Genomic DNA, 115,343 nt, shown 5'->3' with positions numbered 1-115,343 from the left:
GCTGTCGTGCCTCTTTCGCGAATCCCGTCGTTTGTTGCGTAGGGGCAACGGTCGGACCGTTTGGAAGCTGGTATCTGCGTCGGCTACAAATCGATTGGCCGTCGGACCTCACGGCATTCTCGCTTGAAATCAAACCAGGCACGCTGTCTGGGCTGCGCAAATTGCTGGGCTCTTCGGTGGGCGTTGCTGTACCGCTGCAGGCGGCCGGGAAAATATGGGCTCTCTCTTGCGGCCAACGTCCTGTCGGGCGGCGAATGCTAGCATTCTGAAGACATCAGGTTGACATACATCTGTGTCCTGCTTAGCATGAATTTCCCCCCCCAACCCCCCTGCGAAAATGTTCCACCTCTCCTCCCTCCTCCTCGGGGTTTCGTATGCGCACCGTTCCACACGCCCGTTACGGGTTGTCGATGTTTGTTGCCATTCTGGCATTTTGCTGTCCTGGATGTTCTGAAGGTGGCCCTGTATTAGGCGCCGTCACCGGAACGGTCACTCTGGATGGCCAGCCCCTCTCGGGCGCGCTGGTGACTCTGACTCCCGAATCGGGCCGTTCGTCGTCGGGGCGGACCGATGAAGCGGGAAGTTATGAGCTGAAGTTTACGTTTGATCGCGCCGGTGCCCATGTGGGAAGTCATGTGGTTCGGATCACGACAGGTGGGAATCCTGAATCGGCAGGCCATCAGCTTCCGGCACGCTACAACAGCGAGACAGAGCTTCAGACGCAGATCGATTCGGGCTCCAATCAGGTCGATTTCGATTTGACCTCTGACGGCGCCCCGCCGTCTCCTTCAAGAAAACGGTCCTCCGCCCGTACCGCCGCCTTGGTGTCGGGCAGCTAAAACGTTCACCGTGTATTAAGCGTAGGGTTCCGCCTGCGCATTGCGCACCTGTGAAGATGTGTTGGGTGTGATTGTCTTTTGATTTTTCAAGTAGAAGGAAATGATGGAATGAAACGATTCGTGCCAAGCCGCAAGGGCTTTACGCTTGTCGAACTGTTGGTTGTGATTGCGATCATTGGAATTCTCGTCGGGTTGTTGTTGCCCGCCGTTCAAGCCGCTCGGGAAGCTGCGCGTCGGATGCAGTGCTCTAACAACTTGAAACAGATGGGGCTCGCGTTGCAGAACTACCACGATACGATGCTCCGATTTCCGCCAGGCTTCATGGCCCACAGTCGGCTTGGTTGGGGCGCGCTGCTTCTCCCATACATGGAGCAAACTCCGCTTCACGATCAGATGGACAGCCATGGTGCGTTCGATGCGAATTCAACCAACGGCTACTGGCACGGCATCACATCGGGTTCGCCGGCCGAGGCAAACGTGGCGCTGATCGATGCGAAGGTCTCGATCGCGGGCTACCTGTGCCCCTCGGACATCATGGGAGAGTTCAACACCGAGATGGGCAACTATGCCACCTCGAATTATGTCGGCACTCGCTCGGCTTGTCATTTTGCTTCTCCCACCGACACGACCTGCACCGATCAGCCTGGAGCACTCCCTTCGACAGGCGATTACGCGACACTCCAGCGACGGTTTCGCGATTTCACCGATGGTACCAGTAGCACGATCATGATTGGCGAAAAGACGACCAAGGGAACCCCCAATGGTTCGATGTGGATCGGTGCCTACGACGCCGAGGCGGCTCGGGTTCTGGCCCGAGTCTATCGAACCGTCTGGGCAGCTCCCGACTATTTGTTGAACCAGGATTACGCATGGACCATCAGCAGCTTGCATCCTGGTGGAGCACAGTTGGTGTTCGCTGATGGAAGCACGCACTTCCTTTCCGAAACGATCGATGTGCACACGTGGGCCGCCCTGGGTACGGTGAACGGCGGAGAGATTGTTGGCGAATATTGATTACTGGTTTGCCTGGCAGTTTGCGAGCTAGGCATCGCATTTTTTATGCCATCGGCTGGCTCGATGGCATCGTCGGATCTCGCGTCTCTTTCGCCGGTTGGCGCCGGCGAGAGTTGGCTGTTTGGTGGTCGAGTTCGATGTTCTTCACGATGGGTGAATCGAGACGCCGTGAAAGTGGAGTGTTTGCGTAGGGCTTGTTTTTGATGTGACTTTCGTGTTGCCAATTCCGTGACGGGGTGCGGTTGTGCGGGGCGTTTTTGTCTGTTGCGTAACGTGAGGTCGTGCCGGGGCGTTTTGCTTCGCAAATCAAGCGTTTGGCTAGGCGTTGACTTTAGGTTGGAGGGCAGTAAACTCGATTGTTCCTACCTAGCGGTCGGTGGAACGAATGCTCAATTCGGGCCGGCCGTCATCCTTCCTTCTACCAGCGAAGCGTGTTGTTTGTCGGCTCGATGAGCCGGATGTCGCATGTGGTGTTGGTATCCCGTGTTCTGGAGCAATCAATATGAGAGTACTTCGTCCGAAGCGAGGTTTCACTCTGGTGGAACTTCTTGTTGTTATCGCGATTATCGGGATTTTGGTCGGTCTGTTGCTGCCGGCGGTTCAGGCTGCACGCGAGTCGGCGCGGCGGATGCAATGCTCGAACAACATGAAGCAGTTAGGGCTGGCGCTGCACAACTATCACGACACCTACAGGACCTTCCCGGCGTATCGGCAGAAGGCGGGCAACCCGTCGGCTCTCGATTTTCAAGGCTACGGTCCGATGATCCCGCTGCTCCCTTACATCGAGCAGACGGCTGTCTACGACCTGATTAAAACAACTTCACGCGATTTCTATCTGCCGATCACTTCGGCTGTCGATGGCTTGGTCGCTGGCATGCCGATGGATGCGTTCACCTGTCCTTCCAATCTGCCGTTCCCAAGTTCGACGGTGCGTGGTGGATCGAGCTATGCGGTTTGCGCAGGGTCGAATATCGGATGGACGGTTGCCGAATCGCGACGCAATGGCGTGTTTGGAATGGATGTCCCGACAAAGATGGCGAGGATCATCGATGGAACTTCCAATACGATCATGCTGGGTGAGCATCTCTCGGGAGACGGGGATGACTCCTTGTATCGCAAGAAGGCCGACCTGGTTCGCGCTCAACCATGGACGGCCGCCAACGAGTCGACGGCACAGGGGCCGATTACCGACGGGGAAATGGCCGCATATGGTCAAGCCTGCGAGGCGGGAAGCAACAATCACACCAGCTACTACGGCTATCGTTGGGGCCGCCCCGTCTACATCTACACTGTCTTCAATACCTTGGCCCCGCCAAACTGGAAATACCCAAGCTGTATGACGTGTGCAACTTGCGGGGCGGGAGACAGCAGTGGCGTCTACCCTTCGCGAAGCCGCCATCCGGGCGGAGCGATGCACACGCTGGCCGACGCCTCGGTGCGGTTTATGACCGAAACGGTTGAGCTTCAGCTGTATCACGGTCTGGGGTCGCGCGACGGTGGAGAAGTCGTGGCGCTTCCATAGCCCGAAGCTGTGTTTCGCATCATTTCTTTTAGTTCTATCTTGGTTTTCAGGAGCGGAGTCGATGTTGGCTCGATTGATTGTTTGTAGCTTGTTGGTTGGCGCGTTGGTTGGCTGCGATGGACGCGAAGCCGGAGTTCCGGTGGAACCACCCGGACCGGTGGAGTTGGCCAAGGCAGTGCTTCAAGATATCGCTTCCACCGGCACGCTTAACAGTTCGATCGAAGGGCTGCAGGATCGCTTGGATGCGGTCCGTGCGACCGATCCCGCCAAGGCCGATGAGCTGTTGGCCGATTACGAAACGTTGATGGCGATTCCCCGCGGAAACGTTGCGAAGATCAAAGCGACCGCGAAGCAGATGGTCGACAAGTTCTGATCGCTTCCGTTTTCCGCGTGTTCGCTCGCTCATTAAACTTTGCTGAATCGCTCGCTGTGAGGCTGAGCGATTCATTTTTTTGTTTTGCTTCCGGCAAGACGCTTCAAGCTTCCATCCCCCCATTACACCTGCCCTACCCTAAGAGAAATTGCACCATGAAATTCTTGCAGTCAGCCATCGCGATGGCGCTTCTCGTCAGCGCCGCTATCACAGGCTCGGCGCTCGCCGCCGAACCCGATCCGTGGAACGTCTATCAAGACGGTTTGCCCAGCAGTGCTAGTGCGTTGCGATTTAATATCGACGCCTGTGTGGAGATCAGTCGGCAGCATGTCGATCCCGCGGGAAAGCAGGCTTGGGAAAACGCAAAAGAGCCGCTTGCGAATGAGTTGCGAGATGCGATCGGTTTGTTGCCGTGGCCCGAGAAGACGCCGCTGAACGTTCAGGTGACGGGGCGAGCCGATCGGGATGGCTACACGATCGAGAACCTCGCCTTTCAAAGCTTTCCCGGCTTTTATGTGACGGCGAATCTATATGTTCCCAAGGGTATCGAAGAGCCGATGCCGGCAATCGTTGTGACCGCGGGGCATGCGATGGAAGAGGGGAAGAATTACGATCTCTACCGCACCGCCCAGCTGGGATTGGTCCGGCAGGGATACGTGGTGTTGGCTTATGACCCGGTTGGGCAAGGAGAGCGAAGGTTGCGGGGCAACGGGCACGCGGTCAGCTACCCTGCGATGCTGGTTGGGCACACCAACCTGCGTTACATGTTGTGGGACAGCATCCGGTCGGTCGACTATTTGGAGACGCGTGCGGATGTCGATCCGAAGCGGATTGGAATCGCGGGGAATTCCGGCGGCGGACTGAACACGATGTATGCGATGCCGGTCGAGAGTCGGTTTGCTGCGGGAGCGTCGTTCTGTTGTCTGTGTTCTTATGAAGCTTGGATCAAAGATGGAGGCAATCACTGCATCTGCAACCACCTGCCGGGGATCGCGCAGCACATGGAGCAGTTCCAGTTTGTTGGCCTCGCCGCGCCGCGTCCCTTTATGGCGGGCAATGGCCAGAAGGATCCCATTTTCCCGATCGGTGGTACTCGCGATACGATTCGTCGTGCTCAACAGATTTATGGTCTCTACGATTCGGCCGACCAAGTAGCGTTGAGCGAAGCACCGGCTGGTCACGGCTGGTCGAAGCCGCTGCGCGAGGCAGGGTATGGCTGGTTCAATCGTTTTCTGCAGGGCCGTGGCGATGGATCTCCCGTTGCCGAACCGGAGATTCCGTTGGAAGACCGAAGTTCGAAGGATCTGTATGTTTTTAAGGACGGCAAATTGCCGGCCGATGCGAAGACCTACGTCGATCTGGTGCGTGAAGAAGCGGACCGATTGGTGCAAGGTTATGCAGACGTGCCGAGCGACGCCGACGAATATGCTGCTTGGGCGAAAGACCTACGCGGCAAGCTCTGGGAGACCTTGGGTGGCAAGCCGGTCGAATTCGAATCGGCTCCGGCCGATCACGGAGCGTTTGATTGGGAAGGGCGCAGCGTCAAGCGACTCTCGATTCGAACCGAACGCGATCTGGAAGTTCCGGCTCTGTTGATCCAGCCCGAAGATGCCCAAGGGCCGCTGCCGTTGGTGATCGTTCTCGACGCCGGTGGCAAGCAGGCCGCGATGAAGTCGGAGACGGTGGGACGTTTGCTCGACCAACCGATCGCCGTTTTGGCGCTCGACGTGCGGTCGCTGGGAGAAGGGAAGGTCAATCCGAATCAGTGTGCCAGCGACGCGATCGTGCTCGGACGTCCGCTGTTGGCTCAACAGGCGTGGGATGTGATCTCCACTGCCCGTACGCTTTCGGGGCAGGAAGAATTTGACAAGGTCGCCGTTTACGGTCGTGGAAGTACCGGTCTGATCGCGATGCTCGCCGCCGCCCTTTCCGATGAGATCGATGCCGTGGCGACACAGTGGACGATCGGTAGTTTCGTCGATGCGATTGCCGATCCGCTGCCGCAACCGATGTGGGTTTATGCCCCGAACCTTCTCAAGGTGGCCGATGTTTCTCAGCTGGCTGCACTCTGTGCGCCACGACCTCTGCTGTTGGCCAATCCGGTCGATGGCAAAAAGAGTTCGCTGTCGGACGCCGAGGGCAAGGTGCTGTTCGATCCGGTGTTGGCCGCGTACCGCGCGACAGCTGCGGAGTTCGGCGCGCAGCTCGCGACAGGCAAAGAGTCCGATCAAGCGGCGGGCGACTTCTTGATCAAGACGTTGCTGCCGTAGCGCGCCGATCCGTGTGACGTCGCTTGTCTGCTGTCGCAGCGTGGTTTTGAGGCATGGTCCGCTGGGCCATGCTGGCGGTGGGCGAAGCGACGTGTCGTGGCGCTCCGCCGCAAACCCTAACGTAATCTTTGCCGTTTGGTGTCAAGCTCCTCTGTTTGCAAGTTCCACATTCGGGTGTGGCTTTAGCCGCAGAGCGCTTCTGGCTCACGGAGGTTTGAGGGGGGACGCTGGATCTCGTGCACTTGGCCGCGGTGGCAGCAGCAGCTTTCGGTGCGATGGAGTGTTTGTGGTTGGAGGTGTTATTCTGCCATCGAATCGCGGCGAAGCCAGCGGCTGATCAGTGATCCGGTGTGGAGCAGGGTGCCGAAGAACGAGATCAGGCAGATCAGCGTGATCGATTGTGAGTTGTCGTCGATGAAAAAGGGGAGCGCCATGAAGCCGATCAGAAAGCAGCCGCTGATCGCTTCGGCCACGCGGCTGTTCTTCAGGATGTAGCTGCCGACGACGATCCATGCGATCGCCCAGGGCAGGAACGCGGGGGATGAAAGTGTCAGCGATTCGGTGCGGTTGGCGTCCCACAGGCCGCCGGTGATGAAGAAGACCCATGTCAGTGGCGCGATGATAAAGTAAGTCCCCAGCATCTGGGTTGCGTGTGACGGGTACCATCGCATCAGACGATCGATCGCTGTCGGCGGGGTTGCGTGGATCGGTTCGTAGTTCAGGAAGCGTTTCAGGTCGTCACGCAATTCGCTCGCCGATCGATAGCGGTTCTCTGGTTTTTTCTCCAGGCATTTCATGATGATCGTTTCGAGATCGATTGGTACCGACGAATTGAGTTGTCGTGGCGAGGGATGTTGGTCGTGAATGACTTGGTGCAGCAGCATTTGGATCGTGCCACGGAACGGTCGCTCGCCGGTTACCATTTCGAACAAGATCACCCCCAGGGCGTATAGATCGCTGCGTAGATCGGCTGTGCTTCCTTCGCCTCGGGCCTGTTCGGGCGACATGTAGGCAGCGGTGCCCAGCACGTCGCCATCGCAGGTCATCGTGACTTTGTTCTGGTGGTTTTTGGCCAGGCCGAAATCAGTGATATGGGGGTTGCCTGTTGTGTCGACCAAGATGTTTGCTGGCTTGAGATCGCGATGGACGATTCCTTGGTTGTGGGCATGCAGCAGCGCGTCGGCTATCGCCACGCCAGCTTGTGCCGACTTCCGAATCCCCTGCATCTTTTCTTGGGCGATCAGCTCCGCCAGGTTTTGTCCATCGATATATTCTGAAACGATGACGGGGAGATTGTTCTCCATCACGCAGACGTCGTAGACCGAAACGATTCCTTCGTGGTGAAGCTTCGCAACTGCCTGGGACTCTCGGAGGAATCGCTCGCGAATCGCATCGTTGACGGTGGACTGGTGGGGAAACTTGATCGCCACCAAACGCTTCAATTGTAGATCGAGTGCTTTCCAGACGACGCCAAAGCTTCCGTTGCCAAGCTTCTTGCGAAATTGAAACCGATTCGACTGGAAGGGTGCCGTTAAATCGATCTGTTGTGTGATGAAGCGTAGACGCGTATTGCAGCCGACGCATCGCAAGTCGGCCGAATCCCCAAGAGCTGAGGGTGCGTTTTCGAGTCCGCAATTGGGGCATGGGGGCGTGTTGGCGGTCGGGCGAAACGTTCCCGCGCGAGTGCCGGGCAGCGTGTCGGCTGGCGAGTGGTTGGCGTGCAGTGCCGACAATCGGTTGGTGACTGCAGGGCGTTCGGGATACCGGTTCAGTAGGTTGGCGAGGCTCTCGGCGTCACCTGTCTCCGATCTTGCGTGATATTCCGCTTCAATCCACTTTAGCGGTGCTTGGGGGTTCTGTTGGTCGAGGAAGCGTTTGGCGTAATCGTCGGCTGTAGGGCGTCTGCCGAGCTTACCCCAGTCATCGGCGGGGACCGCTTTTTCGGCCGCCGCTTGCCAGCGGTGTTGCAGGTCGATGCAGACCAATTCGAGAATCGTCATCGCTCGTAGCGAGGAATCGCCGGCTGGCACTTCGCGTACGAATGCATCGATTTCTGGAACCGTTTCTCCGGCCTGCCAATGTTGGGTAAACCGCTGGCACAGCTGTTCGACGGTGCTAACCGCGCTAGCGATGTTTTTCGATGGCTGGTGATTATTTGCGTCCAAGGTGGGGCCGCGTGCGAAGCCAAACTTGCCTTCAATGTGGAGGTGGCATGCGCACCATCTTAGCCGGTGCTGCGGCTCCGTAGTAGTCGTTGCTTGCTGGTCCGACGTGGCGAGTTGGGGAGGGGGTGGTTGCAGCGTGCTGTTGCCGCCTTGGGGGGGGCAATAAAAAACCGCCACCTGAATTCAGGTGGCGGTATGCAGTTTCAAGTTTTTCAGCTTTCAAGCATGAAGGCTGGTTGGGGAGTTTAGTCCCGGCGTGGGCCGCGACCACGGCCGCCGCCACCACCGCCGCCGCTGCGACGTCCACGCGAGCGAGGGCGATCGTCGTCGCCACCTTCGCGGCTGCCGCCACGGTCTTCTCCACCTTCTTCGACGGCCGAAGCCATCTCGTCTTCGATGCCCAGTTCGTCGATCGCTTGACGACGGCTCAGTTTGACGCGGTCGTGTTCGTCGATGTCGATGACCAAGACCTTCATCGGGTCGCCAACCTTAACGACGCTGTCGATCGCGCTGATGAATCCGCTGGACAATTCGCTGATGTGAACCAGTCCGTCGCGTCCGGGCAGGATTTCAACAAACGCACCGAAGTCCTTGATGCTGCTGACCGTACCGTCGTAGATCTTGCCGATCTGAACGGTCGCGGTGCAAGCTTCGATCAACTTCATCGCTTCTTGTGCCGATTCCAGGTTGTCGCTGGCGACCAAGACGTTGCCTTCGTCGTCCACTTCCACGACGGTTCCGGTCGATTCTTGGATGCCGCGGATGTTCTTGCCGCCAGGGCCGATCAGCATGCCGATCTTCGAAGGTTCGATCTTCGTACGCAGCAGGCGTGGTGCGGTGGCTGCGATCTCGCGGCGAGGGCGAGAGATCGTCGTCAGCATCTTGCGAAGGATCTCGATGCGAGCTTCGCGCGATTGCTTCAGGGTGGCGCGAATGATGTCTTCGCTGATGCCCCAGATCTTCAGATCCAATTGGATGCCGGTGATACCGTTTTGTGTTCCCGAGATCTTGAAGTCCATGTCGCCGAAGTGATCTTCGTCGCCCAGGATGTCGGTGATCAGGACCCACTTGTCGTTCTCTTTAACCAGACCGACCGAGATGCCAGCGACGGGGTTGGTGATTGGGACACCAGCCGCCATCAGGCCTAGGGTGGCACCGCAGACCGAAGCCATCGAGCTCGATCCGTTGCTTTCCAGGATGTCGCTGATTACGCGGATCGTGTAGGGGAACGTGTCCGCATCGGGCAGTACCGGTGCGATGCTGCGTTCAGCCAGAGCACCGTGGCCGATTTCGCGACGTCCAGGGCCACGGATCGGGCGGCATTCGCCGACCGAGAACGATGGGAAGTTGTAATCCAGCATGAATTTCTTGCTGAATTCGTCGTGCAGTCCGTCGACGCGTTGTTCGTCGCGCTTCGTTCCAAGGGTGATGGTGATCAACGCTTGAGTTTCACCGCGTTGGAACAGCGAAGAACCGTGGGTGCGTGGCAGCAGGTCGGTTTCGCAGTAGATCGGACGCAGGCTGGTGTGGTCGCGTCCGTCGGGACGGGTGCCGGCGAGGATCAATTCGCGGACGATCAGCGAATCGAGTTCGTGCCATTCGTGCGAGAAGCGGTTCGGGCAAACAGCGCCTTCGGCATTGGGATCAGGGATGATCTCAGCCTTGGCCCGTTCCTTGAGTGCCTTGCACGCTTCGGCGCGGTCTTGCTTGCCAGCGGTTTGCTTGAGCGACTTGAATTCTTGGTAATAAGCGCTCTTCAGGCGATCGAACAGGCCGTCGTCTTCTGGCGGCGTGTATTCGATCTTCTCTGGCTTGACCAGATCGTAGAGTTCTTTTTGAAGTGCGATGATCTCGCGGATTACGCCGTGTGCGAAGAGGATCGCGTCGACCATCTCGTCTTCGGGCATCTCTTGAGCGAAGCCTTCGATCATCGTGACGGCGTCTTGGGTGCCGCTGACGATCAGGTCCAGTTCGCTTTCGTCGAGGTCGTCAACGGTTGGGAAGGCGACCAGTTCGCCGTCGATCTTGCCAACACGAACCGAAGCGACGGGGCCTTGGAATGGCAGTGGGCTGATCAACAGCGCACAACCTGCACCGTTCATCGCCAGCACGTCGCCATCATTTTGGCCATCGCTGCTAAGGACAAACGATTGAACTTGAACCTCTTCCTTGTAGCCCTTTGGCCACAGCGGGCGGATCGGGCGATCGGTCAATCGCGCGGTCAGGGTTTCTTTCATGGTCGGGCGTCCCTCTCGTTTGAGGAAGCCGCCTGGGAACTTACCGGCCGCAGCCATCCGCTCGCGATAATCGCATGTCAGCGGGAAGAAGTCCAAACCGGGGCGCGGTGCGCTAGTTGCTGCAGCGGTCAAGACGACGGTCTCGCCGTATTGGATGGTAACGCAGCCCGCAGCTTGTTTTGCCAATTGCCCTGTTTCAAGGATCAGGGTGTTTTTGCCAATCTTCTTTTCAACTCGAAATTTATTCACTTTCTTCTCTTCCTTCTCGTTAAGCCTACAAATTACTTCTGTTTTGTCTGTTCACTTTATGCTCGGTCTTCTAAATGTTGCCGCGTTCCCGTGCGAACAGAATGGTTGGAAAGACGTGCTGAGCCCCTTGGGACGCAGTACGAGGAACGGGAGAGCGACGACCGGTCGATGTCGATACACCCTGTGACAAGAATGACAGAGTGGACAAAGAGAATCGATGAGAAGACAGCGCCAGCCCAGTTGCTGGCGCATGTTCACCGACAGGACGGCCCCTTCCCTTGGGGCCGTCGAAGCGACCGCAAAAAGAAGGCGAGTCGCTTGTTATTTTCGGATGCCGAGGCGTGCGATGATCTCGATGTATCGCTGTGGATCGGTGTTCCGTAGATAATCCAGCAGCCGACGGCGTCGGCTGACCAAGCCCAGCAGGCCACGGCGGCTGGCATAATCTTTTTTATGCGTCCGCATGTGGTCGGTTAGGCCGTTAATCCGTTCGGTGAGAATCGCAATTTGCACTTCCGACGACCCGTTGTCGCCTGCGGAGTGCTTGTGCTCTTCAATCAGTTCTGCTTTTCGTTCTATCGTAATTGTCATTGGGGCCTACATGAATTTAACGGCGGAATTTGCTTGATGGGCACCGGTCGAATCAGGTCGCTACAGCCATCGAAGGCTCCGGCCGCGTCAATCAATTGCTAGCGCATTGACTCCGTCGCTAGCGATTCCATTATTATCAAATTGTTCTGTCACGTTTTGATTCTGGCCCCTAAGTGTACCGATCTTGCGCCGTTTTGCAACGGCGATTCGGAACCGATTTGCCGTAACTTGCAGCCTGCAAGTCGAACTGCCGGTGGAATCGTTGATCGGTCGCGCGCCGCAGCGACTCAGGGGACTAATTCAGTATTGGCATTTGACGCTCAATACTTGCGAGCAAATACCGGTTGCAGTGCTGGCTGCGTGCTGACCAAGCGGGTCAGTCGCGCTGGCCACTGGGATTGCGAGAATTCGTACGTTCCAAACAGGACGGCCGAATAGAGCAGATTTCCAATCAGGGTGTTTGTCAGGAAGGGGATCGCCATCGTGTAGCAGGCGATCAGCCCCGCTGCGGTCGGCGGATATTGACCGGCGAACCATACGCCAAGGTTGCTGGCCAGGAAGAAGACGATCGAGCTGGCGACTGCCGCGCCGCCGATCCGGGCTGCTGTGCGGTTTTTTGCTAGTCCTCGGCCGATCAACGCCGACGCGGCGATTCCCGCGTAGACCATGCAGAAGACGGCTGGGTTGTAGAAGCCCATGCCGGGCAGGCGGAAGACGTGTCCGATCACATCGCTTGCCAACATCGCTCCGATCGGAAGCAGCCATGCCGATCGGCCACGTAAATAACACCCTGCAAATAAGCCGATCGCGCCAACGCAAACGAGGTTTGGCGGGTGCGGCATCAGACGTGTCGCAGTGGCGATCAGAAAGAGGATGTAAAACATGGCTCAAAATCCGAGGGCTGCAGTATTATGTTTCGTTACGTAACCTCCCAGGCTATCTTCTGGCGAGCGTTTGAGCAACGCTGGAAACGACCGATTCGGTAGGATTCAGCACCGAATCGGTCGCGTTTGAGCCTGCAGGTACTTTGGACGCCGGCCTACGGGAACAAGAAGATCGCTCCGGTTGTCCACGCGGCTTGGTTTAGCACCGCGTCGCGTTGGTAGGGAGGGCGTTGCAGCAGGTTCGGTGCCCGGGTTCCAGGGCGGTAGTAACCCAAAGTGTGGTTGTATTCGCACGGGCGTTGAACCGTCATCAGGTAAGGCAAGGCGGGCAGGGTCGTGAAAAAGCGTGCCGCCGAGAGTGCCGGTTGCAGGCCATATTTCAGCTCATGTCCGTTGCGTTCAAGCATCGCGTCCTGGAAGTACAGCGGATGCGAAAAGGTGTTGGCAGCTTGCCAGTCGTACTTCGAATACGTCCAGTTGCCTCCACGGTCATACCCATCGGGCAGCGGGATGGTGGTGGTCATCACCAGATCCGCTTTGTTTTTGGGGGTCTGCCCGTTGCCGATGTCGGTCTGCTGGGTGGTGGGAGCGACCAGTGACGGCAGCTTCAATTGATTCCCTTCGACCGTGGGAAAGCGGTGTTCGCCGAAGATCGAATCTCCGGCCAGTTCCTTCACGTTTTTGATCCGATCCGCCTTCGTGCGAAGGTCTTTGGGCAGCGGATCTGCTGGGTCTTTTGCGTCGGCGCTCAGCGGAGCTTTCGTTTCGGGAGCCTCCTGGACCAGCATTCGGAAAGGCCCGGCGGCACCGGCGGTCGACGTAACAACCGCTGCCAGCAGGCAGCAGTTTCTGGCGGCTTTTGTGAACGGGTGAACAACCATTTCTCAGAATCCTTTCCGAACGAAGCATGCGAGCACTCCCGCTCGCTATCAATGGGTGCGCTTGCACCTGTGATCCCGAATGTTCTCATCGGGTCGCTCGCCCGAGCTGGATCAGTTGCAACGCATGGGCCTGCACATGCGGCAAACTTTGCCTGTCTGGACTCCCGCTTTTCGTAGCGTTCGCCTCGGTGGCGGCTATCGATCCGGTTGCGGTTCAGCAGCCGTTTCCTCCAGGCTGCTCCGCTCGTGAAATTTCAACGCCGCGCCATTCATGCAGAACCGCAGTCCCGTTGGTTGCGGGCCGTCGTTAAAGACGTGTCCGAGGTGTGCCTTGCAGCGTTTGCAGTGAACCTCGGTTCGCGGATACAGCATCTTCCAGTCGGTCTTGGTGCCGACGTTCCCCTCGCGGATCGGTTGCCAGTAGCTGGGCCAGCCGGTTCCCGATTTGAACTTGGTGGAAGAGTCGAACAGTGGCAGCCCGCAGACGACGCAGGTGTAGATGCCATCCTGCTTGCTGTCCCAATAGGGGCCTGTGAAGGCCCGTTCGGTGTCGGCCTGCTGTGTGACGCTGTATTGCATCCGCGTCAGTGTTTTGCGGAGTTCCCGCTTGGTTTTAGGAGTATAGGGTGGTGCGTGGGGGCCCCATTTGCTGTCGCTCGATTCAGCGGCGGATGCCGGCGACTTGGACTGACCGTCGTCGGCGCGACTTGTCAAATTGACCATGCTGAGGGTCCAGAGGGTGATGGCCACTGTGGTTGTGCCTGTCACCCACCGCCAGCGATTTTTCGATACGATCATGTCGCGGTCTCCCGTTTAAACAAATGCTCCACGCAGAATAGGGCTTTCTCTTATTCTATTGTCAGCATCAAGTGGTTCCAAACGAAACAAGGGCATTCTTCTATGGCGGGTCTCGCAATTCGCAAGCTTTGCAAGTCGTTTGCCGGCCGGATCGTCCTGGATCATTTGGACCTCTCGGTCGATGCGGGGCAGCTGTTGGTGCTTCTGGGGGCCAGCGGCAGTGGCAAGACGACGTTGTTGCGGCTGATCGCGGGGCTCGAAACGCCCGACGCGGGGGAGATCGCGATCGGCGGCCGCGCAGTCGGTCGGTTGTCACCTCGGCAACGCAACGTTTCGATGGTCTTTCAGGATTTTGCCCTCTATCCCCACATGAGCGTCGGCGAGAACATCGCCTTTCCGCTGCGGGGCCGCAAGTTTTCGAGCGCGCAGATCGCCACCAAAGTCGCCGACGTCGCGGAAAAACTGGGGCTTGAGGCGTTGCTCGATCGCCGACCCGATCAGATCTCCGGCGGCCAGCAGCAGCGGTTGGCCGTCGCTCGTGCCCTCGTCCGCGATTCCCAGTTGTTGTTGATGGACGAACCGTTGTCGAATGTCGATGTCCGGCGACGCGATGCGATGCGGAACGAGCTTCGCAGTCTGCAGCAAGAGTTTGCGTTGACGGTCCTTTACGTTACGCACGACCAGACCGAAGCGATGCTGTTGGGGGACCAGATCGCGGTGATCGATCGCGGTGTGATCCAGCAGGTGGCTCCGCCGGACGTGATCTACGATCAACCAGCGAATCGCTTTGTCGCCCAATTTGTCGGTTCCCCGCCGATGAATTTTATTCCCGACGGGCGAGTAGGACTGTTGGGCATCCGCCCCGAGGATCTCTCCTTTCGATCGGCTGGCGACGACGACTTGGAGATCGCTGGAGTCGTCGATGCCGTTCAGTGCCTCGGTTCGCACAACGTGGTCCATCTGCGGTCAGCGGGGGGGCGTATCGCGGTCATCGTCGACCGACAGCAGCAGCTGGAGGTTGGGCAGCAGTTGACGGCTTGTGTTGCCCGTTGCAGGTTGCATCGCTTTGCGACAAGCGACGGCGCGCGGCTCACGTCGCCGATGGGTTAACTGCGTTGGCCGCATAACGCTGGCCGCCCTGCAGGTAGATCGCCTCGCCGTCCCAGAGTTCTTTTAAGGTTTCCACATCCCACGACGAACGGCCGACCGCCGGATCGCCGACATCGAGTTGCCCCTCTGCATTCGGGCCGAAGACGACGATCACGTGCCCTTCGCCGCTGCGTCGACCGATCGTCCCCAGCAATTTCGATTTCCAATCGCGGCGTTGTTCGGGGTAGCGGACCATCACGATCGCGGGAAATTGGCCACTCTGAACAAATTCATCATACGAACCGCAAATCGCCCGCGGTTGATAGCCCGTCGTGTTGGCCACGTTGTAGACACCGCGATAGACACCCAGCGACGAGGTGCCGTCGCGACCTGTAAGGCACAGCGGGTTCATTGTCGCTTCGGTCGCCCACAGATGGTGGAACCGCAGCAGAGTCGCTGCCGCCGCCGGACCGCACGTCGAATCCTGCGTCTGCAGGCAGACGCCGTCGGACCACAGTGGCTCGGTCTGCGCGGTCTCGACCGGCCGAGCGTAGGGGCGGACGACCGGAGCCACCATGGCGGCAACCGCTAAGATGGCCGTCAATCCAGCGGCAACCCGATGGCCGGTTTGCGGAAGGTCGCAGATTCGCATCGCGACGCCAAACGCGGCAGCTAGCAGTAACGGTGTCGCGTTGGACCAGACGATCGTTGCTGAGGAATCGGGCAGCAGTTGCGCCCAAAATAGCCGATCGGCCAACAGTCGCTCGAACAGTAGAGCGGATAGGAGCAGTCCGCCGAAGAGCCAGTGGGCGGCTGGCGTGTTGCGAGTCGCGCGGTAGCTGGCCAGGGAGATAGCAAGGGAAACCAGCGTCATCGTTGCCAATGCTGTGGTTAAGTCCTGCATTTCAAAACCCCTATTGCGTCTACCCCGTTACCGTCGGAGTCGTTGTGTGTGTTAAGTTTCAGTTAACATCGCAAACGGCAAGCCGTAAAGGGTGAATCGCAACGAATTTCATGAAATGTTAACGGGCGGCGAAGGCGACGGCGTGCGATCGCTTCGTTTAGCCGCGTGCCCATCGGGCCGCGCTTTGCGTGTGAGTCTCGAGAATGCGCGACGCGCGGGGCGTTGCCGCCGCGGTGAAACGAAGTGGTGCAGATCGTTTAACCGCGTGCCCATCGGGCCGCGCTTTGCGTGTGAGTCTCGAGAGTGTGCGACGCGCGGGGCGTTGTCGCCGCGGTTAAACGAAGTCGTGCGGATCGTTTAACCGCGTGCCCATCGGGCCGCGCTTTGCGTGTGAGTCTCGAGAGTGTGCGACGCGCGGGGCGCTGCCGCCGCGGTGAAACGAGGTCGTGCAGATCGTTTAGCCGCGTGCCCATCGGGCCGCGCTTTGCGTGTGAGTCTCGAGAGTGTGCGACGCGCGGGGCGTTGCCGCCGCGGTTAAACGAGGTCGTGCAGATCGTTTAACCGCGTGCCCAACGGGCCGCGTTTTGCGTGAGAGTCTCGAGAATGCGCGACGCGCGGGGCGTTGCCGCCGCGGTTAAACGAAGTCGTGCGGATTGTTTAACCGCGTGCCCATCGGGCCGCGCTTTGCGTGAGAGTCTCGGGAATGCGCGACGCGCGGGGCGTTGCCGCCGCGGTTAAACGAAGTCGTGCAGATCGTTTAACCGCGTGCCCATCGGGCCGCGCGTTGCATGCGAGTCTCGAGAATGTGCGGCGCGCGGGGCGCTGCCGCCGCGGTTAAACGAGGTCGTGCGGATTGTTTAACCGCGTGCCCAACGGGCCACGCTTTGGGGGCGAGTCTCGAGAGTGTGTGACGCGCGGGGCGTTGGTGCCGCGGTTAAACGAAGCGGCCCGCCTGCCCTGCTACAGCTTTACCCGCTTGGGCGATTTCGCGTCGGGCTTCGTCTCGGTCGAGGTTTCGGGTGCCGGTGGAACCGCCGGTTTGTCGGTCGCGGGCAACGCGTCGTGCCACAGCTGTTCCGCTTGGATCTGTCGGCAATAGTGATCCGAGAAGGAATGATCGGTGCCACGATACTCACGCGATCCGCCTCGCATCCCAACGATCTTGGCGATCGGATCGTCGCCGACATCCAGGATCGTCGTTTGCAGCGGTAGCGGCGACAGCTCTTTGTCGTTCAGCGGGATCCCCGCGGCGATCCACGCGATCTGTTGTTCCGCCTGCTCGCGTCGCCCCAGCATCGCCATCGTGAACATCGCGTTGCGGGCGATGATGCAGCCCTGCGAATGCGTGATCAAGCTGATCGGTTCGCGCGCTGTCAGCAAAACGTAGGCCAATTGACGTGTCGTTGGATTTCCTTGTAATGTCTGGCCGTCGTCGAGCATCGCCTGCAATTGCTCGGCGTCCATCCGGTTCAGCTTGTTGAACACCGTTGCCGGCCATAATCGGTCGTGCAGGCATTCGCTGAGGTCGTCGGTTCCGTAGCCTTCGACATCTAAGCCCGAATGGTTTGGCGGTTCCATGAATGTGGGGTTATGCAGCAAATGGACGCGGCGGCCCAGTTGTTCGGCGATTTCGTCGGCCATCATGATCGCTTCGGCCTTCTTCGTCGTGATCCCGTTAACGAACCAGATCGGCGGACCGGGAAGGTCCTCGCGACGGATGATCGTCTCGGGAGGCTGCGTCAACAATTGAGCTAGCGTTCGATTCTGTTTGCCATACCACCACTGCTCGGGCAGCAGGTCGGTTCGCGATTGGGCGTTCACGCTTGGGGCGTCGCCGCCGCGCGACAGCGATCGTAGGATCACGTTGTCGGAATTGTCCAGCCAACGTTCGATGTCGTCCCCGGTGAGGTCGTCGACTCCCGAAGCCATCGCGTCCATCCACGCTTGTCGGCGTTGGTCGATCGCTTTTTGAGAGTCGTCGGGAAGGGTGCGGTAGATTTCCCGAGCCCCTTCGGTGACGATCGAAAACAGGCTCTCCAGCTTCTTCCGCGTCTGCTCTTTTTTCTCTTCGGTTTGGTTATCCGCAGCCGATTGAATCCGCTGGCGGATCGCGTCGAGAAAGCTTCCCTCCTGAGCGACGACCGGACGGTTGTTGCAGAGAATCGCAAGCAAAATGCACGTTGTCAGGCAGCGTGTGGACATCGGTCGGGCCTTCGGAATCGGTCAGCGGTTTCAAGAATACTGACCGGATTGTAACACGAAAACCATTTGGGTGGCGTTAGTTGTCGCCTCGGGAGATCGATCGCCGGAAGGCTTCGAAGGCGTCGCGATAGAGCGCCGGCGGAGCGACTCGCTGTCCCGATTCCCGCACGTCTCGCAGTGAGTCTTCGCGTTGGATCGTCTGCCGCGACTTGGAACTCGCCGGCGGGCGGATGCCCAGGCTTTCGATCTGTTCCAAGTATTCTTGTTTCGCTTTCTCGTCGCCGACCCGCCCCATTTCCTGAGCTTGCTGCCAGCGGTTGAGGAAGTTTTGCAAGTCCTGTTCGGTCCAGTTCAATTTGTCCAACAGTTCGGCGTCCGGTTCGGACTGCTTTTTCTTCAAGTAGTCCAGCACCAGATCGGTCGCTTTCTTGGCGTATTCCTGATTGATCTTTTCAGGCGGCAAGGCGGCGTCGGCACCTGCGCCATCGCCCATCTGGTCGCCTTGAGCTGCAGCTTCCGACGGCGGTGAGTCGGCCGATTTTCCTGGCTCTCCCTGTTTCCCGTCGGGACGTTTGCCCGGCTTGCCTTGGGGGTTGGACTTCGAATCGGACGAACCCGCCTTCGATTCGGTGGTCATCGAATCGTCGCCGCTCTCCCCTGCTTCGTCTCCCGATGGAGTATCGGTCTGGTCGGCCGGGTCGCTTGCTTCGCCCTTTCCCTTCCCTTTTTGATCGCCCTTCCCTTGGGAAGGTTTGGAGTCGGAGTTCGGGTCGGCGCCGGCATCGTCTTGTGGACCTGCATCGGTTCCGTCGGCCGGGTCGGAACCGGCCGGATCGGCAGCTTTTCCTTTCGCTTGGTCGTCGCCAGCCGGTTTGCCATCGGAGCCAGTCTGGTTTTCAGCCTCTTGGCCCGCCGTGTCGTTAGCGTCGTTCTTGCCATCGGTCGCGGGATCGGTTGCCGATGGCTTGTCGTCGGGCGCTTTGCCCTCGCCGGAGCCTTGATCACCCTTATCCGATTTGCCGTTGTTTCCAGTCTCCGGGTTGTTGTTGCCGCCGCTGGGTTTTGGCTTCGTTCCGTCTTGGGGCATCTGGCCGGAGTCGTTGCCTTGGTTTGGTTTGGCTCCTTCCCCTTGGTCGCCGCGCTCGCCCGGTTCACCTTTGGATGCGGCATCGCCGGCAGGCTTCGCGTCGGCCGGTTGAGGCTGTTTGTCCTTTTTGCCGCCAGCCCCTTCCGCTCCGTCGGCACCTTGTTCAGGTTTGCCGTCGCCGGAATCATCGCTCTCTTGATCGCTTGGTTTCTGAGAGCCCTGCTCTTGTTCAGCTTGCTGTTTCTGCATGTGTTCGCGGATCCGTTCCATGATCTCGCCATCGTGCAGCGGCCCGTCGTCCTGCGGTTCTTCGGCCCCCTCGCCCGCATCGCGCTGCGAACCGGAGCCGCCAGATTTGGAATCACCCGCGTTCCCCGCAGGCGGTTCGGAACCGTCGGCTTCGGCATCGGTTGCCTCGCCCTGTCCGGGCTCCTCGCCCGATTCCGATCGACTAGCCGACGCGTCGGGACTGCCCGCTTGGTCCCCAGGTTTGCCACCCGATTCGGGACCGCTCTCCTGCGTCATATCCGACGCCGAGGGATCGGACTTCGATTGCGACGGATCGTCTCCCGCTGGCGAATCGCCCGGTTTGTTGGAGCCCTTGTTTTCCGAATCCCCCGCAGCGTCGCCGCCGCCTTGATTTGGTTCAGTCCCCTCTTCGGAAGGCTTGTCCGAGGGCTTGCCCCCAGCGCCGTCGGACCCCGATTCGGAATCTTCCGATGGTTCTTGGTTCTCCCCTCCGGCTTCGCCTCCACCCGATTCACCTTTGCCTTTCCCTTCGGCTTGTTCTCCGGTCGAATCTCCTTGGCCGCCGCTGCCGCCACCTTCTCCATCCTGCTTGCCCGATCCGCTCGGATCGTCGGACTCGCGGTCGCTCTTCTTCTGCAAGCCGTCGCCATCGGCTTCGTCTTCGGCATCCTCAGGAGGAGCGACGATGTGCAATTCGATCGGTTCGGAAACCGTGCTATTGGGATCGGTCGTTTGGTTGCCCGGCATGTCGCGGTTATCGAACGCGCGGCATCGGACGGTCACCTTGTCGCCGGCGATCAGGTTCCAGTCCTCGCTGCGGAAGGCGGAGATCGATACCTGTTGGCCGATCAACGCTTCGGTCGATTCAAAGATCTTGCGAGTTCCCAGCAGGCGATCTCCCTTGCGAATTTCGAACTCCATTCGCGACAGGCCAAAATCGGGGTCCAAGGCATGGACCTCGATCAGCTGTTCCATTCCGATCGGCAGGTCTTTAGGAGATTGATGCGGGACGATGATCGAGACCTCGGGGCTCAGATCGGCCGCAACCTTAACTGGGTAGATCACCGGGGCCGCGTTGGTCAGCCCTTGAGCATCTTCGACGACGATCCGGTAGCTCTCGATCGCCACGACGCCCCGCTCTTCCTCCGCTCGACGCAAGACCCACGATGTGCTCATCGACATCTGGTCGTCGGCGATCTCCATCGCTTTGACGCCGCCGGTCGCTTGCCAGATCGATCCGATCCGTTTTGGATTGAATTCGATCTTCGCTTTGGCGATCGGCAGGTTCGACTGAGCCACGACGGTGACCGCGGTCCCTTCTAAACCATCGATCGCGCCGCGGTTGTTGCTGCGCGACGGCAGACGCGTGTAGGCAGCCGGTTGATATTGAACCGATCCGATCGAGACGATGGGAACCGCTTCGACTTTGATTTCGAAAGGGCCACGCCGCGCGTCGCCGGCGACGATCCAGTACTGGGTGTCGTGCCGGATTCCGTCGCCACTAGCCCCTACGGTGGCTGTGAATTCTGTCTCTGTCGCCTGCATGACTTCGCGATGAGCGATCGAGCCTTGAGTCGTTTCGACCCAGGCCTGTTGGTCCGGCTTGAGTCCATCGATTTCGGCGGTGATCGTTAGCGAAGTTCCTTCGGCAACTTGGGTGTCTCCCGGCGTGACGGCTCCGATCCGAACGCTTGTCGGCGCTTCGATGCTCGCCAGCGGCATCATCAACCGCTGGACCGATTGGACTGTGTTTTTGGGAGATGCGATCGCGTAGATCAGCAGCATCGCGATCAATGCCAGTAGCGAACCGCTGAGCAGAGTGATTTGTTTTTCCGAAGCCAGTGGATCGGATTGCGGATCGGCCAAGCGGCGAGCCGCGTGCGACGCGACACTGCGGACGACGACGCCTCGCAGACCGGGGATCTCGCGATCGGTTCGCAATGTCAGATAGCTGAGCAGGCTGTGGTGCAGTTGCGGGACGCGGCGTTCCAGCGACTGAGCTGCGTATTCGGGGTGGATCGAATGCCGAAGCAGGGGCACGATTCGGATCGTAAACCAAGCGATCGACGCGGCGGCGAGAACCAGCCAGACCAGCGTTCGCAGGACCGCTCCGGCTTGGAAGATCCATTGGTCGGCGATCGCCCACGCGATCAAAGCGGCCAACATTCCGACCGCCCAGATCAGCACCGCCGTCAGCAATTCGCGACGCCACAGCACTCGCCGCGCGTTCTCGATATGCTCGGTAATGATCGCGTCGCCGCGATCGGTCGTTGCTGCGGCAGTGGCCATAGGGGCGATGGTCTCGGGAATGCGTTGGGGAAAAGGGACGCCGGGCGACGCTACCTTATTATAGATTCCCCTGGCCCGAGGGCGAGCCAGTTCCGGCGACGGGGCAAGAATCGGGCCTGGGGGCTCCGAATTCTGATCGCGAAGGTTTATTCTAACGGCCTGGACAGTCCTCATTCTTCACCATCGATTCTCGGTCGATCGCCGTTGTCCCAGCAAATTGCTTGTGCAACGCGATCCCGGAGCTGCACACTGCATGAACAAAGTATCTTTCGTACAACTCAGCCCCAGCGACAATGTCGTCGTTGCGATTTCGGAACTTGCCCCTGGCCACATCCTCGAAGTGGGGGGCGAATCGGTTGCAACGGTTAACCGGATTCCGGCGGGGCACAAAGTTGCCGTCCGCGCGATCAAGCAGGGCGAAGCTGTCTATAAGTTTGGTTCGCAGATTGGGAGTGCGACAGCGGATATCGCCGCGGGCGAGCACGTTCATTCGCACAACTTGCAGCACAAGCACGATGTGATCACCGAGGTGCCATCGACCGATCCCCCCGCCGCACCGGCGAAGTTGGAGCGGACGTTCGAGGGTTACGTCCGTCCTTCGGGACGCGTCGGCACGCGGAACTACATCGCGGTGATCTCGACAGTCAACTGTTCCGCTTCGGTCTCGCAGTTTGTCGCTCGACGTTTCGAAGGAGACGCGTTGGCCGATTATCCCAACGTCGACGGCGTCTTTGCGGTCACGCACGAGACGGGGTGCGGAATGGGCTACGCGACGCTTCGTCACGAGATGCTCAGTCGCGTGTTGGTCGGTGCCGCGCGGCATCCCAACGTCGCCGCCTGTGTCTTGATCGGACTCGGTTGCGAACAGGGATCGATGGGCTATCTGTTCGAAAAGCATGGCATCGTTCCGCTGCATGCTCCCGACGGCGAAAAACTGACGCGCGACAAAGGCGATGCGATCCCTGTGCTGACGATGCAGGACGAAGGTGGCACGCGAAAGACGATCGAACGCGCGGTCCAGATCGTCAAGGATCTGTTGCCCGTCGTGAACGCCAACCGCCGCGAAACGGTTTCGGCCAGCGAATTGAGTGTCGGTTTAGAGTGTGGTGGTTCGGATGGTTATTCGGGAATCACCGCCAATCCGGCCGTTGGTTGTGCGGCCGACCGAATCGTTGCCAGCGGCGGGACGGCGATGCTGGCTGAGACGAGTGAGATCTATGGTGCAGAGCACTTGTTGGTGCAGCGGTCGCGCAGTCCCGAAGTTGCGTTGGCGTTGATCGAACGGATCGAATGGTGGAAGGAATACGTCGGCATGTTCGGCCTGGAATTGGATAACAATCCTTCGGTCGGCAACAAGGCGGGCGGGCTGACAACGATCGCGGAGAAGTCGTTGGGAGCGGTTGCCAAAGCGGGCTCGACGGCGCTCGAAGCTGTCTATCAATACGCCGAACAGGTTCACCAAAGGGGCTTGGTCGTGATGGACACTCCCGGTTTTGATCCGGCCAGCGTGACCGGGATGGTCGCCGGCGGAGCGAACATGATCCTGTTCACCACTGGCCGCGGCAGCTGTTTCGGTTGCAAGCCGACGCCCTCGATCAAGATCGCTACCAATACCGCGATGTACGACCGGATGATCGAAGATATGGATCTCAATGCCGGCACCGTCGTCGAAGGATCGACTGTCGATCAGGTCGGGGAAGAGATCTACAACAAGATCCTGGCGGTCGCCAGCGGCGAAAAAACGAAAAGCGAATTGGCTGGGATCGGCGATTACGAGTTCATCCCTTGGACCGTCGGCCCGACGCTGTAGCGGACCGGTATGCTAGAATGACTCGTAGCCTCGCGGTCGTGATCGAGGTTGCGAGTCTCCCGTGCGGACAAATCCCCGAGGTGAGTTATCTGTCGTTTGCAATCGCCCCGCCGGCCGCAAGCTGTCGCGTTCCGCAAGCTGTTTCCCTGCGGAACGCTGCTTGTTGCCTGGATGCTGTGCAGTCCCTCGCTGGCGGTTGCTTGGCAGCCATCGTCGCCGCAGTTTGAACAACGCGATCCCGATGCGATTCACTTCCGCAAGCATCTGGATCGGATCGCCCAGGCGGCGGATCCAGCGGACGCCGAAGCGATCGCCGGTTGGATGTTGCCGCACCGCGACGACCAGCAAGTCGTCTACTTTCTATCTAGCGAGCCGCCGACGCCATCGCCGTTGACGACGCTGCGGCAGAAGCGAGCGGAGAATCTGTTGCGGCACGCCGCTGCGGCTGCCGAAGCGGATGACCTGCAGCTGGGTTATCAAATGTTCTGGCAAGCCGCTCGCGAAGACCCTCGCAATCCGAGCGTCTTGCGAGCGTTGGGGCTTCCCGCCGACGGCGAAGTTCCGATTACGGTCCGTCCCGGTCGCAACGCCGATCGCCAACTGAACTGGCCCGCCCGATCGTACCTGCAGGTTTTGACGCCTCACTTTTTGATAGATGCCCGCTGCGATCGCGAGCAAGCGATCGAATTGGCGCAGCGGCTGGAGCGGGTTTATTGGCTCTGGACTCAGGTCTTTTATCCGCTGTGGGAAAATCGGGGTTCGATCCAACAGACGCTCCGCGGCCAGGGGCGGTTTGAATCGCGGATCAGCCGCCATCGTGTGGTCCTGTTCGCTAATCGGCAGGAATACATCGACACGTTGTCAAAGGAGACTCCGGGGATCGAGCGGTCGACCGGCTTCTATTCCAATCATGTAAAGATCACGTTCCTGTATGCCGGCCAAGATGCCGATTTGCAGACGCAGTACCACGAGCTGACACATCAATTGATCGGCGAGGCGTCGCGGATGCGCGTCTCTCCCGACGTCGGGCTGCCGAGCGATTTCTGGGTTGTCGAGGGAATCGCCAGCTACATGGAATCGCTCTACCTGCACGACAGCTACGCCACCGTGGGTGGTTGGGAATCGTCGCGTTTGCAGTTCGCTCGCTATCGCGTTCGCGGACTCGGTGAATCGATGCCGCTGCAGCGATTGGTCGGGCTCGGTCGCGACGCGGTCCAACAGTCTCCCGACATCGCCAGTTGGTATTCGTATGCCGCCGCCTATTCGCATCTCTTGATGGACGGCCCGCACCGCGAGGCGTTCTTGGACTATGTTCGCAGCGTCTATGAACAACCAGCCAAATCGCGGACCCTGCCCGACGTCGACCTCGCCGATTTTCTGAACGTAACCAGCGACGACGTTCGCATGTTGCGGCCCGGCACCCAGTTGCAAGAACTCTGTCTGACCAACACGCAGGTCGACGAATCTGCCACCGCATCGCTGGCCGATCAACAGCAACTCACCTGGCTCGACCTCTCGCGGTTGCCGCTGACCGACGCCTCGTTGGCACCGTTGGTTCGCAGCAACCCGAGTCTCGATCAATTGTCGCTGGAACGAACCGCCGTCAGCGACGCGACGATGTCAGCGATCCCCGGCCTGTTGGCCTTGGAGGAGCTGGACCTGACGCTGACTCCGGTCACCGACGCTCACGTCACAGCGTTGGTTGGATTGGAAAAGCTGGAAACGCTGTGGCTCACCGCAACACAAATCACCGACGCCTCGGTCGACGTGATCGCTAGGTTGCCATCGCTCCGCCAAGTCGATATGCAACGGACCGCCGTCACCCCCGCCGCGATCGAATCGCTCCGCACCGCACGCCCCGAGCTAACGATCAACCCCCTACAAATCGTCGCCGCACCGTAATTGCACCGGATCGTGCAAAACGTCGGCCGTTCAAACCTAAACGAAGCCGCGGTAGCGGGAGTAGCTGTAAAGCCGCGGCCGCGGCGGCCGTAGGTAACGATAGCCGCAGACTGGAACGAAGCCGCGGTAGCGGCGGTCGTCGGTAGCCTACGGCGTCAGCCGTAGGAGTTGTGGTTGGCGTCTGAAACACAGAGCCCCGGGAGGGGCGGAAGACCCGAACGCTGTCGCCCCTGCCGGGGCTTTGTATCGTTGGTGGCTTGCGATCCTGCGGCTTGCGCCGCAGGCTTTATGCGATCGCCGGCTCCGCGGCTTTCCCGGACGCGGTGGCTTCCGGCTTACGGCGACTGACGCCGCCAGCAATTCTTGTGTCGGCCTCCGGCCTGAAATTGCCCAGCGTTTGCAATTCACTGGCGCCGGGTGCACTGGCTTCTGCCAGTGCTTCCCAATCGAAGTCCCAGGGTTGGCACGACCGATGGTATTGCCAACGCCATTCAACAATACGTGAGTGGTAAACGTTTCCAGCGTTGGATTACGGTTCGATCTGTAGAGTCTGGGGACTTCGGCATGAATGCACTGGCAAGAGCCAGTGGCACCCAGTCCCTTCTCTTCGCACAACCCAATCAACCAGCACAATCGATCGGCGAGTTGCCGACAGGACGTTCCGCTCGCTCCATCCCATGCGTGTGACAGGTATCATGGAGAAGACCTGTTTGTTTCATTCATCGGAGCGTTGCTGTGAGTGCAGGTTTCTGGATCCTCCCCAATCTCGATCGGGCTTGAAAAATCGTGTTCTCTCCGTTGGCTCAGCCGTTGATCGCGCTCGACCGCAGCGAAGTGCAGCGCCAGCTGAGTCGAGCGGATGAGGCGATCCGAGCGGAGTTGGGATTTGGTTTGCGAGCCAACCAGTTCCAGGTCAGCGAAAAATTGTTGACCCGTTCGATCACCGAACTGGCGACCGGCGAAGGGAAGACGCTGGCAGCGGTCCCGGCGATCTCGCTGCTGGCAAGACACAGCGATGGCGTGCTGGTCTGCACGGCGAACGACTATCTGGCGCAGCGCGATGCGAATCTGTTGAGTCCCGTTTTTCAGCGGTTGGGCCTTTCCTGCGGCGTCGTCGCCGCCGGCGTCAGCGGTGACGATCGCCGTGCCGCCTACCGATGCGACATCACCTACGGCACGATCCGAGAATTCGGCTTCGACTACCTTCGCGACTGCCTTACGCAGCGTCAGCAGCCCGCGGCCGATCTGCTGCAGCGGCCTCCGCAAACGCTGCTGGTCGATGAAGCGGACAGCTTGTTGATCGATGAAGCGACGTCGCCGTTGATCATCAGCGGATCGCAAGCCGGCGCGGGACCCGCCACGGAAGCTGCCTACCGCTGGGCCGCCGACGCATCTCCAGTCTTCGAAGCGACTCGCGATTACTGCGTGATGCCCGACACTGGATTGGTTGCGTTGACAGCGGCAGGCCGCGCTCGAGTCTATCGGCAAGCGATGCCGCCGGCGATGAATCCGCTGGCGATGACCGACGTCTTGCATGCGATCGAACGTGCGATTTATGTAAACGTTCACTTCCACCGCGACAAGCACTACCTGGTCCGTGATGGAAAGATCGTGATCGTCGATGAATACACCGGTCGAACGGCAGACGGGCGTTCTTGGAGCGGCGGAGTGCAGCAGGCGATCGAAGCACGCGAGAAGTTGGCTTTGACGAACGAGACTCGGCCGATCGCTCAGGTGACGGTTCAGGACTTTGTGCAGCGGTTCCCCAAATTGAGTGGCATGACGGGAACGGCGATCGAATCGCGTCGCGAGTTCCAGACAGTCTATGGATTACAGGTCGCGAAAGTTGCCTCGCACTCTCCTTCGCAGCGCCAGACGCTGCCGGAGATCGTTTGCCGCAACCAAACGGAGAAGTGGGACGCGGTGGCCGGCGAGACGCAGCAGATGTTGCGAGCCGGCCGAGCGGTGCTGATCGGAACGCGAACGGTCGAGCAGTCGCAGCGATTGGCCGATCGGCTGCGACGCGACGGCATCGAATCGGAAGTGCTCAATGCGACCAACCCCGAACGCGAAGCCGAGATCATCGCCGCGGCGGGGCAATCTGGACGCGTGACGGTGGCGACGAACATGGCGGGGCGCGGAACCGATATCCGGCTGGCCGATTCGGTCCGCGATGGCGGCGGTCTGCACGTGATCGGTACCGAATTGCACTCCGCCGCGCGGATCGATCGCCAATTGGCGGGCCGCAGTGGGCGCTGTGGCGATCCAGGATCGTACCGGCAGTTCATGGCGGCCGACGACGAAATCCTGCACGCTGCGTTTGGAACGACGCGGTCTGCGGCGATCGCCGATCAGGCGGCGTCTGCTAATATGAACGCAAACCTCTTTCGCAAAGCTCAGAAATTTGTCCAAGCTCGCGGCGTGGAAGATCGCAGCGCGTTGGCCGCTCGTAATCAACAACTGGCGACGATGTACCGATCGCTGGGACTCGATCCGGTCTTGGATCGGTTCGCCGCCAATTCACCCGAATTGGAAAACGCGTGATCGCGAAGGCCAGCAAGGCGAAGATCGATGAAGAGCTTAGCAACCGATGCACACAGGAAAACGGATGACAGAGAAAAAGATCGCGATCGTGACGGGAGCCGGTTCGGGGATCGGACGCCACGTCGCCATCGCTTTGATGGAAAACGGATACCACGTCGTTCTGGCGGGACGCAATCGCGAGACGCTCGACGAGACAGCGGGCTTGGGGCCCGAAGGATCTGCGTCGGTAATCCCGTGCGATGTGTCCGACGCCGATTCGGTCGGCAGTCTGTTCGCCGAAACGGTCGAGCGACTTGGGCGATTAGATCTGTTGTTCAACAACGCCGGCATCAACGCTCCAAGCGTGCCGATGGATGAATTGACGATCGATCAATGGCAGCAGGTGGTCGACGTGAATCTGACAGGCGTGTTCTTGTGCACTCGGGAAGCGTTTCGCGTGATGAAAAATCAGACGCCTCAAGGAGGCCGGATCATCAACAACGGATCGATCTCGGCTCACGTTCCCCGTCCGCAATCGATCGCTTACACCGCGACAAAACATGCGGTGGCGGGGATCACAAAATCGACGGCCCTCGACGGTCGGCCGCACAACATCGCCTGTGGTCAGATCGATATCGGCAACGCGGCGACGGAGATGACACGCCGGATGGAACAGGGCGTTCCGCAAGCCGACGGAAGCCTGAAGGCCGAACCGACGATGGACGTCCGCGAGATCGGCCGAGCGGTTCTCTATATGGCCAGCCTTCCGCTGGACGCCAACGTCCTGAACATGACCGTCATGGCGTCGGCGATGCCGTACGTCGGCAGGGGCTAGAAAAGCCCAGCGGTCGCGGAACCACGCAGCAATGGTTTGTCGTGGATTTTTCCGTGCGATCCGACGCTGCAGGGGTCCTAAACGAAATGGATCGGCTGCGGTATGCTTAGACCTGCGTGATTGCTGGCGAACCCGACATGCCTTTGGGCACAAAATGCGACGGGGTTTGGGCCGGGCGGTCCGCGAGACATCTGTGTCCTCCGATCCTTCTAGCTTGTGGCGTTGCCCCGTGTCCGATAACTCTGAACTTATCGAATTTCTGATCGGCCCTGGCGTCGACCCTGCCGAGTCGGCGCAGTATATCCAATCGCTGCACCAAGCGCCGGTCGAATCGATCGAGATGATCCTGCGATCGTTGATCAACAACCTGGAACCGATCGTCGCCGACAAACCGGGCGTGATCGATGGCCTGCTGCGGTTGTTGCAATCGAATCTGCTGCGTCAGCCGAGCGAAGAGGCGGAGACGCTCGATTCGGATCTGATCGTCGCCTTGTACGAGAACCTGCCCAAGGAATTGGGGACTCGTTTTTTGTTGCTGCACGCGTTGGCGATCGCTCGCGGGCCCGAGCATCTGCAAGCGTTGGCTGAACTGTTGGTCGAGGATGCTCCGCAGAACTGGATCCAAGTGGGTCTGGTCCTCAGCCCGCTGTTCCAACACGCTGGCTGGGATGTCGATTCGATGTTCCCTCGCGTTTTGGACGCGATTCAAAATCTCGCCGTCGCTGGCGGTATCTTGGATCTAGCAAACCATCTGTTTCGGTCGGGACAAACGAAGCGGCATCGATGCGTCGATCGCAGCGATGATCTGATCCCGTTGCTCGGAGCGTTGGTCGCTCAGTTGGAACAAGTCGAAAAGAATCCGAAGGCGTTTGGCGACACGCCCGAACAGGTCAATCAGGTTCTCAGCGAAGCGATCGCGCTGATCGTTTCGGTCTGCGACGCGTTGGCGTTGATCGGAGTTGATCGCGCGATTCCGCAATTGAAGCTGGCGATGGAGTTGTCGCATCGGCGAATCCAAACCGAAGCGGCTGGCGCATTGGCTCGGCTGGAACAAGAAGAAGGGATCGACCGGCTGATCGAATTGGCAGCCGAACCGTCGGCGCGACTCCGCGTGTTGGCTTATGCGGAAGAGTTGGGACTGGAAGATAAGATCGACGATCAGTATCAAACGGCTGCCAGTCGCGCTGAATCGGAACTTGCATTGTGGTTAGCTCAGCCTGGCCAGATGGCGGTCCCGCCGAGTCGCATCGAATTGTTGGATCATCGTTTGCAGTTCTGGCCCGGATTCGACGATCCGATCGACTGCTTCCTGTTCCGATTCGACTATCACTTCGCCCAAGGCGACTTCAGCAACCTAGGGATCGTCGGGCCGATGGTTCACGCTTTTTCAGCTGACATCACGCACTTGCCTGTCGAAGAGGCGTATGCCGCATTTGCCGGATGGCAAGCCGAACACGAAGACATCTACGTTGTGGGGACTGAGCATTGGAACGCGGCTCAACGGCGAGTCGCCGACGTGTCGGTGAAAGAACTGGAAGAGAAAGGCTACGAAGCGGTCACTCCCGAATTCCTCGGCTTCTTCCTCGGCGAACACGCTGTTGTCGCATTAGCTTCGAAAGACGGGGCGATCGGTGTCTGTGTCTACGATGGTCTTGAGTTGGTGTGGTATCCCACATCGGGGCGGATGCGTCCGCTGACCGCTCAGGATGTCTGGCAGATCTACATGGGCCGAAAGATCCTGCGGACCTTTAATACGTGATCGCCGATCGGATTTAATCGGGCTGTTCTCTGCACGTCTTGATGGACGCCTTTCGCTCCGCGAAAGTGCGTGCGGATAAGGCGCACTTTCGCGGAGCGAAAGGCGACTGACGGGCCGGCTGTGTCCAGGTCGTTGCTCGTCGCGATCTGCGAATTCGCTGCGATACTTCGATCTGACACAATCGGTTTGTCCGGCGCACTCCTTAATTTTTTCTCTCCACAGCTGGGCAATTCCGGCTTGACGCCGAACGCTGACGACCCGGCGTTACAACCGGTTGTAGACTTCGGTTGAGAAATCTTTTCCCTGCGATGCCCCCGCCGACCGTTCGAGATTCCGATTTAAGGCTCTTTTGAGATAAGTCACGCTATGGCCGATTCAGCTCTCGCTTCGCGCACACGTTGCACCGACGATCCACAATTCGATCCCGACGCACTCATCCAGCAAGTCGAGAGTCTGGAGCAGGAGGTTCAGTCGTTGACCGAACAGGTCACCCGCGATTTTGAAGAATTGGCGTTGCTGCAATCGCTAGCCGTTTCGATGGAGCTGCGAACGTCGACGCCCGAACCGATGGCGCTGATGCTCGACTTCTTGCCCAAGCTGCCACTGTCGACGATGTGCCAAGCGGTTGCCTTGGTCCCGAACATCGAAATGTTTGCCGATCACAAGCCGAACGAAGGCAATGCGTTTACATTGTGGAGCGGCGATCCGTTGGTCGAAGACGACGTCTGCCGAAAGATCATCGCCACCTACGGCGAAAACGCGAAGGTCGATCCGGTCGTGATCAACGACCTGGCCGCAGATCAGATCGACTCGCGAATCCGCGATATCATCCTTGTCGAAATCCGGCACGCCGATCGCTTGGCCGGTTGGCTGATCGCGTGCAATCACGTGAAACCTGCGGGAACTCTGCCCGGAGTTCGCGACGGCTTTACGACGATCGAAGCGAATCTGATCCTGACCGCCGGATCGATCCTGGCAACTCAATTGCACAACACGCGGTTGTTGCGACAGAAAGAGCAGCTGTTCACCGATGTCGTCCGCGCAATGGTCAACGCCGTCGAAGCACGGGATGATTACACGTGCGGTCACAGCGAACGGGTCGCTCTCTTTGCGAAGGAGTTGGCACGCGAAGCCGGTCTCACCGTGACCGATTGCGATCGCATCTACCTGACCGGCCTGCTGCACGATGTTGGTAAGATCGCCGTTCCCGATGCGGTCCTCCAGAAACCGGGGCTGTTGAACGCCGAAGAGCGGAGCGTGATCGAAACCCATCCCGACGTCGGCTGGCGGATTTTGTATCCGTTGGTCAATCAGCTGTCGGAAGTTCTCCCCGGCGTTCTGTTCCATCACGAACGGATCGATGGCAAAGGTTATCCCGACGGGCTTGTCGGCGAAGAGATCCCTTTGGATGGACGGATCTTGGCGATCAGCGACGCCTACGACGCGATGACCAGCGATCGACCGTACCGAGGCGGGATGCCTCAGGAGAAGGCGGAAGAGATCCTTCGCAGTGGCGCCGGAACGCAGTGGGATGCCGACCTGATCGGTCACTTCTTCGACGCCATGCCGCGGATGGTCGCGATCCGCGAAAGCTACAACCGCCGCGAACCACAGGCGCGCCAACACGGTTCCTACATGCCTGTCGAAGGCTAACCCGAACACTGCGTCTGATCCGTTCAAGCGTCGCGAAAACGGTTTTAACGGATCAAGCGCGCGTCGATCACGTCCAAGATCCCACGAGCCACTTCCAGCTTCGAGCCCGAAATCTGCTCGAGCAATTGACCTTCGGTGTCGATCAGGTCGACTTGGTTTTCAGCTGAATCGATCGCTTCGGGGCCATTGCTGACCATCAGGTCGCAGTGCTTCTTTTCCAGTTTCACGATCGCCCGGAAGTGCCGATCCTGCGTCTCTAACGCAAATCCCACGACCCATTGATCGCTCCGCTTGCGTTCGCCGAGGGTGGCGACGACATCGGGAGTCTCGACCAGATTCAGTTGCAGCGGCTTGCCCGTTTTGGAGATCTTCTCCGTTTCCACCTGCTGAGGCTGGTAATCGCAAGGTGCCGCCGCGCCGATCGCACCATCGCACTGCTGGAACTCGCGGTGAGCGACTTCCAGCATCTGTTGCGTGGTCAGGACGTCGATCACTTGGGCTGCTGCCGGATAGGTGACGCTAACGGGCCCGCTGACGACCACGACCTGGTGGCCTAAATCGAGTGCGGCTTGGGCCAACGCAGCCCCCATCCGTCCGCTCGATGCATTGGTCAGATAGCGGACAGGGTCCAGGTACTGTCGGGTCGGCCCCGACGTGATCAATATTTTGGCCATTCTTTTACGCAAACAACTCGGTCACAACACGGCCCGCGACATCGGTCAAGCGGAAGTCGCGACCGGCATATCGATAGGTGAGCCTTTGATGATCGAGCCCCATTAAATGCAAAATGGTAGCGTGCAAGTCGTGCATGTGAACCCGATCCTGCTGTGAATAATAACCGAATTCGTCGGTCTCGCCATAGCTGGTCCCACCTTTCACGCCGCCACCGGCCATCCACATCGTGAAGCCTTGCGGATTGTGGTCGCGGCCGTTGGCGCCCTGCACGACCGGCGTGCGGCCAAATTCGCCCCCCCAGACGATCAGCGTCTCCTCCAACATTCCCCGCTGCTTGAGATCTTGAATCAAACCGGCGACCGGTTGGTCGGTTTTCAGAGAGTTCTTCTCGTGTCCGCTCTTCAGGTTGCTGTGTTGATCCCAGACGTTGCCGGTCGAGACCTGAATGAAACGGACTCCCGCTTCGGCCAGCCGCCGCGCTAACAGACAACTGCGGCCGAAGTTATCGGTCGGTTGTTTGCCGACGCCGTAGAGGTCCAATATGTGTTGAGGTTCTTCGTCAAGCGACAGCACCTGCGGCGCGGCCTGCTGCATCCGAAACGCCAACTCATACGATTCGATTGCCCCTTCGATCTGCTGGTCCTGGCCAGCCCGATCCAAGTGGCGACGGTTGAGCGTTTGCAGCAAGTCCATCTGCCGGTGCTGTTCCGTTGCGGAAAGATCGGCGCGATTCAGGTATTTGACCTGCGCGTCCCCCAGCTTGCCGTTGCTGCCGATCGCTGTCGCTTGGTGGATCGCGGGAAGGAAAGCGGTTCCATAGTTCCTCGGGCCGCCGTGACCGGTACTGGGGGCGAGGGCGACAAACGACGGCAGGTCTTCGTTTTCGCTTCCCAGTCCGTAACTGAGCCACGATCCGACCGACGGCCGGACGAGGTTGTCGCTGCCGGTGTTCAGCATGCTGACCGCTTGGCCATGCGATTGCCCACGGCTGTGCAGCGATTTGACGATGCACATCTCATCGAGATGTTTGGCCGTGTGCGGCATTAATTCGCTGCACCACAGTCCGCTCTGGCCATGCTGCTTGAATTTCCACGGGCTGCCCAACAGCTTCAGCTTGGCGTCGATCGCTGTCGTCGGCAGATCGTACGGCAGGTCCTTTCCGTCGTCGGCTTGCAGACGCGGCTTGTAATCAAACGTGTCGACGTGGCTGGGGCCGCCGTGCATGAACAGGAAGATCACGCGGCGGGCGCGGGGCAGATGATGTGTCAACTGTTGAGCCATCGGCCCGCTGGGAGCGGCCGCTTGCGCCTGACGTGTCATCAAATCGGCGAGGGCCAGCGAACCGAAGCCGCATGCCGAAGCCGAAAGCATCTGTCGTCGCGAGGTTACGTTTTTCATGGTCGATCAATCCAGGAATCGGTATTCGGTGCTGGCCATTAGGATCTGAATGAACTGGGCGAGACGCTGCGGGTCGTCGCCGATGAACTCTCCTGCGAGTTCGCGTTCGTCGCTCTGCGGATAACGTTGCAAGCAGCGGAGGTAGGCCGCTTCGATCTGCGCATCCAGAGGTTCGGATGTTTCAGCGATCCGGGCGGCGATCTGTTGAGACATGTCGATCACCGTGTCGCTGTTCAACATCACCAACGCTTGGGAGGGGACGTTGGTCGCGGGGCGGCGACCGACGAGGATGTCGGGATCGGCAAAGTCGAATGTCGCCAGCATCGGCGGCAACTGGCCGCGAATGATTTGCAGGTACATGCTGCGGCGATTGGTTTGCGCCAACTGAGCCGCTCCCGAACTGGCGGTGTTGTTGTTCACCAACACGCCAAACTTCTGCATCGGTTGCACCGTTGGCACGCGGTCCAAGCGTTCGGCGGCGACCAGCATCGTGTCGCGCAGCGCTTCGGCTGGCAGGCGCTTGCGATGCCCACGCCACAACAAGCGGTTGTCCGGATCGGACTCAAACGCAACGGGATGATAGTTCGACGACTGACGATAAACGCGGCTGAGCACAATCTTGCGGACCAGCGTTTTGATCGACCAGCCCTCGCGGACAAACTGAATCGCCAGCGTGTCGAGCAGCTCGGGATGGCTGGGGCGATCGCCCAGTTGGCCAAAGTTGTCGACGGTTCGGACCAGCCCCTGACCGATCAAGTGCATCCAGACGCGGTTGACGATCACGCGTGCGGTCAGCGGATTGTCGGGGTCGGTGATCCAATCGGCCAGCTGCAACCGGCCGCTTTGGTCCGCCGGGATCGCGATCGACGAACCGCTGGAGACGACTTGCAGGAAGCCGCGCGGCACGACCGGGCCCTTGTTGTGGGGTTCGCCGCGGATGCACAAGCAGGCGTCTTCGACTTGTTTCTCATCGACCACCGCCATCGCTCGAGGCAGCGGCGGCGGAGCGGTCTTGTCGTGGTCGCGGATCGCGGCTTCCAGCGATTTGATCTCGGCGGAGACTGCCGCGATCATCTGTTGTTGCTTCTTGCTGTCCGCTGGTTGCTGAGCTTCTTCCCCCGGCTTCAGGAACTGAACCGCATCGGCGATCACGTACCCTTGTGTCCCGGTGTTCCGCATGATCACCGTCGCCGGCCTGTCGGCGGCAAAGTCGTATTCGCCGATCGATTCCCACAAGCCAGCGATCGAACCTGGTTTGGATTGGTTGAGCGTTGCCTGTTGAATCCCCGACGCGGTGTGGATTTCGATCGGTACGTTGGCGGCACGGCTGCCCGCCCCGGTGTAGGCGATCCGCACCTCATAACGTCCCGCCGCCAGGTTGGTGGAGAACGCGACCGACGTCTCTCCCTTGTTTTTGTTGTCGTCGTGAATGTAGCCGGCACCATAAAACGGTTGCGTCAGCAGCGACTCTTTCCAGTGCCCCGTTCGCTTGGCTTCGGTATCGTCGACAACCGTTCCGCCCCAGTTGCGTGGAGCCGCTTTGCGGAGCGAGGCGAGTTGTTTCTTGGTGGCGGCTAGTTGGCTGGTCAGTTCCTTCTTCGCCGCCGCATGCTGTTCGACCGCCGCGCGATGTTCGCTGCGTGTCGGCAGATCGCGTTTGACCCACGTGCTGACGTACCGCTGCGATTCGCCATCCAACACCTTGGTGCTGGAGAAGATTCCCGCCAAAGCGTAATAGTCTTTGGTTGGGATCGGATCGAACTTGTGATCATGGCAACGGGCACATCCCAGTGTCATCCCGAGGAACGCGCGGCCGACGGTGTCGATTTGATCGTCGACGATATCCATCTTCAGCTTCGCCTTGTCGCGTTCGCTGAGCATCTTCGATCCGAGCATCAAGAACCCGGTGGCGACAAGGTTTTCGATCCGATCGGCGTCGGAGTCGCTGGGCATCAGGTCGCCGGCGATCTGTTGGCGGACAAACTCATCAAACGGTTTATCGGTCGCCATCGCGTCGACGACAAACTGACGGTAACGCCAAGCGTCGTGAAAGGTCGCGTTGAAGTCGGCGCCGTTGGAGTCGGCGTATCGGGCGACGTCCAACCAATGCCGTCCCCAGTGTTCCGCGAATCCGAACGACGCGAGTTGGCGATCGACGATCCGACGCCAGTGCTCCGGCGACGGGTCGTCGCTGAATTGTTGAATCAGTTCGGGGGACGGTGGCAGACCGGTCAGGTCGAAGGTCAAGCGTCGTAGGCTGACGATCGGATCGGCGTCTCCCGGATAGGGAAGTTCCGCCTGCAGGCGACGCGCTTCGACGAAGCGATCGATGTCCGACCACGCCCAGTCGGAACCGGGGACCGCCGGCGGGGAGGCCTCTTGAGGATTCTGGAACGACCAGAAGTCGCGTCCCGCATCGAGGTCGATCCCTTTGGAGGCAGGATGCGTGCCGGTTTCTTCGCGCGGATCGAATGCGCCTTGATCGATCCAGTGCCGGAAGTGGTCGATCACTTCATCGGGCAAGCGACCGCTCGGTGGCATCTCGACCGATTCGAACTCGAGCGCCGAGATCAGCAGACTCTCGGCAGCGTTGGAAGGAACGATTGCCGGACCGCTATCGCCGCCGGTACGCCAACCATCGGCCGAATCCAACAGCAGGCTGCCGCCGAGTTCTTCGGAGTTTTCCGCGTGGCATTCGTAGCAATGTTTGATCAGCACCGGGCGAATGTGCTGTTCAAAATAGTCCGCCTTGGAGAGCGGATCGGCCTGAGCGGTGGCGGCGATTGCGATCAATCCGATGCATGTCAGGCGAATCAGCATGTGATTTGGCGGGGCAACAGGATGGGGCGGGCTGTAAAGCGGGCCCCCCTATTGAAGCAGATATCGCTGCCCCAACCAAGCTTTTTTGCTGTTTGGCACCGCAGAAAGCCACTTAAGGCGACTTCTGGGACCCATCGGGCAAGCTATGCCGGAGCCATGCCCATCATGCGACGCCAGGCGCTCAATTGCCCCATGTGCAGCATGAAGTGACCGCCGGTGTAAAAGGCGTGCATTCCGCCGAGCGTTGGGAACAGTTCGCGGAGTCGCCCTTCGGCGGGGTTGGGGACCATGAATTGATCGTCGGTCGCGTTTCGCAGCGTCGTCAGCGCGGCTTGATAAACCGTGGTGAAGCGGTCCAGCAGCACTTCCTTTCCAGGATAGATCAGGCCGTTGGGATCGTCCTGGCACTTGGCCGCTGGCGAAAAGAGCGCGTTCTCCGCTTCGGTCGGTTGATATGCGGTCGCGTCTTGCCCCAGTTGGTCGACGACGCGTGGAGCGTAGATGCTCAAGTGCCCCACGATGAATGCGGGGTGATTCGAAACGATCGGTCCCTCTTTGCCTGGGGCAAAGCGAGCGAATTGATCCGCGGGCAGATCCTTCACCAGGCTGTCGGCGTAGTTGATGCCGCGGCTCAAAGAATCGGCGATCATGTTTCCAATGAAGTTACTCATATCGATTGTGTCCTTTATTTCGTTAACTGTTTAGGTAGTCGGTTTAAGCGAAGAGACTTTGATTCACGCGATGGGTTCGCGCCATCGATGGTCGCCTTTCGCTCCGCGAAAGTGCGGCGCTCAACCTGCATTCTGCGAACGCACTTTCGCGGAGCGAAAGGCGACACTGGACGACCTGCTCGGCTCACCCAGCAAATGAAAAATGTCTCATCGCAGCGACGGGCTGTCTATATCCCGCGTCTGTCGGTTCCGTTACTGCAGCACGCGCGTCAGGAAAGCCCACAGGTCGGCGTATTGATCGATGTATTTCGTCACCGGAGTTCCCGCTCCGTGGCCGGCGCGAGTTTCGATTCGGATCAGCGTTGGGTTGTCGCAGCTTTGTGCAGCTTGCAGCGCCGCGGCAAATTTGAAGCTGTGCCCGGGGACGACACGGTCGTCGCGATCGGCGGTTGTGATCAAGGTCGGCGGATAACAGGTCCCCGGTTTGATCTGATGCAGCGGCGAATAGTTCAACAGCGTCTTAAACTGTTCCGGATCGTCGCTGCTGCCAAATTCGGTCACCCAAGCCCAACCGATCGTGAACTTGTGGAACCGCAACATGTCCATCACGCCCACCGCGGGCAAGCAGGCGCCAAACAGCTCGGGACGCTGCGTCATCACCGCACCAACAAGCAAGCCGCCGTTGCTGCCGCCGCGAATCGCCAGCTTGTCGCTGCAGGTGTAGTTCTGTTGGATCAGATACTCCGCTGCGGCGATGAAGTCGTCAAAGACGTTTTGTTTCTTCTCCTGCATTCCCGCTTCGTGCCACGATCGCCCGTATTCGCCGCCGCCTCGCAGGTTGGGGACCGCATAGATCCCGCCACGATCCATCCAGACAGCCATCGCGGGTGAGAAGCCGGGCGTCAGCGAGATGTTGAACCCGCCATAAGCGTACAGCAGCGTCGGGTTGCTGCCGTCCAGCTTCAGGTCGGCGCGGTGCGTGATGATCATCGGCACACGCGTGCCATCTTTGCTCTCGTAAAAGACCTGCTTCGTCACAAAGCGGGATGCGTCGAAGTTCAGCTCCGGTGCGCGCCAAAGCGTGCTCTCGCCGGTCTTCAAGTCGTACCGGAAGATGCTCGGAGGCGTGACGTAGTTGGTGAAGGAGTAGAAGGTCTCCGTCGCGTCGCGTTGGCCGCCAAATCCGCCCGCGGAACCGAGACCCGGCAGTTCGATCTGTTTGACAACTTCGCCTTGTTTGTTGTAGACGTCGATTTGGCTGAGTGCATCTTTCATCGAAGTCGTGAAAAACTCCTCTCCCAGCAGACTGCAGTCTTCGATCACGTTTTCGTTTTGCGGGATCACTTCGCGCCACTGGTCGCGGCGGGGATCGTCGGCGTCGACAGCGATCACGCGTCGCCGCGGCGCGTCGTTGTCGGTCAAAAAGTAGAGGATCGATTCATCGTTGCCGATCAACGAGTACTCCGCGTCGAAGCCGCCGATCAATTCGGTAACCGGCAACTTGGGATCGCCCAGCGGTTGGATGAAGATCTGATTCTGCGGCTCGCTGCCCTTCCAGTTCGTGATGATCAGGTACCGCCCATCCTCGGTCACCTCGGGCGTGAAGCCCCACTCCTTGTTGTCGGGGCGTTCGTAGATCAAACGATCTTCGGACTGGTCGGTTCCCAGTTTGTGGAAGTAGAGTTGTTGGTTGTAGTTGGTGCCGGTCAGCTCTTCGCCATCGGAGGGTTCGGCATAGCGTCCATAGAAGAAACCGCTGTTGTCGGGCATCCAAGCGATCCCGCTGAACTTGACCCAACGGACGACATCGTCGCGGTCTTCGCCGCTGGCGACGTCGCGGACGCGCCACGTGCGCCAATCGCTGCCGCCGTCGGCGATGCTGTAGGCCAACAGGCTGCCGTCGTCGGTCGGCGACCAACCGGCCAGGGCCATCGTCCCATCTTCGCTCAACTTATTGGGGTCGATCAAAACCCGCCGCGGCGCATCGAGGCCCTCGGCCACATACAACAGACTCTGGTTCTGCAGCCCCGAGTTGTGCGTGTAGAAGTAAGTCGATTGGCGACTGCGCGGCTGCGTAAAACGCTCGTAGTTCCAGAGTTCAGTCAAGCGATCGCGGATCGCTGTTCGCTCGGGAATCTGATCCAGGAAGGTGCGAGTGATCTTGTTTTCGGCAGCGACCCAAGCGGCGGTTTGTTCGCTCTCGGTATCCTCCAACCAACGATAGGGATCGGCGACGGGAGTGCCGTGATAATCGTCGATAATTGCGTCGCGAGGAGCTGGCGGGTATTGGATCGAAGGCATTTTAGGCGTGTCGTTTTGAGCGAGTGTGGTGGACGCAAGGGACGAGATCAGGCCGATCGCCGTGGCGATGGCAAACGTTGAGGTGGGATGCATTTTTTAGAAGCCTGACTTGAATCGAGCGGGAGGCGAGACGCAGTGTTTGCGCTCCGTTGCGGCGATCGTCACCACCACCGCGACGAAGCATTCGCGAGCCGAACCAGGATAGTGCGACAAGCTGCGTTTGGCAATCAATGGCCTCCCCGCGCAAAGCGCAAAGCCGTGTTTCGATATCAGGTATCCGTTGGCACGCAAACACGCAATATCGCAGGCCCCCGGGGCCCATTGGGTTCCCGGTTGCAGGTAAGATGCACTGGTCGCTGGCAACACGCACGATGCCAAGTCGGTAATGAGTGTCGACCGATCCAATCGCCAGCGAGCGGAGAGTCCGATGAATGATGTCGATTCTGTGAATGCCAGCGTTGGACAGGTTGCGACCGATGCGGGGGAGATCCGCAAGGTGAAGAGCAAGCGGTTGCGTCGGTTGCTGCTTTTCGGCGGCGCCTTGACGATCGCTGCGCTGGCCTACATCGAATTGAATCTGCGTCGACCGATCGGCAGCGGTCCGGCGGGGCCGGAGGTTGCTGCAGCCGCTTTTCGCGAGCAGTGGTCGTCGCGGCAATTCAAGCTGCTGGGGATTGGCGATAGTGTGACGGCCGGCTTGGGAGCCAAGAGTCCTGCGCATTCCTACTTCCAACGCATGCTGCGGAATCCCGAGGATGAGTTTGCTGCAATGCAGGGCCTCTGTTTATCGGCCGTGCTGCCCAACATCGAAGCCGAAAATCTGGCGGTCTCCGGATCGACATCGCCGATGCACTGGGATGTCGTGCAGCGTCTGGAACCCCATTCCGCGGAGACCTTTGGAATTGTTGTGCTCACCACCGGCGGGAACGATCTGATCCACAGCTACGGTCGCTCGCCGGCTCGCGAAGGGGCCATGTATGGAGCGACGCTGGAGCAGGCCGAACCGTGGATCAAAAACTTTGCAGCCCGGCTGGACCGGATGCTCGACCAGATCGATGAAAGCTTTCCCGGCGGCTGTGAGATGTTTCTAGCCAACATCTACGATCCGACCGATGGAGTCGGCGACGCGCCAAGTATCTTTCTGCCGCCGTGGCCCGACGGGCTGGCAATCCATGCTCGCTATAACGCGATCATCCTGGACGCCGCCAAACGGCGGCCGAACGTGACGCTTGTGCCGATGTACGAAGCTTTTTTGGGGCACGGATCGCATTGCCGGCAGTTCTGGCGAGAGACCTACGACAGCAGCGATCCACACTATTGGTACTTCAGCAATATCGAAGATCCCAACGATCGCGGCTACGACGCCATCCGGCGACTGTTCCTCAACGCAGTCGTGTCGCGGCAGTCGGTATTTGCACAATAGTTCTTCGTGCGAAAAACCCGATCAGCCAATCCGCTACTGCACCAGATAGTTCAGCGTGTAATAGGCTTCGGAGTGCAGCAGCGAGTTGCCGGCGGTGTTCTTGACGCCGTCGCTGTGCAGTTCGTGCACATGCCCTTCCTGCAAGCCATCGATCTTCAGATGGACCGTCTTGCCATCGTCAGCGACTGTTGCCGAGAGGATCGTCGGCGTCGTGTGGTCGACTTCCGGACTGCCGTACGAACTTTGGTAGATGTAGGTGTAGGTTTCCATCTTATAAGAGTCGACGTTGCCCGCCGTCTCGGGATCGACAGCTTCGGTGAAGACCAGATCAAAGCCATCTTTGGCAGCTCGCATCTCCAGGATTTCAAACGGCAGCTTGCCAGTCCAATTCAGTCGTTGCAGCGAGCCCGGATCGCGGCCGGCCGATCCCCAGCCGCGATTCGTGCCGCCGACAAACATCGATCCGTCGGGGGTGATCTCGGTGGCGACGTTCCCCGAACCAAAGCCCTTGCGGAACGGAAAGCAGACGCCTTGGTAATGCCCCTGAACCTTTTCCAGATAGACACGCATCACCGTGCTGGCCGATTGGTCGCTGACAAACATCTGCCCGGCAAACGGACCAAACTTGCCGCCGCTGGTATCACAGGTCACGCCGCTCGCCGATTTTCCCATCTTGTTGTACGGGAACATCACCACCGGCACTTCGAACTCGGGAATCTTCCGCGCCTGATCCAACGAGCGCGTGTTGCTCTCGGGTTCTTGCGGTCGTTTGCCCAGCACCTCTTCCGCCTGTTCATACCACTCGAATCCGCCGGGATGGCCGACGAACTTTCCCGGGATCAATTGCTTCAGATGGCACGTCCCGTTCCAAGGGCCTTGGTTGTCGGTATAGAAGATGTCGCCGGCGATGTTGCTGCCCATCCCGCCGGGCGATCGGATCCCGCTGGTCGTCGGAACCGTCTTGCCGTCGGGCGTCACGCGGACACACCAGCCCCGGTAGAGAGCTTTGCTGCTGAACGAACCGGTCAGACACAGCGTCACCCAGATATCGCCGTTGGCATCGAACTTCGACCCAAACGCATACTCGTGGTAATCGCCGGTGATGCCCCAGCCATCGGCGACGACTTCAAATTCGTCGGCTCGGCCATCGCCATCGGTATCGCGCAATCGGCTGACATCGGGACGCTGAGTCACATAAAGCCATCCATTTTTTTCGGTCAGCCCCAACGGTTCGTGCAGCCCGTGGGCGTAGCGATGGAAGTTCTTTGCGGGGACTTCATCGGCCAACGGATCATCGATCATCCAGATCTCGCCGCGACGCGTTGCCGCGGCCAGCCGGCCGTCGGACATCAACTGAACCGCTCCCACCTCCAACAGCTCCCCTTCGGGAATCTGCAGATCGGTCAGCTTATAGTATTCGTCTTCGGTGGGCGGCTGAGCCACCGCGGTGGCGGTAACGCACAGTCCGATCAACAGGCCGGAAAAGAGAGTCGTCGCGATTGAGAATCGATTCATAAGAGCCACCGCTGTGCAGCAGGAAAGTTATCGTTTTGAAGTAAAGTTGTTGGCGTCAGGATCGGCAAACCCTTATCACCAACGGATCTGTTCTTCGATCGTCGCTGTACCGTTTTCCAGCGAAACCGGCACTCGCAACTCTTGCCCATCGCCGACAGAGACCAGCTCGGCCGGTCCGTCGATGCGGATCGAATATTCGCCGTCGACGCGATACCAGCCGTCGTCGGCCGCTTCGATCTTCTTGCCCGCTGCCACGCGAAGCGTCAGCCCGGCAGTGTCGGCGGGGCCTGTCAATTGCAACTGGCGGCGCAGCGAGACCGCTCCGGAATCGTCGACCTCGGGCAGCGGCGTGTCTTCGACAGTCACTTCGCCGGCGCGATAGCGGAACGTCGGTTGACCGCTGGGGTTCAAGCGATAGCCAAGGAATCGATATCCCTGTTCTCGCAGATCTTCGGTCGGCCAGGGAGCATCGATCGCGTCGAGCCGGGCCAACGGAGCAACTTTCTCCAACGATCGGATCGCGTCGCCCAACGGCCCCTGCTTCCCAGGGCCACGTCCGACCCAGTGCTTGCTGGCGTCGATGAACGCTCCCTTCCATGCCAACGCCAGCGACATCGTGCCGGCGTCCCATGCGATGTGAACGCGTTGAGGATATCCAACGGCGATCCCCCGCGGCGTCAGCCCTTCGATAAAGTTGCGGTAGATGATCGGCCGCTCTTCGGGAATCAATTCGATCAGCTCCTTCTCGACACCGATCGGCGGGCGAGCCTTTGAACCGTCGGCAAGATAGGTCCACAAGGCACCGATCTGAGTATTGGGATGGCCTTCATAGAGATCGGGAACCACCGACTTGCCGTCGGGGAAACTGGCCGGCATCCGGGTTCCCGGGCGATAGGTTTGCGGCGACATCAGATACCGGTGGAACCAGTCCTCTCGCAAACGCGACGTCATCCGTTGCATGTCGATCGCGCCGATCCCGGGCGCTCCCTGACCGCCAAACGTGTGACACTTGACGCAGGAGAGTCCTTTGTTGCCCGCCAGCATGCGTCCGGCCGAAAGCAGTTCGTCCCGCGGCTGATCGATCGCCGCGATTTCGGCTTCGCTTTTCTGATCCAACGCAACCAAAGCGTCGACGAAACCGGGCAGGTTGTGGGTTCCAAAGCCGGGCATATTGGCCAGCATGTAGGGCCGCTCGTCCGCTCCCTTGTTCAGGATCTGCGTGATGTAGTCAGACTTCAATTTGTCTCCCACGCCGGTCAGCGGTGGCGGCAGACGTCCTTCATCTCCCATCTCCTGCATCGTCGTCTTAAAGACAGCATCGCGAGTCGCTTCGGGACCGCCGATTTTGTCGCGGCTGTGACAGGCGTAACAGTTCATCGTTGCCATCGTCTGATGAACCAATCCCGCGGCGTCGATTTCCTGAGGCCCCGCACGCAATTCATCGATCGCGCGGCCGATCGCCTGACGCTGCGCGACGTTGAGGTCAAAGTTCGGCAGGCCGGCAACGGGCGTCTCCGCCAAGCAACCGGCAGACGTATCGAGCGACTTCATCGCCGGGGCGACCAGCGATTTCGTGGCGTCGGTCGGCAGCGACTTCAATTGATGACAAGCGGCACAGCCGACGCTTGTGAACAACTCGCGTCCCTGCTGGACCAACTTGAGATCGGGCTGGAAGGTCGACTTGAACAGCGGCTCGGCCATCTGCCCCGACGGATCGAGCGACAGGATCGAATCGATCGTGATCCGATTCAACCCGCCCCCTTCGATCTCCAGCGTTAACGATTCGTAGCCAGCGAACTCAAAATATTCGACTCGCAGTTCGTGAACACCTTGCTCCAGCAAAACCTCTGCGGTCCGCGTGCCATGCGGATGGATGCCGTCGTACAGCACGACCTGCTTGCCGTCGACAAGCACGCGGCTGCCATCGTCCGATCCCAGATGGAACTTGTATTTGGCCCGCTTCGGCGCGATGAAGTAGCTGTCGAAACGGGCGGCAAAGCGGTCGGTGCGACCGCTGGCTTCGATGTCCAGCCCAAACGTTTCGACTTCCTTTTCCGCCGTCAGCGTTTCAAAATCGGGCAGCGTCTTCCAGCTCCCTTCATAAAAGGTCGCCTTGGTGTTGACCCCCGCTTCGCCCAAGATTACCTCGCGCAATAGGTAGGTCGCCAGATCTTCCGCTTCGCCATCTTGGAAACCGAAGCTGGGCATCCGACCGCTGGGGCGCGTCGCATGCGGCTGCTTCAAGAACCCGACCAACGAATCGAACGTGTACTTCTGCCCCAGCTTACCCAACGGGATCGTTGTCGCATCGGAGACGACCGTGCCATCTTGCGGCGCGTGGCAGGCGGTGCAGCCGATCATGTGGAACAGTTCTTTGCCGCGACCAGCCGCTACGGGATCCCCCACGCGATCGACGACGACGCCGGTCGAAACGAGGTAACTGGCAAGCGCACGAACCGTCGCGTCACGCTGTTGCGGTTCGAGTCCCGCCAGCAGATCGGGCATCGTCGTCCCTGGCTTTTCCCCGTGCGGGTCGCCGATGAACGCCAGTAGATGATCGGGGCGGATGCGGCTGCCAACGCTGTCGAGAATCGGAGCCTGTTTGGCGGCGACCGCGGGCTTGGCTTGCAGATGGCAGGCTGCGCAGCCGAGTTCGCTGATCAATAGATGCCCGCCCAAGGCGGCGTCGCCGCCGGCGGAAGTTGCAAAGCGTTCAAAGCCGGGGACGCGGGGACGGCGAGCTTCTTTATCGGCATCGCGAGGCTGAACCCAGATATTGCGAAAGCGAACCGGATTGCCGTGGTTCTGCAGGTACAGTGGTCCCGGTTGGGGCCCTTCGTCGTTGGGAGCCGCTCGCGTCTTGTGCGGCAGCGCCACATTCTGTTGCACGATCACGCCGTTTAATCGCACGGTCAGTTTGGCATCGGCGGTCTTCTTGCCGGCGTCATCGTAGCGAGCGGCGGTGAAGTCGGCGTCGTAGGTTTGCCAAGCGAGCGGCGGGAAGCACATGTTCAGATCGGGATCGCGGATCGTGTAGATCCCGCCGGTTTCGTTCATTGCACCGGCGAGTCCAAACGAATCGAGGACCTGCGTTTCGTAACGGCCTTGATAATAGACGCCGCTGTTGCCGCGAGCTTGTCCACGTGCTGCAGGCATAAACGGAGTGCGGAATTCCAGGTGCAAACGAAAATCGTCGAAGCGGTCTTTGCTGGTCACCCCTTCGATCAACAGTCCATCATCGGTCATCCGACCCGACTGCCAATGAGCCTCCATCGTTTCGGTGGTGCCATCGAACATCACGATCGCGCCGGCCGGAGGTTGCTGCCCCAACGTGGGACTCTTCCGATCGACGCGCTGCATTTGATTGGCGTCGACCAGATCGAGAACCGCATCGGCGTCCAGCGGAACGCGTTGTGGTGGTGTCTTGTCCCAGCCATCGCCGGGCAGACCGCCTGCGTAGATGACCGCTTCAAATTCCCCGTCTCCCAACGCGATCACCTGCATCGCCCGCTTGGGACCGACGTATTCGCCTTGCGTTGCAAAATCAGGATCTTCGGCCGCAGCCTCGGGCGTGGCGTAGGTGGTCGGTTGAGACCAAGCCACCGAACAAATCAAAGCGGTCAACAGGCTGCAGAGTGCAATTCGCATGGCATCGTCAGGTCAGGACGGAGAGAGATGGATTGGCAACAGGGGCAGTATAGTTGTCCCGCAGCGCCGTGTGGGCAGGACGCAGTAAGTTTCCCGCCCATTGCGACACAGAACGCATTCGGTCCGTGCAGGCCGAAAGAAGTTGATAGTGTCGGTGAACCACCACGCATGGCACCCAAAATCATTGATTCAATCGCTCCGACTCGATCACTCGGTCTGATCCCGAAGGAAGCTAAGAATGGTCGCCGGTGGCCTGAACGCAGCGAGACCATCGGATTCGAACGCAACTCGCCAATCGTTTGTCTTGAAGTCGAGTCATTGTTCCGTGAGAATGGCGACTTCGTTGCGGCGAGCGAAAAGTGAGCGACGCTGCAACTGTTTTAACTGCACCGTAAAGGAACGACACCATGAGGCACTGCAAACTGCTGTTCACGATGGCGATGATGCTGTCTGTAAGTTCGAATTTGATTTGGGCTGAGAACAAAGAGGAGAGCGGCGATGGAAAGCTGCGGATCATCTGTTTTGGGGCGCACCCCGACGATGCGGAATACAAGAGTGGCGGGACGGCGGCGCTGTGGGCCAAGCAGGGGCATCATGTCAAGCTAGTTTCGGTGACCAATGGCGATATCGGCCATTGGCAGATGGCCGGCGGAGCTCTGGCAAAACGACGGATCGCGGAATCGGCAGAGGTCGCAAAACGGTTGGGGGTGACTTCGCAAGTCCTCGACATCCACGACGGCGAGTTGATGCCGACGCTCGAAAACCGTCGCACGATCACCCGTTTGATCCGCGAGTGGGAAGCGGACATCGTGATCGCGCACCGTCCCTGGGACTATCACCCCGACCATCGCTACGTCGGTGTCTTGGTACAGGATGCCGCGTTTATGGTCACGGTTCCTTTTTTCTGCCCCGACGTCCCGGCTCTGAAAAAGAACCCGTTGTTTCTTTATTCGAGCGACCGTTTCAAGAAACCCTATCCGTTTGATCCCGATATCGCGGTAGCCATCGATGACGTCTTCGAGCAGAAAGTCGACGCGTTGATGGCGTTGGAGTCGCAAACGTTTGAAGGAGGTGCGTTGGGGAACGCCGAAAAAATGGCAGACGTGCCGCCGGCGTCGCAGCCCGAATTGCGTCGAGAATGGCTGCGCAAACGTTGGGATCAACGGGCCGGTGGGGAATCGCGGCAATATCGTCAGGCGCTCAGTCGCTGGTACGGACCCGAACGAGGCGAGCAGGTCAAATATGCCGAAGCCTTCGAGATCTGTGAGTATGGTCTACAACCGTCCAACGAAGAGATACGAAAGATGTTCCCCTTCTTTGGTACTTCGGATTAGTTGAGGCGAGACCACGGAGGGATCGAATAGGGGAGCCGATGGTCTGAGCGTAGCGAACACCACCGGACCTGAGCTCAGCTGAACCGAGCAAAACGAAAAGTACTCATCCGCTCACCCAAAGTCCACAATATCACGGTTGACATTGCCCACACGAAGGGGATAATGAATTGCGTAACCCAGGGCGTGCGGGGGCTTAGTTTCGCATGCGAACATTGTCGCGATCAAAACATCTGGTCGGCAGTTCTTATTTTCCTAACTGATTTTGAGGAATTCTTTCATGCGAAATCGCACTCAAGGCTTTACGCTCGTGGAGCTTCTTGTCGTCATCGCGATCATTGGCATTCTCGTCGGCCTATTGTTGCCGGCTGTACAAGCGGCTCGCGAAGCGGCACGGCGGATGCAGTGCAGCAACAATTTTAAGCAATTTGGACTTGCGCTCCATAATTACCACGATACGCACCAGACGTTTCCAGCCGGCTCCAGATACAACACCGAACCTGGCAACATCGGCGGCAACCGCATCAACGGTTGGGTCGCGATTCTGCCATTTATGGAGATGGGAAACGTCTACGATCTCTGGGATTTCCGAGTCGACTATGACAACGCGGCGAACAATGCTGCAAAGGCAACGGTCGTGGATGCAATGTTCTGTCCATCCAAACCGCGTCCTTTGCAGGGAAGTAGCACCGTGGCATACGGCGACTACGCATTCAGCACAGGTACTGGCAGCACCAACGATGGTAACACGAACTCATGGCGAGGAATATTCAATCAGAATTCGCGAGTTGCATTTCGTGATATTACCGATGGCACGAGCAACACAATCGCAGCGGGTGAGATGGACTCGAACTTCAATCTAAGCAACCATATCTGGCGATGGGGCTATCACTCGCACCGAAACATGTGCTACCCGCTGAACCGAAAAATCGTGGGTGATGCGGCTTTCTCCCACATTACAAACAACGGCACCGTCGTTGCGGGGACGTCCGCTACGGAATATAGCGATCGATGGGCTAATTTTGGCTCCCATCATCCCGGAGGAGCGCAATTTTTGAAGGCCGATGGATCCGTGGCATTCATCGCCGAGACTATCCAATATCTCACCTACCAGTACCTTGGTGACAAGGCGGACGGCAATGTAATCCCTGCCCAGTAGTTAGATCGCACCGAACTCTCCTCTCCACCGTTTCCGCTTGCGGATCGGTGGTGGCGGCATCTCGCAACAGCATGAGAGACAACCCCATCATGCCTGCCTGAACAACCTAAAGCCCCCTCGCATTGCGCGAAAAAAATGGGGCAAATAAGCAATAATTTGACAAACCCAACAAGGAACAAAGAAGCCATGCTACGTCCTATCGCAGCCACGATGCGTTGGTACCTATTTCCGGCGATCGTTATGCTCGTTATTGCAATGAACGGTTGCAATTCAGCGGAACCAGTGATTGTGGCGCCAACTGCCTCAGTGGCAGGAACCATCGCCGTAGCCGGGAAGTCGATACGCCAAGGGACAATTCATCTCTTCTCGTTTACAACAGGAGAGGTTGGAGTGGCCGCAATTGATCAAAAAGGAGCGTTTAAGCTAGAAACCCCGCTTGCCAGCGGAGAATATACGGTCTACCTCAGCAATGTTTCTGGAATTCCCGAGAAGTTTTACAGCGAGACCTCCAGCGGCCAACAGGTCACCATCGTTGACGGTGAAAATAACCTGACGATCGACCTCAACTAACCCCCTCCGATCGACAAATGTCGGGACAAGTCGACAGAGCAATGGCAGGTGGTTACCCATGAACGGAAGCCGCCGGCCGGGGAGCGGCGAGATATTTGCAGTGCCCCATTGCAACCAACAAGTCTGACGACACAAAACGCCCCGATCTCTTCGGTCATCGCAAGCGATTACGTCGACCGATCCGTCGTCGTCGAGGTCAACGATTTACTCGCTGGCAATCCGTTGCGGAATCTCAGTTGCCGCAGCGATTCGCTGGTGATCCAAGAAGGTAGCCGGTGGTATGAGCGCAGCGAATACCACCGGGTTCGATCGCCGTAGCGCGGTCGCACGCCAAACCGTTGGCCCTTCTTGTCGTGTTTGTTCGCCTTGCCGTTTACCCAGGCGTTCCGCCTGGGCTATGCAAATCGCCGGCCCTTCGGTCCTCTTGAGGCCCGGTGGTTTGCGCCGCGTTGCATGTCATCGGATGCCAACGCCACGACAGTAACCGCACCGTAGGTTCCCGAAGGGGTCCCAGAAGGTAGCCGGTGGTTTGAGCGTAGCGAACACCACCGGGTTCGATCGTCGTAACACGCACCGCCCGCAACGCGGTCGCACGTCGATCGGCGGGCCGTTGGCCCTTCTTGTTGTGTTTGTTCGCCTCGCCGTTTACCCAGGCGTTCCGCCTGGGCTATGCAAATTGCCGGCCCTTCGGTTCTCTTGAGGCCCGGTGGTTTGCGCCGCGTTGCATGTCATCGGATGCCAACGCCACCGCCGCAACGCGGTCGCACGTCGATCGGCAGGCCGTTGGCCCTTCTTGTTGTGTTTGTTCGCCTTGCCGGTTTCCCAGGCGTTCCGCCTGGGCGATGCAAATTGCCGGCCCTTCGGTCCTCCTGAAGTCCTGCCTTTTCAGCAACCCTTGGCACATGCGGCACGCTGGATTTGCCAATACGATCGCCGTCCCAAAAGGCCGGATTACGGCATCCGCAATTTTTTTGCCGATTCGATTTCTCTCTTGACCTGGCGATTGGGGCGTAATTAGGTTGAATGGTAGAGGATTCATTTCCTCTTCCTTGCAACAGGAGGAAGACAACCGATGACTGAGAAACGTGATTCAGCGCCAAGTTCGCTACTGCAACGATTCTTTTCTGGGGTTTCCGAATCGATCTTTCATGGTCAGTTGGGCGTGGTCGATGTCCAGTTAGTCGACTACATCAACAGCCTGCTGATTCGGTTCGTGCGCACCGACATGCTGCATACGGTTCGCCGAGCGACCGGCAGACCAGCGACCGAAGTTGTCGAGATGCTGATCGAAGCGGACAAGCGGATCGGCGTCGCTCGCCGTGAAGTCCACCGCCACGTCGGCGATTTCACGCTGTTCTGGAGTGGGATGTATCCCGAGAGCCTGCGGCAGATGAAGTCGCGCGACCACGCCGATCATTTCGTCGATTATTGCCAGCAGGGCAAGCGAGCCTACGCGATCGCAAGCTCGATCGAAGGGGGCGACGATCGCCCGCCGTGCGATCTGCTGCGGCGATTGAGCGATCAGTTTGAACTTTGCGCCTACGGCTTGCGCGAGGTCCGCCGCGAACTGGAAAACCGGGACGACGATCCGCCCCACCAGAAGACGCTGTTATTCTGAGTCGTCTTCGGGGCCACACGTCGCGGCATCGATCGTTTGTTTTGCGGTTTGCGCGTCGGCAAACAGCTTTTCGATTCCAGCCCAATCCTGGCTAGCGATCGCGCCGCGGAACTGGCCGATCGCCGATTCGTATTGCTGCAACTGAGCCAAGACGGCCGGTGCGTTCGCTTCGACGATCTGCCGCCACATCAAAGGATCTCCCGCCGCGATCCGCGTCGCGTCGCGGAATCCCGATCCGGTCAGATGGGCAAATTTTTGTGGCAGCGCCAGGGCCAAAGCGGCTGATGCGATGTGCGGCATATGGCTGGCAGAAGCCAATGCGAGGTCGTGATCGGCGGGACTCATCGAGATCACGCGGCAACCGATCTCTCTCCAAAATTGCTTTACGCGGTCGTGGCGGATCGGATCGGTTTGGTCGGTCGGTGTGGTGATCGAAAGCTTGCCTTGGAACAGATCGACCGAAGCGTTTTCGACTCCCGTTCGCTCGCTGCCGGCGATCGGGTGCGATCCGACAAACCGCAGCGCCGCGGCGGGGTGCGCTTCGGCTGCCGCAACGATTTCCTGTTTGGTGCTGCCGACATCGGTGATGATCGCACCGTGATCGCTGGCATCGGCGATCTCGGGCAGCAACCGGGCGATGTGGCCAACGGGGGCTGCGATGATGATCAGGTCGCAATCGGCGACGCACTGGATCGCATCAGCAAATGCGTGGTCGACGACTTGTAGGTCGAGCATCGTCTGCCGCGTCTCGGGCTTGCGAGACGAACCGACAAGCGTTGCGTCGGGCCAGCGACGCTTTGCTGCCAACGCGACCGAACCGCCTAATAAACCGACACCAATTACGGCGATCCGTCGCGGCCGCCAAGCTTCCTGCGCCTCGCGGTTCATTCGGCCGACTCGACCGGATCGCTGGGCAATTGGTGCCCCATCTTGTCTCGCTTGGTTTGCAAGTAACGCGCGTTGTGAACGTTCGATTCGGAGATGATCGGCACTTGATCGACGACCTGCAGATCGAAGCCGCGGAGATTGAAGGCTTCGGTCTTCTTGGGGTTGTTGGTCAGCAGGCGGACTTCGCGGAGCCCGAGGTCTTTGAGGATCTGCAGCCCGATGCCGTAGTCGCGCATGTCGGCTTTGAAGCCCAACGCGTGGTTCGCTTCGACTGTGTCGAGGCCTTGGTCTTGCAATGCGTAAGCGTGGATCTTTTGGGCCAGTCCGATACCACGGCCCTCTTGCGGCAGATAGACCAACGCGCCGCGTCCCTCGTCGCTGATCACCTTCAGGGCCATCTTCAGTTGGTCGCCGCAATCGCAGCGAAGCGAATCGACCAGGTCGCCGGTGAAGCAACTGCTGTGCATCCGCACCAACGGCGGCGGGCCATCGGGAGAGGTCAGGTCTCCGTAAACCAACGCGATCGGTTCCTGGTCTTCGAACTGGACGTCGTAGACGATGATTTTGAAGTCGCCAAACGATGTCGGTAGATCCGCTTGTGCGTTTCGCGAAACCAGCTTTTCATTCACCCGGCGATGGGCGATCAGTTCTTCGATCGTGATGATCTTCAGGTCGTGTTTCTTGGCCAACGCCAGCAGGTCGTCGCGCGTGGCGCGGTCTCCCGATTCGTTGAGGACTTCGCAGAGCGCGCCGGCTGGTTCCAGCCCCGCCATGCGGGCGAGATCGACAGCAGCTTCGGTGTGCCCGGCCCGGCGCAACACGCCTCCCTCTTTCGCCAGCAGCGGATAGACGTGCCCGGGGCGGACAAAGTCTTCGGCGTGGCTGTGGGGTTGGATCAGCGCCTGGATCGTTTCGGAACGTTCGGCTGCGGTGATCCCGGTCTTGGCGTTGCGATGATCGACGGGCGTCTGGAAGGCTGTCTTTAAAGGTGCGTCGTTGCGTTCGACCAACGGGTGCAGATCCAAGCGATTGCAGACGTCGGGGAGGACGGCGACGCACAGTTGGCCGCGTCCGGAGAGCATGAAGTTGACGTTTTCGATCGTCGCTTTTTCGGCCGCGCAGATGTAGTCGCCTTCGTTTTCACGATTCTCGGCGTCGAGAACGATCACGATTTCGCCACGCGCGATCGCATCAACGGCTTCGGGGACGCTGTTGAACGGGGAACTCATATATCGGAAACACCTGATTTGACCAATCTGGTCGTCGAGGAAGGGTGGCTCAAGCGGGCAGCGGGTTGAATTTAAGAACGCCTCTGCCTGCTGCCTATTATTCTAAGCCCGCGGGGATGATAAAGGGGCCTGCGAAGGAGACGACTGGAGTTTGTCGCCCTCAGCCCGCGCGGCGATCGTGCAAACGCCGACGCGGCAGGCCGCTCCAAGAGGGCCGTCGGTGAACTCCATCGGGCTTCGCGTCCTGTCGGTTAGGAGTCGGCAGCGGCCGCGAGGGTTCGCGTCGGGGGGAGATCGGAAACGCTTCCAACCAATGCCGAGGCTGCTAGCAGCGTTTCGCCTTGACGATCGTAAAGAGCGAGAAGGGAGACGATTTGTAGCGGCGTTCGACTTCCAGGGGCAGATTCTCGATGATCGATTGGCATTCGAGATTGGTCCGCCAGCCGAGGTGCCGGGTGACGCTGTCGGCGCGATCGACCATGTTGGCGATCCACTTGCGGCGGCTGCGGAAGTGGTTGATGACCAGCAGTCGTCCGCCCGGTTTGAGGACCCGCGTGATCTCCGCCATCATCTTCTGCGGCTTTGAAACGACGGTGACGACGTGAAACGCGGTCACGAAGTCGAAGCTTTCGTCGGGGAAATCGAGCTGTTCGGCGTTCATCGCTCGCAGATCAAAATGATCCCATCCCTCGCGTTGGATCCGTTTTTGAGCGACTTCCAGCATCGGTTCGGAGAGGTCGATCCCGGTGATCTTGGCGTGCTGCGGATAGACCGGCATCGAGACACCCGTCCCGATTCCGACTTCGAGAACTTTCGATCCCTCGGGGATGTCCAGCGATTGAATGCTGCTGCGGATGTGGTTGCGGATCACCAACGGGAAAAGAACTTCGTAGGCGGGAGCCAGTTGCTTGTACAACTGGGCCCGTTCGGCCTTCACTTTTGAACCGGAGCGCGATGGGGCATCCTGCTGAGATTTTTCGTCTTCCGCCGGGGCGACGTCGATTTCCATTGTTCTTCAATTCCGTTGGGGGATTGTTGGGTAATGAGCGGTTCGCAGGGGGGGATGCTAACCGCTTGCGCGTGCCGATTCGGGCAAACGCATCCAATTCCGGATCGGGGATTCAAACGCGTAGTAGCAGAACATCAGCGGCAGAGCTAATTCCTTCACGACCACAACTGTCATAATAGCAAAAAGGGCCAGGCCGATCTGGAATGGAGACCAGTGTCCGCCGAGCCACTTCGGGACAAAATGCTCGTAGCGAAATCGCGAGACCATCAGGTAAGCCAATATTACCGCCAGAGCTGGCAAAAGGTATTGGCAACTGGCCAAGACCGTGGCGGCCAGCTCTTGAGTATGCGGATCGGCAACGGATGTCTGCATGCCCGAGAGTTCGGGGGTGGCGATCGCAAAGGTAGCGATCGTGCCCGCAGCGGCAGGGCTTGGCAGCCCCTCAAAATAAGCGTGGTCCTCGGCATCGTCGCTTGGCGTTTCGACGTTGAATCGGGCCAGTCGCAGGATCGTGCAGAGCGTAAAGAGAACGCCGATCGGGTAGATCACCCGTAGCGGCAGGACGTTGGAGTACTGCCAAACCAGCACTGCGGGGGCGACGCCAAAGGTGATCGCATCACACAGGCTGTCCAGTTGTGCGCCAAATTCGCTGGTCTGCTTGGTCGCTCGGGCGGCCCAGCCATCAAAGGCGTCGAACAACATTCCGGCGAAGATCAAGCATCCGGCGGCAAACAGCTTGTTTTCGGTCGACCAGTTCAATTCGGAGTTATAAGCCATGGCGATACTTGCCATGCCACAGGCACCGTTGCCAAGGGTCAGCATCGTCGGCAGAAAGCTGAGGCTCATGCGTGGACGTCGTCGTTTGCGGGCGGCTCGATAACTCATGTATTTGGTGTTTCCGCTGTGGAAGTGAAGGATCGTTGGCTGGGCGCGGTCGTTGCGCTGCCAGTCGGGAAAATACGGCCCAATGGGAATTGAGACCGCAAACCCTGTTCCTCTTCGCGCCGCTGAGCCATTTCTTGTACAGAAATGGGAAACTGCGACTGCCTGCCGTGGCGGGGAACTCCTGTTAAGGATCGCTCGGTCCCTTTTGCGTTGCCACCGGCACGATATCCCGCCGCCACCTGAGCGCGGATCGTTTCGATAGAACGATCGTCGGCTGGGGGCTGGGAGAATTGATCCGCTGTGGCAATCATGGTGCTTCGAAGGGAGAGCGTTGACCTTGGTAAGGCCATTCAAATTGAGCGATTTGCGGGGACGGCAATCGCGAAATGCCGAGCAAAGGTAGGCCTTTCCCGCCATTTCAGCCGTAGTCTACCAATGATTGGGGCCCAAGACTCGACTATATTTAGCAAAATGTTAACGTATTCGACACAAGGGTCCAATCGGATCGGTGAGGCGAATTAACGCAGATACGGGCTTTTCCCACGCCACTTCGTGCCACCTTGATCCTCGCACCCACAATCTCCTCTCGCGCCGGCCGCAGAATTTATGACACCTCGCTATCTGGTCGCCTTCCATCCAAAACGGGCCCTGCATCGCTTCACCGACCTCTTGGTTATTGGTGGGGGGCTTTCGGGGTTGCGGGCCGCCAATGCCGCGGCGGCGAACCAATCGGTCCTGGTCGTGACCAAGGACCGGATCCAGGAATCGAACAGCAATTACGCTCAAGGCGGTATCGCCGGCGTGATCGACGAAACCGATTCTTTTGAGAATCACGTTCAGGACACTTTGAACGCCGGCGGCAATCTGTGCGATCGATCGGTCGTCGACACGGTGATTCGCGAAGCCCCCCGCAGGATTGAGGAGCTGATCGCTTGGGGGACGCGATTTGATTCGCACCAAGAGGGTTCGCTGATGCTCGGCCGCGAGGGAGGGCACAGCCACCAGCGGATCGTCCACGCCTTGGGAGACGCCACGGGGCGCGAGGTGATGCGGGCGGTGATCCAGCGGACGCGCGAACGGCAGAATATCCAGATCATGGAAAACGCCTTCACCATGGATTTGCTGACCCACGAGGGACGTTGCCACGGTGCCGTCCTGGGCGTTGGGACCGACAAGCCGACACTGGTTTGGGCCAAGCAGACGATCCTGTGCACCGGCGGCTGTGGGCAGATCTTCCGCGAATCGACGAACCCACCGGTAGCGACTGCCGATGGGATCGCGGCGGCTTACCGAGCCGGGGTCGAATTGCGCGACATGGAGATGATGCAGTTCCATCCAACGGTTCTCTACATCGCCGGCAGTTCCCGATTTCTGATCACCGAAGCGGTGCGAGGCGAAGGGGCGCATTTGGTCGATGCCTCGGGGCATCGGTTTATGCCCGAATACGATCCCCGCGGCGAACTGGCACCGCGCGATGTGGTCAGCCAATCGATCGTCTGCCAGATGAGCAAGACTCAGCATCCGTGCGTTTACTTGGACCTGAACCATCTGGATCCGAAAGAGGTGAAGTCGCGATTCCCTGGGATCGCCAAGGTCTGCCAAGAATTTGGTTTGGATATCACCCAGGATCGAATTCCGGTTCGCCCCGGTGCCCACTACATGATCGGCGGTGTCTCGGTCGATATCGAAGGCCGGACTTCGCTGCCGGGATTGTGGGCGGCGGGAGAGGTGACCAGCAGCGGGCTGCACGGCGCGAATCGGTTGGCGTCGAACAGCTTGTTGGAAGGGCTTGTCTACGGAGCGCATGCCGGCGAAGGGGCCGCGCGGGCGGCGGCTGAAATGCCCGACCGCTATGAGGCGCTTAAGATCGAAGGGCCAGCGACATCCGCCCCCGTGGAACCGCTTGATATTGGTGACATTCGCAACGCGATGAAGAGCCTGATGGGGCGGTTGTGTGGCGTGCAACGCGATGCCGCGTCGCTGCGTCAGGCGCTCGATTCGCTGGAGTCCTATTGCAGTTATGCGTTGCCGCGACAGTTCGATTCGGTCGAGGGTTGGGAGCTGCAGAACATGCTGCTGACCGCCCGCTTGATGGCCGCTAGCGCGCTGGCCCGAGAAGAGTCGCGTGGGGTTCACTTCCGCAACGACTTCCCCGAGACAAACGACGAGCAATGGCGGCGGCATCTGACGGTGCAGATCGACCGCGACGGTGGCCGCCCGCGTCAAACGCCAATGCTGTAGCACTCAACTTCACCCTCCCCCAGGGAGGGTCGAACCCGCGAAGCGTGGTTCGGGGAGGGGAGTTCGGCAGATCGGACGTCGGTAGGCCCTCCCCGAAAAACTTGCTAGACGCTCGTTTTTCGACCCTCCCAGCTGCGCTGGGCGGGTGAATCGCGGGCTTGGTTTTACGCTGGCCGGTAACGCTCGTCTTCACCCTCCCCCAGGGAGGGTCGAACCCGCGAAGCGTGGTTCGGGGAGGGGAGTTCGGCAGATCGGACGTCGGTAGGCCCTCCCCGAAAAACTTGCTAGACGCTCGTTTTTCGACCCTCCCAGCTGCGCTGGGCGGGTGAAGTGCGGGGAGTGCCCGGCTCACGTTGGGGCGAGTTCTTATTCGCCGACTTTGACTCGCAAGCGAATCACCTTGCCGACGACGCAATCGAGGTTTTCGATCTCGTTGGCGGCGCGACCGGCAGCTCCTTCGGGAGCGCTGTGGGTCATGATCACCAATGGAACGACATCGTTAGTCCCATCGCTGGCAGGTTCGTGTTGGATCACCGACGCGATCGAAACCTGATGACGTCCCAGAACTCCAGTGATCTCGCCCAGCACGCCGGGGGAATCGGTGACGTGCAGACGCAGATAATACCGTCCGGGGAGTTCGCTGAACGGACGCAAGCTGACACGCGGCTGTTCGTCGCCGTTGAACTGCTTTAGCGTCTGGAAGGTCAGCCGCGTGCGACCGACTGCGGTGTCGATGATGTCGGCGACGACAGCCGATGCGGTTGGCATCTGGCCAGCGCCGAGACCGTGGTAGAAGACAGGGCCAACGGCATCGCCGCAGACCGCGATTGCGTTAAACGCGTCTTGGACTTCGGCCAGCGGCGTCCCCGCTTTGACCAAGGTAGGAGAGACGTGGAGTTCGAGCCCTTCGCTGCCCAAGCGGGCGACGGCTAGCAGCTTGATGCGGTATCCCAGTTCGCGAGCGTACTGTAGGTCGGCCGGGTCCAATTGGTCGACGCCCAGTCGCGGAATGTCGGCCCAACGTGGATGGGCACCAAAGGCGAGGTGGGCGAGGATCGCCAGTTTTTGAGCGGCATCGGTGCCGTCGACGTCCATCGTCGGATCGGCTTCGGCATATCCGAGTTCCTGGGCCTGGGCGACGGCGTCGTCGAAGGACATCCCCAAGCGATCCATCTGCGTGACCAGGAAGTTGCTGGTCCCGTTGAGGATCCCTTCGAGCGATAGGATCTGATTGGCCGACAGGCACTGGCTGATGTTCGTGATGATCGGGATGCCACCGGCAACGGCCGCTTCGAACGCGATGCACTGCCCCAGTTCGCGGGCGCGACCAAACAGTTCGGGGCCATGTTCGGCCAGCAGGGCTTTGTTGGCGGTGACGACGTCCTTGCCGCTTTCGAGCAGCTTCAGCATGATCGTGCGGGCCGGTTCCAAGCCGCCGATCAATTGTGCGACGACTTTGATCTCCGGATCGTTGAGGACATCGTCGAGGTCTTCGGTGACAACTCCCTCGGGCAAATCAGCGTATTCGGGCTTGCTGGCGTCGCGAACCACCGCGCGTTGCAGCCAGAGCGTGCGGCCCGCATGCCGCGCCGTGCGATCGCCGTGGTCCAACAGCAGCTTTGCCACACCGGTACCCACGGTTCCCAAACCAACGATTGCAACCTTCGTCTTTTCCATTGTTCTATTAATCTTCAAATCGCAGATATTATTAAGGTTCTGATGTTCGGAATGGTAGACGTTCCCACCGTTGGCTACCAGCACGGCTGCTTTGAAGAGGGCATTTGGGCGGCCGTAACCAACGTCCCGAAGCAGTGTTCGTCCCCGGCGCCTCCAAATTTTGCCATCTTTTCTTGAAATGCGACACACCGCTCCGACAGCGGCTGCTCGATTCGTGTCGCGTTGGGCCACCGGTGCCGCCGCTAAACCCGACTTTCACTATGGTTCTGCAGCCTGGCGATTGACCGAGAGGTGTTCTGCTGAAGCCTCGATTCGGATCGACCTCCAACTTCGCGACGCGGCTGTTGCTGCAAACCCAATGAGGACGGGAGAAAACGACGGCTCGACAGTCACCAGAACAAGCTTCTTAGCAGGCGTGCGCGGCCGCATCCTCGAGCCTTCGTGCGCGCCGGTCAATTGGTCCTCGAGCGACAAGTGGGGGATCTTCGTTCGCCAGTTTGGCATCCATAGGGCGCATGACCTTTGGTTCCGTCCAAGATGGTCAAATCTTAGGCGGCAGTGCTCACAACGCATGCTCTGCGAGTCGGTCGATGCAGGCGACTGGCTTCGATTGTTGGCGGCGCGTCGGAACTAAATCGCAAAAAGTCGAATTCTTTTTGTGAGCGGGGGCTCGTTAAGAGAGATTTGAGGTGGGGATCTGCACCTCAAAATCCGCAGCCAGCACCTCTGGAATTGGAGAGCGTTCTTTCTTAGGTGGTTGTGGGGGAGGGTAGCGGTATTAAGTTTGCTAAATCGGTAGGTCAGCACCTGGCTGTGGCGTTTCTCTTTTTTCGACGCCCAGCATTGCCACAGTCGCTCGACCCCCCTACCGAGCCTGCCTGTTTACTCCGCTTTCCTGATTCCTTCCCCTTCTGAGAGTCCATCTGATGAAGAATTATGCCCCGACGCGGCGTGCGTTCACCCTCGTCGAATTGTTAGTCGTTATCGCAATCATCGGCATTCTGGTCGGGCTGCTGCTGCCAGAGGTCCAAGCCGCCCGCGAAGCGGCTCGCCGAATGAGCTGTTCTAACAACATGAAACAGCTGGGCTTGGCGATGCACAATTACCACGACACGTTTCGCAAGTTTCCCTACGGCTACGTCGACAGTGGGATGGTCACGCGGAAACGCGATTGCTGGATGCAGCGACTGTTGCCCTTCTTCGAGGAAGGAAACATGCAAGAGTTATACGAACAACAGAATCCCGAGTGGATCATGGATGTCGACGTATCGATCAAGGATCGGCAAGTCGCGTCGCTGTTGTGCCCCTCGGACACCGCGACCCCCGGGCTGGGTGCCAACGGTGGCGTTCGCTCTGACGGCGCTGGTTTCCAAGGAAACTATGTGATGTGCACCGGCGATCAATACATGTATCACACCGCCCGGACTCGCGGGCTGATCTACGCTTACTCCGATACCTCCTTCTCGTCGGTGACCGACGGAACGTCGACCTCGCTGATGGGGGGCGAATCGATTCGCGGCGGTGGCGACACCGGAGGCTGGGGAGGCGCTGGAGGATACTGGGGGGGCCCGTTGGGGCGGTTACGGTTTCACCGCGTTGGAAGCCCCCAACACGCCGGTTCCCGACCAACACTACAGCTGCAAATCGACCACCTATCGGGACTTGCCTTGCATCAGTTTGACGGGAGCCGACACGACACAGAACTCGTTGCGCAGCCGACATCCTGGCGGCGTGCTGTGCTTCCGCATCGACGGTTCGACCCAGTTCCTGTCGGAAACGATCCAGTTGGATGTCTACCATGCGATGGCCACGATCTCCAACGGCGAAGTCGTCAACGACGCGCAGTAAGCATTCCGAGGCGTGCGTTACCGAATCAATCATTTCTCATGAGTTCTATCGTATGAAAAACAAACGAATCGCCCTCCTGTCAGTCGCCCTGCTGACGCTAGCTTCGATCGGGTGTGGCAGCAGCGGGCCTGCGATGTCGCAGGTTTCGGGCAAGGTCAGCTATGGCGGTGAACCTGTCACCGCGGGGCATGTCGTCTTCCGGGCGAAAGATGGGAAGACGGTCAGCTCTGCTGGCCCCATCGTCGATGGGGTTTTTGAGTTTGAATCGCTACCGGGGGAGAAGACGGTGATGATCACAGCAACGCGTCCGGTACCGGGAAAGTTCGATGAATCGAACCCCGGTGAAAAGGTTCAGATCACCGAACAGTTCATTCCCGAGAACTACAACGCCAAGTCGGAGTTGTCGGTGGTTGTCACCGAGGCGGACGAAACGTTCGACTTTGATTTGCAGTCGTCTTAAGCACGACCTTGTTGCACAAAAAAAGTGGGTCGCGCAATCGATTGCGGGACCCACTTTCGATATCTCTCGACGCGTAGATGCGTTTGTTAGCCAACGCCTACGCCGCGGCCTTCTTCTTGTTCGGCTTTTTGCCTTTTTCGGGCCGAGCGGCGCGCTGCAGTTGCTTGGGGAGCTTTTCCTTTTGTGCATCGGTCAGCGTCGCCAAAACCGTTTTGGTGAACTTCGCGCGGACTGCATTCATCTTGCCCATCGCTTCGGCCTGCGGTTTGGTCAGCCCCGCCGCTTCATTGATCGCTTCGTTCCGCTGCTTTCCCTTTTTGTCGGAATCCGCAAGCGACTTCGCAGCTTCCGCACGCTTCTTCATCAGTTCGCCGGTGATCCCCGCTTCATCGCGAATCTTCGCCATCTCAACGCTTGCAGCTTTTCCAGCCGCCTTGATCTTTTCGGTCTGTTCTTCGGTCAAGTCAACATCGGCCAGTTGCTTGAGAATTTGAGTGGCAACGTTCCTGCCACCTTTTTTCGCTTTTTCCTTCCCAGCTTTCTTCTCATCTGCAATTGCGGGGAGAGCGATAACAGCAAGCATGACCATCACCAATGTATTGCGTCTCATCGTGGAAGTGCTCCTCTAGGAACGGGGGGAATTGAGACTGTCGGATATCGACCGATGGATTTTAGTCTTCCAAATCTGCCAGCGCCAATTCTGTAATGAACTATTTTGCGTGAAATAGTTCCCCACAAGGCTCGCCTAAGGGGGGCTGTGTTTCCGCGTCCCGATGGAGCAGTTGGCCGCTAGAACCAACTGGCGACCTGCCGCAATCCGGTCGCTGGATCATCTTTGGGCCAATACTCTAGCCCGACGAACCCCTCAAAGCCGCTTTCTACAATCGCCGTGAAGATCGATGGGTAATGCAATTCGCCGCGTGTCAGTTCGTGTCGGCCGGGATTTCCCGCGGCGTGAAAGTGACCGATCTTGGCGATGTTCCGGGTGATGTTTTCGATCACATTCCCTTCGCTGATCTGTTGATGGTAGATGTCGAAGACCACCTTCACCCGGTCGCTGTCGACCCGATCGACCACAGCAAACGCTTCGTCGCTGCGGATTAAAAAATAGCCGGGATGATCGACCAATTCGTTCAATGGCTCGATGACCAAGGTGACCTCGGCCGCCTGCAACATCGGAGCAGCCCGCTTGAGGCCGTCGACCAAGCAGTCGAGTTGCTGTTGGCGGTCGATCCCCGGTCGGAAATCGCCGACTTGTGAGATTAGCGTCTGGCATCCCAGGCGTTGGGCGGTGGAGAGCGATGCTTCGAGCCCTGCCAAGTAGTCGTCTTGCCAGGCGGGGTCTACGAGGCTGATGAACTTGGTGCAGCAAGCGGAAATCGTTAGTTCGTGAAGATCGCGAGCGGACAAGATCGCGTCGAGATCGCGATCCCACCAGCCCCAGAATTCGAAGGCTTTGATTCCGCAATCCGCAACCGTTTGGATCGCCTGGGGGGCGGGCAGGCCTTCAAAAATCGCATCGATACAAACCGATGGCTGCAATTTTAATCGGGGGTTCATCGTGAATCAGACTCAGGAGTTTTAAATGTGGGGGAAGTTGCGTGGAAGACGCAACGCGAGGTGGCAATCTATTATCCGAAGGCAAATTGGAGGCTCCGGACGCTTTAACGGCAGCGCGCCTGCTGCCGATCGCGGCGGAAGTATACCAGTGCGGCGACGGGCTGGCGAACTCAGCCCGTTAGCCCCTAGGTCGCGCGTGCCACAACTCTTTTTGGACGTGGTCTTTTTTACACTAGTGGCGATGGGATAGAATGTTAGTCATCCGCTACGCATAACCGCTGGAAGATCCGCAAGCAGGGTAGTGATGCAATGAATGAACCTCCAAGCGACGACTGGGGCAAGCGTGTCCAGACGCGTCAGTTGACGACGTCGATGGGGTCGGAGGCGAACGATTCCGCGACGACGGCTGACTTGCCAGTGCTTGCCAATCCGCGGTATCAGATCAGCGAGATGATCGAACGAGGCGGGATGGGAGCAATCTTTTCCGCCCGCGATCTCCAGTTGTCGCGCAAGGTGGCGATCAAGGTCTTACGCGCCGACCGGTCGGCCAATACACCGGCTCGGCAAGGCTTCGTCGACGAAGCCCGGATCATGAGTTTCCTGTCGCACCCTGGGGTGACCCCGATTTACGAATGCGGAACGTGCCAAGATGGGCGTCCGTACTACGTGATGAAGTTGATCGATGGAAGGACGCTAGCCGACATGTTGGCATCGCAGACTTTCAGCACGTCGCATCTTGTTTACATCTTCGCCGATGTCTGCCAGACGGTTGCGTTCGCACATTCCCGCGGTGTCATGCATCTGGATCTGAAACCGGGCAATGTGATGGTGGGGGAGTTTGGCGAAGTCCATGTGATGGACTGGGGACTGGCACGTTTTGAAGGGGAACCGCCCGAGGGAACCGATCTGACTGGGGAGTCGTTTGGGAACCAACCGACAAAGGGGACGGTCAATGGAACCCCAGGGTACATGTCCCCAGAACAGGCCCGCGGCCGGAAACTGGATCCTCGCTCCGACGTCTTTAGCCTCGGGGCGATGCTGTGCGAGATCCTGATTGGACATGCACCCTACGAAGGAAATAACGTTCGCCAAATTCATAAATCCGCGATGAAAGGTTCGACGCAAGGGGCGATCGACGTGTTGAACGAATCGGCCCAAGACTGCGCCTTGGTCCGTTTGGCTAAACAGTGCCTATCACGCCGCAGCAAGGATCGCCCACAATCGGCGGTGGAAGTTGCTCAGGCGATGGCTGCCTATCACGAATCGGCTTTCCAACAGATGGAAAGCGATATGAATCGGTTTTTCGAATTGTCGTTGGATCTATTCTGCATCGCCAACGCCGATGGCTATTTCCAACGCATCAACGCCAACTTTTCGAGAGTCTTGGGGCACAGCGATGCCGAGTTGTTAGCGCGACCGTTCCTCGACTTCGTCCACCCCGATGACGTTTCCGAAACGGTCCAGCAGATGAGCCTGTTGCAGAAGGGACAGTCGGTCGTTGGTTTCCGGAACCGCTATCGAACCGCCAGTGGCGACTTTAAAGTTCTTGAATGGATGGCCAAGTCGGTCGATCGCGATAACATCATTTTTGCCGTCGCTCGCAGCGTGACATAGACCAGCCGGCGGAAGGCTGATGGCTGCAAGAGAGTCGAGGGGCTTAGAAGTTGCGATTGACGCTGAACATCGCGATCTCTTGCAACGCTTTTTTCGCAGCCGAGGCTGGCAAGAAATCGATCGCAGCGATGGCGTTGGCCGCAAACTGCTTGGCTCGGGCCAGCGTGTACTCTTTGGCATCGGATCGATCCAAGTTCGACATGATCGCTTGGCAACGCTCATCGTCCGACGCATCCTGCAGTTCGTCCAACTGCGTCTGCATCGCCGGATCGGTTTGCAACAGCCGGATCAATGGCAGCGTCGGCTTGGCCTGCAACAGATCGGTCCCCAGCGTTTTGCCGACGCGATCGGTGCTGCCCCAAACATCCAAATAATCGTCGGCGATCTGGAAGGCGATCCCCAGGTTCTCGCCAAACTCAGCCAATGCGGTTTGGGCCGCCGCATCGGCACCGCTGTAACAACCGCCCAACTGACAACTGACCCGACATAACTCCGCTGTCTTGCCGCGGATGATGTCGAAGTAATCCTGTTCGCTGAGATTCGCAAAACCGCTGGTGAAGATCTGTCGCAACTCTCCTTCACAAACCCGTCGCGCCGCATCGCCGATCCATTGGCAAGCCTGAGTCGAACCGAGCGTCGCCGAAAGCGTAAACGCTTGGGCGAACAAATAGTCCCCCAGGAGGATGCTGGTCTGGTCGTTCCATTTTGCATTGACCGTCGGCAGATGGCGACGCTGATCGGCAGCATCCAAAACATCGTCGTGGATCAACGTTGCGGTGTGGATCATTTCGACGACTGTACCAAGGACCACGTGATCGCGTTTCAGTTCGCCGGAAGCTTTCGCGGCCAGCAGCACCAGGGCCGGACGCAAGCGTTTCCCGCCGAGCAGCGCACCGTGAGCCAACAGAGGGGATAGGTCCTCATATTTGCTCTGCATTTGGTCCCGCAACAATTGCTCCACCTGCTGCATTTCACCAGCAATGCACGCGACGCTCGAATGGGCATTATCGCTTCGGATTTCAGCGGCGGATTGGTTGGTCGGGAGTGTTGTTTGCGTTTCCATCACGGCCCAAGTTGATAGTCAGGAGTGGAGCCAACGGCCAACCGCAAACATCTGCCCAATGGCACATCCTGCACGCGGCACGCAGCACGGGGTTAACCGAACTTAAACGCAGAAGTTAACACGACTTCCGGCCTGCTGGTAAGGGGCATACCCGCGAACGAAGCCTGCTCGACGCGGCACAAATTGCTGCCTTGCAACCGATTCCGGTACCGAGAACCGAAGTTGTCCGTTTTCAACAGAAACCGTTAGAAGCACTGCTTGCATGGGACCTCGCCAAGCCGTGCGAAGCATCGCCGCCCCCCTCCTGATCGGAGCCGCGAGCGCGAGCGTCGAGAACAAGGGGCTCCCCCAACGCAGCCGTTACCGAATCAAAGCCCTCCTACCGATGAAGATGCATCACTCGGGACCGCTTCGCGATCGGCATGCCTCAAACGGACAGGCAAAGGGGAGTCGCTGCCGGCTCGATTGCTAGCGCGGCATCTGGGCCGATAGCAAGGGCGTTTCCTTTGGCATCAAAAAGATTTGCGGTTGACTTCTGCCTCCGAATGCTCTTTGTTGTAAGAAGATCCATCGATGTTCGTTTCACAACCACAAGGAGCTAAATTGACTTCGGAATTTGCAACCACCAACGTCTACACCATCCGTCAAATCGATTCTCAGAAGACCGTGTTGTCTGAAAAACAGGTCGAAGCGGTCAGCAGCGAAGCAGCCGCCAAACAGCTCAAGCAGGTCGTCGACGAGACCGATAAAATCGAGGTCACCCTCAATGGCGAAACCGTCAACGAAATGGGTGTTTCCTACTGGAAACAACGCATCCGACGCCGTTAACGCCCATCCTCGCCTAGCGACGATAGCATGTCGTCGACGATCGGTTTGATCGCAACACTGGGAATCGCATAGCTGCAGACGCGGCCGGCGCGGGCAATATTGATACCAATCACATTACCATTGGTGTCGATCACCGGTCCGCCACATTGATCGGGCCCCAACACCGTGTCGTGCTGCAGTGCCAGCTTAAAGCCGGTCAACCGATTGTTGCGCGGCCCATTGACCCGCGTATCGTCTTGCGATTCGGAAAAGGACGAGAGTTCGCGAATCTCGGCACTCACATTAAATTCTCCATCGCGACCATCGCGGCGGAGCGTCAGATCGACCGAGTCGCCTGGATATAACGCCCGCAATTCGCCGGTGACCTGTTTTTGCGTTGTCATCGCAACGCCATCGACTTTGGTGATCACATCGCCAACGTCGATTCCGGCATCGTCCGCCCCGCTGCCTGGTACCACGCTGATCACCCGTGCGCCGTCGTTATCGGTGCGCAACATCACCCCCAACATTCCGTCATCCCGCACCTCACGCGACGCAACGCCAACGACCCCGATCCCTACAGGATCCCCCTGGCGACCGACGCTGAACAGGAAACTGCCGACTGCTGGTTCGGGCTGGCTCCATTGGATCGGGTTCAGTCCCTGAACGTCGACTTTCAGCAACGCCAGATCGACCGAACGCCTTTCATCGACTCGCGTCGCAGGCAAGATTCGGTCGTCGCCCAATCGAACGCGAAGCTCCCCATCGCCTTTTAACTCGCTCGCCTTGCTTACCAGATAACCGTTTGCGGTTACGACGGTCCCCAAGGCGACACGCTGTCCCGCCAAGAGAACCTCGACGGTGCTGGCTCCCGCCTTTGCCGCCAACGGTTGCATCAGCAGCGTCATCGCTGCACTGTCGCGACGCGATGCGACGCGACGCAGCATCCTGTCTCGCAAGTAACTGGGCAGCAACGTTTCCGATGGATATTGTTCGCGCAACGCCGGTTGGGCGAGCGTCGGCTGACCTGGCGTCAGGGGGACGAGCAACGCAGCACCAATCAGGCTGCAAGCTAAATTGAATCGCATCATGGCCGGCCAACTTACCTTCACCAATTGAAATCGAAGTTCTTCCGAATACAAACCGCAGGGATTAGGAGTTCGGATCGCGCCCCACCACCAAGATCATCCGTTTGCGGATCCCATCGCGTTCGAGCACGATCTGGACATGTTCGCCCGGCATCGTGTCGGCGACCGCTGCCTTCAACGACTCGAAGTCTGCGATTGTGACGTCGCCAAAATTCTTAATCACATCCCCAGGCAAAATGCCCGCTTCGGCCGCGGGTGAATCTCGGCCGACGATTTCGATCACCGCGCGATCGTCCTGCTTGCGCCCTTGGACGCCGATTCGTGGCCGGAAACCGGGAAGATGTCCCCAGAGTTCGCCCCGCGCCAGCCGCGCCCAGTGTTCGTCATAATGATCGATCGGAACATGCAAGTTGTCGGTCACGTCGTTGCCGATCCGGCTGTGAACGCCGATCAATTTGCCCGTTAAATCGAACAAAGGTCCCCCGCTGTCACCACCGATCAATGCGCAATCGGTGACCAGGGAAGTCTCCCGAGTGATCAGTACGCGGCCGATCCGAATCACCGCTCCCCGTTCGGGTTCGTAGCCCCCTGGGTGCCCAACAGCGACACACCAAGTTCCCGGCGACACACCACTGGAGGATCCCAGCGTAGCAAAGGGCCAACCTTCGGCTGGCGCGGGATCGTCGATTTTGATCAGTCCCGCATCGACATGCCGATTCATTCCCAACGTGGTCCCATGAACCTGTCGACCATCGCTGAGCGTCATCACGGCCTGCTGACCGGGGCGCATCGCGACGTGTGCAGCCGTCAGGACGTATCCGTCACTGGTGATTACGACGCCGCTCCCTTGGGCATAACCGATCTGCACGCTGACGGTGCATTTCGCGACCCGCTGTGAGACGATCTGCTGCTGATGCTCCAACGCCCTCAGTTCCGCCAACGAATGCGGAGCCTCCCCTTGAAGAACTCCCGTCAGTGCCGAAGGGGCCGACACAAACGTCAACCCCGACGGTTTCTGCTGAGCCGAGGCCGGCGACGCGACAAGAATCGCGACAATCACCAGCAAACTGCACTCGATGCGAACAAGAGATCGATGCATCATCTATTGTCCAATAGTCGTATGAGGAAAAGATTAGAATTCGCCGCCCCGCGATGGCTCGGTCCATTGTAGACTCTCGGCAGGGGGATGGGCCAATTTGCCCGGTCGATCTGGCCCAGTGTTCGCCTCACGAACCTAAGCTTCATACTCTTCTAACCCGCATTTCTGCCGATCGATACTGCCCTGGAGCGCCAGATCTTTGGAAAAATCAAAAAAAACGGCCCTGATTTTTGGTTGTGGATACTTGGGTAAACGAGTTGCCCTGCGATTGCAAAATCAGGATTGGCACGTCTTTGCAGTCACTCGCAATCGGCCAACCGCGGCAGATCTGCAAACGGCGGGAATCTCGCCGATCGTCGCCGATTGGACCCGCCCGACCACGCTCCGCAATTTGCCCCAAACCGACCGGACCCTCGTCGCGGTCGGATGGGATCGCAGTGGTGGCCAATCCCAATACGACGTCTATGTTGGGGGGCTGCGGAACGCATTGCAAGCAACTTCTCCTAAGTCGAATTTGGTTTATATCAGTTCGACCGGCGTGTACCACCAAAACGGGGGAACATGGGTCGATGAAGCTTCCCCCTGCTGCCCCGCTATCGGATCGGGAGGTTGGGCGCATTTGCAGGCCGAGTCGCTGCTGCGGCAAAAACGCCCTGGTTTCCCATCAACTATTCTGCGGATGGCGGGGCTCTATGGCCCGAACCGTATCCCCCGCGCCAAAGAGATCCTTTCGGGGAAACCGCTCTCCGCACCGACCGAAGGCTACTTGAACCTGATCCACATCGATGATGCGGCCAGCGCCGTGATGGCTGCCTGGCAAACCAGCCCATCCGAAACGAAGACCTACGTCATCTCCGATGGGACGCCGGTCATTCGTCGAACCTATTACGAGGAGATCGCCCGAGTGCTTGGCAAGCCCTTGCCAAGCTTCGTTTCCCCCGATTCCGCAGCACCCGCCAGTCGTCGGGCGACGACCAGCAAGAGAATATGGACGGCCCGAATGCGCCGCGACCTCTGTCCGCAGCTAGCGTTTCCCGACTACCGATCCGGTTTGCGAGATGTACTTCATTCGGCATAGCCGTCAATCGAAGGAGGCCGTCGAGGCGTGAAACGCTTCGGACAGTTGTCGATAGACCGGCCCCTTCCGGTTGTTGCCAAACCAAATCCCAGCGCCGGTGCCAGTCAACAGAATCTCGTCGGCTCGATCGAACATCGATGCTTGCAACGGTTGCTCAATCCAAGGAATCCCCGCCTCGTTCGCCAATTGGCGAACGACCCCCAACGAAACCCCTGGCAGCACGCGATCTGGCGGAGCCGAATAGATGCTACCGTCCTGAACCAGCAGAATGTTCGCCGACGCGGTTTCGGTCACCGATCCATCGTCGTCGATCAATACAGCCGTCGCGGCAGGATCGACCCGCCGCACCTGCTGTGCGGCCAAATAATAATGGAGCCTACTGCGATGCTTCACGCGACGCGGCACCGAATTGGCGGAGGGCTGGACGACGGAACTGAGAACCAAAAGCTCCCCCTCCTTCTGCAAGCGTTCGATCCTGGCCAGATCCAGTGGTGTGAGGTGTGCGATCACGGTAGGCGTACGACCGCGAAGAGTTCCCGGTGTGATCAACACCGTCCCCCCCGTCACCAACGGAGCCCCGTTTCGATGCAACAGATCCGCCATCGATGCCGAAAGGCCGTCGATCCCCTGAGCGGCGTCGATCGACAGCAGGGAAGTCGACTGTCGGAGCCGATCTAGATGATCATCGAGTCGAAACCAACGCCCGGAATAGGTGCGTAACCGTTCAACCGCGATCACGCCTTGAAAAACCCCCACATCATCGACCGGCAACGCGATCTCACCTTCGCCCCACTGCCCGTTGCGATACCAGATCGACATGCCGTTGAAAACTCCCGAAACCGACGAAGCGTTGACAGCTACGCAAACAAACCTTCATCACCCGAAGGCCCGTACATCCCCGGAACCGGAATGTCATTCAAACGCAAATATACGCACAGATGGGCGCGGTGATGGATCGTGTGACTCAAAACAAACGTGCGAATCACAGCGGATCGAGGCATCGACATCAGTGTTTGATCCCCGTTGGTCAAAGACCAAATTTCTGTCAACGACGATTCCTGCACATTCTGAATCGCGGTGCAGGCCGACGCCAGGTTTTGATCGAACAAAGCAAGAACGTCGGTGGTCGACGTAAGCTTTGGCGATTCATAACCGGCAATATCCCACTTGGGGCGGGCGAACGTCCCCTCAACCCAACCAACGATCTCTGCCAAGTGATTTGCGTTCCAGCCGATCGTGTTGGAACGCTCATGTGCTTTCCAATTGAACAACGCGTCCGGCACTTGGTTCAACACCTTGCGGGTGTTGGCCATTTCTTGCTCAAATTCTGGTAGTATCGAAGCGGCATAACTCATCGCGATCTTCTCCGGAACGGTTGCAACAAAGGTAAAGAACGACCTGCGGAAACGCATTGCCACGCGGCTGACAGACTGAATTGACAACGGCAAGCAACAGAGTAGAACGCGAGGAAAGGCAACATATCACGCCAGCCATCTGCACTCGCTGACGAACGAAACCTAAACCGCTCGCTGACGCACACGATCGAGGATCTGTTGAAAGACCGCCGACGGGTCCAAGCAACCATCGATTCGTTCGACCAAGCCCCTTTGAGCGTAGAAGTCGAGCAGGGGCGCCGTTTGCCGACGATAGACTCGCAACCGCTGCTGAATGGTCTCCGCGTTATCGTCCGCGCGATTTTCAATCTCGGCACGTTTGAGCAACCGCTGAACCAGCGCATCCTCATCGACGTCCAAATTCAAAACGATCGAAATGCCGTCGCCATTGCTAGCCAATTGCTCACCAAGCAACTGAGCTTGCAGCAGAGTCCGGGGAAAGCCGTCGAACATGCAACCCGAATCGCATTGCTCGCGGCGCAAGAACTCTTCGACGATACGGACGACAAGAAAATCGGGGGCCAGCCTCCCTGCATCGATATACGATGCCACCAATTGCCCCAAAGAGCTTCGCTCGCCGCGAATCTCACGCAACATATCGCCGGTCGAAAGATGAGGGACCGAAAGATGGTCGACCAATTGCTTGCACTGGGTCCCTTTGCCCGCGCCAGGAGGTCCAATGAAAATGATTCGCATTGGACGTCTCCTTCAATTGGCAGGACACCGCTTCGCAGTCAAAGAGAGTTCGCCACGCGAACTAGCCTTCCAGCAGACCACGATAATTTCGCATGACCAAATGGCTATCGATCTTCTGAATCAAATCGAACGCAACGCTAACGGCAATCAGAAGCCCGGTACCGCCATAGAATCCAGCGATCGAATACGACACACCCAGTGAGCCATAGACAATCGTTGGCACGATCGCAACGATCGCCAAAAACGCTGCACCGACGTATGTGATCCGAACCATAACCTTCTCCAGGTAATCGGAAGTCCGTTTACCAGGACGATACCCGGGAATGAATGTCCCGTGGTCCTTCAATTGGTCCGACATTTCCTTCGGATTGAAGGTGATCGCGGTCCAGAAGTAACAGAAGAAGAAGATCAATGCGACATACAGCATGTTGTAGACAAACGACGTTCCGCTGCTCATGATCGACCCAAAGCCATTCAACGCCGAGAACATGAACGTTCCGGGAGTAAACGATTTGGAAAGGAACTGCAGCATCACCCCTGGAATCATCAACAAACTGCTAGCAAAAATGATCGGCATCACGCCAGCTTGATTAATCCGCAGTGGCAGGAATTGGCGGTTGCCACCATAGACTCGTCGACCGCGAGTGAATTTCGCGCTTTGAGTGGGAATACGACGTTGCCCCAGCGTGATAAAGACCACGCCAAAGACCACCGCAACAAAGAGCACTATCAATATGATCAGCGTCTCAATACCGACCGTACCCTTCGAGAGTCCGACCAACTCGGTCTTCATATTCTGAATCAGGTCGAACAAAGCCCCAGGCATTTGGGCCAAGATACCGGCCATGATCAACAGACTGATACCGTTGCCGATCCCGTATTCGTCGATCTGTTCGCCCAACCACATCAAAAAGATCGTACCGCAGGTCATGATTAGAACCGCAGTGATCTGCCAACCCCAATAGAGCGTGTTACTGTCGGCTCCAAAGAAGTTCGGATTGACCTTGCTCGCCTCGCCTTCGCCGCCGGCCATCAACCAAAACTTCAAGTACATGTAGCTTTGAATCAAGCACAACACAACGGTCAAATAACGCGTGTATTCGTTGATCTTCTTCCGGCCCGCTTCGCCTTCTTTCTTCAGTTCCTCGATCGGAGCCCAAACGCTACCGAGCAACTGGAAGATAATCGACGCGGAAATATAGGGCATGATGCCGAGACCGAAGATCGTCGCTTGGCGTAGATCGCTCGCCGCAAACAGGCTGACCTTCTCGAAGAACTGCGACGCAGTATCTTCGCCCGCAGAGGGGGCCAAGTTTTGGTTCATCATCGGCAGAGAGATGTGAAAGCCGATGCGATAGATCGCCAGCAATCCCAACGTCAACAAGATTTTGTTGCGGAGCTCGGGGATTGTGAAAACGACGCGTAATTTTTCCAGCATGGTCTAATCCGTTCCTTGGCCCACGCCACCGGAGTCCCGTCAAGAGCGAGACATAGTCAGATGCTTGAGCTTCGTGAATTTCTGTTTCGTTTGCGACAAGCGTCTGACATATAAAAGACTGCTGAAAGACGTTTGTCCTATCGTTAATGGACAACTAACCGTCGGGGCATTGCCCACTTTTTCGAATGCAATCTTCGGGCGTTCGCCCGAATCCTGACACTACTTATGAGCTCGTTGCACTTCGCCCGACTTGAGCAAAGCAGCCCGTTCCTTCGGAAGACGCTTCGCAGGCAGGATGGTAACTTCGCCACCGGCAGCCTTGATCTTCTCAACGGCGCTCTTGCTGAATCGATGCGCTGAAACCTTAAGGTTCTTGGTGATCTCACCGTTTCCGAGGATCTTCAGTTCGTCGAAGATACCAGTCAAGATGTGAGTCGAGACCAACAGATCGGGAGTGATCTCCATGCCGTCGTCACACATCGCTTCCAAATCCTGCACATTCATCACCTTGATGACTGGTGCGAAAGGATTGTGGAAACCGCGTTTTGGGATACGACGGAACAACGGCATCGATCCACCTTGGAAGCTCGGCTTGCGGCTGTAACCGCTGCGGCTTTTATGCCCCTTGTGACCGCGACCGGCAGTTTTGCCGTGGCCCGAACCGGGACCGCGACCGATCCGCTTGCGCTTGCGATTCTTGGTAATACCGGTGTTGACGTCGTGAAGTTTCATATCGTGTGCTCTGTTTTGGAGAACAATTGGCCCAATTGCTCAGTCGCTCTAATTATCCAGCTCAACGCCACGCAGTGCCGCGATCGTTTCTCGCGTTCGCAACTTGCTCAAAGCGTCGATGGTTGCCTTTACAAGAGTCACCGGGTTATTTGTCCCGTAGCTCTTGGTCAAAATATCGTGAATGCCCGCCGATTCGCATACAGCACGGACGGCTTGCCCGGCGATGATACCAGTACCAGCACCCGCAGGCATCAACAGCACCTTTGCAGCGCCGAACTTGCCCCACACTTGGTGCGGGATGCTGCCAGCGATCAACGGTACAGCGACCATATCTCGCGTCGCCTGCTTAGTCGCCTTTTGGACGCTAGGCGGAACTTCGTTCGCTTTACCGTAGCCCCAGCCAACTTTACCTTTACCATCGCCAACGACGACCATCGCAGCGAAACTGAAACGACGGCCACCTTTTACAACGGCCGCACATCGTTTGATCTTTACGACGCGATCAAGCAGATCGCCTTGTCCAGAATTGTCAGACACCAGTTCGTTCTCTTCGATGATTGATTGCGATGGTGCTTTGCTCGCTCTCCTGGCCGAAACCAAAAGATGCAATCCAAAGCGAAATTAAAATTCCAGCCCAGCTTCGCGTGCAGCTTCTGCGAACGCTTTGACGCGACCGTGGTACTTGCAATGACCACGATCCAATTTGACACGCTTGATCCCAGCCGCGACAGCTCGCTCTGCTACCGCTTTTCCAATCGCGGCCGCAGCAGCACAGTTTCCGCCGGGCTTCAACGCATCGCGAAGCGCCTTGTCCTTGGTGCTCGCACTGGCAAGTGTCTTTCCGTTGATATCGTCGACCAACTGACAGCTGAAATGGCTCAACGAACGATTCACGCACAACCGCGGGTGATCCGCCGATCCACGCAACTTGTTACGGACGTGAAATCGTCGTCGTTGACGATTCTTATCTTGCTTCTTGTTCTTATCCACAACTTGGTTCCTGCCGAATCCCGCGCCACTATGTCGGGGTGTTGGTTATTTCGACCCCGGGCTTCACGCGAGGCGTATGTCTTGTGCAAGTGTCGAGCGGGTCGTATTAGACGACTACTTCGCCGACGCCTTACCTGGTTTCAGTTTCACTTGTTCGCCAGCGTAGCGAATGCCCTTGCCCTTATAAGGCTCAGGTTTACGCAACGCTCGAACCGCCGCCGCGAACTGTGTCACCTGTTGCTTGTCGCAACCGCTGACGTTCACGTGAGTGGTGTCCGGGCAAACGACCGTAAGCCCTTCGGGAATCTTACAAGTTAGTTCGTTAGCGAAACCAACCCGCAATTGCAGTTCACCGTTCTGAACCACAGCCACGTAACCGACACCTACGATCTCGAGCTTCTTTTCGTAGCCTTGAGTCACGCCGATGATCATGTTTTGGATGATCGCTCGTGTCAGCCCATGGAACGAACGGCTTTCGCGGTCGTCGTTAAAACGTGTCACAGTGACCTGATCGTCGTCGATTTTGACTTCCACTTCAGCGCGGTGCTCGAAAGTCAACTTGCCCTTAGGGCCTTCGACCGTGATCAGTTTGCCGTCCAACTTTACGCTGACGCCACTGACGATAGATACTGGTTTCTTTCCAACTCGGGACATGGTTCTGCTTGTTGGTTTGCTCGACGGATTGGACTGCCACAGTTCAATCGAAACAATTGATAACGGCTAGGCAACTTCGCAAAGAACTTCGCCGCCAATACCTTGACGTCGAGCTTCACGATCGCTGACCACACCTTTGCTGGTGCTGATAATGGTAATTCCCATCCCGCCAAGGATCGGTCGAAGTTCGCGGCTACGTACATACGTGCGGCGACCTGGTTTACTAATTCGTGTGATCGATTGGATCAATTGTTCACCGTTGGGACCGTATTTCAGTTCCAAGCGAATCAATTTAATAGGCAAGTCTTCGGAGTCGACTTCCTCCCAATCCCAAATAAAGCCTTCGCGTTTAAGCACGTCAGCGATACCACGTTTCACGCGGCTGAGCGGGATATCGACATAAGGCCGTTCGACACGCACAGCGTTGCGGATGCGGGTGAGCATATCGGCGATTGGGTCAGTCATCATGGTCTTGGAGTCCCCTTTACCAGCTGGCTTTCCGGACACCCGGAATCAAGCCTTGATCAGCGTATTTGCGGAAACAGATGCGGCATAAGCCAAACTTGCGATACACGGCTCGAGGCCGCCCACACAGCTGACAACGGTTTTCGCGACGGACGGAGAACTTGGGCTCCCTTTCCGCTTTTGCGATCTTCGATTTGCTGGCCACTTGGTGGATACCTGTGGAAAAACTGGGTAAAATTAGTGCCATGCATTACGTTGCACGACGTTTGTCTTGTTGTTTGTCGTCGATTCAAGGGCGACATTGTATTGGAGAATTTCCCACTGGCAAGCGGGAAACCAACCGCTAAACAGCGGCAGCAGCAGCTTCCGCGGCCTTTTTAGGATCTTCGCGGAACGGCATTCCGAACAATTCCAAAAGGTCACGGCCGTGGTCGTTATTCGACGCGGTCGTAGCGATGGTGATGTTCAGACCTTGAGGCTTAGTAAATTTGTCGGGATTCAGCTCGGGGAATACCAAAATTTCGGACAATCCCATGCTGTAGTTACCGCGGCCGTCAAAGGCCTTGCGGCTGATTCCGCGAAAGTCACGAACACGAGGCAGAACCACAGCGACCAAGCGATCCAGGAACTCGTACATGCGAGCTCCACGCAAGGTAACCATGCAACCAATCGACATCCCCTCTCGCAATCGGAAGTTTGCGATCGATTTACGAGCCTTGGTGAAGACCGGTTTTTGGCCTGCGATTTCCGTCATCGCCGCGTAAGCGGTTTCCAGATTCTTCTTGTCCTGCGTCGCCGATCCAACACCCATGTTCAGAGTGATCTTTTCGAGGCGTGGCACAGTCATCGGATTCTTCAGACCGTGCTTCGCTTGAAGCGCCGCGCGAATCTCGTCGAAGTACATCGTCTGTAAACGTGGAACGTAATCTGCCATCGTAGTATCAGTTTGTTGCTTTGGAATGACTTCTTATTGCCACAGTCTTCGCCAACTGGCGGACCGTCTGGGGCGGTTGCCTTACGAAGCGTACGCAGGTCGTGGAGGGCTCATCGCACCTAACGAAGCGCCCGATACTTTCGCGTAACGCTCTTTAGTACCGTCCTTCAAATACCGCACACCGATTCGCGATGGCTTGCCCGTTTGAGGACAAACGATCATCACGTTGGAGATCGCGATGGGCATCTCTTTGTTCAGACGGCCACCCTGTGGGTTCTTCTGGCTCTTGCGGACATGTTTCCATACCCGAGCAACGCCTTCGACAAGGACCTTGTTCTTTTTGTGATCTACTTTCAAAACCTTACCGGTCGTGCCCTTATCGGCACCTGCGATCACTTTTACGTTATCATCAACTTTGATCAGCATCTTATTAATCTCCGCTCAAACTACTTCGCTGGCCAAACTGACAATCTTCATAAAGCTCTTCTCACGCAGTTCGCGAGCCACAGCACCGAAGATACGAGTGCCGCGAGGGTTTTTGTCGTTGTCCACAATCACAACGGCATTACTGTCGAAGCGAATGTAGCTACCGTCGTTACGACGAGTCGGCGATTTGGTACGCACGATCACCGCTTTAACAACAGCCTTTTTCTTGACATCGCTGCCAGGAATTGTGCTTTTGACGCTGCAGACGATCACATCACCGAGGCCGGCAGTCCGACGGCGCGAGCCACCGAGCACCTTGATGCACATCACTTCGCGAGCGCCAGTGTTGTCGGCAACGGTTAGTCTTGTTTCTTGTTGGATCATGGCTGATGATCTGTTATCTCGTAAGTTGCCTTCCTCGGCGTTCGTATCGCAACGAGAAACTCGTGGCGATCGTCGGCGTTGGCAATAGACTTGTTTGCAGTGTTTCTAAGGAGCTTCGAACGATCTCCCGTCCGAAATCGACTGGCAATTGGTTAAGCTTTGGGCGCTTCGGCGGTCTCGGCGTCGCCGCCGTGAGCTGCTTCGATCGCTTCGCTTTCCGCTTCGCTAGCCGCATGCTTTCGCGCGGCTCGCAACGCTGCGACGTCGACCGCCGTGCTCTTTTCGACCACGCGGATCAATTCCCAACGCTTGAGCTTGCTCATCGGACGGGACTCTTTGATTTCCACCAAATCGCCTACGGCCGACTCGTTCTGCTCGTCGTGTGCGTAACAAACGGTACGACGACGTACATACTTCTTATACTTTGGATGCTTAACCAACCGTTTGATTTCAACGCGGCGGGTTTTTGCCATCTTGTCGCCGGTGACGACGCCTGTTAGTACACGCTTTGGCATTCGTAATTACCTGTGTTCATCTGTTGCGGCAAATTGCTTCGCCACACGTATTAGCTAAGTCGCCGCAGCTTCGCCTTCGGGGGCAGCTTGGGGAGCACGCTGGGTTTGAATTGTCTTAATCCGCGCGATCAATCGTCGACTCTTGCGAATCTCACTGGGCGCGTCCAATCGTTCAGTTTGAGCTTGAAACTTCAAATGGAACAACTTTTCCGCAGTTTCTTTGAGCGTAAGCTGTAATTGCTCATCGCTCATATCTCGTAGTTCAGTAATTTTCATCACCACTCACCATTGTGTTGTTGTTTCGGGCTTGCAGTAGCCAAAACCGTTTTGGTACGGTCGCAATCGGCTTACATCGCACGCCGCGAAACGAACCTCACCTTAACAGGCATCTTCGACGCAAGACGCGCAAAACATACCTTCGCTTGCTGTTCTGTTACACCGCCAAGCTCGTACAGGATGGTGCCAGGCTTAACGACTGCCACCCACGCTTCCGGTTCGCCCTTACCCTTACCCATCCGAGTTTCCAGCGGAGTGCTGGTAATCGAACGATGAGGAAACAGACGAATGTAAAGCGTACCTTCACCACGAACGTATTGTTGGGCTGCGATACGGCCAGCTTCGATCGTTTGAGCTCGGATCCACCCTGGTTCCAGGGATTGCAGACCAAAGTCACCAAAGACGACCGTGTTGCCGCGAGTCGCGCTACCTTTTATACGTCCTCTTTGGCTTTTTCGATGCTTGACCCTCTTGGGCATCAGCGCCATCGGTCTCTTCTCCGTGTGTACCTTGGTTAACCCAGACCTGAACGCCAATATGACCTTGAGCCGTCATCGCTTCCGCGAATCCGTAGTCAATCTTGGCAGTCAAGGTGCTCAGGGGAACCGAACCTAAACTTTGTTTCTCACGCCGAGCCATTTCCGCGCCACCCAACCGGCCAGCCAGTTGGATCTTGATGCCCTTTGCACCCGCATCCATGGTTTGCTCCATCGAACGTTTCATAGTACGACGGAAGCTTGATCGCTTCGCCAGTTGTTGACAGATATCTTCTGCCACCAACTGAGCCATAATTTCTGGTCGTCCGATCTCTTCGATTTTCAAATTGATCCGACGGCCGGTCAGGTTTTGAAGCTCCTCTTGAAGCAGCTCCACTTCCTGACCCTTCTTACCAATAATTAGACCAGGACGCGCGACAAACATAATCACGCGAACTTCGTCTGTCGTTCGTTCAATCTCAATCCGATCGATACCCGCATTGCGATACTGGGTTCGCTTGGGGTGGTTCTTGATGTGGTCGCGAACCTTCTTGTCTTCAAGCAGCAGTTCACCGAACTGCTTCTTCGACGCATACCAACGGCTTTTCCAGCCGATAGTAACACCGGTTCGAAACGCAACAGGATTGACTTTTTGTCCCATTAGATCTTATCTCTAAGGTTGGCCGGTTCGCTCTGGAACTGGCATTCTTGTGTCGTATTCAAACCGGAGAGCTTTTGCTGCTGTGTCATGCCGAAGCTCTCCGATCTATTCGTTTTCTAAATCTCGTCCAACGGCACTACGCCGACGTGGATGTGACTCATGCGTTTCTTAATCATGAACGCCGTTCCGCGTGCACGAGGGCGAATCCGCTTGAACATCGGCCCGCCATCGACGCGAACGTCGTTGACCACCAATTCTTCCACGCCGATGTTGCGACCACCGTTTTGATCGGGGTCTTGAGCATTGCCAATCGCACTCCGGAGAACCTTCTCCAACATGCGAGCACCACGCTGTGGTTGAAACTTTAAAATGTCCAACGCTTCGTCGGCATATTTACCCCGGATAAGATCCGCAACCAGGCGAACCTTTTGGGCGCTCATGCGACAATAACGATGGGAGGCATTGAATGACATGAATCAAATTCCTACTTCTTCTTGCCGCCGTGACCACGGAATGTGCGCGTCGGTGCAAATTCACCCAACTTGTGACCAACCATATCTTCGCTAACCAGCACCTTCATGTGCTTACGACCGTCATGCACCATGAACGTCAAATTGACAAATTCAGGCACAATCGTGCAGGCTCGCGCCCACGTCTTGATTGGCTCCTTCTTGCCCCCTTCAAGCTGCTTCAGCACCTTGGCAAAGACTTTAGGATCAACAAATGGGCCTTTTTTGCTCGAACGACTCATAGTTCTTCGCGTTTTTGTATTGTGTTTACGTGTCGGTGAACCAAGGACGACGGCGATTTCGTGCCGTCAATCTCCCAAATTCACCACAAATGCTATTTAATCAGTTTCAACTGGCCGTAGCGACGCGACCGGCGACGACGAACGATCGAGCTGTTGCTCGGTTTACGTCGTTGACGCGTTGCACCACCCTTGGCATTCTTGCCTTGCGGGCTAACCGGATGGCGACCGCCCTTCGTGCGACCTTCACCACCACCGTGCGGGTGATCGATCGGGTTCATCGCTGTACCGCGAACGTGCGGACGACGTCCCAACCAACGTGCCCGGCCAGCCTTACCAAGGACAACCTTCATGTGATCGGTGTTGCTGACCTTTCCGATAGTCGCACGACACTTGCTCGGCACGCGGCGAATTTCACCACTTGGCAAAGACAGCTGCGCCCAATCGGCTTCGCGAGCCATCAGCGTCGCTTCGGTACCAGCCGATCGGCAGAACGACGCACCCGCTCCGGGACGCAATTCCACGCAACAAACGGTGGTTCCTAAAGGAATGTTCTTCAGCGGCAAGCAGTTACCGAGCTTTGGCGGCGCGTCCGGTCCGTTTTGGATCGGATCGCCAGCCTTCAGCCCATCGGGAGCTACTACGTAGTGCTTTTCACCATCGGCGTACTTCAGCAGTGCGATGCGAGCCGATCGGTTAGGATCGTACTGGATCGAATCGACAGTCGCAGGGACATTGTCCTTGACGCGACGGAAGTCGATGATGCGGTACATCTGCTTATGACCGCCACCACGGTGACGTGCAGTGATCTTGCCTTGGTTGTTACGACCCGCGGTCTTTCGCTTCGGACGCAACAAGCGTTTCTCAGGGACTGCACCCTTCGTCAGCTCTTTGAAGTCACTAACGGACGCATTGCGGCGACCGGCGGACGTTGGCTTGTATACTCGAATGCCCATGGCGGCGTTACCTAAACGAACTTTTCTTTGTATTCCAGCGGTTCCAGTCGATTAGACTTCCCGCAATTGCTTCGCTTCTTACAATTCGCGACCTGCGATCTTAGAAGAAGTCGATGCGATGCTCAGCGTTGAGCGTCACCAAAGCCTTCTTCCAGTCAGCCGAGCGTCCCGACCGAAACTTGAACCGACGGGGCTTGCCCTTGCGGTTCTGAATGCGAACCTTTTCCACCTTGACGTTGAACAAATCTTCGACCGCCGAACGGACGTCGTCTTTGTTTGCCAACTTGTGGATCTCAAACGCGTACTGGTTGTTGCGACTTGCGCGATGGACACCTTTTTCTGTGACCAACGGACGCAGCAGCACTTGGTACGATTCCAACTGGACACCGTTTTCACGGTGGGCGTCGAGCCGTACTTGTTGTTCTGTTGTAGCCGACATTATTACGATGCCTCCGCTTCTGATGCACTCTCGCTATTCGCAGCAGCCTGTTGCTTGAACACGCCGTCGCGAATTCGATCCAAGGCATCCTTCGTAATCAAGATCCGGTGAGGCTTGATCACAGTCAATGCGTTTAGATCCGCGACGGGCGACACGCTGACGCCTGCGATATTTCGTCCGCTCTTGTATGTGTTGACACAACGCCCGGCGGTCGCAACCAACGCTGTCTTGCCATCCAAGCCAAGCGCCTTCAAGATACCAGCCATCTCTTTCGTCGCTGGCTTATCAAAGCTCAGCTTGTCGATGACCACCAATTCTTCGTCGATGATTTTACTTGCAATCGCCATGCGCGTCGCAGTTTGCATCGCCTTCTTCGGCATCTTGTAGCTGTAATCGCGTGGCCGGATCGCATGCCCGTGGCCACCGCCAGTCCGCACGTTAGTGTGCTTGTGGCCCATGCGTGCATTGCCTGTTCCCTTTTGGCGGAACATCTTCTTCTTGTGGCCAGCAACTTCTGCACGTGACTTAGTGCGGTGCGTACCCATGCGAGCGTTCGCCTGGTACATGACGCACGCATCGTGCAACAGTTGCTTGCTGATTCGTGGTGCAATCTCAGCTGGATCAATGTCGTACTTGCCGACTTCGCCGCCTGTTGCATTGTATATTGTAAGACTTGCCATCTTTTCTACCTGACCATGTTCGTTTCGCGGATGACAACGTATCCACCAGCCGGACCTGGAACGCCACCGCGCACCATGATCAAATTGTTTTCGGCATCGACACGCACAACCTGTAGGTTTCGTTTCGTGTGCTTCACATTTCCGTACTGACCTGCCATGCGACGACCTTTAAAGGTGCGACTCGGCGAGGCACTGCAACCGGTACCGCCAGCGTGGCGGTGGACCTTCTTGACACCGTGCGTTGCACGTTGACCGGAGAAATTATGTCGCTTCATGACGCCAGCGAAACCACGACCCTTGCTGGTGCCGGTAACATCAACCGCTTTCACTTCAGCAAATGCGTCGACGCTAACCTTTGCACCGACTTCTAGATCCGATTCACCGCGAATCTCGCGAACGAACCGTTGCGGTTCGCAATCAGCCTTCACGACCGATGCCGCGCCAGACTTGCTGCGATCTCGCTGCCGTTTGCTGTCCAATTTCGCGACATGCCCACGTTCACTGCGGCTTGCCAACCGGCGAGGCTTATCAGAGAAGCCCAACTGCACAGCCTGATAACCGTCACGCTCCTGGGTGCGAACTTGCAAGACATTGCATGGTCCAGCTTCGATCACAGTCACGGTCATCACCGTGCCGTCGTCGGAGTACAACTGCGTCATACCGACTTTGCGTCCGAGGATTCCTCGCGACATGTCAGCCTCGCCTCAACAGTAAGTTCGTGGAGCGTGTTGCTTAACAAGGTCCTGCCAAAGAGAATTCGGCGGTTACCCTGAAGCTTCCGTACAATACGGCGGTTCCAGCGAAATGGTTAAACAAACGGGTAATGCACCAAAGCGAGACAGGGCCCGCACGATGCGATGTCTTATTTGAAGCAAACAGGCGATACGCCCATCAGCATACAGTGTGTTGCAGCATAGCCGGCCACGCTCCGCGTGAACCGCTACCTAGCTAGCAGTTGCCTTGATCTTAATGTCGACACCCGCAGGCAAGCTCAGCTTGTTGAGAGCTTCAATCGTCTTTGCGGTAGCCTGGACAATATCGATCAATCGCTTGTGCGTTCGGATCTCGAACTGCTGACGAGCTTTCTTGTTCACAAACGGCCCAGAGATTACCGTATATCGCTCGATGCGAGTCGGCAATGGGATCGGCCCGTGAACCTCACTGTGAGTCCGCTTCACGGTATCAACTATATCGGCCGCACTTTGGTCCAAGATCGAATGATCGTAGGCTTCCATGCGGATTCGGATGATTTCGTGAGGAGACGCCACGGCAAGTCAGTCCATAAACGATTAAGGCAAATTCAACAGAAAGCTCGGCGATCCGGTTCGGTACGCTGAGCCCGCCCACAACGTGGGAGCGATGAAGATAAGGTTAGCTTCGACCATCGTCAACGCCAAAGAAGATGTTTTGATTGGAATTTTTCTGACGATCTCCCTGCAGTGCTGTTCAGCGAACCGCGGAGGGGTTTTGTTTCGGCTAGGTAAAGCCTGCCGGGGGCGTGGAAATTCAGTTGAGTGGGTTTGAGTAGACGGTATAACTTGGGGGTTTAATCTGACCCCCTCTCCTGTTCTAGCGAGCGCTCCCATGTATAGCAGCCCCGAAAATGCCCGCCGCCAGTTTATCCAACGATCCGCAGCGGCTTCTGCCATGGCGGTTGCATCCCCCTGGATCGTTGCTCCGCAAGCGCTTGGCAAATCACGAGTGGCGCCGAGCGACAAGATTTCACTTGGCGTGATCGGCATCGGCCCGCGCTGCACCTACGACCTGAAATCGATGCTGGCGCTCAACGACGTCCAGTGCGTTGCCGTAGCCGACGTGCAAGAGTCACGCCGTGTCGCTGGGAAAAAGCTGATCGACGGCCATTACCAAAACGACGACTGCGTCGTTTACCGTGACTTTCGCGAACTCCTAGCACGCGACGATATCGACACCGTGATCGTAGCAACCGGAGATCGCTGGCACGCATCAGCATCGATGTTGGCCGCCGGAGCCGGTAAAGACGTTTACAGCGAGAAGCCATGCGGGATCACAATCGACCTGTGTCAGCAACTGGCCCAAACGATGAAGCGGACAGACCGAGTGTTCCAAGCGGGGACGCAACGCCGCAGCGTCCCCAATTTCCAGCAAGCAGTCCAACTGGCCCAGTCCGGCGCGCTCGGCAAACTGCACACGCTCTATGCGTCAGTCTACATCCCCACACTTAACAACAACTGGCTCCCGCGCGAAACGACACCCGATCGCGACACGTGCGACTGGAACATGTGGCTGGGCCCTGCCCCCTGGCGTCCTTACAACAGCAAGTACGTGAGCGGCGGATGGCGTGGGCTCTACGATTTTGACTCCGGCGCCCGACTGCTTGACTGGGGCGCGCACACAGTCGACCTCTGCCAGATGGCAAACAATTCCGACGACACACTGCCCGTTGAATACACACCATCGGAAACGAATATCACCTGCCGGTACGCCAACGGCGTGAAACTGATCATCGACTTCCTGAAGGAACCCTTTGGCGATCGCGGACCGAACTGGATTACGCGTCTGGGTACCTGCCCGGTCCGATTTGTCGGCAGCGAAGGTTCAGTCGAAACGGGGGACAGCGGGGAGATTGTCGTCACGCCCGCCGACTTGCAAGCGAAGGTTGGGGCCTACAAGCGTGTGGTCGGGCTGGACGTGACAGCCCACGCCCGCGACTTCTTCGATTGCGTAAAGTCTCGCAAGGCTCCGGTTGCAAACGCTGAAGTCATGCGACGTTCGCACGTTGCGTGCCACGCAGCGGCACTGGCTTGGATCCTACAGCGCAAGCTGACACTGGATCCGAAAACAGAAGCATTTATCGGTGACGATGAGGCTAACCGCTTGCGATCACGCCCCGCCCGCGACTGGTCGTGATACGGCATCCAACAGCGGGGGGATGTTTGCTATGATCGTGCGCGGTGGTCCTGGCCCCCTGCTGTTGCTTCGCGTGCGAATACAATTTTGGGCAGTTGCCTGCCATTTACACAGTTTCTTTGAATCCGGTTACCCCACGGAAAACGTGACATGAAAGCTCCAACCGCCATCATTCTGCTGGCTCTATGGGCTCCCTGCGTGCTGATAGCACAGTCCCCCGCAGCACCTCCTGCAACGGAAACTCCTGCAACGGAAACTCCTGCAACGGAAACTCCTGCAACGGAAACTCCTGCAACGGAAACTCCTGCGACGAAAACTCCTGCGACGAAAACTCCTGCAACGGAAACTCCTGCAACGGAAACTCCTGCAACGGAAACTCCTGCAACGGAAACTCCTGCAACGGAAACTCCTGCAACGGAAACTCCTGCGACGAAAACATCTACTGCGTCCGTCGCCAAAAACGCCCCACAGGCAGCGGGCGAGCCAACTTTTGAGGTTCCCGATGATTACTCGTCGCTGGCGCGAATCAAGGCACAATTGATTTCCGAGTTCCGCGATGCGGAAGTAAGTCAGCAACCGGACGTTGCGTTAACAAAATTAGCCAACCTGTTTGCTGTCGAACAGAAACTGCTCGAATTGGCAGAGGAGCAACTAGGAGTCGACGACGTTGAAGTCACGAACCAGTACCGCGACGCACCGATCGCAGACGGAGGATTATTGGCCGTGCGACTGTATCACGCTGGCGATTATCAGCGTTCCGAGGAAGTCTATCGCCAAACGCTCAGCATTGCCCGCCGACGGCCCGGGCTTGCCCTCGAAGAGTACAACGATTTGTCCTGGATGGCCCTTCGCGCAAAGCGACTGGCAGACGCGACTCCAGAGAATAGGGCACGGTACGACGCGGCGTTAGGGGAATCGGAAGAAGCGGCCGCGCTCATGGCCGCGATGCAGTACAAGAAAGCAGCAGCGTTGTACCAGGAGGCGTTGCCCGAACGGCAGGAGGTCGCAGGCATCTCACCTGGCCTGGCGAGCGAATACAACAAATTTGCCCTCGCGGCAGCCCGTTCGGAGCAAGCGGAGGCCGCAGAGCAAGCGTACCGATCAGCACTTGACATGTTTGAGCTAACGATCGGAAAAGAGACGGCACGATATTCGTTGGCCTTGTTCAACTTGGCCGTCCTGTACAGCGAGCAAGAGCGTTTGCCCGAAGCTGAAGCCGCATTCCTGGAAACGCGACGGATTGAAAACCGGCTAGGGCTCGATATCGACTCCCAACTGGCAACGCTCGATCGAATTGCCGGGCTGTATCAGAAGACACAGGAACCAGAGAAGTTTAACGGCATCGTTGTTGAATATCGCCTTCTGGAGCGTGCGTCCCATCGCGGACTGACTTCGTTGCTGCGACATCTTCCATTAGATGCGTTCCTCGCTGCTTCGCTTGACCCCGCGGCGATCCTTGAAGACCCTGCACTGGAGCATCTGCCCCGCGAACTCTTCCAAAGCCTGGGACCGCAACTGGCAGGGGTCGATATTTCGAAGATTCAAGCGACGCTCGGTTTTGCGTCGCTGGCTCCCGTAGAACAAGGGATCGCGTGGGGCGTCATGCTGAAGCCGATCGCTGGCGCAAACCTCGAACTGCAGGTCCCAATCGAAACCAACGAAGCGGCTGTGGGGGACTTCAAGTACCGAAAGGCGACCGATGAAAAGCACTTCGCGGCGTGCCAGGCCAAACTGGCGGACGGGACGCTTTTCATGGGCAGCGAAGCTGGACTCAAGCAGGTCTTGGCAATGCAAAACGGCGACCCCAACAATATGCCCCAAAGCAAGGTCGGCACGCGATTGCGGTCGCAGCATGGCGCCGGAAAGCTACTGCTTGCCCTGGATATGGCCAAAATCCAGCTGATGGCGCAAGCCATCGCCAGCAGTGGCCCCGCGCTGCCGCCGTCGTTGGCACCGCTTAAGACGCTGCCCGAGCACCTTGATTCCGCCAGCCTCACAGTCTCACTGAAGGAGTCGCCTTACGTGACGCTGCAATTGCAGCCACGCGCCGATTCGTCGGTCCAGAACCTGAACTCGATCGTGACTCCCGCGTTGGAATTCGCTCAACAGGAATTGATCTCGGGACTGGGGCAGCAACTGCGTGCTAGTGGGAGCGAGATCGGCCAGCCGATGCTTGCCTACCTGAGTCGCGTCGCGCAATCCAAATTCAATGAACTGGCACCGGTTGCGGAATCAGGGCAACTGGTCATCCGACTGCGAGAGGTCTTGGACCTGGAGACCGCCGCTCACTTCGGATTACTGATCCCTGCGATAGAAGGTGCTCGGCTTGCCGCACAGCAAATGAGCAACTCAAACAATCTGAAGATGATCGGTTTGGCGATGCACAATCACCACGCCACCTACCTTTGCTTTCCAGCGAGGCGCACGACAGTTGACGGAAAGGAGTCGGGGCTCAGTTGGCGCGTTCACCTGCTGCCGTTTCTAGAACAATCGGATCTGTACCAACAGTTCCATCTCGATGAGCCTTGGGACAGTGAGCACAACAAAACGTTGATTGAGAAAATGCCCGCGGTGTTTGCCGCCCCTGGAGTCAACACGGCTCCGGGATCGACGGTCTATCTGACCTTGGCAGGCCCGGGGACTGCGATGCAGGACACTCAGAAGGTTGCGTTACGAAACATTACCGATGGTACGTCCAATACGATCTTGGTGGCCGAAGCGAACCCCGACCAGGCAGTCATTTGGACCAAACCAGACGACCTTCCGTTTGATCCACAACAACCTCTTAACGGCTTGAACAGCGCGCGTGTCGATGGGATCCAGCTACTGTTTGCCGATGGGTCGGTCCACTTGGAGCCGAGCGACATGGATCCAAAACGAATGGCCGCGCTGGCATCGATCGCGGGAGGTGAAGTGATCGAAGGCGAATAGCGTAGGCTTTGAAGATGAATCCGGTTTCGGCCAGCTTATTCGCTGGCCGAAACCTTCGTGGTCGAACTGCTTAACAAGCTGCCCCGGCGATGGCATCGATCTTTTCCAGCTTGACCACATCGGCGGCAAACTTGCGAATCCCCTCGGCCGTTTTTTCGGTCGCCATCGCGTCTTCGTTGAACTCGAATCGGAACGACTTCTCGTCCAGCGAGATCTTTTCCAGGTCGGACTGTTTCGCCGTGTCGGCCGCCAAACTGGGTTCGATCGGCGCATCGCCGTCGGCCAACTCCTGCAGCAGGTTGGGGCTGATCGTCAGCAGATCGCATCCGGCTAGCGATGTGATTTGGCCGATGTTTCGGAACGACGCTCCCATCACCTCGGTCTTGTATCCGAACTTCTTGTAGTAGTTGTAGATCGACGTAACCGAGCTCACTCCCGGGTCTTCGGCCCCCGCAAAATCGCGGCCCTCTTTCGCTTTGTGCCAATCGTAGATCCGCCCGACAAACGGTGAGATCAGTTGCACGCCCGCTTCGGCGCATGCGACGGCTTGAGCAAACGAGAACAGCAAGGTCAGGTTGCAGTGGATCCCTTCGCGCTCGAGTTTTTCAGCGGCGCGAATCCCTTCCCAAGTCGAGGCGATCTTGATCAATACGCGGTCCCGCGAGATCCCCTCCGATTCGTAAGCGGCAATCAACTGATGCGCCTTGTCGATCGTTCCCTGGGTATCGAACGACAGCCTTGCGTCGACTTCGGTCGACACGCGCCCCGGCACGATCTTCAAGATTTCCAACCCGAACAGAACGAGAACGCGATCGATGATCGCATCGGTTCCCTTGCTTCCCGCGTCGCGAACCGCTTGTTCGATCAGGTGGGCATACTCGGGCTTGCCGGCCGCTTGAAGGATCAGCGATGGATTGGTCGTGGCATCCTGTGGCTGGTATTGCTTCATCGACTCGAAGTCGCCGGTGTCGGCGACAACGGTTGTATATTGCTTCAACTGCTCTAACTGATTCACGCTTCAAGCTCCTGGCACGGGTGAGTGGTTGTTCGGTTGCCGTCTCTATTACCAATGTATCAACCGCCAACTGTGGGATGTACCACGCTGGCCACATTTGAGCGCCACAAGGTCGAATCGGTAACTTCAGCTGGCGTCGTCGTCTTCGGTTGCGATGGGGATCGCAACCGACGCGGCAACCACTGCAATGGCAAACAGAGGATTTGCAAAGATGGAGTGCAGGCGACTGGTCCCCGCACCGCGAGCTACCGCCGGTTCGGTGACATGAATGACGCCCTGTTTTGCCGTCGCCGGTGCCGTTCCGGCGGGCCAGACACGGCAATGTTGAGCAGCGCCATGCGAGACAACCTGATAGATTCCGCCTTCCAAGCCCCCGACGACGAATCGCCCCTGCGGATCGGTGCGCAGTTCGGCGATCGGCTTTCCAAACCGGCCGATCAAGACCGGGGCTCCTTCGACCGGACGCCCGTTGCTGTCGACGACCGCACCCTGCAGTTCACCGTTGCGATGCAAGGCGACGTCGAGGATGCGCGGCGCGATCGCAATCGGCTTCACCTGCGGGGCTTGTCCAGGGCTCTCATTGCCGACGGCAGCTCGTGGTATCGCGAGCCCGATGCAGGTCCAGATCGCCAAAGTTGCATGCAAAGTTTTGCGAATTTTCATAGTGCTTCCTGCACGCTGGTGGAAAATTGTCCATTGGTTTTGATCGGTCATCGACCCTCCACAAGCAAAGCTTGATGGAATTCCAAGGCGTTCAGAAATATCCCACGAAAGCACAGCAAAGCTACGCAAAAAATCTCCCGCTAGCAATTTACAGGCGACGTAGCCCGTCTTCGGTCATCGGAGTGGGAATCTCCGCGTCGATCGCGTCGATCCGCTCCATTGTCTGCGAGTCGAGCACCAAGTCGGCCGCAGGCAACGATTCGTTCAACTGGGCCACCGAGGTGGCGCCGATGATGGTCGAAGCAACGAAGTCGTGCTGCTTGCTCCAAGCGACGGCAAGCGTTGCCAGCGAAACACCGATCTCGTCGGCGATCACCTTCAAGCGACGGGTGGTTTCGATCGTGCGGTCGTTAACAAAACGGCGAGCCATCCGTTGTTGTCGCGGCTCCCCATTCTCCAGGTACTCGGTGAAGCGGCCGCCCGGTGGGTTTTGCTCGTTATACTTGCCGGTCAGCACGCCGCCCCCCAGCGGGGAATAAGGCAGCAGGCCAACGTTTTCTTTACGACAAACCTGCGCCAATTCGCTCTCGCAGCGTCGGTTGATCAAGCTGAAGTTATTCTGCACAGTGTCGTATCGCATCGTGCCATGCTTCTCGGCTTGCCAGAGGCTCTTCATCACGCCCCAGGAGGTTTCGTTGCTGCATCCGATCGCGCGGATCTTGCCCGCCTGTTTCAGTTCGGTCAGCGCGCCGAGCGTCTCTTCATAGCGCATGTTGTGATCGGGCCAGTGGGTTTGATAGAGATCGATGTAGTCGGTCCCCAGTCGCTGCAGGCTTTGATCGCAGCATCGGATGATTTGGTGGCGATCGATCGCCGTGACGCCGCCGCGTACCGGTGGGCGAAACCAGCCGTGGCCAGGGCCCGTAATTTTTGAAGCGATCAGAACTTGGTCGCGAGGCTTCGTCTTCATCCATCGCCCGACGATCTCTTCGGTCACGCCAACGGTCTCCGCTTTGGGAGGCACCGGGTACAATTCGGCGGCATCGAAGAAGTCGATCCCCGCTTCGAAAGCGCGATCCATGATCGCAAACGATGTCGGTTCATCGCACTGCGAACCAAAGGTCATCGTTCCCATGCAAATCTCGGACACGACCAAACCACTGCGTCCTATTGGGCGTCGCTGCATCGTTTCACTCTCCTGTGTTGCTTGACTTGGTTGTCGGCGAAATCAGTAAATCCTTGGCGATTACTATACTGGCTGGCTTCGGTTTGTTAACCTGCCCGGCTCCCTGAACCCATTTCGGTGGACCGGTTCGGGTGAGTGTTGTGTGTGTCGGCGTGGTGAGAAGTCGGGAGCGGCACCATCGGTCGGTGCGGCAGGTCGTTCTGTTGGGATATCTTTCCTTGGATCGATTCCAGCTTGCGTTGCAACCGCGAGGGCAATTGTTTGTCTGCGAGGACTCCGATGACATCTTGAGCCTCCTCGGTAAACCCTTTTTCGACCAGCCAATTCGCGATGGTTAGCCGCGTTTGTTGGGCACGAAAGCTGTCGCCGGTTCCCTGCGGATCGACCTGCCTTAATTGGTTCTCTAGCTTCGTCAAAAAGATCTGGTCCGCGTCGGGACGCAGCGGAGGGACAAAGCGACAGCTGCCGCCGGTCAGCACCGAAAGGGCGCGAAGCCCCGGTTCACAGGCGGCAATTTCAAACGCGATGCAATGCAGCGGGATCGTCTCGTAAATCATTTCCACCAGCCGAGCGACGCTGCGTTGAGGCATCGCCCGCGTCGGCATGCTCGGATTCCATCGCGGCGGTTTGTTGAATTCGCCATCGGACAGCAAGAAGACAGCATCGGGTTGCAATCGCTCGGCGAGGTCCAACGCCACTCGCGGATCGGTGCCGTTGTTTTTACGCACATCTTGCGCATACAACCACTGCCGAAACCGGTCGACGTTTTCGTCGGTCGCCGGGATGAACTGTATCGATGCAAGCGGACCATCGAACATCAACTGAGTCCGCCAGCTGAACAGCAGCACGTAAAACGATTGCGAGTCTTCCAACTTCATCAGCGACGCGATTAGTTCGTCGCAGGCTCTTCGATAACGTGCGCCAACCATGCTCGGCGACGCATCGAGGATGAAGACAAAGTTGTTGCCGTAAGCATGGCTCCCGAAAAATGTAGCTCTTCGAGAGTCCGAGGGGACCGCGTCGGCAGCTTTCTCTTTCGACTTGGTTTCCGTTTTTGTGACCGGCTGTGCGTGGGCGACTGTGACGACGTTCTGCCCGCTGCCGGACAATGCGCCGAGTCTCTGCGAAGCGAGTCTGCCGGGAAGGTCGACGGGGATGGGAGCCAGCAAAAGTTTGGGGGGCGGAGAGTCGAGCTCGATCGCTTCGGACGTCTGCGGCTCGGGAGCTGGTGCGGGTTCCAGCGGAATCGCAATGAGTGGCTCGGCGCGCGCGGTCGCTTGTTTTGCTGTGACGATGAAGGTTTCCACCCTGCTTTCGCCCAGCACCACAAACGCGAGAGCGAGCAGAAGCACCGCGTGCAGCGTCGCGCTGATCGCGTAACCGCGCCAGTTTGCTCGCGACGTCGATTCGTTCTGGCTGTTGACTGCCAAATTCATGGTTGTCGGCATCGGAGCGAGACCTCTGCACGTCGCATCACGGGGCGCGATCGGAATGTTTTCGGCGGGCGATCGGGCTTGGTAAGCTGTCACAAGGCAGCTTGCCCCCGCCGCGCCACACTTTCCGTTATATCACTTCACGCTTGCGGTCACAGCCTGCGCTGGCTGCGGTTGCGGCTTCGCCGGACGTAGGGGCGGGAGAGTCACGATGCGCTGTGATTGGCGATCGCACCTGCAGCGCGGCTGGCGACCATCATCACCGTTGCCTGGGGGTTCGCCCTGGGAAGGGTCGGGAAAACAGAGGCGTCGGCAATGTAAAGATTCTCGACGCCGTGAACACGCAACTGGGGATCGACGACGCTGGCGGCAGGATCGATCCCCATCGAACAACTGCCCACCGGATGGTACAGCGTCAGCGCAAATCGACGGATCGCTCGTTCCAACTGTGCCGCGGTCCGACGCTTTTCTCCGGGCAACAATTCGTGGTCGATCCAGTCGGCCAAAGGCTCGCTCGCGGCGATCTCACGAGCCAGTTCGACACCTTGCGCCAGCACTTCGACATCGCGAGAGTCGCTCAGATATCCAGGGTCGATGCTGGGCGAATCGTCAATTTCTGCCGAGCGCAGCGAAACGCGGCCGCGGCTGATCGGCTGCGATCCGGTCACGGCTAACGTGATCGCCGCCGGTGAATCGTCGGCGGGATAACGCAGATAGTGCGTCGGGGTGACGTGCAATTGGATCGCCCGTTCTCGGACGGCGTCGGGCACTCCACTCCTGGACGGCAGGTCGAAGAAGCCACCGACTTCGGCAAGGTTGGATCCGATCGGACCTCGTTGGTCGTAGCTCCAACGGACCAGGTCGCGCATCGACCACCGACTGGGAAATCTAGCTGTCGACTTGGCTGCAAAGGTGACGGGAAAGGCGAGGTGATCGACAAGGCCAGCCCCCACGGCTGGTGAATCGATTTGTGTGGTGATCCCATGTTCGGCCAGATGCTTTGTGGGGCCAATGCCCGAAAGCATCAACAACTGTGGCGATGCAATGGCTCCGGCTGCCAAGATCACCCCGCGGTTCGCGTCGAGTGTTTCGATGTGGTTTGATTTGCCAACAACGACTCCCGCAGTTCGGCCGTTCCGAATCTCCAACCGCTGGACCATCGTGTCGCTGCGGATCGTCAGGTTTGCTGGAGGGGAGTCGAGGAAGGCTTGCATCGCCGATTGGCGAGCGCCACGCCGTGTGGTCCTGCGGTAGATCTCTGGCCTCCCGGCGATCTTCCCTTGGTCGCATGCCGACTTTGCAGCAGCCATGAACGCTTGGCCGGTCGGGGTGATCTCCGCGGGGAATTCGATCGACTCGGTCGATTCCAGTTCCCCACGCAGTTCTTGCATTGCGAGTTCGATCGCCTCGCGGTTCCAAAAATCGCCAGCGACGTTTTGCCAGGCATCCAGGTCTTCGGGAAGACCCTCGTGATAGATCATCGCATTGATGCCGCTGGACCCGCCTAACATCCGCCCGCGCGGGCAGATCATCGTGCGTCCGGCAAGCCCAGCAGAGACCGTTGTCGAATAGTTCCAGTCCAGCGACGTCCCTTGTAGACGCAGGTATTCTGCAGGTCGTTGAACATCGGAACGCTTGCGGTGATCCCCCCCCGCTTCGAGCAGAAGAACCCGAGCCGAGGCGTCTGCTGCCAGCTTTGCCGCCAGCACACACCCGGCGCTTCCGGCTCCAACGATGATGTAATCATAAGTGGAGCGAGAAGTCATCGTTGCCGTGGATTGTTAATGCTGTTGGGTGGGAACCTCGCTCGAGGTCCGTTTGCGGCCAAATTGACGCATTTCGGGGCCTGTCCCCCAAGTGCCGCTAAACTTTTCGACCGACAAATCGCCATGGACCGTACAGAGACAGGCGAGCCTTAAGCCGAGCCTTGTCGCACCGGGAACCATGCTGAGAATCGCGGTTTCGTACCGCGATGGCCACGACGCGCTGCCGCGCAATCGAACCGTGCACATTCCGCAGATGCCCATGCCCCGACAATTTACCGCTCGCGCAATGCCGTTGTAAACCGACGTCTTGGAACGAAGCAACACCTTGCGCAAGTTGTCCCCCGCATCGCACTGGATCGAGGCATTCTTAAATCGGACAGTTGGCATCGCAGCTGTGGCCTAATCTGTGATGAGAAATTCCCCAAAGGAACTCCACTAGGATAGCACAGCAAGTCTGGCTGCAAATATAGTTGCTCTAAAAAAACGCCAATTGGGGCGATTGTGTTTCCACCTAGGGGGTGTCGGTCCCATTGCAAAGCGGGCGGCGGATGCGAATTTGCGCTGATGCAGTTTCTTCAGATGAACTGCCGAGTATCTCGAGCATTTTGAGACCATGTCATCAAAATGATGTCAAATGCTGCGAGCCTAAAAGACGCTGAGCAAGGTGGATCGCACGCAGCAAACACCTTGGATACAAGCGTTTACGCGCAATCCATTGACCGGTTTGGAGGACTCGGCACATCACATGCGTTAATCCTCAAGTGCAATTCGCCACTACAAAGGAGCTTACGATGTCAGGAATTTTGCTTATCGTTCTCGGACTCACTATCAGCGGGTTTTCGATCAACGCCGCGATGCGACCCTTGAGAGAAACCGACCCCTATTACGTTTAAGCAAAAACGGCACGCAAGCAATTGCGAAAGGATTCGCAATCATATTGCTCCTCTGAAGCCGCGTCATTGCTTTTGGCGCAGACCGATCCATCGGTCGACTCATCGGAAACCTTCTGTTTCTATCTCCCGATGCGATTTAGGGCGCCGTCCGCCCATCCAAAGCTAGCTCTTGTTAGCAGCCGGCCCATCGTTCATCGACGGCAACCAGACCGCGCCGAGAATCATCACGGCCAGGGTCAGAGTGTGGGTTAGCCAAGCGGGATCGTTGTTGGCGACGGTTCGCAGCGTCACCAGCGTGACCAGCGTTAGCGCGGCCATAAATAGGCTTTCTGCAAACTTCTTGTCGGTGATCGAAAGCTTGCTAGCGATCAACACCGCAATCCCAAACACGGGGATCGCAAAGGCGTGAATGCCAAACGCAGCGGCCAGTAGAGTTGTCATCAGGATTCCTTTCCGCAAGACAAGCCCCGCAACCGATTGTCAACACATTCCTTGTCCGACAGAAAAGCAGTTGCGGGATCCATTGGTCGGGCGGATTGTGGCAGGAAAACTATTTCGAGGAAAGCTCGATCGAATTGAAAAATTGGGTCAAGTTCCGCACGACTCCCTGGGGCTTGCATTGATCGTTGGTTTGATCCACAAAGTTGTCATAGCAACAGGCCAACCCACGAAACGAAAGTGCAGCCACAACCGATGAAAACCCTGATCAAAAACGCAACGGTCGTATTCCCAGATCAAATCGGCAAGGCATCGGTGCTGATCGATGACGGTCGAATCGTGGTCGATCCCAGTCCCGCCACGGTCGCCGATGAAACGATCGACGCCAGCGGACTGCATCTGTTGCCCGGAGCGATCGACGATCAGGTTCACTTCCGCCAGCCCGGCTTGGAACATAAAGAAGACCTGGCCCACGCCAGCCGCGCCTGCGCCGCCGGCGGCGTGACCACGTTCCTCGAGATGCCTAACACGAATCCGACTACGACGACGCGCGAGCGTTTGCGCGAAAAGAATGCTCTCGGTGCCACCCACTCCGCCGTCAACTACGGCTTCTACATGGGTGCCACGACCAGCAATCTCGACGAATTGAAACCAAGCGGTGAGACGCCGGGTATCAAGATCTTCATCGGCAGCAGCACCGGCAACATGCTGGTCGATGAACAGGCGGTGTTGGAACAGATTTTTGCCGAAACCGAGATGCCGATCTGCGCCCACTGCGAAGATGAGACGACGGTCCGCGCGAATGCCGAGCGATACGCCGGCAGCGACGACATCACGAACCATTCGCGGATTCGGTCTCCTGAAGCGGCTTACATCGCCACGCGGCGCGCTGTCGATCTGTCGGTCCGGCATCAGCACCGCTTTCATGTCCTGCATGTTTCGACAGCTGCGGAACTGGAACTGATCACTCCGGCACGACCTTATGTTACGGCAGAGGTTTGCCCGCATCACCTGTTCTTCAACGTCGACGATTACGCCCGGCTCGGATCGCTGATCCAAATGAATCCGTCGATCAAATCTGCCGACGACAATCGCCAGCTGTGGCAGGCGCTTTTGGACGGCGCGATCCAAGTCATCGCGACCGACCACGCGCCTCATACGCTCGCCGAAAAGCAACAGCCTTATCCGAAGAGTCCCTCCGGTCTTCCAGCGGTCGAAAACAGCCTGCCGCTGTTGCTGAACCAAGTCGCTCAAGGGAAGTGCGATCTGCAGCAGGTGGTCCATTGGATGTGTGATGCCCCGGCGCGAGTTTGGGGAATCGTCGGCAAAGGGCGGATCGCCGATGGCTATGATGCCGATCTGGTGTTGGTCGATCTGAACCAACAGAAAACGATCCGCAATGAAGAACAGCAAACGAAGTGTCGTTGGTCCCCTTGGGACGGCGAGACCTTAACCGGCTGGCCTGTGACGACCTGGGTCGGCGGTCGCCGAGTCTTCGATCGCGGCCGCTTCGATGCGTCGATTCGCGGAACGCTGCCGCTGTTCGATCACCAACGCGGCGGCTACTGGGCGACCGAGCAGGGCGTGGGGCTGGCGTAAACGTCTTCGGCGGCAAGGAGTATCGCCGGCGAGAACGCTCGGAATCGGAGCACCTCGACGGCGGATCGTCTAGCGATTCCCACCACCTAACATTTTGCGGATCGCTTCGCTGGCAGCGATTTGCGACGAAGCGGACCTCTGGTTGCGGATTGCTTCGAGCACGCGTCGACGCTCTTCCTCTTCGCTTAATCCCAACGAATTGTTGGTTTCGTTGGTGTCCAACTCAATGCTACCGCTCGCTTTGTTGGACTTGTCCGCATCGGCTTGAGTTGTCGCCCGCTGCTGGGCGTAGTTCTGCAATTCGTCCGCTTGCTCGTCTCCAGGCATGCTGCCCCAAGCGGAAAGATCGACGCCGTCGAGCGACAACGATTTCTTTGGCGGATCGATGCTCGGTCTGTTTGCATCGCGACGCGATTCGGATGGCCGCTTGGTTGCCGATGCGTCGCCGCTGACAACATCGTCGCGCCGCGTTTCGCTCGATGGTGCCGTCTCCGCCGTCTCTCCCTCCTGAACTTCGGTAGACATGCCGATCCGCATCGTCAGCTTCATTTTGCCAACTTGCAAAGTGTCTCCCGACCGAATTCGGCACGACTGTCGATCGGTCAATTTTTGGTCGTTGACGAACGTCCCATTGCGACTGCCAAGATCCTTGACATAGAACTTCCCCTCGCGAGCGACGATCGCGCAGTGCTGGCGGCTGACCGAAGAACTCTTGATGCGAAGTCCCGACGATTCGTTGCGGCCGATCACAAAGGGATTTTGAGTGATCCGAAGCGAATGCCCCTGGTGCGATCCGCTGGCAACGATCAGTTCAGCTTGCATGGAATGGATTGGTGATTGGATACGACCCCAGTATGCGGTGGGTCCCTCGCAGTTTGAAAACGTGAGGGAGCTTGAACGCGGCAAGTCACGCCTCCGATATCGGCATGCCGAGCGTAGCCATCAGACTAAATGATTGTAGAATTCACAGTCCGAGGATTCGGCCTGTGTTCTGTGAAGTTCTAGTGAAACCCAGCGCGTTCGCTGCGGGATTTGAAAAGGAAATATACGTGGCAAATTCAGTAGTGAAGCTGTCGTTGGTGCAAATGTCCTGCACCGACTCCAAAGCCGAGAACGTCGAGCGGGCCGTCTCGCAGATCCGCCAAGCCGCGGCTGACGGTGGACAAGTGATTTGCTTGCAGGAACTGTTTAACGGCCCCTACCCCTGCCAAACCGAAGACCATTGCCAGTTCGATTGGGCGGAAACGATCCCAGGGCCGACGACCGAGCGGATGAGCCAGTTGGCCGCCGAACTGCGCGTGGTGATCGTCGTCTCGTTGTTCGAAAAACGAACCGCCGGCGTCTATCACAACACCGCTGTCGTCCTCGATGCCGACGGTTCGACGGCGGGCGTCTATCGCAAGATGCACATCCCCGACGATCCTTTGTATTACGAGAAGTTTTATTTCACACCGGGCGATTTGGGATTCAAGGTCATCGAAACCCGCTTTGCGAAGCTGGGCGTCGCCGTTTGTTGGGATCAATGGTTCCCCGAGGCCGCGCGGTTGATGGCTCTTGCCGGTGCGGAGATCCTGCTTTACCCGACCGCGATCGGATGGATCGATGAGGAAAAAGAAGAGTACGGCACGACGCAATACGAATCGTGGCAAACGATGATGCGATCCCATGCGATCGCCAACGGTTTGTGGTTGGGAGCTCCCAACCGCGTCGGCGTCGAAGGTCGCCTGCAGTTCTGGGGCGGTTCGTTCATCGCCAATCCCAATGGCAAAGTCATCACGCAAGGGAGCCACGAAGAACCAGAAATTATCACGGCCGACTGTGATTTGAATATGATCGATGTGGTCCGCACGCATTGGCCCTTCCTGCGCGATCGTCGAATCGACGCTTACCAAGGCCTGATGCGTCGCGTGATCGACTGATCCCTCTCCAGCTCACCCCACATAATGAACAACACCATGAATCGAACATCTCTTGCCGCTGCGGTTGCTTTCTTTTCGCTAGCGATTCTTGCCGCGCCTGCCGGATTCGCTCAGTCGACGACCGCTGCACCTGCGGAACGCAAGACGCAGTGGAATGGATACGACCAACTCCATTTCCAAGTCGCCGAGCGCAATGCTTATGTCGTCGTTCCCAAGCAGGCTGCCCCGGGCAACCCTTGGGTTTGGCGGGCGCGGTTCCCCGGCTACCACGCTGAAGCCGACATCCAATTGGTGGCCAACGGATTCCACATCGGCTACGTCGACGTGGCGGGAATGTTTGGCAGCCCCAAGGCGATCGAGATTGGAAATCAGTTCTATCGTCAAATGACCGAGAAGCGCGGCTTGGCAAAGCGGGTGGCTCTCGAAGCGGTCAGCCGCGGCGGGCTGTTCGCCTACAACTGGGCCGTCGTCAATCTCGATCACGTCGCTTGTATCTACTGCGACACGCCGGTTTGCGATTTCAAAAGCTGGCCCGGCGGGATGGGGGAGGGCGTCGGTTCGGCAGCGACGTGGCAGAGCTGCCTAGCACAATATGGATTCGACGAGAAACAGGCTGCCGCATTCAAAGGCAATCCGATCGATCACGCGGAAAAAATTGCCGCCGCCAAAATCCCACTGCTACACATCGTCTCGGAGAACGATCGCGTCGTTCCGCCCAAGGAGAACACCTATCTTTTGCGTGAACGTCTGCGAGCGGTGGGCCACGATATGGAAGTCATCTCGGTCCCGATGGGAACCGAAAAATCCAGCGGTCACCACTTCCCGCACCCCGCGGTCGATCAGGTCGTCGCGTTCATCCAGCAGCACGCGGCTGTCGAGGCGAAGTAGGCAAATCGGCTCCGTCGCGGCGAATCGGCCTGCGGATCCGTTGTTGCGGCAATGGTCCGCGATCCGCCAGCTGGGCTAGGTTTCGGGAAAATTGTGCAACAGCGAAGCACATTGCGGGGTACCGGTTTATAATCGAAGCTCCGATGATCCCGCCTCTCCACCTCCCGAGACTCGAGCCTTCTAGATGACAGACGCTTCCATGAATCGCCGCAGCATTCTCTCGATTGCGGCCGCTACCACGTTGGTTGGTTCGGGCCTGCCAACAGCTCCCGCCAAAGCCGCCGACACCGCGGCATCGGATGAATTTGGCGGGATCCGGTTCTGCTTGAACACCAGCACCGTTCGCGGCCAAGAACTGACGATCACCGAACAAGTCGACCTGGCGGCATCGAGCGGTTACGACGCGATCGAACCTTGGGTTCGCGATCTGGTTGCCTACAAAGAAGCTGGCGGCAGTCTGCCCGATCTGCGGAAGCGAATCGAAGACTCCGGGATCACTGTCGAAAGTGCGATCGGTTTTGCTCAGTGGATCGTCGACGACGACGACCAACGCCGAAAGGGATTGGAACAAGCACGGTCCGATATGGAACTGCTGAAGTCGATCGGCGGGAAACGGATCGCCGCACCGCCGGTTGGTGCAACCAAAGAGGCCGGTCCGGCGCTGCCTGTGATTGCCAAGCGGTACGCCGACTTGTTGAACGTTGGTGCGGAAGTGGGCGTGACGCCCGAGTTGGAATTGTGGGGCTTCTCCAAAACGCTAAGCCGCTTGGGTGAACTTGCCTACGTCGCGACCGAAGCCGGCCATCCCGACGCGTGCGTTCTGCCCGACGTCTACCACATCTATAAAGGAGGCTCCGACTTCGCTGGCCTGGCGATGATCGAAGCCTCGCGGATGCCCGCGTTCCACATGAACGACTACCCGGCCAATCCACCTTGGGAAACGATCGGCGATGCCGACCGCGTCTATCCCGGCGACGGGATTGCTCCGTTGGACGAAATCATCTCGCTGCTGCATCGCAACGGCTTCCGAGGCTATTTCTCGCTGGAGCTGTTCAACCGCGACTACTGGAAACAACCCGCGTCGGAAGTCGCCACGACCGGTCTCCGCAAGATGAAAGCTGCCGTTCGCAAAGCGTTGGCTTAACAAACCATTCGCTCCTGTCTGATGGTCGCCTTTCGCTCCGCGAAAGTGCGCACAACAGACGCACTTTCGCGGAGCGAAAGGCGACCCACCGCGACAAACTCAATCTCCCCTTCCCGTACTCCATCCTGTTATGAAAATGCAACGCCTTCTCGGTTCTTTGATCTGCTGTTCGTTCCTCGCTGCAGGAGCCACCGCTGCCGATCCAGTTCCTCCGCTAGACCTTCCCGAAAGCCAAGCGAATTCGGCGGCGGAGATGAAGCCGTACGAAGAGGTGATCGAACACACCGATGCGACGATCGAAATGCTGCCGATTCCTGGCGGTGTGTTCACGATGGGAACTCCCGACACCGAACAGGGCCGCGATGACTCGGAAGGTCCTTTGCATCAAGTCGAAGTCTCTCCCTTTTGGATGGGCAAGTATGAGATCACGTGGGAGCAGTACGAGATCTGGGGCGACGAACTCGATACGATCCGTCGCCGCCTTTTGAAGTCGAAGGAAACGCCGCGCGACGCGGTCGTCGACGGCTTCACGCGTCCGACCGAACCCTACACCGACATGACCTTTGGTATGGGCAGCGGTCGCCATCCGGCGATCTGCATGACACAGCACGCAGCGCGGACCTATTGCCAATGGCTGTCGGCAAAGACCGGACGCTATTACCGTTTGCCGACCGAAGCGGAATGGGAATACGCTTGCCGCGCGGGAACCAACACCGCCTACTCGTTTGGCGACGACCCAGAAATGCTCGACGACTACGCTTGGTATGGCGAAAACACCAACGACCAATACGAACCGGTGGGCCAGAAGAAGCCGAATCCGTGGGGGCTCTACGACATGCACGGCAATGTCTCGGAGTGGGTCTTGGATCAGTACCTGCCCGACTTTTTCAAGACATCCGCCAAGCTTAATCCGCTGGCGATTCCCAAGGTTTTGTTCCCCCGCGTCGTCCGTGGCGGCGGCTGGGACAACGATCCCGAACTTCTGCGCAGCGGGGCTCGAATCGCCAGTAGCGAGGAGTGGAAGGAGCAGGATCCCCAATTGCCCCAAAGTATTTGGTATCATACCGATGCGTTGAGCGTCGGCTTCCGCATCGTTCGCCCTTTGACCGTCCCCTCCGAAAAGGAGCGAGCCGAGTTTTGGGAGAACACACAACCCGAACAGCTTGATCCCCCCGAAGGCGAATAACCGTTTTCATTCCCGGTCTCTCACCCCCAACCCTAAATGAGTCCCACGATGTCGAACCAGTCCAAGACGCCCGAGAGCCAAGATACCCGCCGCGATTTCATCAAAGCGACGGGAACTGTTGCTGCAGCGGCCACCTTCGCAGCCACCGCGGCGCCGCAGGTCCACGCGGCTGAAGACAACACGATTCAGGTGGCCCTCGTAGGTTGTGGCGGCCGGGGCACGGGAGCTGCCGTTAACGCGTTGTCGGTCGACAACGGGCCGATCAAATTGGTGGCGATGGCCGATGTCTTCCCCAAGAATCTGGAACGCAGCCAGAAGAACATCTCCAACGCGTTTAAGGATCAAGAAGGCAAAGTCGACGTGCCCGAAGAGCGGCAGTTCGTCGACTTCGATGCTTACAAAAAGGCGATGGATGTGCTGCGTCCGGGCGACGTCGTGATCCTGGCAACGCCGCCAGCATTCCGCTGGGTTCACTTCAGCTATGCCATCGAAAAGGGGCTGAACGTCTTCATGGAAAAACCGGTCACCGTCGATGGCCCGACGACGGTGCGGATCATGGAGCTGAACAAGAAAGCGAAGGAAAAGAATCTGAAGGTCGCCGTCGGATTGATGTGCCGTCACTGCAAGGCGCGGCAAGAACTGTTCGAACGGATTCAGGGTGGCGAGATCGGCGAGATCAACATGTTGCGGGCGTACCGCATGGCGGGACCAACGGGGACCGCCGCGTGTGGACCGAAGCCCGAGGGGACCAGCGAACTGATGTATCAGATCGCCAACTTCCACGGCTTCCTGTGGCTCTCCGGCGGTGCGGTCAGCGATTTCCTGATCCACAACATCGATGAAACCTGTTGGATGAAGAACGATTGGCCCGTCAAGGTTCACGCTTCGGGCGGCCGCCACTATCGCGGCGACGATGTCGATCAGAACTTCGACAGCTATGCGATGGAATACACCTTCGCCGACGGAACGAAGATGTATATCGGTGGACGGACGATGCCCGGCTGCCGCAGCGAATTCGCCAGCTACGCCCATGGTTCGAAAGGCATGGCGGTGATCTCGACAGCATCGCACACGCCAGCGAAGTCGCGGATCTATCGCGGCCAGGTCGCCGACAAAGCGAACTTGGCTTGGGAATTTGGTCAGCCCGAACCGAATCCTTATCAATTGGAATGGGACGATCTGATCGCGGCGATTCGCGAAGACCGCGAATACAACGAAGTCGATCGTGGTGCGATGGCGAGCATTGTGACTTCGATGGGACGTATGGCCGCGCACACCGGTCAAGAGATCACGCTCGACCAGATGATGTCGAACAAGCATGAATTCGCCCCCGGCATCGACAAGCTAACGCTCGATTCGCCGGCGCCATTGCAAGCTGGCGACGATGGCCGCTACCCCATCCCATTGCCAGGCATCATCAAGAAACAAGAATACTTGAGCTAGCTTGGCAGTGGTTGAGCCACTCCGCTGGCTCAACTCAAATGTTAAAATCCAACTAGGCGAGCCACTCTGCTGGCTCGCCTTTTATTTTGGTACCACCTCTCAAACCGTCGCGACTCTCGGAGGATCTTCCCATGGCCGACACCTACCGATGCTTCTGGGTTGAAAAAGACGCTGCGGGAGATGTCCAGCAATCGATCATCGACCGCTCGGTCGCCGATTTGCCAACCGTTGAATCGCCGCGTGTTCGCGTCGCCGTCCGCTGGACAGCGCTCAACTACAAAGACGCGTTGGCGGCGACCGGCCATCCTGGCATCGTCCGCCATTTCCCGCACGTTCCCGGGATCGATGTCATTGGCGAAGTGATCGACAGCGACGACCCGCAGTTTGCCACCGGGCAAACCGTGATCGTCACAGGCCATGAATTGGGGACAAGTCATCACGGCGGCTGGTCACAACAGATTCAAGTGCCTGCGTCATGGGTAGTCCCACTGCCGCAAGGGCTCGCGCCGCGCGAAGCGATCATCTTGGGAACCGCCGGTTTTACAGCGGCCCAGTGCGTGCAAGCCCTGCAGCATCACGGCGTGGAATCCGGTTCGGGGCAGGTTGTCGTGACCGGAGCCAGCGGAGGCGTTGCCAGTATCGCGATCCAGATCTTGTCGCGGTTGGGCTACGACGTCGCCGCGGTCTCCGGGAAACCCGATCAGCACTCTCGACTGAAACGATGGGGCGCAGCGGAAGTGATCGATCGCAACGACTTCATCGACGAATCGAAACGTCCGCTGTTGAGTGCTCGCTATGCCGGCGGCGTCGATACCGTCGGTGGAACGACCCTCGAAACGCTGTTGCGAACAACCGCCTACCGCGGCTGCATCGCCGCCTGCGGATTGGCTGGCGGACACGAACTTCAGACCACGGTCTATCCCTTCCTGTTGCGAGGGATCACGCTGGCGGGAATCGATTCGGCGATGTGTCCGATGCCTCAGCGATTGGAAATCTGGAACCGGTTGGCCAGCGATTGGAAGCCGGCCGGACTGGAAGATCTGGCCAACGAGATCTCGCTCGACGACCTGCCAGCCGCTGTCGACAGCATGCTAGCTGGAAAACATTCGGGGCGTTCGATCGTCCCGATGTAACATCGGCGATGCTCAAAGCGTATCGGTGAACAACTTGTACGCTTTCAATCGCATCGCTTCGGGGAAGTCGTGGTCGCAATCGGGATGTTCGACCTGCAAGCGATCCGCGGCGTTGTGCAGTTGATAAACCTTCTTTGCCGTGGCAGCGACTCGGTCGACGCTGTCGTGCTGGAAATTACTGTCGTGCAGCGGAGCGACGATCAGCATCGGGCGTGGAGCCAAGGCGGCGATCAGCTCATGAAAATCGAACGGGATCTCTTCCAGTCGGCCACGGTATTCGGCCAGCCGCGGCATGTAACGCGTCGAAGTCCAGCCGCTTCCCAACTGCCAGACGGACGGCACGCTGCCGTAGTAGTCGAGAAATGAATCGAGTCCACAGCTGGAGACGATCGCCCCGATGCGAGGATCAAAAACAGCGGTATAGACCGCGTTGTGGCCTCCCAGCGAGTGGCCGATCGCACCGATCGATTCCTTGCGAACATAGGGCAACGACTGCAGCAGATCGATCCCACGCATGTTGTCCCAAATCGCCTTCAGCGTCCCACTGGTCCAACCCAACGCTTCGAGATCGGGTTGATAATTGGCCAGCAACGGATAACTGGGAGCCAACGTGACGAAGCCGCGCTCGGCCAATTCGGCGGCGTATTGACGATTCGCTTTGCCACCCAGGCCCACCACAACTTTGTGGCCAACCGAATTGTCGGTCGGATGCAAACAGAGAACCGCGGCGGCTGGCTTGGCGTTGTCGGCCAGCAGCGCCTTGGGGATCGAAAGGTAAGCCGGAACGCGGCTGCCCGGTTCGGATTGATACGTGATCAAGCGGCGGACATAGCTACCGCAATCCTCTTCCGAATCGATGCGGACGTCCAACGGCACCCGCTTCTCTTCGCCTGGCATCGCCCCCATGATCGCTTCCATCCCGGCAAGCACCTCGCGTCGGCGAGCTTCCCAATCGGCAGGCGACTGAGCGGTTTGAATCGCTCCATCGGCCGCGCGGTAGGCCAAGATCTCGGTCTGTGGCAAGCGAGTCGGCGCTTCCGTCGCAGGCGGGGTTGCGGCTGCCGGCGTTTGAGCCGTCGCGGTCGCTGGGGATCGAGCTGCCGATCCGGACTGGGCTTGAGCTGCGGTCCAGTGACAAGGGAGCGAGAGCAAAGCGCAGCCGGCCAGGCGCATGAAAAGTCGAGAGGCATTCATCAGGTGGGCTCCGAAAGGAGAGAGGCGGGAAGTTTTGAAGTGCCCCTCATTGTACACGCCCGCCGGAGTCAAAACTTCAGCCGACAAAACGCGTCCCCTTCCTCGTGCCAACCGCCCGCGCTCAACACCACCGCTGCGGCGCTTCCCGTCGTTTTGGTTCAAGATGCCCCCGGCTGTCCAATGGTTCGAACAGCCGCGGCGCACCGAACTGGCCGACCTCGTCATCGACCAAGACGACGTTCCGTTGCAGACCGGCTTCGCTATCGACCGCACCCCATGCAGCTTGGCATCCACGATGCACAGCGGTGCGATGTAACGAGGGGCCGTCATTCCCACGCCATGGGCGTGGCAGCAATTCGCTGGTGGTTGAGCGGAAGCGATACCACCGGTACTTTGCGTCAGGCGACCTCTTGCCCTCGAAGGCGGTCGCACGGATTGCCGTGACCGACGTTGCGGTCAGCGATGCAATCGCAGCATCGATCACAGGACTTCATTCGCCAGCCTTGGCAGAGGCTCTGAATGCCTTACGGACGCCAGCTAATGTGACGTATTGGACGCCTCTTTCGAGTGAGGGCGCGAGCGCGTCGCGTTGAGAATGTGGAGCCCGACTTCATTCCGTCTCGGTTGGGGAGGCCGCTACCTCCGCTCGCTTTCCTTGCTCTCGCTCGTGGGGCAACCAGGGGCGATGTCGAGCAATCTCGGCCTTGAAGTCCCCTAGGCTGGACCAATACAGCGGTTGGTTCAAATCGACCTCGGCTACCGCGACGCTGCCCCACTGGGACGCTTGAGCAAGCGGTTGCCCATCGCGATCGTAGATGGCTGAGATCATCCAATTTGACGTTACGTCTGTGTACGTGCTGCTGATTACATAGGTATGGTTTTCACAGGCGCGGGCGGCACCCAGCAACGGATTGCATCCCCACACCGGCCACGCGATCACCTCCGCCCCTCGGTTGCTCAATTCGCGAGCCACTTCGGGAAAGAATCCGTCGTAACAAACCATCATGCCGACTTTGCCAAATCGGGTTTCAAAAACGGGGTACTCGTCTCCGGGCATAACTCCGGATGCAATTTCATTTCGCGTCAAAGAAACTTTGCGGTATTTTCCCACCATCTCGCCTTCGGGCCCAAGCAGCACTGCGACGTTGTAAACCAAATGCCCCTCTCGCTCGTGTAGTCCCGCAGCGATGTACAGGTCATACTTTTTTGCCAGTTCAGCAAAGTAGTTCGAAGTCGGCCCCGGCATCGATTCGGCGACCTCCGCAGAGCTTGAACCGGAGTGATATCCCGTTAATGTTTCGGGCAAGACCACCAGATCCGCACGCTGCTTGGCCGCTTCGGCAATCAGCGGTTCGAATTGCTCTCGTTTTTCTTTTGCAGTCTTCCCTGCGGCGGGACGGTAGTGAATGGTCGCCAAGCGAACGACCCTCGGCTCCGCTGCGGCGGTTGGTTCGAAACGAACGTCGCTCCAAGCGATACGTGAGTGCGCTGGCCCCCAGCGAAAATGAAGTCCAATGACCGCCTCGGTAGCGGAGGAAGGAGCTCGATAGGTACCCGCAAGCTGAGTCCAGTCGTCAACGGTTTCGCCCTCGGCGGGATATTCAGGTTCCGATCGCGGCTTCAAACCAGGTTGGTAGGAAACCATGCTAACGCGGTCTCGCATCGCGCGGCGACCGTCTTTGTCCAACCACGTCACACTGGCGACTCCACTGCGCCGAACCACGTCGATTCCCTGTGTTTGCCGCCATACCGAGAATTGGTAGTGCTGGCCACCTTGGATTTTGATTTTCGTTTCCCAGTGCCCCACCAAACCGCGACGATCATCCGCGGTAATCGTCAACTCACCCTTTCCGCTCCGCCCACCATCGTCGGTGGAAGCAAACAACGGCCGGATCTCGGCGCGTGGGGAAACGGGCGTCCAGGTTTCGGAAATCGATTGTTCGGCCGAACCGGACTGTTCGGCTGGACCGGGATCAGCTTGGGCAACCCAAGCAGACATCAACACAGCGAGGATCGACACAATGTTTATTCGCATAACGGACCTTGCACGAAAACGAGAGGGCGTCCGGGGGACTCTTGAGATGTAAACTGAAAACCGTGAGCCAGCAGCACTGGCCGCGTTTTTTCCAAAGGCTTTCGGAGATGCGCTCAATCATAGCCCATCGCGCGATGCGACTAAAGCAAGTAGCGCATTGCGGCTGGTACAGCACTCCGTGAAGACGACGCCTTTTTTGTTCCGGCGGCGAAGATCGCTGAACACGGTTGCCTGTACGGCCAGGGAATCGACTATGCTCCATTGCGTCCCGACCGCACGTACGAACAGCTTGACGGAGCTCTTCAGCGGGCGGCGGAGAACCGAGAAATCATCGTGTTATACGCACACCGGATCAGCGAATCGGGCAGAGGCCATTTTGTAACTCCCGAAGCACTAACCCGCATCTTCCGCAAAGCCAATGAACTGGGACTAAAGTTCTACACGTTTGACGAACTTCCGTAGCATCGGCTTGGACGGAAGCGGTTGACGCGTAAAAAGGTGTCATTCCGTCCCGACACCTTTGATGCGCCCGACTTCGGAGTGTCCGTGTTTGATTGTTGTTCAGCAGCCCAGTGGCAAGGGAACGAGAGCAAGACGCTGCTGGCGGCAAGATTCCAAAACGAGGTGAACTTCATCAGACGGGCTCCGAAAGGAGAAAGGCCGGATTTTTTAAACTGCCTCCCATTCAACACCGGCTGGAGTCGAGGCTTCAGCCGAAACCGTGTGAGTCCCTGTCCGTTTCGGCTGAAGCCTCGACTCCAGCGCGGCGGACGCGTTCAATTTTCGTGGGGCTCGCCGATGCAGTAGAGCATTTCTTGTCGCTGGGGACCGTCGCCTTGGCCGACGCGGAAGTAGATCCGACCGCCGCAGATCGTGGGTGTTGCGTAGGCGTCGGTGCCCAGTGGATTCTTGGCGAGTTCGATATAGTCCGAACTGTCGGCTGCAAAAACGGTGCACGTTCCGTCGTCGGCGGTGGCAAATAATTTGTCACCAGCGAGCACAAGGGCGCTGCTGAAATTGCCTCCCAGTCGCTTCTTCCACATCTGATCTCCCGTTTCAGCGTCCCAGCAAACCCCGATCCCTTGATCGTTGACGGCATACAAGAAGCCATCGCTGACCAGCATCGAAGGTTCGTAAAGCTTGGTTCGGTTGCTCCAGACTTCGGTCGCATCCCCATCGACGCGGATGCACAGCGTGTGCGAATCGGGATAGCCGCCGCTGGCGTAGACATGATTTGCGTCCCAGACGACCGTGCCGCAGGTTGCTTCGCTGGTTCCGGGGACCGACCAGTTTTCTTCGCCGGTGGCCGGATCGTAGCTGGTCACGGCATCGCCGCCGGTGATCAGCAATTGATCCTTGCCATCGACATGCCCAACGATCGGCGAAGAGTAGGTCGAGACGGCGCCGCGGCGTTTCCGCCAGATCGGTTCGCCCGTCGATCGATCCAGCGCCGCGATGTAGCCTCCGCCGCGGTTATCGGCGGCGATGATCACCGAGGTCTTGTAGATCAATGGCGACGGTGCGTATCCGAATTTTGAGTTGAAGGCGCCAACCGTCGTTTGCCACGCGATCTCGCCGTCGATCGAAATCGCGGTCACGTGGATCGCATCGTGGTGCAAGAACGCTGCAAATACATGTTCTCCATCACACGCCAGCGTGCTGTTGGCTTGAGTCCCCTTGGCATGGACCTCGCGTGCGAAACCACCTTGATTGACTTGCGTCTGCCAGCGTTGCTGGCCGTTGGATCGATCCAATGCGACAACAAACTGAGTCTCCGCCCGTTCGTCGGCGGAAGCCAAGAAGACCTGGTCGCCAACGACCGTGGGAGAGGCATGGCCGCGGCCTGGAACCTTTGCCTTCCAGATCACGTTTTCGGTATCGCTCCACCGGATCGGCACCTCTTGATCGGCGGCGATCCCATTGCCACTGGGGCCGCGCCAGCTGTTCCAATCCGCTTCCGATACGACGATCGGCGCGGCGGCGGTATCGTCTAAATCGACGCGACCGGAGATCTCTTCGACTGGCACCTTCTTAGGAGAACAGCCCGCCAGCGCGAGCAACGCAATCGACATGAGTCGCATGTGAAAAGGCATCCGGCGCATCGATAGCTCCTCGGGGCGTGTAGGTATGTGTTGACGCAGGCATGTTCAATCAGCCTAAAGGATCGTCGCTCGCGAGAACATCGGACCGGGCATGCGGAGGAAAGACATTCGAGTTGCGTTTGCTCCCTCGGCGGCCATTCGTTCGCTAAGCCTCCCCAGCACTGAAGCCCCCCAAAAAAGTGTCATGTCCCAACAAATAGATGTCGACAGAAACGCGAGGGCGCCGAGACCGCAGAGATGTTGCCTTCATCTTGGAGCAAACTCTGCGTTCTCAGCGACTCTGCGTTGAAAATGCCGCACATCCTATCGAGCAAAGCAGCAACGCTTAGGACCGCGATGGTATCTTAGGTTTCGGCTTGGTAGCCGCTGTTGAAAGTTCGGTCTTTGGGAGATGTCTGTCGATGAGAACCTACCTTCGTTTTATCTGCTGTCTGATAGGTTTCGTCTCGCCTGCAATCAACAGCGTCGAGGCGCAGTCGCCGTTGGAAAACGTGCCGCCGGTGGCGACTTATTCGATCGTCGCCTTCGATCCAGAGACGCAGGAGTTGGGGGTGGCGGTGCAGTCGAAAATTCCTGCGGTCGGGGCGATCGTGCCGTGGGTTAAAGCGGATGTTGGCGCGATCGCGACGCAATCGTTTTCGAACACTCAGTTCGGCCCCGATGGTTTGTCGCTGCTGGCCGAGGGGAAGACGGCTGCCGAGGCGATTGGAATTTTGACGAACGACGATCCAGGTCGCGGGCGACGCCAGATTGGAATCGTCGATGCCGCTGGCAACGCGGCGACGTTTACTGGCGAAGGTTGCATGGCGTGGGCCGGCGGCAAAACGGGCCGGCACTACGCAGTCCAAGGAAACATCTTGGTCTCGGAAAAAGTGGTCGATGCGATCGCAGCGGGCTTTGAACAATCGCAAGGCGAACTGGCGACGCGATTGATCGACGCACTGGCCGCCGGCCAAGCAGCTGGCGGCGAGAAGCGGGGAATGCAATCGGCGGCGTTATACATCGCTCGCGAAGGTTGGGGATACGCCGGTCTGAACGATCGTTACCGCGACATCCGCGTCGACGACCACGCCGATCCGATCACGGAGTTGCGGCGAGTGTATCAGTTGCACAAACAGCTGTTTCCCACGCCGCAGTAAGTCGCTCGCGCGACCGAAGAGGGACCGTTATTCTGCGTCGTCCGCTTCGGCTGGGGCTTCCGCGGGGGCCGCTTCGTTTTCGCCAGCTTCCACTTCAGCGGCCGGCTTCTCCGCTTCGGCCTTTTTCGCGGCAGCTTCTTCGCGTCGCTGTTTGGCTGTTTTACGAACCGGTTTGGCTGCGACTTGGCCCAACAGTTCCGCGGCTTCGATCTGCACCGAGTTTGCTGTCACGTTGGTCAGCGTTGGCGGATTGGCATAGCCTTCGACGACGACGCGATCGCCGGGCATCGCAAATTGAGCGCCCTCCATTTCCAGCTTGATCCGCGTTTCTTCGGTCAATTGCACCTGAACGATCTGACGCGGACCGGTCATCACGCCGAGTTCGCCTTTTCGGCCGAGCCCCGCGACACGGCCGACGATTCGATATTTGCTGGGGCCAACCTGCTTGGGTTGCACCTTCGCTTCGCCGCCGAACAACGCAGCAGCACCACCACCGCCACCGGCTTCGGCGGGATAGATTCCCGGCGTGACGTCGGCCAGTTGATCGGGGCGCGGTGGGCGTCGAGGGTTGGGCGTGAAGGCTTCCATTTCCAAGATCGGTTCCTGCCCAACGCCTCGGTCGTCAAACATCCCGCTGAATCGAACGAAGACGCCTGGCCGGAGCCAACCGGCTGCCGCCGTCCCGCTGTACTGGATCTTGTTCGGCTCCTTCGGCAGCAGGACCAGGTACATTTGAGCGTCGCTTCCTTTGACCTGCATCAATTGTCCGCGCACGCCGACGAATTGCCCTTCGATACTGATCAATTGGTTTTGCCCCCAGGTCGTCGCAACCGCGACCTGAGTAAACAATGCGATGATCAGCAAACGTGAGATGTGGGACATGGCCGGAAGCCCTCGAGCGTTGAACGGCGTTGGTGACGATGCAAAGCCGACATTATAACGTCGGTCGCCGCTTACCGATTGAATAAAAACGCCGGACTGTTGATCAGCGCCCAGGTCAGATCTTCGGTCGCCGTCAAACGCTCGTTCGCCAACTGTTCTTGACTCTGTTGCAGATCGAGCCGCAGCTGCAGCATTTTGGGATCGTCCGGCGTCGGCTGTTTCAAAGCAGCGATCCGCTTGTCCAATGACACGACGACCGGATCGGCGGGAACGGGAGCCTTGGCCGCCGCGATCGCCTTGTTCAGTTCACCCAGTTTCGCGTCGATCTTGGCAAAGTAGTCGCGCAATCGTTTCTTTTGTTCGTCAGAGCGTTGCTCTGCCGCGACCGACTGGATCACCAACAACGGCTCGGGCAAGCCCAGCTGCACGTCGGCATCGGTCGTCGCACTCAAACGGAACCTTGCCAAGCGATGATCCGCCGCATTGTGAACTTGATCCAACGTGAAGGTGAGGATCGTTCCTTGCGGATGTCCGACGGGAGCTTCGGTTGCGAAGGTCGCCCAGTGAACGGTGCCACCAGCGGGCGAGATCGCCCAGCCTTTTTGATCTCCCGCGTTTCCGTCGATCGCTTGAGCGGGATCGAAGCCGGATTGCGTGAAGTCGGCTTTGGCATCCTTCAACTTCAGCTTCGCCAGCTCTTTCGGTTTATCCACAGCAGCTGCTTGGACGCTGAATTCGGTGACGACAAAGTTGCCATTGCCCGGCAACCCTGGTCCGCCTCCGGCGACGCCAGCTTGCGGCAGCGCTTCGAGCCGGAATCCGGTGATCCCCTGCAATTTGGTCTTCACCGTGATCACGTATTTTCCTTTATCCGCTTTGCCGCTGGCGACGATCGAGCGGTCTTCTTGGCGAGCTAGAGTCGCTCCGTTGGAAGCCGACAGGCCGCTGGGTTCCAACAGGAACCATTCCGACGTGGCATCCCCATGTTGCTGAGCCCAGGCGGCCGCATGATCATCTAATTTGTCGGCGTAAGCTTTTTGTGTCGCTGTCGCCGCGGCGATTCTTTCGTTGCGAGCCGCTTCCAATTGATCGCGTTCCGCCTTCATCGCCGCGATCCGACCGGAGCGTTCCTTTTCGACCGAAGCGAGTTGCTCCATCCGCTTTTGTTCCAACTTGGCTCGTTCCTCTTGCCACCAGGCTTCGCGCTCGGCCAGTGTTTTGGCTAACGCTTCGTGGTCGGCACCGATCTCGCTCAAGATCGTTTCAAACGCTTCGACTTCGCCCGGCTTAGCGTGTCGGTTGAGAACGCGAAGGAAGATCGCGTCGACCAAAGCTTGAGGCGTTTCGTTTTGTTGAGCGATCGAGGCCAACGCGTTTTTAGGGTCGGAGATCGCGGCGCCGACCGTCGGACCGCTGACCAGTGCCATCACCGGTCCGAGCTGCAGGTCGCTGGAGCGTTCGCACTCGCAGGAACTCTCCCGCGAAGGACGGCCAAAGTTTGCCAGGAAGCCGTCGGTCAACTTGATCCCCGAATCAGGAATCGCCGCGGCGCGGGTGCCTGCGGGAACGCCGGGGATGTGCGATTCAGCGCCGGTCACGCGATGGACCGCGTCGTACAGCACTTCCGCCGGCAAACGCTTCGCGGTTGCGTGGGAGTAGTTCAACGCATCGTCTTCGTTCCACTTGTTCGTTTCCACGCTCAATTGATAGGTCCGACTGTTCGCGATCAACCGCATCAGGTGCCGAGTATCAAAACCGCTGACGACAAACTCTTCGGTCAAGAAGTCGAGCAGTTCGGGATTGGTCGGCGGATTGCCAGCTCGGATGTCGTCGATCGGTTCGATGATTCCGACGCCGGTCAGATAGCCCCAGATCCGATTGACGTAACTGCGGGCGAAGTACTGGTTGTCGGGAGCGGTGATCCAGGCGGCCAGTTGTTCGCGGCGGTTCGCCGTTTCGGGCATCGGATGCTCGCACGTATACGGGAAGACCGGCGGTGCGATCGCTCCGGTTCGCTCGTGCTTGATCTCGCCATCTTCCTTTTCGTACAGCACCTCGTACAACGGCTTGGCCCCTTCGACCGCGGTGCCGCCGATTTTGGCTTTGCCCGCCGCCGGATCCGCTTTCAACGCAAAGCGTGCGAAGTAGGCACTCGTCTGGTAGTACTGGTCCTGGGTCCAGCGTTCAAACGGATGATCGTGACACTTGTTGCAGTTGAATCGAACGCCCAGGAAGAGGTGCGTCGTGTTCTCCATCGTGTCTTCGGGAGTCCGCAGGATCTTGTAATACGAGGCCGCGGGGTTCTCTTTGTTGGAACCGCTGGAAGCGACGATCTCGCGGACAAATTGATCGTACGGCATGTTGTCGCGGACACGCTGCTGGATCCAATCGCGGAACAGCTTCGCCCCTTCGGCTCCCAAGAACTTGCGATTGACCTGCAACAGGTCGGCCCATTTGTTCGACCAATACTCGACAAAGTCATCGTTGCCGATCAATTGATCGACCAATTGTTGACGCTTCTCCCGCGACAGCAGCTCCGATCCGGTGAAAGCCAGCACTTGATCAGCGGTTGGAGGCAACCCAGTCAGATCCAAATGAACGCGGCGGACAAATTCTTCATCGCTGCAGAGCCCCGAGGGTTGGATTTTCATGCGCTGCCATTTTTCAGCGACTAGTTCATCGATGCGGCCCCAGGTTTCGGGCTGTTCCCAGACGAAGTCGTCGCGGTTGCCCATGACGGTCAACGTCGTCGCGGCATACGCTCCTTCGAAGCGAGCCAGGATTGCGGCTTCGCCCCGTCG

At 58.3% G+C, this 115,343-nt stretch carries 100 protein-coding genes (1 of these 100 cut by a window edge); 36 read left to right on the top strand and 64 right to left on the bottom strand.

Annotated elements, in window-relative coordinates; all coding sequences use genetic code 11:
• Positions 1–410 precede the first annotated feature (410 nt).
• The 5 genes from EC9_RS23210 (at position 411) to EC9_RS23190 (ending at position 6,018) form a co-directional block, all read left to right on the top strand.
• Positions 411–839, top strand: coding sequence for a DUF4198 domain-containing protein (locus EC9_RS23210; RefSeq protein WP_145348421.1), 429 nt, complete (start codon positions 411–413; stop codon positions 837–839).
• A gap of 108 nt (positions 840–947) precedes the next feature.
• Positions 948–1,853 carry a DUF1559 domain-containing protein gene (locus tag EC9_RS23205; protein WP_145348420.1) on the top strand — a complete coding sequence of 302 codons (906 nt, stop codon included), beginning with the start codon at positions 948–950 and terminating at the stop codon, positions 1,851–1,853.
• Between the two features lie 502 nt (positions 1,854–2,355).
• The gene (locus EC9_RS23200; protein ID WP_218934854.1) at positions 2,356–3,375 is read left to right on the top strand and encodes a DUF1559 domain-containing protein; all 1,020 of its coding nucleotides are present in this window, start codon (positions 2,356–2,358) and stop codon (positions 3,373–3,375) included.
• A 61-nt stretch (positions 3,376–3,436) separates the two neighbouring features.
• Positions 3,437–3,748, top strand: coding sequence for a hypothetical protein (locus EC9_RS23195; RefSeq protein ID WP_145348418.1), 312 nt, complete (start codon positions 3,437–3,439; stop codon positions 3,746–3,748).
• Between the two features lie 155 nt (positions 3,749–3,903).
• The gene (locus tag EC9_RS23190) at positions 3,904–6,018 is read left to right on the top strand and encodes an alpha/beta hydrolase family protein (protein WP_145348417.1); all 2,115 of its coding nucleotides are present in this window, start codon (positions 3,904–3,906) and stop codon (positions 6,016–6,018) included.
• 299 nt (positions 6,019–6,317) lie between these two features.
• Here EC9_RS23190 and EC9_RS23185 read toward each other — a convergent pair whose 3' ends face one another.
• The 6 genes from EC9_RS23185 to msrB form a co-directional block, all read right to left on the bottom strand.
• On the bottom strand, positions 6,318–8,183 hold the full coding sequence (locus tag EC9_RS23185; RefSeq protein WP_145348416.1) for a serine/threonine-protein kinase: 1,866 nt from the start codon (positions 8,181–8,183) through the stop codon (positions 6,318–6,320).
• A gap of 245 nt (positions 8,184–8,428) precedes the next feature.
• Positions 8,429–10,669 carry a polyribonucleotide nucleotidyltransferase gene (locus EC9_RS23180; protein ID WP_145348415.1) on the bottom strand — a complete coding sequence of 747 codons (2,241 nt, stop codon included), beginning with the start codon at positions 10,667–10,669 and terminating at the stop codon, positions 8,429–8,431.
• Positions 10,670–10,990: 321 nt separating this feature from the next.
• The gene (gene rpsO, locus EC9_RS23175; RefSeq protein WP_145123630.1) at positions 10,991–11,260 is read right to left on the bottom strand and encodes a 30S ribosomal protein S15; all 270 of its coding nucleotides are present in this window, start codon (positions 11,258–11,260) and stop codon (positions 10,991–10,993) included.
• Positions 11,261–11,580: 320 nt separating this feature from the next.
• Positions 11,581–12,144: a DUF6580 family putative transport protein gene (locus tag EC9_RS23170; protein ID WP_145348414.1), complete on the bottom strand. Its 564-nt coding sequence runs from the start codon at positions 12,142–12,144 to the stop codon at positions 11,581–11,583.
• A gap of 155 nt (positions 12,145–12,299) precedes the next feature.
• Positions 12,300–13,025: a hypothetical protein gene (locus EC9_RS23165; RefSeq protein WP_145348413.1), complete on the bottom strand. Its 726-nt coding sequence runs from the start codon at positions 13,023–13,025 to the stop codon at positions 12,300–12,302.
• 195 nt (positions 13,026–13,220) lie between these two features.
• On the bottom strand, positions 13,221–13,748 hold the full coding sequence (gene msrB / locus EC9_RS23160) for a peptide-methionine (R)-S-oxide reductase MsrB (RefSeq protein WP_246105836.1): 528 nt from the start codon (positions 13,746–13,748) through the stop codon (positions 13,221–13,223).
• Between the two features lie 177 nt (positions 13,749–13,925).
• On the opposite strand from msrB, the gene EC9_RS23155 reads away from it, so the two are divergent.
• Complete coding sequence (locus EC9_RS23155) at positions 13,926–14,933, top strand: ABC transporter ATP-binding protein (protein ID WP_145348411.1); 1,008 nt, start codon at positions 13,926–13,928, stop codon at positions 14,931–14,933.
• On the opposite strand, the gene EC9_RS23150 is transcribed toward EC9_RS23155, so the two are convergent.
• From EC9_RS23150 to EC9_RS23140, 3 genes are all read right to left on the bottom strand, one after another.
• Positions 14,914–15,816 carry a cysteine peptidase family C39 domain-containing protein gene (locus EC9_RS23150; RefSeq protein ID WP_145348410.1) on the bottom strand — a complete coding sequence of 301 codons (903 nt, stop codon included), beginning with the start codon at positions 15,814–15,816 and terminating at the stop codon, positions 14,914–14,916. The genes EC9_RS23155 and EC9_RS23150 overlap by 20 nt on opposite strands.
• A gap of 960 nt (positions 15,817–16,776) precedes the next feature.
• A complete protein-coding gene (locus tag EC9_RS23145; protein ID WP_145348409.1) occupies positions 16,777–18,018 on the bottom strand; it encodes a hypothetical protein in 1,242 nt (413 codons plus the stop codon).
• A gap of 76 nt (positions 18,019–18,094) precedes the next feature.
• Positions 18,095–21,643, bottom strand: coding sequence for a hypothetical protein (locus EC9_RS23140; RefSeq protein ID WP_145348408.1), 3,549 nt, complete (start codon positions 21,641–21,643; stop codon positions 18,095–18,097).
• Positions 21,644–21,896: 253 nt separating this feature from the next.
• On the opposite strand from EC9_RS23140, the gene EC9_RS23135 reads away from it, so the two are divergent.
• The 6 genes from EC9_RS23135 to EC9_RS23110 all read left to right on the top strand — a co-directional run bounded on the left by EC9_RS23135 (position 21,897) and on the right by EC9_RS23110 (position 32,125).
• Positions 21,897–23,453: a UxaA family hydrolase gene (locus EC9_RS23135; protein ID WP_145348407.1), complete on the top strand. Its 1,557-nt coding sequence runs from the start codon at positions 21,897–21,899 to the stop codon at positions 23,451–23,453.
• A 96-nt stretch (positions 23,454–23,549) separates the two neighbouring features.
• The gene (locus tag EC9_RS23130) at positions 23,550–25,355 is read left to right on the top strand and encodes a hypothetical protein (protein ID WP_145348406.1); all 1,806 of its coding nucleotides are present in this window, start codon (positions 23,550–23,552) and stop codon (positions 25,353–25,355) included.
• A gap of 786 nt (positions 25,356–26,141) precedes the next feature.
• Positions 26,142–27,899, top strand: a complete 1,758-nt coding sequence (locus EC9_RS23125; RefSeq protein ID WP_218934373.1) for a preprotein translocase subunit SecA — start codon at positions 26,142–26,144, stop codon at positions 27,897–27,899.
• Between the two features lie 64 nt (positions 27,900–27,963).
• The gene (locus EC9_RS23120; protein WP_145348404.1) at positions 27,964–28,713 is read left to right on the top strand and encodes an SDR family oxidoreductase; all 750 of its coding nucleotides are present in this window, start codon (positions 27,964–27,966) and stop codon (positions 28,711–28,713) included.
• A gap of 229 nt (positions 28,714–28,942) precedes the next feature.
• Positions 28,943–30,472 carry a HEAT repeat domain-containing protein gene (locus tag EC9_RS23115; RefSeq protein ID WP_145348403.1) on the top strand — a complete coding sequence of 510 codons (1,530 nt, stop codon included), beginning with the start codon at positions 28,943–28,945 and terminating at the stop codon, positions 30,470–30,472.
• A 366-nt stretch (positions 30,473–30,838) separates the two neighbouring features.
• The gene (locus tag EC9_RS23110) at positions 30,839–32,125 is read left to right on the top strand and encodes an HD-GYP domain-containing protein (RefSeq protein ID WP_145348402.1); all 1,287 of its coding nucleotides are present in this window, start codon (positions 30,839–30,841) and stop codon (positions 32,123–32,125) included.
• A 44-nt stretch (positions 32,126–32,169) separates the two neighbouring features.
• On the opposite strand, the gene EC9_RS23105 is transcribed toward EC9_RS23110, so the two are convergent.
• From EC9_RS23105 to EC9_RS23085, 5 genes are all read right to left on the bottom strand, one after another.
• Complete coding sequence (locus EC9_RS23105) at positions 32,170–32,799, bottom strand: phosphopantothenoylcysteine decarboxylase domain-containing protein (protein ID WP_145348401.1); 630 nt, start codon at positions 32,797–32,799, stop codon at positions 32,170–32,172.
• 4 nt (positions 32,800–32,803) lie between these two features.
• On the bottom strand, positions 32,804–34,198 hold the full coding sequence (locus EC9_RS23100) for a DUF1501 domain-containing protein (protein ID WP_218934372.1): 1,395 nt from the start codon (positions 34,196–34,198) through the stop codon (positions 32,804–32,806).
• A 6-nt stretch (positions 34,199–34,204) separates the two neighbouring features.
• The gene (locus EC9_RS23095) at positions 34,205–37,018 is read right to left on the bottom strand and encodes a DUF1553 domain-containing protein (RefSeq protein WP_145348400.1); all 2,814 of its coding nucleotides are present in this window, start codon (positions 37,016–37,018) and stop codon (positions 34,205–34,207) included.
• 143 nt (positions 37,019–37,161) lie between these two features.
• Complete coding sequence (locus EC9_RS23090; RefSeq protein WP_145348399.1) at positions 37,162–37,689, bottom strand: DinB family protein; 528 nt, start codon at positions 37,687–37,689, stop codon at positions 37,162–37,164.
• Positions 37,690–37,941: 252 nt separating this feature from the next.
• The gene (locus EC9_RS23085) at positions 37,942–40,083 is read right to left on the bottom strand and encodes a prolyl oligopeptidase family serine peptidase (protein WP_145348398.1); all 2,142 of its coding nucleotides are present in this window, start codon (positions 40,081–40,083) and stop codon (positions 37,942–37,944) included.
• A 292-nt stretch (positions 40,084–40,375) separates the two neighbouring features.
• Between EC9_RS23085 and EC9_RS23080 the strand changes: the two genes are divergently transcribed.
• Positions 40,376–41,413, top strand: a complete 1,038-nt coding sequence (locus EC9_RS23080) for an SGNH/GDSL hydrolase family protein (protein ID WP_246105835.1) — start codon at positions 40,376–40,378, stop codon at positions 41,411–41,413.
• Between the two features lie 33 nt (positions 41,414–41,446).
• Here the strand turns inward: EC9_RS23080 and EC9_RS23075 are convergent, their stop codons facing one another.
• On the bottom strand, positions 41,447–42,928 hold the full coding sequence (locus EC9_RS23075; RefSeq protein ID WP_145348397.1) for a DUF7133 domain-containing protein: 1,482 nt from the start codon (positions 42,926–42,928) through the stop codon (positions 41,447–41,449).
• A gap of 75 nt (positions 42,929–43,003) precedes the next feature.
• A complete protein-coding gene (locus tag EC9_RS23070) occupies positions 43,004–46,576 on the bottom strand; it encodes a family 16 glycoside hydrolase (RefSeq protein WP_145348396.1) in 3,573 nt (1,190 codons plus the stop codon).
• Between the two features lie 407 nt (positions 46,577–46,983).
• On the opposite strand from EC9_RS23070, the gene EC9_RS23065 reads away from it, so the two are divergent.
• The 5 genes from EC9_RS23065 to EC9_RS23045 all read left to right on the top strand — a co-directional run bounded on the left by EC9_RS23065 (position 46,984) and on the right by EC9_RS23045 (position 51,254).
• The gene (locus EC9_RS23065) at positions 46,984–47,910 is read left to right on the top strand and encodes a PIG-L deacetylase family protein (RefSeq protein ID WP_145348395.1); all 927 of its coding nucleotides are present in this window, start codon (positions 46,984–46,986) and stop codon (positions 47,908–47,910) included.
• A 277-nt stretch (positions 47,911–48,187) separates the two neighbouring features.
• The gene (locus EC9_RS23060) at positions 48,188–49,066 is read left to right on the top strand and encodes a DUF1559 domain-containing protein (protein ID WP_145348394.1); all 879 of its coding nucleotides are present in this window, start codon (positions 48,188–48,190) and stop codon (positions 49,064–49,066) included.
• Positions 49,067–49,252: 186 nt separating this feature from the next.
• Complete coding sequence (locus EC9_RS23055) at positions 49,253–49,636, top strand: hypothetical protein (RefSeq protein ID WP_145348393.1); 384 nt, start codon at positions 49,253–49,255, stop codon at positions 49,634–49,636.
• A 108-nt stretch (positions 49,637–49,744) separates the two neighbouring features.
• Positions 49,745–49,954, top strand: coding sequence for a hypothetical protein (locus EC9_RS23050; protein ID WP_145348392.1), 210 nt, complete (start codon positions 49,745–49,747; stop codon positions 49,952–49,954).
• A gap of 754 nt (positions 49,955–50,708) precedes the next feature.
• Positions 50,709–51,254, top strand: a complete 546-nt coding sequence (locus tag EC9_RS23045) for a hypothetical protein (RefSeq protein ID WP_145348391.1) — start codon at positions 50,709–50,711, stop codon at positions 51,252–51,254.
• Here the strand turns inward: EC9_RS23045 and EC9_RS23040 are convergent.
• The 4 genes from EC9_RS23040 to pssA all read right to left on the bottom strand — a co-directional run bounded on the left by EC9_RS23040 (position 51,246) and on the right by pssA (position 55,226).
• The gene (locus EC9_RS23040; protein WP_145348390.1) at positions 51,246–52,142 is read right to left on the bottom strand and encodes a prephenate dehydrogenase; all 897 of its coding nucleotides are present in this window, start codon (positions 52,140–52,142) and stop codon (positions 51,246–51,248) included. The genes EC9_RS23045 and EC9_RS23040 overlap by 9 nt on opposite strands.
• Entirely contained in the window at positions 52,139–53,371 is a 1,233-nt protein-coding gene (ribA, locus tag EC9_RS23035; protein ID WP_145348389.1) for a GTP cyclohydrolase II, read from the bottom strand. The genes EC9_RS23040 and ribA overlap by 4 nt, the downstream gene beginning before the upstream one ends.
• A gap of 325 nt (positions 53,372–53,696) precedes the next feature.
• Positions 53,697–54,380 carry a class I SAM-dependent methyltransferase gene (locus tag EC9_RS23030; protein WP_145348388.1) on the bottom strand — a complete coding sequence of 228 codons (684 nt, stop codon included), beginning with the start codon at positions 54,378–54,380 and terminating at the stop codon, positions 53,697–53,699.
• 57 nt (positions 54,381–54,437) lie between these two features.
• Positions 54,438–55,226: a CDP-diacylglycerol--serine O-phosphatidyltransferase gene (pssA, locus tag EC9_RS26735; protein ID WP_218934371.1), complete on the bottom strand. Its 789-nt coding sequence runs from the start codon at positions 55,224–55,226 to the stop codon at positions 54,438–54,440.
• A 645-nt stretch (positions 55,227–55,871) separates the two neighbouring features.
• On the opposite strand from pssA, the gene nadB reads away from it, so the two are divergent.
• Positions 55,872–57,506: an L-aspartate oxidase gene (nadB, locus tag EC9_RS23020; protein ID WP_145348386.1), complete on the top strand. Its 1,635-nt coding sequence runs from the start codon at positions 55,872–55,874 to the stop codon at positions 57,504–57,506.
• 366 nt (positions 57,507–57,872) lie between these two features.
• Here nadB and EC9_RS23015 read toward each other — a convergent pair whose 3' ends face one another.
• Positions 57,873–59,183, bottom strand: a complete 1,311-nt coding sequence (locus tag EC9_RS23015) for a homoserine dehydrogenase (protein ID WP_145286511.1) — start codon at positions 59,181–59,183, stop codon at positions 57,873–57,875.
• Between the two features lie 926 nt (positions 59,184–60,109).
• Between EC9_RS23015 and EC9_RS27440 the strand changes: the two genes are divergently transcribed.
• Positions 60,110–61,087 carry a DUF1559 domain-containing protein gene (locus EC9_RS27440; protein WP_261342910.1) on the top strand — a complete coding sequence of 326 codons (978 nt, stop codon included), beginning with the start codon at positions 60,110–60,112 and terminating at the stop codon, positions 61,085–61,087.
• Positions 61,084–61,491 (top strand): hypothetical protein, encoded by a 408-nt coding sequence (locus EC9_RS23005; protein WP_145348385.1) that lies wholly within the window; start codon positions 61,084–61,086, stop codon positions 61,489–61,491. Before EC9_RS27440 ends, EC9_RS23005 begins: the two co-directional genes overlap by 4 nt.
• A gap of 97 nt (positions 61,492–61,588) precedes the next feature.
• On the opposite strand, the gene EC9_RS23000 is transcribed toward EC9_RS23005, so the two are convergent.
• Complete coding sequence (locus EC9_RS23000; RefSeq protein WP_145348384.1) at positions 61,589–62,101, bottom strand: hypothetical protein; 513 nt, start codon at positions 62,099–62,101, stop codon at positions 61,589–61,591.
• Between the two features lie 179 nt (positions 62,102–62,280).
• Positions 62,281–63,051, bottom strand: a complete 771-nt coding sequence (locus tag EC9_RS22995; RefSeq protein ID WP_145348383.1) for a hydroxypyruvate isomerase family protein — start codon at positions 63,049–63,051, stop codon at positions 62,281–62,283.
• Between the two features lie 309 nt (positions 63,052–63,360).
• On the opposite strand from EC9_RS22995, the gene EC9_RS22990 reads away from it, so the two are divergent.
• Positions 63,361–64,665, top strand: coding sequence for a protein kinase domain-containing protein (locus EC9_RS22990; protein WP_145348382.1), 1,305 nt, complete (start codon positions 63,361–63,363; stop codon positions 64,663–64,665).
• Positions 64,666–64,708: 43 nt separating this feature from the next.
• On the opposite strand, the gene EC9_RS22985 is transcribed toward EC9_RS22990, so the two are convergent.
• Complete coding sequence (locus EC9_RS22985) at positions 64,709–65,728, bottom strand: polyprenyl synthetase family protein (protein ID WP_246105834.1); 1,020 nt, start codon at positions 65,726–65,728, stop codon at positions 64,709–64,711.
• A 573-nt stretch (positions 65,729–66,301) separates the two neighbouring features.
• Between EC9_RS22985 and EC9_RS22980 the strand changes: the two genes are divergently transcribed.
• A complete protein-coding gene (locus tag EC9_RS22980; RefSeq protein ID WP_145348381.1) occupies positions 66,302–66,556 on the top strand; it encodes a hypothetical protein in 255 nt (84 codons plus the stop codon).
• Here EC9_RS22980 and EC9_RS22975 read toward each other — a convergent pair.
• Together EC9_RS22975 and EC9_RS22970 are read right to left on the bottom strand one after the other, a co-directional pair.
• Positions 66,553–67,626: a PDZ domain-containing protein gene (locus EC9_RS22975; RefSeq protein WP_145348380.1), complete on the bottom strand. Its 1,074-nt coding sequence runs from the start codon at positions 67,624–67,626 to the stop codon at positions 66,553–66,555. The two genes, EC9_RS22980 and EC9_RS22975, sit on opposite strands and share 4 nt — an antisense overlap.
• A gap of 61 nt (positions 67,627–67,687) precedes the next feature.
• The gene (locus tag EC9_RS22970; RefSeq protein WP_145348379.1) at positions 67,688–68,725 is read right to left on the bottom strand and encodes a S1C family serine protease; all 1,038 of its coding nucleotides are present in this window, start codon (positions 68,723–68,725) and stop codon (positions 67,688–67,690) included.
• Positions 68,726–68,921: 196 nt separating this feature from the next.
• Between EC9_RS22970 and EC9_RS22965 the strand changes: the two genes are divergently transcribed.
• The gene (locus EC9_RS22965) at positions 68,922–69,800 is read left to right on the top strand and encodes an NAD-dependent epimerase/dehydratase family protein (RefSeq protein WP_261342907.1); all 879 of its coding nucleotides are present in this window, start codon (positions 68,922–68,924) and stop codon (positions 69,798–69,800) included.
• Between the two features lie 3 nt (positions 69,801–69,803).
• Here the strand turns inward: EC9_RS22965 and EC9_RS22960 are convergent, their stop codons facing one another.
• From EC9_RS22960 to rpsJ, 24 genes are all read right to left on the bottom strand, one after another.
• Positions 69,804–70,619 carry an aminotransferase class IV gene (locus tag EC9_RS22960; protein WP_145348377.1) on the bottom strand — a complete coding sequence of 272 codons (816 nt, stop codon included), beginning with the start codon at positions 70,617–70,619 and terminating at the stop codon, positions 69,804–69,806.
• A gap of 38 nt (positions 70,620–70,657) precedes the next feature.
• Positions 70,658–71,155: a DinB family protein gene (locus tag EC9_RS22955; protein ID WP_145348376.1), complete on the bottom strand. Its 498-nt coding sequence runs from the start codon at positions 71,153–71,155 to the stop codon at positions 70,658–70,660.
• Positions 71,156–71,317: 162 nt separating this feature from the next.
• Entirely contained in the window at positions 71,318–71,890 is a 573-nt protein-coding gene (locus tag EC9_RS22950) for an adenylate kinase (protein WP_145348375.1), read from the bottom strand.
• Positions 71,891–71,951: 61 nt separating this feature from the next.
• The gene (secY, locus tag EC9_RS22945; RefSeq protein ID WP_145348374.1) at positions 71,952–73,328 is read right to left on the bottom strand and encodes a preprotein translocase subunit SecY; all 1,377 of its coding nucleotides are present in this window, start codon (positions 73,326–73,328) and stop codon (positions 71,952–71,954) included.
• Positions 73,329–73,547: 219 nt separating this feature from the next.
• Positions 73,548–74,060: a 50S ribosomal protein L15 gene (gene rplO, locus EC9_RS22940; RefSeq protein ID WP_145348373.1), complete on the bottom strand. Its 513-nt coding sequence runs from the start codon at positions 74,058–74,060 to the stop codon at positions 73,548–73,550.
• A 48-nt stretch (positions 74,061–74,108) separates the two neighbouring features.
• Positions 74,109–74,618: a 30S ribosomal protein S5 gene (gene rpsE, locus EC9_RS22935; RefSeq protein ID WP_218934853.1), complete on the bottom strand. Its 510-nt coding sequence runs from the start codon at positions 74,616–74,618 to the stop codon at positions 74,109–74,111.
• Between the two features lie 63 nt (positions 74,619–74,681).
• On the bottom strand, positions 74,682–75,050 hold the full coding sequence (gene rplR / locus EC9_RS22930; protein WP_145348372.1) for a 50S ribosomal protein L18: 369 nt from the start codon (positions 75,048–75,050) through the stop codon (positions 74,682–74,684).
• A gap of 114 nt (positions 75,051–75,164) precedes the next feature.
• Positions 75,165–75,704, bottom strand: coding sequence for a 50S ribosomal protein L6 (rplF, locus tag EC9_RS22925; protein ID WP_145348371.1), 540 nt, complete (start codon positions 75,702–75,704; stop codon positions 75,165–75,167).
• Positions 75,705–75,770: 66 nt separating this feature from the next.
• Positions 75,771–76,172 (bottom strand): 30S ribosomal protein S8, encoded by a 402-nt coding sequence (rpsH, locus tag EC9_RS22920; RefSeq protein WP_145101015.1) that lies wholly within the window; start codon positions 76,170–76,172, stop codon positions 75,771–75,773.
• A 16-nt stretch (positions 76,173–76,188) separates the two neighbouring features.
• Positions 76,189–76,374 (bottom strand): type Z 30S ribosomal protein S14, encoded by a 186-nt coding sequence (locus EC9_RS22915; RefSeq protein WP_145124292.1) that lies wholly within the window; start codon positions 76,372–76,374, stop codon positions 76,189–76,191.
• Positions 76,375–76,512: 138 nt separating this feature from the next.
• The gene (gene rplE, locus EC9_RS22910; protein ID WP_145348370.1) at positions 76,513–77,103 is read right to left on the bottom strand and encodes a 50S ribosomal protein L5; all 591 of its coding nucleotides are present in this window, start codon (positions 77,101–77,103) and stop codon (positions 76,513–76,515) included.
• 81 nt (positions 77,104–77,184) lie between these two features.
• Positions 77,185–77,529: a 50S ribosomal protein L24 gene (rplX, locus tag EC9_RS22905; RefSeq protein WP_145348369.1), complete on the bottom strand. Its 345-nt coding sequence runs from the start codon at positions 77,527–77,529 to the stop codon at positions 77,185–77,187.
• Positions 77,530–77,544: 15 nt separating this feature from the next.
• Positions 77,545–77,913 (bottom strand): 50S ribosomal protein L14, encoded by a 369-nt coding sequence (rplN, locus tag EC9_RS22900; RefSeq protein WP_145123248.1) that lies wholly within the window; start codon positions 77,911–77,913, stop codon positions 77,545–77,547.
• A 152-nt stretch (positions 77,914–78,065) separates the two neighbouring features.
• Entirely contained in the window at positions 78,066–78,428 is a 363-nt protein-coding gene (gene rpsQ, locus EC9_RS22895; protein ID WP_145348368.1) for a 30S ribosomal protein S17, read from the bottom strand.
• 54 nt (positions 78,429–78,482) lie between these two features.
• Positions 78,483–78,707 carry a 50S ribosomal protein L29 gene (rpmC, locus tag EC9_RS22890; RefSeq protein ID WP_145348367.1) on the bottom strand — a complete coding sequence of 75 codons (225 nt, stop codon included), beginning with the start codon at positions 78,705–78,707 and terminating at the stop codon, positions 78,483–78,485.
• 68 nt (positions 78,708–78,775) lie between these two features.
• Positions 78,776–79,192: a 50S ribosomal protein L16 gene (gene rplP / locus EC9_RS22885; RefSeq protein ID WP_145123245.1), complete on the bottom strand. Its 417-nt coding sequence runs from the start codon at positions 79,190–79,192 to the stop codon at positions 78,776–78,778.
• Positions 79,131–79,841, bottom strand: a complete 711-nt coding sequence (gene rpsC, locus EC9_RS22880) for a 30S ribosomal protein S3 (protein ID WP_145348366.1) — start codon at positions 79,839–79,841, stop codon at positions 79,131–79,133. The genes rplP and rpsC overlap by 62 nt, the downstream gene beginning before the upstream one ends.
• A gap of 116 nt (positions 79,842–79,957) precedes the next feature.
• Entirely contained in the window at positions 79,958–80,314 is a 357-nt protein-coding gene (rplV, locus tag EC9_RS22875) for a 50S ribosomal protein L22 (RefSeq protein WP_145348365.1), read from the bottom strand.
• 11 nt (positions 80,315–80,325) lie between these two features.
• Positions 80,326–80,592: a 30S ribosomal protein S19 gene (gene rpsS, locus EC9_RS22870; protein WP_145348364.1), complete on the bottom strand. Its 267-nt coding sequence runs from the start codon at positions 80,590–80,592 to the stop codon at positions 80,326–80,328.
• Positions 80,593–80,684: 92 nt separating this feature from the next.
• Positions 80,685–81,545, bottom strand: a complete 861-nt coding sequence (rplB, locus tag EC9_RS22865) for a 50S ribosomal protein L2 (RefSeq protein ID WP_145348363.1) — start codon at positions 81,543–81,545, stop codon at positions 80,685–80,687.
• 100 nt (positions 81,546–81,645) lie between these two features.
• Positions 81,646–81,984, bottom strand: coding sequence for a 50S ribosomal protein L23 (gene rplW / locus EC9_RS22860; RefSeq protein WP_145348362.1), 339 nt, complete (start codon positions 81,982–81,984; stop codon positions 81,646–81,648).
• Between the two features lie 2 nt (positions 81,985–81,986).
• Positions 81,987–82,664 (bottom strand): 50S ribosomal protein L4, encoded by a 678-nt coding sequence (rplD, locus tag EC9_RS22855; protein ID WP_145348361.1) that lies wholly within the window; start codon positions 82,662–82,664, stop codon positions 81,987–81,989.
• A gap of 5 nt (positions 82,665–82,669) precedes the next feature.
• Positions 82,670–83,323 carry a 50S ribosomal protein L3 gene (gene rplC, locus EC9_RS22850; RefSeq protein ID WP_145349303.1) on the bottom strand — a complete coding sequence of 218 codons (654 nt, stop codon included), beginning with the start codon at positions 83,321–83,323 and terminating at the stop codon, positions 82,670–82,672.
• Positions 83,324–83,608: 285 nt separating this feature from the next.
• Positions 83,609–83,932, bottom strand: a complete 324-nt coding sequence (rpsJ, locus tag EC9_RS22845; protein ID WP_145101054.1) for a 30S ribosomal protein S10 — start codon at positions 83,930–83,932, stop codon at positions 83,609–83,611.
• 316 nt (positions 83,933–84,248) lie between these two features.
• Here rpsJ and EC9_RS22840 point away from each other — a divergent pair, with 316 nt between their 5' ends.
• A complete protein-coding gene (locus EC9_RS22840; protein ID WP_145348360.1) occupies positions 84,249–85,553 on the top strand; it encodes a Gfo/Idh/MocA family protein in 1,305 nt (434 codons plus the stop codon).
• Between the two features lie 169 nt (positions 85,554–85,722).
• Here EC9_RS22840 and EC9_RS26730 read toward each other — a convergent pair whose 3' ends face one another.
• Positions 85,723–85,992 carry a hypothetical protein gene (locus EC9_RS26730; protein ID WP_218934368.1) on the bottom strand — a complete coding sequence of 90 codons (270 nt, stop codon included), beginning with the start codon at positions 85,990–85,992 and terminating at the stop codon, positions 85,723–85,725.
• Positions 85,993–86,090: 98 nt separating this feature from the next.
• Between EC9_RS26730 and EC9_RS22835 the strand changes: the two genes are divergently transcribed.
• Positions 86,091–88,484 carry a DUF1559 family PulG-like putative transporter gene (locus tag EC9_RS22835; RefSeq protein ID WP_218934367.1) on the top strand — a complete coding sequence of 798 codons (2,394 nt, stop codon included), beginning with the start codon at positions 86,091–86,093 and terminating at the stop codon, positions 88,482–88,484.
• 70 nt (positions 88,485–88,554) lie between these two features.
• Here the strand turns inward: EC9_RS22835 and tal are convergent, their stop codons facing one another.
• From tal to EC9_RS22800, 7 genes are all read right to left on the bottom strand, one after another.
• Complete coding sequence (gene tal, locus EC9_RS22830; RefSeq protein WP_145348358.1) at positions 88,555–89,499, bottom strand: transaldolase; 945 nt, start codon at positions 89,497–89,499, stop codon at positions 88,555–88,557.
• A 126-nt stretch (positions 89,500–89,625) separates the two neighbouring features.
• Positions 89,626–90,162, bottom strand: coding sequence for a carboxypeptidase-like regulatory domain-containing protein (locus EC9_RS22825; protein WP_218934366.1), 537 nt, complete (start codon positions 90,160–90,162; stop codon positions 89,626–89,628).
• Between the two features lie 148 nt (positions 90,163–90,310).
• The gene (locus EC9_RS22820; RefSeq protein ID WP_145348356.1) at positions 90,311–91,348 is read right to left on the bottom strand and encodes an aldo/keto reductase; all 1,038 of its coding nucleotides are present in this window, start codon (positions 91,346–91,348) and stop codon (positions 90,311–90,313) included.
• A gap of 86 nt (positions 91,349–91,434) precedes the next feature.
• Positions 91,435–92,796 carry a vWA domain-containing protein gene (locus EC9_RS22815; protein WP_145348355.1) on the bottom strand — a complete coding sequence of 454 codons (1,362 nt, stop codon included), beginning with the start codon at positions 92,794–92,796 and terminating at the stop codon, positions 91,435–91,437.
• A gap of 191 nt (positions 92,797–92,987) precedes the next feature.
• Complete coding sequence (locus tag EC9_RS22810; RefSeq protein WP_145348354.1) at positions 92,988–94,547, bottom strand: GMC family oxidoreductase; 1,560 nt, start codon at positions 94,545–94,547, stop codon at positions 92,988–92,990.
• 15 nt (positions 94,548–94,562) lie between these two features.
• Positions 94,563–94,934 (bottom strand): 2Fe-2S iron-sulfur cluster-binding protein, encoded by a 372-nt coding sequence (locus EC9_RS27395; RefSeq protein WP_145348353.1) that lies wholly within the window; start codon positions 94,932–94,934, stop codon positions 94,563–94,565.
• Positions 94,935–95,602: 668 nt separating this feature from the next.
• Positions 95,603–95,881: a hypothetical protein gene (locus EC9_RS22800; RefSeq protein ID WP_145348352.1), complete on the bottom strand. Its 279-nt coding sequence runs from the start codon at positions 95,879–95,881 to the stop codon at positions 95,603–95,605.
• A gap of 252 nt (positions 95,882–96,133) precedes the next feature.
• Here EC9_RS22800 and EC9_RS22795 point away from each other — a divergent pair, with 252 nt between their 5' ends.
• Positions 96,134–97,477: a dihydroorotase gene (locus tag EC9_RS22795; RefSeq protein ID WP_145348351.1), complete on the top strand. Its 1,344-nt coding sequence runs from the start codon at positions 96,134–96,136 to the stop codon at positions 97,475–97,477.
• Positions 97,478–97,546: 69 nt separating this feature from the next.
• On the opposite strand, the gene EC9_RS22790 is transcribed toward EC9_RS22795, so the two are convergent.
• Positions 97,547–98,299, bottom strand: a complete 753-nt coding sequence (locus tag EC9_RS22790) for an FHA domain-containing protein (protein WP_145348350.1) — start codon at positions 98,297–98,299, stop codon at positions 97,547–97,549.
• A 227-nt stretch (positions 98,300–98,526) separates the two neighbouring features.
• On the opposite strand from EC9_RS22790, the gene EC9_RS22785 reads away from it, so the two are divergent.
• From EC9_RS22785 to EC9_RS22760, 6 genes are all read left to right on the top strand, one after another.
• Entirely contained in the window at positions 98,527–99,396 is an 870-nt protein-coding gene (locus tag EC9_RS22785; RefSeq protein WP_246105833.1) for a carbon-nitrogen hydrolase, read from the top strand.
• Positions 99,397–99,432: 36 nt separating this feature from the next.
• Positions 99,433–100,284, top strand: a complete 852-nt coding sequence (locus tag EC9_RS22780; RefSeq protein ID WP_145348349.1) for an alpha/beta hydrolase family protein — start codon at positions 99,433–99,435, stop codon at positions 100,282–100,284.
• A gap of 184 nt (positions 100,285–100,468) precedes the next feature.
• On the top strand, positions 100,469–101,428 hold the full coding sequence (locus EC9_RS22775) for a sugar phosphate isomerase/epimerase family protein (RefSeq protein ID WP_145348348.1): 960 nt from the start codon (positions 100,469–100,471) through the stop codon (positions 101,426–101,428).
• 130 nt (positions 101,429–101,558) lie between these two features.
• Positions 101,559–102,614, top strand: a complete 1,056-nt coding sequence (locus EC9_RS22770) for a formylglycine-generating enzyme family protein (protein WP_145348347.1) — start codon at positions 101,559–101,561, stop codon at positions 102,612–102,614.
• A 48-nt stretch (positions 102,615–102,662) separates the two neighbouring features.
• Positions 102,663–104,057 carry a Gfo/Idh/MocA family protein gene (locus EC9_RS22765; protein ID WP_145348346.1) on the top strand — a complete coding sequence of 465 codons (1,395 nt, stop codon included), beginning with the start codon at positions 102,663–102,665 and terminating at the stop codon, positions 104,055–104,057.
• 131 nt (positions 104,058–104,188) lie between these two features.
• On the top strand, positions 104,189–105,190 hold the full coding sequence (locus tag EC9_RS22760; protein ID WP_145348345.1) for a YhdH/YhfP family quinone oxidoreductase: 1,002 nt from the start codon (positions 104,189–104,191) through the stop codon (positions 105,188–105,190).
• Between the two features lie 12 nt (positions 105,191–105,202).
• Here the strand turns inward: EC9_RS22760 and EC9_RS22755 are convergent, their stop codons facing one another.
• Positions 105,203–106,384 carry an alpha/beta hydrolase family protein gene (locus EC9_RS22755; RefSeq protein ID WP_246105832.1) on the bottom strand — a complete coding sequence of 394 codons (1,182 nt, stop codon included), beginning with the start codon at positions 106,382–106,384 and terminating at the stop codon, positions 105,203–105,205.
• A 163-nt stretch (positions 106,385–106,547) separates the two neighbouring features.
• Here EC9_RS22755 and EC9_RS26725 point away from each other — a divergent pair, with 163 nt between their 5' ends.
• Complete coding sequence (locus tag EC9_RS26725) at positions 106,548–106,700, top strand: hypothetical protein (protein WP_218934365.1); 153 nt, start codon at positions 106,548–106,550, stop codon at positions 106,698–106,700.
• 294 nt (positions 106,701–106,994) lie between these two features.
• On the opposite strand, the gene EC9_RS22750 is transcribed toward EC9_RS26725, so the two are convergent.
• Positions 106,995–108,419, bottom strand: a complete 1,425-nt coding sequence (locus EC9_RS22750; protein ID WP_218934364.1) for a carbon-nitrogen hydrolase family protein — start codon at positions 108,417–108,419, stop codon at positions 106,995–106,997.
• 333 nt (positions 108,420–108,752) lie between these two features.
• On the opposite strand from EC9_RS22750, the gene EC9_RS27200 reads away from it, so the two are divergent.
• Positions 108,753–108,881, top strand: coding sequence for a hypothetical protein (locus EC9_RS27200; protein ID WP_261342904.1), 129 nt, complete (start codon positions 108,753–108,755; stop codon positions 108,879–108,881).
• A gap of 314 nt (positions 108,882–109,195) precedes the next feature.
• Here EC9_RS27200 and EC9_RS22740 read toward each other — a convergent pair whose 3' ends face one another.
• A complete protein-coding gene (locus EC9_RS22740; RefSeq protein ID WP_145348344.1) occupies positions 109,196–110,521 on the bottom strand; it encodes a PQQ-binding-like beta-propeller repeat protein in 1,326 nt (441 codons plus the stop codon).
• 401 nt (positions 110,522–110,922) lie between these two features.
• Between EC9_RS22740 and EC9_RS22735 the strand changes: the two genes are divergently transcribed.
• Positions 110,923–111,660, top strand: a complete 738-nt coding sequence (locus EC9_RS22735; RefSeq protein ID WP_145348343.1) for a DUF1028 domain-containing protein — start codon at positions 110,923–110,925, stop codon at positions 111,658–111,660.
• Between the two features lie 27 nt (positions 111,661–111,687).
• Here EC9_RS22735 and EC9_RS22730 read toward each other — a convergent pair whose 3' ends face one another.
• A complete protein-coding gene (locus EC9_RS22730) occupies positions 111,688–112,542 on the bottom strand; it encodes a hypothetical protein (protein ID WP_145348342.1) in 855 nt (284 codons plus the stop codon).
• Between the two features lie 71 nt (positions 112,543–112,613).
• Positions 112,614–115,343: the 3' portion of a DUF1549 domain-containing protein gene (locus EC9_RS22725; protein ID WP_218934363.1), read on the bottom strand. The gene runs 2,400 nt beyond the window's last position; 2,730 of the gene's 5,130 nt are visible here — the last part of the coding sequence; its start codon lies beyond the right edge, outside the window — the gene reads right to left on this strand; it ends in the stop codon at positions 112,614–112,616.

It is taken from the genome of Rosistilla ulvae (assembly GCF_007741475.1).
In the GTDB taxonomy this organism is placed as follows: domain Bacteria; phylum Planctomycetota; class Planctomycetia; order Pirellulales; family Pirellulaceae; genus Rosistilla; species Rosistilla ulvae.
This window is presented reverse-complemented; position numbering and strand designations above follow the sequence as displayed.

Coding starts and splice junctions, on each gene's coding strand:
- EC9_RS22780 (WP_145348349.1), top strand. CDS start 99,433: ATGAATCGAACATCTCTTGCCGCTGCGGTTGCTTTCTTTTCGCTAGCG.
- EC9_RS23090 (WP_145348399.1), bottom strand. CDS start 37,689: ATGAGTAACTTCATTGGAAACATGATCGCCGATTCTTTGAGCCGCGGC.
- EC9_RS27440 (WP_261342910.1), top strand. CDS start 60,110: ATGAAGAATTATGCCCCGACGCGGCGTGCGTTCACCCTCGTCGAATTG.
- EC9_RS23015 (WP_145286511.1), bottom strand. CDS start 59,183: ATGGAAAAGACGAAGGTTGCAATCGTTGGTTTGGGAACCGTGGGTACC.
- rplW (WP_145348362.1), bottom strand. CDS start 81,984: ATGTCGGCTACAACAGAACAACAAGTACGGCTCGACGCCCACCGTGAA.
- msrB (WP_246105836.1), bottom strand. CDS start 13,748: ATGGTCAATTTGACAAGTCGCGCCGACGACGGTCAGTCCAAGTCGCCG.
- EC9_RS22765 (WP_145348346.1), top strand. CDS start 102,663: ATGTCGAACCAGTCCAAGACGCCCGAGAGCCAAGATACCCGCCGCGAT.
- EC9_RS22750 (WP_218934364.1), bottom strand. CDS start 108,419: ATGCGAATAAACATTGTGTCGATCCTCGCTGTGTTGATGTCTGCTTGG.
- EC9_RS22755 (WP_246105832.1), bottom strand. CDS start 106,384: ATGAATGCCTCTCGACTTTTCATGCGCCTGGCCGGCTGCGCTTTGCTC.
- EC9_RS22825 (WP_218934366.1), bottom strand. CDS start 90,162: ATGAAAATTCGCAAAACTTTGCATGCAACTTTGGCGATCTGGACCTGC.
- pssA (WP_218934371.1), bottom strand. CDS start 55,226: ATGAGCCTCAGCTTTCTGCCGACGATGCTGACCCTTGGCAACGGTGCC.
- EC9_RS22815 (WP_145348355.1), bottom strand. CDS start 92,796: ATGCCGACAACCATGAATTTGGCAGTCAACAGCCAGAACGAATCGACG.
- EC9_RS22950 (WP_145348375.1), bottom strand. CDS start 71,890: ATGCGAATCATTTTCATTGGACCTCCTGGCGCGGGCAAAGGGACCCAG.
- rplN (WP_145123248.1), bottom strand. CDS start 77,913: ATGATCCAACAAGAAACAAGACTAACCGTTGCCGACAACACTGGCGCT.
- EC9_RS22990 (WP_145348382.1), top strand. CDS start 63,361: ATGAATGAACCTCCAAGCGACGACTGGGGCAAGCGTGTCCAGACGCGT.
- ribA (WP_145348389.1), bottom strand. CDS start 53,371: ATGAGTTCCCCGTTCAACAGCGTCCCCGAAGCCGTTGATGCGATCGCG.
- EC9_RS23150 (WP_145348410.1), bottom strand. CDS start 15,816: ATGCAGGACTTAACCACAGCATTGGCAACGATGACGCTGGTTTCCCTT.
- EC9_RS23095 (WP_145348400.1), bottom strand. CDS start 37,018: ATGCTGATTCGCCTGACATGCATCGGATTGATCGCAATCGCCGCCACC.
- EC9_RS23110 (WP_145348402.1), top strand. CDS start 30,839: ATGGCCGATTCAGCTCTCGCTTCGCGCACACGTTGCACCGACGATCCA.
- EC9_RS23070 (WP_145348396.1), bottom strand. CDS start 46,576: ATGCGAATTGCACTCTGCAGCCTGTTGACCGCTTTGATTTGTTCGGTG.
- EC9_RS22975 (WP_145348380.1), bottom strand. CDS start 67,626: ATGATGCGATTCAATTTAGCTTGCAGCCTGATTGGTGCTGCGTTGCTC.
- EC9_RS27395 (WP_145348353.1), bottom strand. CDS start 94,934: ATGCCAACTGTCCGATTTAAGAATGCCTCGATCCAGTGCGATGCGGGG.
- EC9_RS23100 (WP_218934372.1), bottom strand. CDS start 34,198: ATGAAAAACGTAACCTCGCGACGACAGATGCTTTCGGCTTCGGCATGC.
- EC9_RS22730 (WP_145348342.1), bottom strand. CDS start 112,542: ATGTCCCACATCTCACGTTTGCTGATCATCGCATTGTTTACTCAGGTC.
- EC9_RS22770 (WP_145348347.1), top strand. CDS start 101,559: ATGAAAATGCAACGCCTTCTCGGTTCTTTGATCTGCTGTTCGTTCCTC.
- rpsH (WP_145101015.1), bottom strand. CDS start 76,172: ATGATGACTGACCCAATCGCCGATATGCTCACCCGCATCCGCAACGCT.
- EC9_RS23195 (WP_145348418.1), top strand. CDS start 3,437: ATGTTGGCTCGATTGATTGTTTGTAGCTTGTTGGTTGGCGCGTTGGTT.
- EC9_RS23075 (WP_145348397.1), bottom strand. CDS start 42,928: ATGAATCGATTCTCAATCGCGACGACTCTCTTTTCCGGCCTGTTGATC.
- EC9_RS23145 (WP_145348409.1), bottom strand. CDS start 18,018: ATGTCCACACGCTGCCTGACAACGTGCATTTTGCTTGCGATTCTCTGC.
- EC9_RS23135 (WP_145348407.1), top strand. CDS start 21,897: ATGAACAAAGTATCTTTCGTACAACTCAGCCCCAGCGACAATGTCGTC.
- rpsC (WP_145348366.1), bottom strand. CDS start 79,841: ATGGGACAAAAAGTCAATCCTGTTGCGTTTCGAACCGGTGTTACTATC.
- EC9_RS22735 (WP_145348343.1), top strand. CDS start 110,923: ATGAGAACCTACCTTCGTTTTATCTGCTGTCTGATAGGTTTCGTCTCG.
- EC9_RS22980 (WP_145348381.1), top strand. CDS start 66,302: ATGTTCGTTTCACAACCACAAGGAGCTAAATTGACTTCGGAATTTGCA.
- EC9_RS22955 (WP_145348376.1), bottom strand. CDS start 71,155: ATGAGTTATGCCGCTTCGATACTACCAGAATTTGAGCAAGAAATGGCC.
- rplV (WP_145348365.1), bottom strand. CDS start 80,314: ATGTCATTCAATGCCTCCCATCGTTATTGTCGCATGAGCGCCCAAAAG.
- EC9_RS22840 (WP_145348360.1), top strand. CDS start 84,249: ATGTATAGCAGCCCCGAAAATGCCCGCCGCCAGTTTATCCAACGATCC.
- EC9_RS23080 (WP_246105835.1), top strand. CDS start 40,376: ATGAGTGTCGACCGATCCAATCGCCAGCGAGCGGAGAGTCCGATGAAT.
- EC9_RS22995 (WP_145348383.1), bottom strand. CDS start 63,051: ATGAACCCCCGATTAAAATTGCAGCCATCGGTTTGTATCGATGCGATT.
- EC9_RS22960 (WP_145348377.1), bottom strand. CDS start 70,619: ATGTCGATCTGGTATCGCAACGGGCAGTGGGGCGAAGGTGAGATCGCG.
- EC9_RS23060 (WP_145348394.1), top strand. CDS start 48,188: ATGCGAAATCGCACTCAAGGCTTTACGCTCGTGGAGCTTCTTGTCGTC.
- EC9_RS22760 (WP_145348345.1), top strand. CDS start 104,189: ATGGCCGACACCTACCGATGCTTCTGGGTTGAAAAAGACGCTGCGGGA.
- secY (WP_145348374.1), bottom strand. CDS start 73,328: ATGCTGGAAAAATTACGCGTCGTTTTCACAATCCCCGAGCTCCGCAAC.
- rplP (WP_145123245.1), bottom strand. CDS start 79,192: ATGGCGCTGATGCCCAAGAGGGTCAAGCATCGAAAAAGCCAAAGAGGA.
- EC9_RS23190 (WP_145348417.1), top strand. CDS start 3,904: ATGAAATTCTTGCAGTCAGCCATCGCGATGGCGCTTCTCGTCAGCGCC.
- EC9_RS22970 (WP_145348379.1), bottom strand. CDS start 68,725: ATGATGCATCGATCTCTTGTTCGCATCGAGTGCAGTTTGCTGGTGATT.
- EC9_RS22810 (WP_145348354.1), bottom strand. CDS start 94,547: ATGACTTCTCGCTCCACTTATGATTACATCATCGTTGGAGCCGGAAGC.
- EC9_RS22790 (WP_145348350.1), bottom strand. CDS start 98,299: ATGCAAGCTGAACTGATCGTTGCCAGCGGATCGCACCAGGGGCATTCG.
- EC9_RS22795 (WP_145348351.1), top strand. CDS start 96,134: ATGAAAACCCTGATCAAAAACGCAACGGTCGTATTCCCAGATCAAATC.
- rplF (WP_145348371.1), bottom strand. CDS start 75,704: ATGTCCCGAGTTGGAAAGAAACCAGTATCTATCGTCAGTGGCGTCAGC.
- EC9_RS22740 (WP_145348344.1), bottom strand. CDS start 110,521: ATGCGCCGGATGCCTTTTCACATGCGACTCATGTCGATTGCGTTGCTC.
- nadB (WP_145348386.1), top strand. CDS start 55,872: ATGACACCTCGCTATCTGGTCGCCTTCCATCCAAAACGGGCCCTGCAT.
- EC9_RS23210 (WP_145348421.1), top strand. CDS start 411: ATGTTTGTTGCCATTCTGGCATTTTGCTGTCCTGGATGTTCTGAAGGT.
- EC9_RS23165 (WP_145348413.1), bottom strand. CDS start 13,025: ATGGTTGTTCACCCGTTCACAAAAGCCGCCAGAAACTGCTGCCTGCTG.
- EC9_RS23030 (WP_145348388.1), bottom strand. CDS start 54,380: ATGGAAATCGACGTCGCCCCGGCGGAAGACGAAAAATCTCAGCAGGAT.
- EC9_RS23105 (WP_145348401.1), bottom strand. CDS start 32,799: ATGGCCAAAATATTGATCACGTCGGGGCCGACCCGACAGTACCTGGAC.
- EC9_RS22820 (WP_145348356.1), bottom strand. CDS start 91,348: ATGCAGCGACGCCCAATAGGACGCAGTGGTTTGGTCGTGTCCGAGATT.
- EC9_RS23120 (WP_145348404.1), top strand. CDS start 27,964: ATGACAGAGAAAAAGATCGCGATCGTGACGGGAGCCGGTTCGGGGATC.
- EC9_RS23005 (WP_145348385.1), top strand. CDS start 61,084: ATGAAAAACAAACGAATCGCCCTCCTGTCAGTCGCCCTGCTGACGCTA.
- rplX (WP_145348369.1), bottom strand. CDS start 77,529: ATGCTGATCAAAGTTGATGATAACGTAAAAGTGATCGCAGGTGCCGAT.
- EC9_RS26725 (WP_218934365.1), top strand. CDS start 106,548: ATGCCCCCGGCTGTCCAATGGTTCGAACAGCCGCGGCGCACCGAACTG.
- EC9_RS23085 (WP_145348398.1), bottom strand. CDS start 40,083: ATGCATCCCACCTCAACGTTTGCCATCGCCACGGCGATCGGCCTGATC.
- rpsO (WP_145123630.1), bottom strand. CDS start 11,260: ATGACAATTACGATAGAACGAAAAGCAGAACTGATTGAAGAGCACAAG.
- EC9_RS23155 (WP_145348411.1), top strand. CDS start 13,926: ATGGCGGGTCTCGCAATTCGCAAGCTTTGCAAGTCGTTTGCCGGCCGG.
- EC9_RS23205 (WP_145348420.1), top strand. CDS start 948: ATGAAACGATTCGTGCCAAGCCGCAAGGGCTTTACGCTTGTCGAACTG.
- EC9_RS23200 (WP_218934854.1), top strand. CDS start 2,356: ATGAGAGTACTTCGTCCGAAGCGAGGTTTCACTCTGGTGGAACTTCTT.
- rplE (WP_145348370.1), bottom strand. CDS start 77,103: ATGGCAGATTACGTTCCACGTTTACAGACGATGTACTTCGACGAGATT.
- EC9_RS23055 (WP_145348393.1), top strand. CDS start 49,253: ATGCTACGTCCTATCGCAGCCACGATGCGTTGGTACCTATTTCCGGCG.
- EC9_RS26730 (WP_218934368.1), bottom strand. CDS start 85,992: ATGTTTTCGTCGCAGGAGTTTCCGTTGCAGGAGTTTCCGTTGCAGGAG.
- EC9_RS22985 (WP_246105834.1), bottom strand. CDS start 65,728: ATGGAAACGCAAACAACACTCCCGACCAACCAATCCGCCGCTGAAATC.
- EC9_RS23065 (WP_145348395.1), top strand. CDS start 46,984: ATGAGGCACTGCAAACTGCTGTTCACGATGGCGATGATGCTGTCTGTA.
- rplB (WP_145348363.1), bottom strand. CDS start 81,545: ATGGGCATTCGAGTATACAAGCCAACGTCCGCCGGTCGCCGCAATGCG.
- rpsS (WP_145348364.1), bottom strand. CDS start 80,592: ATGAGTCGTTCGAGCAAAAAAGGCCCATTTGTTGATCCTAAAGTCTTT.
- EC9_RS23045 (WP_145348391.1), top strand. CDS start 50,709: ATGACTGAGAAACGTGATTCAGCGCCAAGTTCGCTACTGCAACGATTC.
- rplC (WP_145349303.1), bottom strand. CDS start 83,323: ATGACGCAGTTGTACTCCGACGACGGCACGGTGATGACCGTGACTGTG.
- EC9_RS23170 (WP_145348414.1), bottom strand. CDS start 12,144: ATGTTTTACATCCTCTTTCTGATCGCCACTGCGACACGTCTGATGCCG.
- EC9_RS23140 (WP_145348408.1), bottom strand. CDS start 21,643: ATGGCCACTGCCGCAGCAACGACCGATCGCGGCGACGCGATCATTACC.
- EC9_RS23000 (WP_145348384.1), bottom strand. CDS start 62,101: ATGAGACGCAATACATTGGTGATGGTCATGCTTGCTGTTATCGCTCTC.
- rplD (WP_145348361.1), bottom strand. CDS start 82,664: ATGGCAAGTCTTACAATATACAATGCAACAGGCGGCGAAGTCGGCAAG.
- EC9_RS22800 (WP_145348352.1), bottom strand. CDS start 95,881: ATGACAACTCTACTGGCCGCTGCGTTTGGCATTCACGCCTTTGCGATC.
- rplO (WP_145348373.1), bottom strand. CDS start 74,060: ATGAAACTTCACGACGTCAACACCGGTATTACCAAGAATCGCAAGCGC.
- EC9_RS22775 (WP_145348348.1), top strand. CDS start 100,469: ATGACAGACGCTTCCATGAATCGCCGCAGCATTCTCTCGATTGCGGCC.
- rpsQ (WP_145348368.1), bottom strand. CDS start 78,428: ATGCCAAAGCGTGTACTAACAGGCGTCGTCACCGGCGACAAGATGGCA.
- EC9_RS23040 (WP_145348390.1), bottom strand. CDS start 52,142: ATGAACCGCGAGGCGCAGGAAGCTTGGCGGCCGCGACGGATCGCCGTA.